The organism is Halobellus ordinarius, assembly GCF_031823395.1.
In the GTDB taxonomy this organism is placed as follows: Archaea; Halobacteriota; Halobacteria; order Halobacteriales; family Haloferacaceae; genus Haloquadratum; species Haloquadratum ordinarius.
The window spans coordinates 1-106,596 of the sequence record NZ_JAVQKJ010000016.1; the positions used below are offsets into that span (position 1 = coordinate 1).

Annotated in this window: 101 protein-coding genes and 3 pseudogenes; 51 read left to right on the plus strand and 53 right to left on the minus strand. The window is 61.5% G+C overall.

The genetic code is table 11. From position 1 onward, the window contains the following. Positions 1-323: 323 nt before the first annotated feature. On the minus strand, positions 324-704 hold the full coding sequence (locus tag RJT48_RS19000; protein WP_311173932.1) for a DUF7987 family protein: 381 nt from the start codon (positions 702-704) through the stop codon (positions 324-326). 532 nt (positions 705-1,236) lie between these two features. Here RJT48_RS19000 and RJT48_RS19005 point away from each other — a divergent pair. Continuing rightward, positions 1,237-1,668: a hypothetical protein gene (locus RJT48_RS19005; RefSeq protein WP_311173933.1), complete on the plus strand. Its 432-nt coding sequence runs from the start codon at positions 1,237-1,239 to the stop codon at positions 1,666-1,668. On the opposite strand, the gene RJT48_RS19010 is transcribed toward RJT48_RS19005, so the two are convergent. Beyond that, a complete protein-coding gene (locus RJT48_RS19010; protein WP_311173934.1) occupies positions 1,665-2,096 on the minus strand; it encodes a thiol-disulfide oxidoreductase DCC family protein in 432 nt (143 codons plus the stop codon). The genes RJT48_RS19005 and RJT48_RS19010 overlap by 4 nt on opposite strands. Next, positions 2,093-2,797 carry a YqjF family protein gene (locus RJT48_RS19015; protein WP_311173935.1) on the minus strand — a complete coding sequence of 235 codons (705 nt, stop codon included), beginning with the start codon at positions 2,795-2,797 and terminating at the stop codon, positions 2,093-2,095. Before RJT48_RS19015 ends, RJT48_RS19010 begins: the two co-directional genes overlap by 4 nt. Positions 2,798-3,159: 362 nt before the next feature. Here RJT48_RS19015 and RJT48_RS19020 point away from each other — a divergent pair, with 362 nt between their 5' ends. The 3 genes from RJT48_RS19020 (at position 3,160) to RJT48_RS19025 (ending at position 4,814) form a co-directional block, all read left to right on the plus strand. Continuing rightward, the gene (locus RJT48_RS19020) at positions 3,160-3,465 is read left to right on the plus strand and encodes a DUF8011 family protein (RefSeq protein ID WP_311173936.1); all 306 of its coding nucleotides are present in this window, start codon (positions 3,160-3,162) and stop codon (positions 3,463-3,465) included. Positions 3,466-3,644: 179 nt separating this feature from the next. Continuing rightward, entirely contained in the window at positions 3,645-3,821 is a 177-nt protein-coding gene (locus tag RJT48_RS20850; protein WP_425604736.1) for a DUF7534 family protein, read from the plus strand. Between the two features lie 405 nt (positions 3,822-4,226). Continuing rightward, positions 4,227-4,814, plus strand: a complete 588-nt coding sequence (locus RJT48_RS19025) for a hypothetical protein (RefSeq protein WP_311173937.1) — start codon at positions 4,227-4,229, stop codon at positions 4,812-4,814. Positions 4,815-4,911: 97 nt separating this feature from the next. On the opposite strand, the gene RJT48_RS19030 is transcribed toward RJT48_RS19025, so the two are convergent. Continuing rightward, positions 4,912-5,622, minus strand: a complete 711-nt coding sequence (locus RJT48_RS19030; RefSeq protein ID WP_311173938.1) for a YIP1 family protein — start codon at positions 5,620-5,622, stop codon at positions 4,912-4,914. A gap of 305 nt (positions 5,623-5,927) precedes the next feature. On the opposite strand from RJT48_RS19030, the gene RJT48_RS19035 reads away from it, so the two are divergent. The 6 genes from RJT48_RS19035 to RJT48_RS19060 all read left to right on the plus strand — a co-directional run bounded on the left by RJT48_RS19035 (position 5,928) and on the right by RJT48_RS19060 (position 9,847). Beyond that, the gene (locus tag RJT48_RS19035) at positions 5,928-6,935 is read left to right on the plus strand and encodes a CPBP family intramembrane glutamic endopeptidase (protein WP_311173939.1); all 1,008 of its coding nucleotides are present in this window, start codon (positions 5,928-5,930) and stop codon (positions 6,933-6,935) included. 109 nt (positions 6,936-7,044) lie between these two features. After that, a complete protein-coding gene (locus RJT48_RS19040) occupies positions 7,045-7,557 on the plus strand; it encodes a TspO/MBR family protein (RefSeq protein ID WP_311173940.1) in 513 nt (170 codons plus the stop codon). Between the two features lie 143 nt (positions 7,558-7,700). Beyond that, on the plus strand, positions 7,701-7,991 hold the full coding sequence (locus tag RJT48_RS19045; protein ID WP_311173941.1) for a PadR family transcriptional regulator: 291 nt from the start codon (positions 7,701-7,703) through the stop codon (positions 7,989-7,991). A gap of 220 nt (positions 7,992-8,211) precedes the next feature. Then, a complete protein-coding gene (locus tag RJT48_RS19050) occupies positions 8,212-8,568 on the plus strand; it encodes a DUF8165 family protein (RefSeq protein ID WP_311173942.1) in 357 nt (118 codons plus the stop codon). Positions 8,569-8,626: 58 nt separating this feature from the next. After that, on the plus strand, positions 8,627-8,896 hold the full coding sequence (locus RJT48_RS19055) for a DUF8110 family protein (protein ID WP_311173943.1): 270 nt from the start codon (positions 8,627-8,629) through the stop codon (positions 8,894-8,896). A 42-nt stretch (positions 8,897-8,938) separates the two neighbouring features. Further along, positions 8,939-9,847, plus strand: a complete 909-nt coding sequence (locus tag RJT48_RS19060; RefSeq protein ID WP_311173944.1) for an ADP-ribosylglycohydrolase family protein — start codon at positions 8,939-8,941, stop codon at positions 9,845-9,847. A 7-nt stretch (positions 9,848-9,854) separates the two neighbouring features. On the opposite strand, the gene RJT48_RS19065 is transcribed toward RJT48_RS19060, so the two are convergent. From RJT48_RS19065 to RJT48_RS19075, 3 genes are all read right to left on the minus strand, one after another. Next, positions 9,855-10,280, minus strand: coding sequence for a type II toxin-antitoxin system VapC family toxin (locus tag RJT48_RS19065; RefSeq protein WP_311173945.1), 426 nt, complete (start codon positions 10,278-10,280; stop codon positions 9,855-9,857). Then, entirely contained in the window at positions 10,280-10,549 is a 270-nt protein-coding gene (locus RJT48_RS19070; RefSeq protein WP_311173946.1) for an AbrB/MazE/SpoVT family DNA-binding domain-containing protein, read from the minus strand. The genes RJT48_RS19065 and RJT48_RS19070 overlap by 1 nt, the downstream gene beginning before the upstream one ends. Positions 10,550-11,127: 578 nt before the next feature. Continuing rightward, entirely contained in the window at positions 11,128-12,465 is a 1,338-nt protein-coding gene (locus RJT48_RS19075; protein ID WP_311173947.1) for a hypothetical protein, read from the minus strand. Positions 12,466-12,752: 287 nt separating this feature from the next. Here RJT48_RS19075 and RJT48_RS19080 point away from each other — a divergent pair, with 287 nt between their 5' ends. From RJT48_RS19080 to RJT48_RS19090, 3 genes are all read left to right on the plus strand, one after another. Beyond that, positions 12,753-13,163 (plus strand): hypothetical protein, encoded by a 411-nt coding sequence (locus RJT48_RS19080; RefSeq protein WP_311173948.1) that lies wholly within the window; start codon positions 12,753-12,755, stop codon positions 13,161-13,163. A 291-nt stretch (positions 13,164-13,454) separates the two neighbouring features. Next, positions 13,455-13,880: a hypothetical protein gene (locus RJT48_RS19085; RefSeq protein ID WP_311173949.1), complete on the plus strand. Its 426-nt coding sequence runs from the start codon at positions 13,455-13,457 to the stop codon at positions 13,878-13,880. A 105-nt stretch (positions 13,881-13,985) separates the two neighbouring features. Further along, complete coding sequence (locus RJT48_RS19090; protein WP_311173950.1) at positions 13,986-14,627, plus strand: TraB/GumN family protein; 642 nt, start codon at positions 13,986-13,988, stop codon at positions 14,625-14,627. Between the two features lie 34 nt (positions 14,628-14,661). Here RJT48_RS19090 and RJT48_RS19095 read toward each other — a convergent pair whose 3' ends face one another. Beyond that, a complete protein-coding gene (locus RJT48_RS19095) occupies positions 14,662-15,729 on the minus strand; it encodes a hypothetical protein (RefSeq protein WP_311173951.1) in 1,068 nt (355 codons plus the stop codon). A 315-nt stretch (positions 15,730-16,044) separates the two neighbouring features. On the opposite strand from RJT48_RS19095, the gene RJT48_RS19100 reads away from it, so the two are divergent. The 5 genes from RJT48_RS19100 to RJT48_RS19120 all read left to right on the plus strand — a co-directional run bounded on the left by RJT48_RS19100 (position 16,045) and on the right by RJT48_RS19120 (position 19,854). Next, complete coding sequence (locus RJT48_RS19100) at positions 16,045-17,193, plus strand: tyrosine-type recombinase/integrase (RefSeq protein ID WP_311173952.1); 1,149 nt, start codon at positions 16,045-16,047, stop codon at positions 17,191-17,193. Between the two features lie 466 nt (positions 17,194-17,659). Further along, entirely contained in the window at positions 17,660-18,022 is a 363-nt protein-coding gene (locus tag RJT48_RS19105; protein WP_311173953.1) for an Ig-like domain-containing protein, read from the plus strand. Between the two features lie 454 nt (positions 18,023-18,476). After that, positions 18,477-19,265, plus strand: coding sequence for an SDR family NAD(P)-dependent oxidoreductase (locus RJT48_RS19110; protein ID WP_311173954.1), 789 nt, complete (start codon positions 18,477-18,479; stop codon positions 19,263-19,265). A gap of 187 nt (positions 19,266-19,452) precedes the next feature. Then, positions 19,453-19,596 (plus strand): hypothetical protein, encoded by a 144-nt coding sequence (locus RJT48_RS19115; RefSeq protein WP_311173955.1) that lies wholly within the window; start codon positions 19,453-19,455, stop codon positions 19,594-19,596. Between the two features lie 114 nt (positions 19,597-19,710). Next, positions 19,711-19,854 carry a hypothetical protein gene (locus tag RJT48_RS19120; protein ID WP_311173956.1) on the plus strand — a complete coding sequence of 48 codons (144 nt, stop codon included), beginning with the start codon at positions 19,711-19,713 and terminating at the stop codon, positions 19,852-19,854. A 92-nt stretch (positions 19,855-19,946) separates the two neighbouring features. Here the strand turns inward: RJT48_RS19120 and RJT48_RS19125 are convergent, their stop codons facing one another. After that, on the minus strand, positions 19,947-21,890 hold the full coding sequence (locus tag RJT48_RS19125) for an ATP-binding protein (protein WP_311173957.1): 1,944 nt from the start codon (positions 21,888-21,890) through the stop codon (positions 19,947-19,949). 335 nt (positions 21,891-22,225) lie between these two features. Between RJT48_RS19125 and RJT48_RS19130 the strand changes: the two genes are divergently transcribed. Further along, positions 22,226-22,702, plus strand: coding sequence for a hypothetical protein (locus RJT48_RS19130; RefSeq protein ID WP_311173958.1), 477 nt, complete (start codon positions 22,226-22,228; stop codon positions 22,700-22,702). Between the two features lie 152 nt (positions 22,703-22,854). On the opposite strand, the gene RJT48_RS19135 is transcribed toward RJT48_RS19130, so the two are convergent. The 5 genes and pseudogenes from RJT48_RS19135 to RJT48_RS19155 all read right to left on the minus strand — a co-directional run bounded on the left by RJT48_RS19135 (position 22,855) and on the right by RJT48_RS19155 (position 29,332). Further along, entirely contained in the window at positions 22,855-25,026 is a 2,172-nt protein-coding gene (locus tag RJT48_RS19135; RefSeq protein WP_311173959.1) for a type B DNA-directed DNA polymerase, read from the minus strand. A 191-nt stretch (positions 25,027-25,217) separates the two neighbouring features. Then, positions 25,218-25,502 (minus strand): annotated as a pseudogene (locus tag RJT48_RS19140) (DUF8156 family protein); the annotation flags it as partial. Between the two features lies 1 nt (position 25,503). Further along, positions 25,504-26,448: a hypothetical protein gene (locus tag RJT48_RS19145; protein ID WP_311173960.1), complete on the minus strand. Its 945-nt coding sequence runs from the start codon at positions 26,446-26,448 to the stop codon at positions 25,504-25,506. 262 nt (positions 26,449-26,710) lie between these two features. Beyond that, positions 26,711-28,108, minus strand: coding sequence for a PAS domain S-box protein (locus tag RJT48_RS19150; protein WP_311173961.1), 1,398 nt, complete (start codon positions 28,106-28,108; stop codon positions 26,711-26,713). Positions 28,109-28,318: 210 nt separating this feature from the next. After that, complete coding sequence (locus RJT48_RS19155; RefSeq protein ID WP_311173962.1) at positions 28,319-29,332, minus strand: Cdc6/Cdc18 family protein; 1,014 nt, start codon at positions 29,330-29,332, stop codon at positions 28,319-28,321. Positions 29,333-29,641: 309 nt separating this feature from the next. Here RJT48_RS19155 and RJT48_RS19160 point away from each other — a divergent pair, with 309 nt between their 5' ends. Then, entirely contained in the window at positions 29,642-30,139 is a 498-nt protein-coding gene (locus RJT48_RS19160) for a hypothetical protein (protein WP_311173963.1), read from the plus strand. A 65-nt stretch (positions 30,140-30,204) separates the two neighbouring features. Here the strand turns inward: RJT48_RS19160 and RJT48_RS19165 are convergent, their stop codons facing one another. The 6 genes from RJT48_RS19165 to aroC form a co-directional block, all read right to left on the minus strand. Then, positions 30,205-30,429, minus strand: a complete 225-nt coding sequence (locus tag RJT48_RS19165) for a DUF8106 domain-containing protein (RefSeq protein WP_311173964.1) — start codon at positions 30,427-30,429, stop codon at positions 30,205-30,207. A gap of 60 nt (positions 30,430-30,489) precedes the next feature. After that, positions 30,490-31,764 (minus strand): DNA polymerase IV, encoded by a 1,275-nt coding sequence (gene dinB, locus RJT48_RS19170; RefSeq protein ID WP_311173965.1) that lies wholly within the window; start codon positions 31,762-31,764, stop codon positions 30,490-30,492. Positions 31,765-32,017: 253 nt separating this feature from the next. Continuing rightward, a complete protein-coding gene (lrpA1, locus tag RJT48_RS19175; protein WP_311173966.1) occupies positions 32,018-32,446 on the minus strand; it encodes an HTH-type transcriptional regulator LrpA1 in 429 nt (142 codons plus the stop codon). A 110-nt stretch (positions 32,447-32,556) separates the two neighbouring features. Beyond that, positions 32,557-33,495 (minus strand): thiamine pyrophosphate-dependent enzyme, encoded by a 939-nt coding sequence (locus RJT48_RS19180; RefSeq protein WP_311173967.1) that lies wholly within the window; start codon positions 33,493-33,495, stop codon positions 32,557-32,559. 2 nt (positions 33,496-33,497) lie between these two features. After that, positions 33,498-35,393: a 2-oxoacid:acceptor oxidoreductase subunit alpha gene (locus tag RJT48_RS19185; RefSeq protein ID WP_311173968.1), complete on the minus strand. Its 1,896-nt coding sequence runs from the start codon at positions 35,391-35,393 to the stop codon at positions 33,498-33,500. Between the two features lie 338 nt (positions 35,394-35,731). Continuing rightward, entirely contained in the window at positions 35,732-36,937 is a 1,206-nt protein-coding gene (gene aroC / locus RJT48_RS19190) for a chorismate synthase (protein WP_311173969.1), read from the minus strand. A 121-nt stretch (positions 36,938-37,058) separates the two neighbouring features. Between aroC and RJT48_RS19195 the strand changes: the two genes are divergently transcribed. After that, entirely contained in the window at positions 37,059-37,520 is a 462-nt protein-coding gene (locus RJT48_RS19195) for a pyridoxamine 5'-phosphate oxidase family protein (RefSeq protein WP_311173970.1), read from the plus strand. Between the two features lie 287 nt (positions 37,521-37,807). Here the strand turns inward: RJT48_RS19195 and aroA are convergent, their stop codons facing one another. The 3 genes from aroA to RJT48_RS19210 form a co-directional block, all read right to left on the minus strand. After that, entirely contained in the window at positions 37,808-39,109 is a 1,302-nt protein-coding gene (gene aroA, locus RJT48_RS19200) for a 3-phosphoshikimate 1-carboxyvinyltransferase (RefSeq protein WP_311173971.1), read from the minus strand. Between the two features lie 32 nt (positions 39,110-39,141). Then, positions 39,142-39,591, minus strand: a complete 450-nt coding sequence (locus RJT48_RS19205) for an acyl-CoA thioesterase (RefSeq protein WP_311173972.1) — start codon at positions 39,589-39,591, stop codon at positions 39,142-39,144. A 106-nt stretch (positions 39,592-39,697) separates the two neighbouring features. After that, positions 39,698-40,870 carry a PGF-CTERM-anchored ABC transporter substrate-binding protein gene (locus RJT48_RS19210; RefSeq protein WP_311173973.1) on the minus strand — a complete coding sequence of 391 codons (1,173 nt, stop codon included), beginning with the start codon at positions 40,868-40,870 and terminating at the stop codon, positions 39,698-39,700. 60 nt (positions 40,871-40,930) lie between these two features. On the opposite strand from RJT48_RS19210, the gene btuC reads away from it, so the two are divergent. From btuC to RJT48_RS19225, 3 genes are all read left to right on the plus strand, one after another. Next, positions 40,931-41,950 (plus strand): vitamin B12 ABC transporter permease BtuC, encoded by a 1,020-nt coding sequence (gene btuC, locus RJT48_RS19215; protein WP_311173974.1) that lies wholly within the window; start codon positions 40,931-40,933, stop codon positions 41,948-41,950. Then, positions 41,947-43,299, plus strand: coding sequence for an ATP-binding cassette domain-containing protein (locus RJT48_RS19220; RefSeq protein WP_311173975.1), 1,353 nt, complete (start codon positions 41,947-41,949; stop codon positions 43,297-43,299). The genes btuC and RJT48_RS19220 overlap by 4 nt, the downstream gene beginning before the upstream one ends. Before the next feature lie 132 nt (positions 43,300-43,431). Beyond that, the gene (locus RJT48_RS19225; RefSeq protein WP_311173976.1) at positions 43,432-44,454 is read left to right on the plus strand and encodes a transcription initiation factor IIB; all 1,023 of its coding nucleotides are present in this window, start codon (positions 43,432-43,434) and stop codon (positions 44,452-44,454) included. 206 nt (positions 44,455-44,660) lie between these two features. Here the strand turns inward: RJT48_RS19225 and RJT48_RS19230 are convergent, their stop codons facing one another. Then, positions 44,661-45,206 (minus strand): halocyanin domain-containing protein, encoded by a 546-nt coding sequence (locus tag RJT48_RS19230; protein WP_311173977.1) that lies wholly within the window; start codon positions 45,204-45,206, stop codon positions 44,661-44,663. A gap of 100 nt (positions 45,207-45,306) precedes the next feature. Here RJT48_RS19230 and RJT48_RS19235 point away from each other — a divergent pair, with 100 nt between their 5' ends. From RJT48_RS19235 to RJT48_RS19250, 4 genes are all read left to right on the plus strand, one after another. After that, the gene (locus RJT48_RS19235; RefSeq protein WP_311173978.1) at positions 45,307-45,585 is read left to right on the plus strand and encodes an Htur_1727 family rSAM-partnered candidate RiPP; all 279 of its coding nucleotides are present in this window, start codon (positions 45,307-45,309) and stop codon (positions 45,583-45,585) included. Next, positions 45,582-46,796 carry a TIGR04347 family pseudo-SAM/SPASM protein gene (locus RJT48_RS19240; RefSeq protein ID WP_311173979.1) on the plus strand — a complete coding sequence of 405 codons (1,215 nt, stop codon included), beginning with the start codon at positions 45,582-45,584 and terminating at the stop codon, positions 46,794-46,796. Before RJT48_RS19235 ends, RJT48_RS19240 begins: the two co-directional genes overlap by 4 nt. 259 nt (positions 46,797-47,055) lie before the next feature. Next, a complete protein-coding gene (locus RJT48_RS19245) occupies positions 47,056-48,168 on the plus strand; it encodes an NAD(P)-dependent alcohol dehydrogenase (RefSeq protein WP_311173980.1) in 1,113 nt (370 codons plus the stop codon). A gap of 180 nt (positions 48,169-48,348) precedes the next feature. Beyond that, on the plus strand, positions 48,349-50,271 hold the full coding sequence (locus RJT48_RS19250) for a beta-CASP ribonuclease aCPSF1 (RefSeq protein ID WP_311173981.1): 1,923 nt from the start codon (positions 48,349-48,351) through the stop codon (positions 50,269-50,271). A 90-nt stretch (positions 50,272-50,361) separates the two neighbouring features. On the opposite strand, the gene RJT48_RS19255 is transcribed toward RJT48_RS19250, so the two are convergent. From RJT48_RS19255 to RJT48_RS19265, 3 genes are all read right to left on the minus strand, one after another. Continuing rightward, the gene (locus RJT48_RS19255; protein WP_311173982.1) at positions 50,362-50,763 is read right to left on the minus strand and encodes a helix-turn-helix domain-containing protein; all 402 of its coding nucleotides are present in this window, start codon (positions 50,761-50,763) and stop codon (positions 50,362-50,364) included. 121 nt (positions 50,764-50,884) lie between these two features. Continuing rightward, the gene (locus RJT48_RS19260; RefSeq protein ID WP_311173983.1) at positions 50,885-51,922 is read right to left on the minus strand and encodes a sulfite exporter TauE/SafE family protein; all 1,038 of its coding nucleotides are present in this window, start codon (positions 51,920-51,922) and stop codon (positions 50,885-50,887) included. Then, entirely contained in the window at positions 51,923-52,087 is a 165-nt protein-coding gene (locus RJT48_RS19265) for a DUF7512 family protein (protein WP_311173984.1), read from the minus strand. Between the two features lie 502 nt (positions 52,088-52,589). Here RJT48_RS19265 and eif1A point away from each other — a divergent pair. Then, positions 52,590-52,874 carry a translation initiation factor eIF-1A gene (gene eif1A, locus RJT48_RS19270; protein WP_311173985.1) on the plus strand — a complete coding sequence of 95 codons (285 nt, stop codon included), beginning with the start codon at positions 52,590-52,592 and terminating at the stop codon, positions 52,872-52,874. 62 nt (positions 52,875-52,936) lie between these two features. Here eif1A and RJT48_RS19275 read toward each other — a convergent pair whose 3' ends face one another. Continuing rightward, a complete protein-coding gene (locus RJT48_RS19275; protein WP_311173986.1) occupies positions 52,937-53,302 on the minus strand; it encodes a DUF7475 family protein in 366 nt (121 codons plus the stop codon). A gap of 26 nt (positions 53,303-53,328) precedes the next feature. After that, on the minus strand, positions 53,329-54,465 hold the full coding sequence (locus tag RJT48_RS19280) for a glycosyltransferase family 4 protein (protein ID WP_311173987.1): 1,137 nt from the start codon (positions 54,463-54,465) through the stop codon (positions 53,329-53,331). Positions 54,466-54,567: 102 nt separating this feature from the next. Here RJT48_RS19280 and RJT48_RS19285 point away from each other — a divergent pair, with 102 nt between their 5' ends. Continuing rightward, on the plus strand, positions 54,568-56,586 hold the full coding sequence (locus RJT48_RS19285; protein ID WP_311173988.1) for an aldo/keto reductase: 2,019 nt from the start codon (positions 54,568-54,570) through the stop codon (positions 56,584-56,586). Continuing rightward, positions 56,583-57,392 carry a CDP-alcohol phosphatidyltransferase family protein gene (locus RJT48_RS19290; protein ID WP_311173989.1) on the plus strand — a complete coding sequence of 270 codons (810 nt, stop codon included), beginning with the start codon at positions 56,583-56,585 and terminating at the stop codon, positions 57,390-57,392. The genes RJT48_RS19285 and RJT48_RS19290 overlap by 4 nt, the downstream gene beginning before the upstream one ends. A 24-nt stretch (positions 57,393-57,416) precedes the next feature. Here RJT48_RS19290 and RJT48_RS19295 read toward each other — a convergent pair whose 3' ends face one another. The 7 genes from RJT48_RS19295 to RJT48_RS19325 form a co-directional block, all read right to left on the minus strand. After that, entirely contained in the window at positions 57,417-58,325 is a 909-nt protein-coding gene (locus RJT48_RS19295) for an AEC family transporter (RefSeq protein WP_311173990.1), read from the minus strand. A 354-nt stretch (positions 58,326-58,679) separates the two neighbouring features. Continuing rightward, a complete protein-coding gene (locus tag RJT48_RS19300) occupies positions 58,680-60,002 on the minus strand; it encodes a class II aldolase/adducin family protein (RefSeq protein ID WP_311173991.1) in 1,323 nt (440 codons plus the stop codon). 101 nt (positions 60,003-60,103) lie between these two features. Beyond that, entirely contained in the window at positions 60,104-61,282 is a 1,179-nt protein-coding gene (locus tag RJT48_RS19305; protein WP_311173992.1) for an ABC transporter ATP-binding protein, read from the minus strand. Further along, the gene (locus RJT48_RS19310; protein ID WP_311173993.1) at positions 61,282-62,388 is read right to left on the minus strand and encodes a 2-hydroxyacid dehydrogenase; all 1,107 of its coding nucleotides are present in this window, start codon (positions 62,386-62,388) and stop codon (positions 61,282-61,284) included. Before RJT48_RS19310 ends, RJT48_RS19305 begins: the two co-directional genes overlap by 1 nt. Further along, positions 62,385-63,266 (minus strand): carbohydrate ABC transporter permease, encoded by an 882-nt coding sequence (locus RJT48_RS19315; RefSeq protein ID WP_311173994.1) that lies wholly within the window; start codon positions 63,264-63,266, stop codon positions 62,385-62,387. The genes RJT48_RS19310 and RJT48_RS19315 overlap by 4 nt, the downstream gene beginning before the upstream one ends. Further along, entirely contained in the window at positions 63,263-64,198 is a 936-nt protein-coding gene (locus RJT48_RS19320; RefSeq protein ID WP_311173995.1) for a carbohydrate ABC transporter permease, read from the minus strand. The genes RJT48_RS19315 and RJT48_RS19320 overlap by 4 nt, the downstream gene beginning before the upstream one ends. A gap of 43 nt (positions 64,199-64,241) precedes the next feature. Further along, positions 64,242-65,729, minus strand: a complete 1,488-nt coding sequence (locus RJT48_RS19325) for an ABC transporter substrate-binding protein (protein WP_311173996.1) — start codon at positions 65,727-65,729, stop codon at positions 64,242-64,244. A gap of 268 nt (positions 65,730-65,997) precedes the next feature. Between RJT48_RS19325 and RJT48_RS19330 the strand changes: the two genes are divergently transcribed. Next, on the plus strand, positions 65,998-66,753 hold the full coding sequence (locus RJT48_RS19330; protein WP_311173997.1) for an IclR family transcriptional regulator: 756 nt from the start codon (positions 65,998-66,000) through the stop codon (positions 66,751-66,753). A 562-nt stretch (positions 66,754-67,315) separates the two neighbouring features. Here the strand turns inward: RJT48_RS19330 and dgoD are convergent. Continuing rightward, positions 67,316-68,467 (minus strand): galactonate dehydratase, encoded by a 1,152-nt coding sequence (gene dgoD / locus RJT48_RS19335; RefSeq protein WP_311173998.1) that lies wholly within the window; start codon positions 68,465-68,467, stop codon positions 67,316-67,318. A gap of 107 nt (positions 68,468-68,574) precedes the next feature. Beyond that, positions 68,575-70,104, minus strand: coding sequence for an FGGY-family carbohydrate kinase (locus tag RJT48_RS19340; protein ID WP_311173999.1), 1,530 nt, complete (start codon positions 70,102-70,104; stop codon positions 68,575-68,577). Positions 70,105-70,261: 157 nt separating this feature from the next. On the opposite strand from RJT48_RS19340, the gene pdxA reads away from it, so the two are divergent. From pdxA to RJT48_RS19375, 7 genes are all read left to right on the plus strand, one after another. Continuing rightward, positions 70,262-71,269, plus strand: coding sequence for a 4-hydroxythreonine-4-phosphate dehydrogenase PdxA (pdxA, locus tag RJT48_RS19345; RefSeq protein WP_311174000.1), 1,008 nt, complete (start codon positions 70,262-70,264; stop codon positions 71,267-71,269). Between the two features lie 122 nt (positions 71,270-71,391). Beyond that, on the plus strand, positions 71,392-72,924 hold the full coding sequence (locus RJT48_RS19350; RefSeq protein ID WP_311174001.1) for an FGGY-family carbohydrate kinase: 1,533 nt from the start codon (positions 71,392-71,394) through the stop codon (positions 72,922-72,924). Positions 72,925-73,329: 405 nt separating this feature from the next. Beyond that, positions 73,330-75,081 carry a bacterio-opsin activator domain-containing protein gene (locus RJT48_RS19355; RefSeq protein ID WP_311174002.1) on the plus strand — a complete coding sequence of 584 codons (1,752 nt, stop codon included), beginning with the start codon at positions 73,330-73,332 and terminating at the stop codon, positions 75,079-75,081. Positions 75,082-75,348: 267 nt separating this feature from the next. Then, positions 75,349-76,902 (plus strand): globin-coupled sensor protein, encoded by a 1,554-nt coding sequence (locus RJT48_RS19360; RefSeq protein WP_311174003.1) that lies wholly within the window; start codon positions 75,349-75,351, stop codon positions 76,900-76,902. Next, positions 76,899-77,567 (plus strand): response regulator, encoded by a 669-nt coding sequence (locus RJT48_RS19365; protein ID WP_311174004.1) that lies wholly within the window; start codon positions 76,899-76,901, stop codon positions 77,565-77,567. The genes RJT48_RS19360 and RJT48_RS19365 overlap by 4 nt, the downstream gene beginning before the upstream one ends. A gap of 174 nt (positions 77,568-77,741) precedes the next feature. Continuing rightward, positions 77,742-79,538, plus strand: a complete 1,797-nt coding sequence (locus RJT48_RS19370) for a PAS domain S-box protein (protein ID WP_311174005.1) — start codon at positions 77,742-77,744, stop codon at positions 79,536-79,538. 263 nt (positions 79,539-79,801) lie between these two features. Beyond that, a complete protein-coding gene (locus tag RJT48_RS19375; RefSeq protein WP_311174006.1) occupies positions 79,802-81,028 on the plus strand; it encodes an iron-containing alcohol dehydrogenase family protein in 1,227 nt (408 codons plus the stop codon). A gap of 24 nt (positions 81,029-81,052) precedes the next feature. Here RJT48_RS19375 and RJT48_RS19380 read toward each other — a convergent pair whose 3' ends face one another. After that, positions 81,053-81,640, minus strand: coding sequence for a hypothetical protein (locus tag RJT48_RS19380; RefSeq protein WP_311174007.1), 588 nt, complete (start codon positions 81,638-81,640; stop codon positions 81,053-81,055). A 144-nt stretch (positions 81,641-81,784) separates the two neighbouring features. On the opposite strand from RJT48_RS19380, the gene RJT48_RS19385 reads away from it, so the two are divergent. Next, positions 81,785-82,411 (plus strand): molybdenum cofactor guanylyltransferase, encoded by a 627-nt coding sequence (locus tag RJT48_RS19385; protein WP_311174008.1) that lies wholly within the window; start codon positions 81,785-81,787, stop codon positions 82,409-82,411. A 1-nt stretch (position 82,412) separates the two neighbouring features. Here RJT48_RS19385 and yqeC read toward each other — a convergent pair whose 3' ends face one another. The 3 genes from yqeC to epsC all read right to left on the minus strand — a co-directional run bounded on the left by yqeC (position 82,413) and on the right by epsC (position 84,690). Continuing rightward, positions 82,413-83,183 carry a selenium cofactor biosynthesis protein YqeC gene (gene yqeC, locus RJT48_RS19390; RefSeq protein WP_311174009.1) on the minus strand — a complete coding sequence of 257 codons (771 nt, stop codon included), beginning with the start codon at positions 83,181-83,183 and terminating at the stop codon, positions 82,413-82,415. 60 nt (positions 83,184-83,243) lie between these two features. Continuing rightward, positions 83,244-83,615, minus strand: a complete 372-nt coding sequence (locus tag RJT48_RS19395; protein WP_311174010.1) for a CBS domain-containing protein — start codon at positions 83,613-83,615, stop codon at positions 83,244-83,246. A gap of 211 nt (positions 83,616-83,826) precedes the next feature. Continuing rightward, on the minus strand, positions 83,827-84,690 hold the full coding sequence (gene epsC / locus RJT48_RS19400) for a serine O-acetyltransferase EpsC (protein ID WP_311174011.1): 864 nt from the start codon (positions 84,688-84,690) through the stop codon (positions 83,827-83,829). A gap of 376 nt (positions 84,691-85,066) precedes the next feature. Between epsC and RJT48_RS19405 the strand changes: the two genes are divergently transcribed. Further along, positions 85,067-85,642 carry a DUF1684 domain-containing protein gene (locus RJT48_RS19405; protein WP_425604739.1) on the plus strand — a complete coding sequence of 192 codons (576 nt, stop codon included), beginning with the start codon at positions 85,067-85,069 and terminating at the stop codon, positions 85,640-85,642. A gap of 50 nt (positions 85,643-85,692) precedes the next feature. On the opposite strand, the gene RJT48_RS19410 is transcribed toward RJT48_RS19405, so the two are convergent. Then, complete coding sequence (locus RJT48_RS19410; protein ID WP_311174013.1) at positions 85,693-86,709, minus strand: BGTF surface domain-containing protein; 1,017 nt, start codon at positions 86,707-86,709, stop codon at positions 85,693-85,695. Between the two features lie 944 nt (positions 86,710-87,653). On the opposite strand from RJT48_RS19410, the gene RJT48_RS19415 reads away from it, so the two are divergent. Then, on the plus strand, positions 87,654-88,481 hold the full coding sequence (locus RJT48_RS19415) for an IS5 family transposase (protein ID WP_311174014.1): 828 nt from the start codon (positions 87,654-87,656) through the stop codon (positions 88,479-88,481). 741 nt (positions 88,482-89,222) lie between these two features. On the opposite strand, the gene RJT48_RS19420 is transcribed toward RJT48_RS19415, so the two are convergent. Together RJT48_RS19420 and RJT48_RS19425 are read right to left on the minus strand one after the other, a co-directional pair. Next, positions 89,223-89,525 (minus strand): amphi-Trp domain-containing protein, encoded by a 303-nt coding sequence (locus tag RJT48_RS19420; protein WP_311174015.1) that lies wholly within the window; start codon positions 89,523-89,525, stop codon positions 89,223-89,225. A 220-nt stretch (positions 89,526-89,745) separates the two neighbouring features. Continuing rightward, positions 89,746-90,375: an IS6 family transposase gene (locus tag RJT48_RS19425; RefSeq protein ID WP_311174016.1), complete on the minus strand. Its 630-nt coding sequence runs from the start codon at positions 90,373-90,375 to the stop codon at positions 89,746-89,748. A 199-nt stretch (positions 90,376-90,574) separates the two neighbouring features. Between RJT48_RS19425 and RJT48_RS19430 the strand changes: the two genes are divergently transcribed. The 3 genes from RJT48_RS19430 to RJT48_RS19440 are packed head-to-tail and all read left to right on the plus strand — an operon-like array spanning position 90,575 to position 93,560. Next, positions 90,575-91,759 (plus strand): COG1361 family protein, encoded by a 1,185-nt coding sequence (locus RJT48_RS19430; protein ID WP_311174017.1) that lies wholly within the window; start codon positions 90,575-90,577, stop codon positions 91,757-91,759. Beyond that, positions 91,756-92,418 (plus strand): ABC transporter ATP-binding protein, encoded by a 663-nt coding sequence (locus RJT48_RS19435; RefSeq protein WP_311174030.1) that lies wholly within the window; start codon positions 91,756-91,758, stop codon positions 92,416-92,418. Before RJT48_RS19430 ends, RJT48_RS19435 begins: the two co-directional genes overlap by 4 nt. Positions 92,419-92,459: 41 nt before the next feature. Further along, positions 92,460-93,560, plus strand: coding sequence for an ABC transporter permease (locus RJT48_RS19440; protein WP_311174031.1), 1,101 nt, complete (start codon positions 92,460-92,462; stop codon positions 93,558-93,560). Between the two features lie 220 nt (positions 93,561-93,780). Here the strand turns inward: RJT48_RS19440 and RJT48_RS19445 are convergent. Together RJT48_RS19445 and RJT48_RS19450 are read right to left on the minus strand one after the other, a co-directional pair. Next, a pseudogene (locus RJT48_RS19445) lies at positions 93,781-95,474 on the minus strand (hypothetical protein). After that, on the minus strand, positions 95,471-96,244 hold the full coding sequence (locus RJT48_RS19450) for an ABC transporter ATP-binding protein (RefSeq protein WP_311174018.1): 774 nt from the start codon (positions 96,242-96,244) through the stop codon (positions 95,471-95,473). The pseudogene RJT48_RS19445 and the gene RJT48_RS19450 overlap by 4 nt, the downstream one beginning before the upstream one ends. Before the next feature lie 226 nt (positions 96,245-96,470). Between RJT48_RS19450 and RJT48_RS19455 the strand changes: the two genes are divergently transcribed. After that, positions 96,471-97,070: an LURP-one-related family protein gene (locus RJT48_RS19455; RefSeq protein ID WP_311174019.1), complete on the plus strand. Its 600-nt coding sequence runs from the start codon at positions 96,471-96,473 to the stop codon at positions 97,068-97,070. A gap of 21 nt (positions 97,071-97,091) precedes the next feature. On the opposite strand, the gene RJT48_RS19460 is transcribed toward RJT48_RS19455, so the two are convergent. From RJT48_RS19460 to RJT48_RS19480, 5 genes are all read right to left on the minus strand, one after another. Beyond that, positions 97,092-97,997 (minus strand): DUF7847 domain-containing protein, encoded by a 906-nt coding sequence (locus RJT48_RS19460; protein WP_311174020.1) that lies wholly within the window; start codon positions 97,995-97,997, stop codon positions 97,092-97,094. Then, positions 97,994-98,446 (minus strand): ArsR/SmtB family transcription factor, encoded by a 453-nt coding sequence (locus tag RJT48_RS19465; RefSeq protein ID WP_311174021.1) that lies wholly within the window; start codon positions 98,444-98,446, stop codon positions 97,994-97,996. Before RJT48_RS19465 ends, RJT48_RS19460 begins: the two co-directional genes overlap by 4 nt. Before the next feature lie 86 nt (positions 98,447-98,532). After that, a complete protein-coding gene (locus RJT48_RS19470) occupies positions 98,533-99,342 on the minus strand; it encodes a DUF7847 domain-containing protein (protein ID WP_311174022.1) in 810 nt (269 codons plus the stop codon). A gap of 129 nt (positions 99,343-99,471) precedes the next feature. Next, the gene (locus RJT48_RS19475) at positions 99,472-100,158 is read right to left on the minus strand and encodes an MBL fold metallo-hydrolase (RefSeq protein WP_311174023.1); all 687 of its coding nucleotides are present in this window, start codon (positions 100,156-100,158) and stop codon (positions 99,472-99,474) included. 2 nt (positions 100,159-100,160) lie between these two features. Then, complete coding sequence (locus tag RJT48_RS19480; RefSeq protein ID WP_311174024.1) at positions 100,161-100,988, minus strand: DUF6159 family protein; 828 nt, start codon at positions 100,986-100,988, stop codon at positions 100,161-100,163. 276 nt (positions 100,989-101,264) lie between these two features. Here RJT48_RS19480 and RJT48_RS19485 point away from each other — a divergent pair, with 276 nt between their 5' ends. The 4 genes and pseudogenes from RJT48_RS19485 to RJT48_RS20685 form a co-directional block, all read left to right on the plus strand. After that, a complete protein-coding gene (locus tag RJT48_RS19485; RefSeq protein ID WP_311174025.1) occupies positions 101,265-102,377 on the plus strand; it encodes a peptidase in 1,113 nt (370 codons plus the stop codon). A gap of 89 nt (positions 102,378-102,466) precedes the next feature. Then, positions 102,467-103,072 carry a hypothetical protein gene (locus RJT48_RS19490; RefSeq protein WP_311174026.1) on the plus strand — a complete coding sequence of 202 codons (606 nt, stop codon included), beginning with the start codon at positions 102,467-102,469 and terminating at the stop codon, positions 103,070-103,072. Continuing rightward, on the plus strand, positions 102,981-103,586 hold the full coding sequence (locus tag RJT48_RS20680) for a transposase (RefSeq protein WP_345784770.1): 606 nt from the start codon (positions 102,981-102,983) through the stop codon (positions 103,584-103,586). The genes RJT48_RS19490 and RJT48_RS20680 overlap by 92 nt, the downstream gene beginning before the upstream one ends. 735 nt (positions 103,587-104,321) lie before the next feature. Then, positions 104,322-104,735, plus strand: a pseudogene (locus RJT48_RS20685) (hypothetical protein); the annotation flags it as partial. Here RJT48_RS20685 and RJT48_RS19500 read toward each other — a convergent pair. Then, positions 104,669-105,631, minus strand: coding sequence for an alpha/beta fold hydrolase (locus tag RJT48_RS19500; RefSeq protein WP_311174028.1), 963 nt, complete (start codon positions 105,629-105,631; stop codon positions 104,669-104,671). The pseudogene RJT48_RS20685 and the gene RJT48_RS19500 overlap by 67 nt on opposite strands. Positions 105,632-105,779: 148 nt before the next feature. Between RJT48_RS19500 and RJT48_RS19505 the strand changes: the two genes are divergently transcribed. Then, positions 105,780-106,136, plus strand: a complete 357-nt coding sequence (locus RJT48_RS19505; RefSeq protein WP_311174029.1) for a YbjQ family protein — start codon at positions 105,780-105,782, stop codon at positions 106,134-106,136. The last annotated feature ends 460 nt before the right edge of the window (positions 106,137-106,596 follow it).

Consider the following 106,596-nt stretch of genomic DNA (forward strand, 5'->3'; position numbering starts at 1 on the left):
TTCGACAACCACCGTGAGTGACGGCTACTGCATCTTCTGACTCCACATACCTGCCTCTGATGGCGTGAGACTACAAACAATCGACCCTACCCCGTCGTTGTCTTGCGTTCAACAAGGCACATTATCTCCAAGATAGGTATCGGCGTTCCTACGATTTTTCGGTCACGGCTCCATTTTCGTGCGTTTGTATAGCGGTTAGTCTCGAACAGATCGCTCACAGAAGACTCGTGAAACCGAGTTCATCCTCCGTACTGAACGATTCGACAAGCATAGTTTGAGTGTAAGAGGTGATCGATAAACGTGCGATAGACTCATCAATGCGATCAGTCACTCTCGTAGTCAGTGTACTGGAGGAGTAACCCAGGGAGCACGACACCGACCCCGAATACGATTCCATAGACGATCTCTACCGGTAGGTCGGTGAATTCAAAGAGTCCAAACAGGAGTCCTGTTGCGACTAGAACGAAGATGCTAATGAGTTTATTCTCGGCTGTGACTAACCCTTCCCGTCTGTAGAGGATATACAGTGATAGTCCAACCAAACCGACGATAGCGACAAGAACGCCGCTGAAAAGGGTGATCGATTCGGTAGCGAGACTGGAGAACAACCCGAGTCCAACTGCTACGTACGCAACGGCGAGCGCGACGACACCTCTTCGTCCACCGAAATATTGGTCGGTGTCTACGTTCTCGGAAGGGACCATAATGCAAACTCACAGAGGGCTCATAAATAGTGCGTGTGAATTTTGGGTCTTCTAGTGACGCCGAGCCGAACGATCCGGTTGATGTACTCTCTGTCCTGTACTGAATCTGTCGTGGAGTTCCTATTGTGAACCGCTCACGGGCTTCGGAATCTGGTCCGCGGAACTTCTTTGTCATCACAAATCGACAATCAAGCTATGCGTCCGGGTGAAACAGCGGTGGATGGGTGATGAGTTTAGCAACCGCATACAACGGACTGCTCATCCGTCTGGGTCTTTATTTGCTCATCTTTTGGCCCACCGTTGGGTACTATGTGTACGCTGATTCGGAGAAGCGACAATTGCCGAACCCACGGCTCCGTGGCCTTGTTTTGGGGTTCTTAGGGATTGTTGGATTACTCATCCATTTGAGCCTTGTACAGCGGCAGGACTGATACGTTCCAAGTCTCGACATCGACACTACTGGTCAGTCCCGGGTGGCACGTCAGTGGGATCCCCACTTCCAATACCCCTCCGGATGAACATCTATCCACTGATGGGCTCCGACCTCGTGCTTACAGCTGGGTTCTTCATCTGCGGGACGTTCACCGTGGTTCTGGGGATCGTTCACTTCGCTATGCCGTGGCTCCTAGATTTCGATGGCGCGATACCAGCCGAGGGCGACTCGTTGCGTCCGCTTGATCTGCTCGTCGTTACATATCAAACGAAGCGGTTGGATGTCCGCGGGATCGCGCAGATTATGAACCACGCTGTCAGCTACATCCTGGTTTCGATCGGAATTGTTGATCTACTTGCGTCGCCCTGGCTTGGGGCGTGGTTCGCGCCGTACCTGCTCGTGTGGATCGCTGGCTGGTGGTTTCTCCGTGCGGCGACACAACGTCATATGGGTTCCCGACCGGGTGATTGGGTGGTCGCAGCAGGGTTTACGCTCATCGGCGTGTTTCATTTTGCGGTCGCTGTGGGTTAGAGAAATCGGTCGCTAACGTCCTCGTGGGGGACCATACACTGGTCTTTCCGTCCGAACCACTCGTAGCGGTTGTCGGCGACGATGTCATACAGGGAATCTCGGAGGCCGCGTGGAATACACCGACCGACACGTGCCGCGCGATACGGCCACCCAAGGAGTTCCGCAACGCGGAGTGCGGCGTCTGATTTCGTATACAATTGCCCTTCTTCAACGAGAACGACCGAGTCAAATCCCTCCGTCGGAAGGCCGTGCCGGGTTAGCAGTTCCTGTCCCGCGTCGGACTGTAGCGCGGCGAACTGGAGTCGCCTGTCGGAATCTCGGCGGATTAGAAAGGATACGAGCCCGTTACAGAGGTTACAAACCCCGTCGAAGAGCACAACCGCCTCGTCCGACGCGACCCCCGTCTCGGCTTCTGTCTCAGCGGTCATTCTGTGTCCTCTCGCAGCCGTTTACTCCGAGACGCGACGACGTCCAGCCCTGGGCTGTAGTAGTACACTGGCTCTGTGTTTGGGCGGGCGAAGCCGTCGGCCCGCAACAGCGTATCAGTGTCGACGGTCGCGTCAGCCGGATACAGCGTCCACGTGTCGTGGTCGACATTAGTGTAGCGGATCGAGCCATCGGGCGCTTCGGTGTAGAAGCGATAGCGCTCGACGAGAAACTCTGCTAGTGGCCCAGTCGGTGCGTCGAACGGTTCGCCGGTCGGCCAGTAGGTCGCCTCGTAGCAGCCGGGACGGGCACCGGGATGGCGCCGACGACTCTCGAACCGGACGCGATCATCGCTCCGTTCCAGTGCGATCCGGGCGTAGTAGTACGGCAGGTGATGGAACAGGCGAGCACCGGTGACGCTGGCGAGTCCCTGCGCGTCCAGGCTGAAGAAGTAGACGCTCGGCACGCCGTCACGAGTAACGTACGTCCGGACGTTAATCTCGGGGAGCCGCACGCCGAGCGGGCGCGGGACTCCCTTTGGTCGAACAGCGACGTTCGTGAACGGGATTACTGAGAGCCACGCGTGCCCGTCGTGGCAGTCTGGGGTGAGCGACGCGGGGAGATGAGCATCCATCAACTCCGGATCGATGGGCCAGTTCTCGAACAACAAGTGGCGCCAGCCCATCTCCAGCGGGACAACCATACCGGGTCGTTAGGCTCACCGACAGAAGGTCCTCACGGTACACGCGGTCAGTACCGCGGGAAGTCACTCGTCAGGTGAGTGGAGGCGATCGTAGAGCATCCCAACGAGGATGCCAAGGGGAAGCGAGATCCAGCAGGGAAACACGAACGCGAAGCCAACGGCGCCGACAAGACTGACGACGGCGTCTGGGACCGAACACAGGATTCTTCGGAGCACGAACGATGGGATCTACGGTTCTTGACCATCGAGTACGTTCCTCGCGTTATCGGTGCGACCCGTGCTTCTCAGCAACTGGTGGTCGAGTGTGGTCAGAAACTGATCTCACCGAACGTATTTACGTGAAATTGATCAATCAGTTGCGTATGGCCCTCCATCAGAGAATCCAGACGGCGTTCTTCAGGGAACCTCGTAACGGGAGGTTCGATTGGATACTGGTTGGATTCGGTGTCTCGATAGTTGTGATCAGTATCGCAGGAATCCTTGTAGATGATGCGCAAGGGACGGTATTCAGCGTCAATCCGGAGTACGTCCTGTTAGGGGTGGCGTTTGTTCTGATGGGCGGAGCCGAATTACTCCCGGTTGACCAGCAGCGTCGAGCAGCCGTCCTACGGGTCGCCACAGTAGGAGCATTTCTCGCGTGGTGGGTCACGCTCCTGCTGCCACCGTAACTGTACAGTAGGGCCCTCGTTCGCCAGACACAGTACCAGTGGCTGTGAAAGAATAGTGAACAAGATTCCACGGACCGTGTTGGAATCCGATTCCACAGGCGTATTCTTGTCTGAACCAACCGGCCAGAGAGGTGCAAGGCGCTAATGAGATCAGGCACGAGAATACACACAGCATTAAGATGAGTGTGTCACGCCGTTCCCGGTTCATCATCTACGAATCACTACTGATCATTCTCGGATTCGCTATCGCTGCGCAGGTATCGCCCCCGGATGTGTACAGCCAGGTTATCGGGACGGTCGTGGTCCTCACCGTGACACTCCCACTCTCGTATTGGTTGGCGTACAAACGTCACTAACCGATACACGTCCCCGCTGTCCTGATCACTCAGCCGGTTCATCGTCGTGGCTGACGGCAGAGTGCATATGGAGACAGATTACTCGGTTCCGTCTTCGTGAACAACCAAAAGCGGCCTCCACAAGAGGAATCCTGTTCGGGAGACCAGGGGGTTGTAGCATACATCTGCTCAGTAATTCGGATATCTCAGGGAGTAACCTGATAACCCAGAAGTCCATCCAACTCTCAAATAATGGCTAGCCCTCCATTCCAGCCCTCTATAAGGACGCTCTTTGGCGGTGCGATGCTTCTTGTCGGGATCGTTGTCTTCGCTGTGAGTGCACGATATGTATGGCGAGCATCGAGTGTGTACCGTGCCACCGAGATATCGGATACGGGCGACTCGGTGGCTGGGGCTCTTGTCCGAGTGTCAGGAACAGTTGCCCACCACGATGACGCTCTCGTAGCGCCGTTCAGTGACACGAAATGCGTCGCACTCCGCTATCAAATTGAGGAACGGCGGCTCAACCTTCTGAATCCGATTCCGTGGTACGTGACGATTCACGAAGCGACTGGTGCTGTTGAATTCGCTGTCGAAACGGGGACAGGGTCGATTCCCATCATCAAACCGGCGCGCACAGTCACACTCACGAAACGCATCATCGCAACGAATCGGGTTGACGAGGCGCCGCTGGAACACATCCAGACGTTCGAACGGGAGCACGATGTCATTCCCGAAACGACGGTGTGGCGTGATCCACCGGCAGTGCTCCAGCCGCTGTTCCGATTCCTCGCCCTCGGATCCCGTCGATACAGCGAACAGCGGGCTGAACCCGGTGACAGTGTGACAGTCGTTGGACGCAGTACTGAGGATGCCACGGGGATCGATCCCCTCGTTGTCTCGGACCGCCCACCGGGAAACACAGTCTTCCGTATGGCGAAATCCTCAATTGTCGGACTGCTCGTTAGTTTCACAGGGATACTCCTTGGAGTTGTTCTCCTCGGCGTGCTGTAGTGGACGCAATTGCTCTGTTGAAATCCTTGGCTCGATATATTTCGGACTGAAACAGCAGTTAGGAATGCTGTCCTGATCGGGTTGTGGGAGCGCTGGCCTACACGAACGACCCTATCCATAGGAGCACTGCAACACTCCCGGCGACACCGGTCGCTGCACTTGACGACAAGCCTCGCTTGTGTTGGAGACCGAATCGCCAAATGATCGCGCTCCACAGCGTCGTGATCCCCGTGATGAGCGGACTCCATCGCTGAAGCGGTGTGAGATCCGTTTGCAGCTGGGCTGTCACCACCGCGGGATCGCTTGCTGGCGTCACTGTCATCGGGTCGACGAGGACGAAGAGGAGGCCGAGACCGACGAGCAGACTGACCACCGAGGGGACGAGTCCCCAAAGCGCAACGGCGAACGTGGCCGCCGCGCCGTTCTCACCGCCGAGAACCCACGAGCCGACATGGAGTAACCCACCGACGACGACGATCACGATGAACGTCCCGAGGAGTGCCGGGCCGATGAGTTGGCCGATCACCTCGGAGAGGACAGTGTCAATATTTTGTTCGATCTGTGCTGGGGCGTCACAGCCGACGTCAATCGATGCTGGAGCTCCCTCGCAGAAACTCTCGGACGGTCGGTTCGGGTTCTCAACCAGTACTGTGCCGTCAATCCGGAGTTTGAGTACCTGCCCGACGCCCCAGATTCCCAACGGGAGTGAGAAGACAAGGAGACAGAAAACGAGGAGAATGCGTCCGGCGGCGGTGTCCCGTTCAGCGAAGAACCGATCCGGTCGAAGGAGGGGCGTGGAGGGCGGCATAGCGATAGATTGGAATCGACGCTGCGAAAAACGTCTCGGAAGAGGCTTCGACCTGGTGACGACGAGATCGGCTGGTCGCTCGACGACGAATCTTTCAAAATGTCGTGACGTTGGCGTGTGTCAGAGACGAGCACCACCTCATCAGGAAGCGCTCTGTGCAGTAGGAAGCTGTCTCGACACTACGGCAGGCAGCAGGTGAGTCACAGGTATCGACGACCCGTACTGTCTCGATCACCCACCGGAATCCGACTGACAAACCGGTCAGCAGCGGCAGAATTTATTGAGGACGCCGACCGTGTGGCGGTATGTGGAAGCCCTCCATCCACACAGTCCTGTTCGACCGGAGCCATCAGTTGCGGCGTCCGTTCCGGCTCGTTTGGAACGAATCTGATCACCGGCCCCGGTTCCCCGTTCGTCTCACCGCTGGGTTCGTGTTGTTCCTCATACTGGCAGGGGCGGGAAACCAGTTCCGTCCGTCGCTCATCCCCGGTGACGGGCCGCTCATCCAGACCGTCAATATGATTACTCGACAGCTCCCGAACGCTGTGGGACTCACTCTCGCTGTCGTCGTCGCTGCAGTCCTGATCGATCGACGGCGACTCACCGATTTGGGCTTCCACGTGGATCAGGGGTGGTGGCGCGGGCTCGGTGGCGGGACCGCACTCGGTGCCGGTATCACGCTTCTCTCAGTCGGTGTCGGCCTCTCAACCGGGTATTACGAGTTTACCGACGTCGTGACAACGCATCAGGGACTCTGGTGGGTTTTACTCGCAGTTGGTGGGGCTGTCTTCCAGTTGCTATTCGTGATTCCGGAGGAACTGTTCGTCCGAGGATACCTCATTACCAACATTACCGAAGGGTTCGATGGGGTTCGACAGATTCCGACGTGGGTCGCTGCCGGTATCGGCGTACTCACAGCCGCTGGAGTGTTTTATGTGACACACGCCGCGGGGAAAGGCCCGGTCTTCGGAGTTATGATGGCCGGGATGTCCATCCTGCTCGGCCTCGGATACGTTGTGAGTGGTGATCTGTCCGTGCCGATCGGGATTCATTTCGGGGCCAACTTCGCCGGGGTACTCGTCGGGACGAACGCCCAACCGGCAAGTCTCCTCCGGATAACGAGCAGCAGGACCATCCAAGAATCGATTTTTCTCCCGCTTGAGGCCGTTATCGTTCGACTTGTAGGTGCCGTGCTTGGGATCGCACTGGTAGTAGCGTGGTACCGTACTGTACGTGGTGAGCTTCACGTCGTCCCCGGTCTAGGGCGGCCAACACTTCGGTGGGAGGCTGCAACGAACACCTCCGAGGAGTGAGTCCTGTTCAGCCTGAGAGATTCACCAACTCACGACGTATCAGAGCGCAAACTCACTGCGTCAAGGGCATAGGCACACGTCTTTGTGACTGTACACTGAATCGAACTGTATGCCCTCCGTCAAAACCAAGACACGCAACCTCGCTCGGACGCGTCCACTGCTCGCGCTTGGACTTGCTGTCCTCACCGTTGAAGTGGTGGGCGCGTCTGGCGCGCTCCTTACCGCCCAGGGGCTTGGGGAGTGGTACGGGACGCTGCAGCGTCCAATGCTTGCGCCACCGAACTGGGTGTTCGGCCCTGTGTGGACGATCCTGTTCGGGCTCATCGGCGTTGCGCTGTGGCTGGTCTGGCGACAGGCGGGTGAGTCACCGGCTGCGGTCCGGGTCGCAGTCGGCGTTTTTACACTCCACTTCGCGTTCAATCTCGGCTGGTCAGGCGTCTTTTTCGGACGGCAAGAGATCGGGCTTGGCCTCGCCGTCATCTGCGCGCTCTGGCTGCTCATCGTCGCCACAATGTGGACGTTCAACCGTGTTGATCGGCGTGCAGCTCTACTCCTCGTTCCATACCTCCTGTGGGTCTCTTTTGCCACGTATCTTAATTACCGATTCTGGGTGTTGAACTGATCTCTGTTGGTAGTACACACCGTGGCTGCGTCCGCAAGCCTCCTCATCGGTTGCTTACACAATGTGAGACTCTCCCGTTAAACCGCCGGTGGTTCGACAGCCCACATTTATTTGGATAATCTCAGTAGTGTGGGGACGACACGATGTACGACCTCACAAAGTTCCAACGGGATTGTTTGTACGCTATTGTAGGGTTGGATGAACCAAAGGGACTGGCTATCAAAGCAGAACTAGAGGAATACTACGAAGGAGAAATCCATCACGGTCGTCTCTACCCGAATCTCGATACCTTAGTCGACAAAGGCCTCGTTGAGAAAGGCGAGATTGACCGTCGAACCAATTCCTACGAGATCACGCGCCGTGGCCGTCGGGAAATCGCCGCTCGTCGAGAGTGGGAAAATACCTACCTCAACGGAGAGAACATCGTTGAGTGATCCTCGTACATTCGATGTCCGGCTCTCCTGCGGGGTCGTGGTGGAAGGTTCGCCAGAGTCTGTTGTAGTTCGGTCGTACCGCAGGTGTGGAGATTATGGGTCCGATCAGTAGTTGGGACCGTACGGAGACTCAGCCTAGGTAATATGCCCTACAGGGACCGAATCGTACCCCAATCCACCACAATATTAATGCCTCTAAAGCATATATTTGAAGATAGTTATGCTCAAAGGGCATTTTGAGTCGGCAGGGGCGAGTATCAAATACGGTGATGCTGGCTTCCTCTTTCCTGTTGACGAACTGGATGCGACTGTCCACCAGTATCGAGACGCGCAACTCGCGCTTCACGAAGTTGACGGGTCGAACGTCATCGTCGTCGCCCCGACGAGCCTCGCAACCAGTTACGCCGTCACGCAGCACGCACTCACCGCCATCCCTATTGGGAGTCTCTCCACGGCAGTTCAGACCCGACTCGCTGATGAGATCGGCGGTTCCCTAGAAGCGTTCGAGCTCATCCAGATCGGCAAGTGGAACAGCGACAGTCCGAACCATTCGCTCACTGAATTCACGACGGTTTGACCTCCGACCTATGGACGCACGGACCACACCCCCAGCGGCACACCACCCCTAATGAGTAATGACTGATACACTCGCTGACGAGTATCCGGAGGCCGCCCCGTACATTCAGCAGGCCGTTGAGGAGCACGGCGAAGAGTGGGTGCTCGAACACTACTACGAGCAACTCTACCCGCTCGGGCGGGTGATGAGGATACCCGAGAAGGACGAACTTCCGTTCTTCGATCCGGATGAGCACGATACGATGACGGAGGCGGAACGCGTGGAGATGTATCAGGCGTGGGCTGCGTACCGGGAGAACCTCCGGACCGGAACGAAGCCTGACGAGTGAGTGTGGCCCGGCTTTTTTCTTAGCGGTGGTTGTTGCTGACGTATGGATCCGGATCGAGCGCGTGGTGTCATCCTTGGGCTCGCGTGCGGGGATGCGCTTGGCCGACCGGTCGAGTTCAACTCTGCGTCGGAGATCAGCGCGGCACACGGACGGCTCGACGAAATGGTGGGACACGGAACGTGGAACCAGCCTGCCGGGACGATCACGGACGACACCGACCAAGCGCTGTGTATCGCTCGTAGTCTCGTTGAGCGACAAGCGTTCGACCCGGCGGACATCGCTGCGCGGTTCGTCGCGTGGTACGACAGCGGGCCGTTCGATATCGGTCGGATGACGATGCGGTCGCTCAGCCGCCTCAAACACGGGGACACGTGGCACGAGGCAGGCCAGCACGTCTGGGAGCAGAGCCGAGAAGGGCAGAACGCCGGGAACGGGAGTGTGATGCGATGCCCACCGCTCGCTATCCCGTACGCGAGTGACTGGGACCACCTAACGGAGGTGAGTCGGCAGTCCTCGCAGATCACGCACGCTGACCCGCGGTGTACGGAAGGCTGTGCGCTGTTGAACCTCACCGTGGCTGGCCTGCTTGACGACGCGGATACGCCGCTACAGGAGGCCCTTGAGTACGTGGGATCGGACGCGCCTGCTGAACTCGTGACGGCGCTCGAACCACTCGTTCGTGACGACGCGCCTGCGACGTTGGAGACGTCAGGGTACGTCGTGCATTCGCTGCAGACGGCGCTCCACGATGGGCTCCGTGCCGAGACTGCCGAGGATGCGATCGTCACTGCGGTGAATCGTGGGGGTGATACCGATACGATTGGCGCGATTGCGGGCGCCGTCGCCGGGGCGCGGTTCGGCGCGTCACAGCTTCCGGCTCAATGGGTAGCGGCTCTCGACGAGGCTGCCGAACTCGAATCACTAGCGGAGGAACTCACAACAGTGGGGTGAATATCAATCAGCTGAATGGGTTGTCAGCAGTGTCCAGCCGCGTAACCCAATCAAGGCCGTCGAAGTCATCGTCGAACGAGTAGAGATATTCGATACCTTCTCGTTGCATATACGCGGCGATGGTAGCATCGCCGAAAGAGATCTCGTAGGATCGGAAGAGCTCTACCGCATTTGTGAAGTCCTTCTGAGCTGCGTGTAGTACTTCGAAGCCGGCAGACTGTTTCAGTCGATCGTACGTCTCTACGGCCTTCTCGTGGTACTTTCGATCGCTGATCCAGTTCAGTGTTTCCAGAGCAACGTAGTTGGTCACGCGTCCTGTCGGGAGTACGCCGTGATCCATTCCGTGGACGATCTCCGTTGCAACCTCGTGGTGAGTATCATCTGTGTCCGCACGTCCGATGAGAATGTTAGTGTCGACGACTGCGACTGGCATCAGGCGTTCTCCGAGAACGCCGGATCTTCTTCGTACCCCGCTCGATCGTGGGTTTCGAGACCGTCGCCCCCCATCGGAGCACCTTCAAAGTCATCGAACGCACCGTAGCGTTGTTTGACGACCTCTACCGAGAGGTGTCCCGCATCATCGGTAGTCCATCGAATCTTGTCTCCCGGTTCTATGTCGAGTCGTCGCCGGAGATTTGCCGGGATGGTGACCATTCCCCGATCGCTAACTTGAGTTTCTTCGTACCCTTCTTCAGTTGCCATAGGAACCAGTACGCCTCGTTGTATTATACAAGTTGCGCTACTTGCGGATGGGCCTCCGCCTTGAATTAGGTGAAACGTGGATATTGGGGCAGCACATCCATCGCATAACTGAGTTCGCTGGAAAGCGGAATAACGAGATTTGACCGTGTGAAGGTGGTCCATCTCATCTGGTGAACCGCCTCGGGGTCAAGGCCCGAGGCACTCGGCTTGATCCGCCTATAGAATCGGTCCGTCACCGCACGGGCGGTTGACACATTAAGCGGACGGGCGACGCACTCAGCGGATGGTAGAATTACTCCGTGGCTCAGCGAACGGCAAGTACATTGTGCAGGTGATAAAATCACCGCCACTAAGCGGATGCGGATTGCACTAAGCATTTGATAGAATTACTGCGAGTAGAATATGTCAGTTCCAGACGACATTTTTCGCGGGATAAGAGCGTTCCGCAGCTCAAACCAACTGTGGAAAGGGGTGAGATACGTGGAATCTGGAGTAACAGGGGGGCGAATTACCACCAGTATAATACATACTATGTCCCCCATTCGGGGGCGATCTCGTGGAACGTGTGGAAAGAGAAGCTACCAGTTATATGATACTACGTCGGATCGTGAGATGTCCGGGCCATCCGGGCCAAGTGTACTTCGCCAGACCCGGTCGGTGGTGGACCAGTCGGCGACAGCCCAGTACACCGTGTCGTCTTCATACGCTTCCTGGATTTTCTGTCGTCCCCAGCTAATTGCGGCGTCTGAGTCGAACGTCCCGAGCGGAAGCGAGCAGTTGTTATTGCGGTGCCAGTAATTGAACACTCGATAGGCAGTGTCCCGTGAGTCAAATATTACGTACGGAGTGATACCTGTTCTGTTGAGGGCGGCGAGTTTCTGATAGGTCTCCTCGTGTAGTTGGTAATTATGGTGGCCAGTGATGACTTCACCGGCATACGCTGCTTCCGGGGATGGGTACTTGTAGCTGAATACATCCACATTATACCTACGAGAAACAGGCACCCAATTGAAACTCCCAATGTTCTTGTATGTCATTACAGTCTTGCCATCAAAGATTTCGCGTAATGCGGTCAGACCCACGGTGACGCGATGTCGAAGGCTTTCGAGGGAATCACCGATCAGATTCGGAAGCTCGTCGGTGTTGGTGATGAGCGTGCGTCCCCGCTGTGTTGGAGCCCACCATACTTTCTTTCGGAGGATTCGCTGCGGCTTGGTATAGACGGCTTCACGCTGTTCGTACCAGTCGTGTTCGCTGAAGGCCTCGGCGAACTCAACGTCAACATTCGGGTCAATAACTAAGCGTTTCAACTCTTCTTGATCAAGGTCACCGAGTACGTCCTCCCACGAGGGGCATTTGTCTACAAGGAGGTGATGGCCGCGGACTTCGTTGCCGTTCCACAACTCGCCGATCCGGCGAAGTGCTTCAAGCCGGTCGTCGGTGAGCGACATCGATGGGGCTGTCTCGTTCGTGGCGACGATCTCGACGGTATCCCCTTCCTCCCACCCGTCTGGTCGGAGATAGAGCGGCAACACCTCGACATCGACTTCTTGCCGCATAGGATCGTAGGCACCGTACCGAGCTTGAAGGTACTCTTCAGTTACCCACGCGACGTGTGGCTCCGGAAACGTCCCACTCCAGAGGATCAACTCATCAACCGGTGCTGGATAGCCTGGATCAAGCTCTTTGAGCGGCCAGACGGACGAATCTGGATCCGATGGTTTGGGATCGAAGTCACCGAAATCAGCTGGTGAATGGTACACACCGTCTTTTCGATCAACACGTTCCGCTTCCCACAGGACTCGAATGTCTCGCCCGTCGTAGTCAAGTCGGCGTGTGTCCTCACGCCAATTCTCCCACGTTTGGGAGCGGTCTGTCGATTCGTTTGATTCGTCGAACGGAGGGCCGACCGACATATGTACTGTTACGACCAGTTACGTATAAAACTCAGTGAGCAAAGATCGGTACCGTTGGTGAATCGCCAGCGCAAGAGTCCTCAACACACGCTGTTGAAAACTCAGTGCCGCGGTACCATCACAGTTTTCCAATGGTCTTTTCCTACTGTGGTAGGCGAACACGGCCGTTAGCGGTTGAGGATAGTTTTTGAAACAATAATTTTGGAATTATTTTTCCCCGGAAGATTGTTTATGTTTTAAATTTTCACTCCAAATTTTATAAAATCTTTTGTTATATCAGTGCATAGATGAAATTGCTTGGTATGTCAAGTGAAAGCATTTCGGACAAGGTGCTGTGTGAGTACAAGGAAAAAGGTGCGAATATCTATGCGGAATCGCTAAACGTCACGCCCTACTGTGGCGATGAAGCTGACGTTGTTGTCAAGCTAGCGAATCCGGAAAAGTATGAAAATCTCGATTATGAGGAAGCAGTAGACTCACCGCTCAATGCGTACTTCCTTGGACCCGATTCGGGGGGAGGTGGAATGCTGCGCGACCCGGCCGCAGCGGTCGTCTTATGTGACGAACACGCTGAAGAAGTACTCGATCGATTACACAAGTGGAAATCTGTAAACGAGGTAGACCCTGAGGACATTCGTATTCCATCATTCCCGGCGTCAGTTGTAGATTGGTCGGATGAATTGCCCGATGATGGATAATGTTGAGAACAACGACCGCGTGATAGAGTAGGGACCGTATCAGTGAACGATGCGTGAGGACTACCCGTTGCCACTTCCGTCGGTGGAGATACTCGATATGAATGTTCTTCAGACTAAAAGTGAGCCACAGTTCGATTTGATTCGGACAGTGAATCGAGGTCATCGGGCCCCTCAGGGGTTGAGGAGAGTTTTTAGAACATAAATTTTGGAATTATTTTTCCCCAGATAGACTTTATGTTTTCAATTTTTTAGCCATAATTTTATAAAACTTTTTGTTATTGGGTACTATAGGTGGAAGTGGTCGGTATGACAATAAAATATGTTCCGATACACATAATGTGCGAGTATAAGCAACAAAGCGTGAATACCTATTCTGAACCGCCAAACATCACGTCTCGCTGTGGGAAGAAAGCTGACGCCGTCGTCACGCTATCGAATTCCGATATGCACTTAGAGTACGACTATGAGGAAGCAGTGGACTCACCACTCAACGCAGACTTCATCGGAGCCAACGGACACCCGACAGAGATGATACTCGCTTCGGTCGGGTCAGTTGTGTTATGTGAAGAACACGCTGAAGAGGTCGTCAATAATGTAGATGGATGGAAATACGATGATGAAGTAGATCCCGAGGACCTGCGAATCCCATCAATCCCGAAGCGAGTGGCAGATCGGTTAGACAATGTTCCGCTGAAGGATGACGCTGACATAGACTGATAGACCGACTGCTTCAGTCTCGAATACCAGATGGTTTGTACGATAGTAATTTGATACGTTATGACAGATAGATCGATTCAATCGACTGGTGTTACTGACCTCGATATGGCTGGTCGGGTTGATGAGGTGCACGTACTTGGTGTGCTGCATAAGACGCCGACAGCAATCACTCGTGTCTCCGGCGCGATCACGCGATATGACCCGGACGTCGTAGCGATTGAAGCGACTGCCGACGCGATCGGTCAGTACCACCCAGATCAGAGGGACGCAGCGTGGCCGCCACGTGACGAGCTAGAAGCCGCAGCGTACGCGACAGCACACGATTATGACCTTTGCCTCGCTGGCATCGGTGCAGGAGGGTACGATACAGATATCGACTTTGAGCGACTCGACACCGAGATCTTCACCGATCTCGGGATACTTGATCCGAACGAGGAACTAACGCTTGCGGCGTACTACGAGTTGGATTTGCCCACGATCCGTGAATGGCGCAGGGAAACCCGTGACCGTGCTCCGGAGGCGTACGAGGCCGTTATTGGGAGCCGTGACGTCGAAATGGCGGGATATTTGCAGGCGCTCGCTGATCACAATGACATCGACACCGTCGTCGCTGCAGTCGGTGTACAACACCTTACCGGAGTCTTGGGCTTACTTCACAATGGCCAGATCCCACCAGCCAAGGTCACATCGCCCCCGATTGCACACTACCGATTGTTCTCTCGGGATTCTCCCCATTCCCGCGCCTGATTACTATAGCATCTGCATCCTTCTTGATGCTACCCTAATTTGTCAGTTCAAGAGACCAGGTAGTCCGGGTTGGGCCAGGATGGTAATGGGGATCCGACGTCCGAAGGATGGTCTCTAAGTAGTCATCCTCTCCCGCCAATGAGCCGTCCCACAGAAGGTCTAGTGTTTGTAATGGAATGTTTTCGATCCGCGTGAACGGGTACACACGCAGAATATGTTCGAAATTGTTGCGTCGGTGAACTTCTGCGGTGTATTGTCGGATTTGAGTGCTACTTGTCTGTTCTCCAATTACCTTCTCAGGAAGCGCAAATTCAGGTAAGGGACGAGGAATTGAATCCTCTGTGTCAACGATGTTTATCAGTTTTTCAATCGAGTTCCACGCAGGATCCTCAAAAACGCGCTTGATGTCATAGCTCACGTGAGCTGCAAGTCCGTCTAATAATGATCCGTCAGCACCGACTACTTCAGGGTGTGGCAGTGGATACACGTGGCAAGTCCGGAGTCTCTCGTATCGATGACCACTAGCATCTTCTTCCGAGAGGCCCTTCAGAATTCGTTTAATCAGCACTCCGTATTCCTCGTCGACAAGATAGCTGCATCGTAAGCGACGGGTTTTATCCTCCAACGCGAAATCAGCCCGCAAGTCTACTTGCCACGAGTATGGGGTTGTGACGTCGCCGTGAAGATAGTTGATTACAGTGTAAATTGGGTTCGAGTGGAGACTCAACTCTCCCTCCCACAGTACTCTATCTTCTGATTCTGGACGAGTTAGTCCTGTTCGCTCCGTTCTTAGCTGACCGATGGCCCTGGCTAGTATGGGGTGGTTGAGGATCTTGCGATGGACTTGATTGATCTGCTTCGACAGGGTTGACTTCGTAATCCCATAGTGTTCTCTGATATCAGTCGTGTCAAAACCGTACTCAAACCGTAGCAAGTAGCGCTTCGCTGCTTTCTGGCCAATTCCACTGACATCTGATGTGAGTTCCTCAACTGTATCGTCACATTCCTCAATTGCGTGTTCCAGGTCGAGATCGGGAGCCCCTCCAGGCAAGATATCCTCAACCGGCTTCTCGAACCGTTTCGGCTCAAACTGCTCAGTCATACTCCAGATAACTTGACCTGTGACAAATAATGTTTGCCCCAGCAGATCAAACTCTACAGGGGTAACCGTCGTTTCGTCCTGTAGTTTGACTCTATGAGTCAAACTTTGGCTAACTTTTATAAGTAAGCAGGTGATACAAACCAATGACGGAGTCAAATCACACGGTCAGCACGAATACTGTGTGGGTGCATCCGTCTGGCAACGTGCTGCACCCGCACAGGTTCTGGCCGCAAGTTGACTTCCGTCAACCAGAGCTGCAACCAGAACAATGAAACAAACACGGTCAACACAGAAGTTGGTTTCGAGGTGGTCAGGGTGAAGCTTCCCGAAGAACCGGGGGACTTCAACCCTACCGCCGCAGGAGAGTATTGGATCAACAAGCGACAAATCGATCACACCGAGAACACCATCCACTCTAATCGGAAAGATCTCGACCCGTTCCTGATGTGGTGTGACGAACACGACATCGACCGAGTGGGTGATCTCACGGAGTGGACTATCGAACAGTACGAGGACTACGCACACGCACGCGAGGATTGGAGCCCAATCACGATCAAGAACAAGCTCCAGACGTTGAAGCAGTTTCTGCGATTCCTCGGTGAGAAAGGAGCATTCGACGGGTACCTCCATCCAGCCGTTACTGTTCCTGACCTGGATCGTAGTCAAGAAGTGAATACAGAGAAATGGGACAAGACTGACGCCCTGCCGCAGATTCGGTTTATGCGGACTTCTGCGAAGTGGTACGGAACGTTCCAACACGCAGTGACAGAAGTTGCGTGGTTCACGGGCCGACGAGTGCAGGCCATTGCTGGTTTAGATCTGAGCGATTATACCCGGGAACCAGACGAGGAAGATACCGCTGACGGCCCATATCTCGACTTCAATCATCGTGCAGATGAGGGAACGGGCCTCAAGAACAAACTCGATAGTGAAGAGCCGATCGAGATCTCTCCAGAGGTCGCCGACGTCCTTGACCACTACATCGCTCGGGAACGGAACGACAAGCGAGACGAAAACGGACGCGAGCCGCTGTTCACGACGAGGCAAGGTCGAGCAAGCATAGCGAAGATCCGCGGAGCGATCTATATCGCTACCCAGCCCTGCATCCGGATCGCGTGCCCGCACGGTGAGAACGCGAAGAAGTGCGAGTACCGCAAGCGGGATCACGCCAGCAAGTGCCCCAGTTCGCGGTCGCCCCACCGTATCCGAACCGGGTCGATCCAGTGGCAGCTAGACCAAGGGATCGACCCCGAAGACGTATCAGACCGAGTTGACGCGAGCGTTGACACGATTCGACGACACTACGACGTGCCTGATGACCGCGAGAAGATGGAAAACCGTCGTCGGAAGTACACTGGAGTACTCGAAGACTCGATCGATGATGACGAGGAGTCCACAGAGCACCTCCAGTCCGAACAGGACGATGATGACAACCCGGACACCAGTTCCGCTACCACACAATGATTCACCGACAGAAACAGCGTAAAAAGGCCCACGTCAGTTCGTGTCACCCCGTGTCGAAATCGGGCACGAACAAGGCACAGGCCGTCGAAAACCGACTGGTTGGAGTCCCTCCGACCCCATTCTCTGATCCTACGATTACTAACCGCAGGACAGGTGCGTATTGCATAAAAAGAATATCGTCGCTTCGATTTTGATCTGAATCGATGATTGGACGGTCACCCTCGCTGTCGGGGTGTGAAATACCTCAAGGTATCGTGGATTTGCGACTAATACCACTGGAGAGCGTGATAGACCTCTTCTCACGGTAGTTTATTTCACGGAATACGTAAGCGAATCAGCCCGTAGATCGAGTGTGCGTCCCTCGTATTGTGGGAAACTGGAGCCGCCGATGGAGGAGTATCCTTTACGGTAAATAGTCGTTTGTCCCAAGACTGGGTTTTTGATTGGAGCGTCTCATCAACGAAATATGAACCGACGCCAGTACCTCGCTGCTTTGACGAGCATACTCTCTCTTGGTGGCTGTACCGGAAGGCCGGGAGATCCTATTACGATGCTCGCTGTCAACGAAGACGATGTTTCCCATACCGTCACGGTTTGGACTATCCAACGGGAGAAACTGGCCGTGGCAAACACGGTTGACGTTGCAAGTAAGGAGACCTCCCAACTCGGTCAAATGCCGTGGAAGAGTGGCCAGTACCGAGTAACGGTTCAGTTGGACGGCGATGTAGTTCTAGCCAGGGAATTTCGATCCGATGAATGGTTCAATCAACTCGATGTGTTCATCGACAGCGACGGCTCAGTCGAATTGAACCGAGCGCGAGCAGCGTGAACTCGTAGTCCATAGCCGGTTTGTACTGAACGATTCTCATTTCGAGTGAGGCCACTCTTCTCTGACTCACTCAAATACAATCTGTCCAGCAGCCGTTTTCGACTCGCTGTTTCTCACCCGCTTTTCTGGCGTCGTAGAGGTTTCCAGTACATCACCACCTACATACGCTCTACCGCTGATATGCTGCTTTGAAATGTCCTGATTCATAGACAATTGCGCGTCTGCTCAGTGGGTGTGCTAAGAGTGACGACGGACGTCTGATGCAAATATCTAAAACGAATTGCGAGACCTGAAGACATCGTATCAAACCCACCTGCAGGCCTTGCTTTCGACGTGCTTGGTTGCCGGACACTGGCAACGGACCAGCGCGGCGACGTCGTTCTCGTCGCCGAGGGGGCGGACCGGGGACATCGCTGGGCACGAACCTTTTACGACTGGTGCCCAAGCGTCGGATATGGACATTGACCTCGGACTGGAGGGCAGCGTTGCGCTGGTCACCGGGAGTGCGACCGGACTCGGCCACTCCTGTGCGGAAGCGTTCTCGCGCCAGGGGGCGAACGTCGCCCTTGCCGCGCCGAATCTGGACGACCTCGCGTACGCCAGCGACAGACTCCACGCCCTCGGCGAGGGCGAGATTCTCGGTCTCGAAGTCGACGTGCGCAACCGTGACCATATGGCGGCGCTCGTCGAGGAGACCGTCGACCAGTACGGCGGCATCGACCACCTCGTCACCGGACCCCGACCACTCGAACCGGAGCGGTTTCTCGACGTCTCCGACGAGGACTGGTTCCGCGGGTTCGATCGGCTGTTTATGAGCGTCGTCTGGGCCATCCGTGAGTCCTACGCTCACCTCGAAGAGTCCGATCAGGGGTCGGTCGTCACCGTGGCAAACCCCGCTATCCCCGCACTCACCGACGAACTGTCGGTGGCGACTGCGTACGGGCGGGCGGTCCAGGGTCTCACCGAGAGCCAGGCGAAGAAGTTCGCGCCCGAGGTCCGCGTGAACGCAGTCGTCCCGGGCCCCCACGAGACCGCAGACCTGGAGAAGTTCCTGGGCCGACGGGTCGACGCTGGCGAGTTCACCGACATCACGTCGGCCTGGGAGGCCGTGCTCGCGGACTGTCCCTACGAGTCGCCGGGTGATCCGCTGGACCTGGGGAAGGTGGTCACCTTCCTGTCCAGCCAGCACGCGAGTTTCGTCAACGGCGCGACCGTCCCGGTCGACGGCGGGTCCGGGCTCTGATAGGGGCTGCTGTCGTCTCTTCCCGCTGGTCACAGCACCGTGTGGCGTGAACAGCGATAAGCAGCTACAGCAGTCCATATGAGGGGCGGACTCGAAACCGAAGCGTGTTTGCTCAGCCCGCGCACGCTGGCGCGGGAATCTGGTCCTCAGGGATATACAAGCCGGAAGTCCACGACGTCACTCGTGGGTGGCAGCCGACGAGATTCGGATCAACCCACGACCGATCGCTCTCGGAGTGCTCGCTCGCTACGGCCGAGAGACGCTCTCGGCCGACCCCGAAAGCGGCAGCGGCAGCCGGAAGTTGCAGCGTGTGAGATCCTCCCGCGGGTGAACGAGAGACGACCTACAGGCGGAACAGGCCGAGTGCCTCGGGGCTTGACCCCGAGGCGGTTCACCCATCCCGGAGAAAATTTAATACTTCTACCCGCTTCGAATGTCAACTAGCGTGAATTTACCCTACGAGTGTCCCGAGTGCGGAAACGACCCGGTCGTCGTGAGTGAGGTTCCGCCGGACAATCACGACCGCGGAGAGACGTTCGTCACCCGGGTCCGTTGTCCCAACTGCGAGTACGTGGACTGGTACGACTAAACCAACTGGAGACCGATCCTGACGGCGCCGACGTCGAAATCCCGGCCGCAACGGTTCCGGTGCGGGTATAGCGGCGGCGCCAGTGAAATCACTCACCCGCGCTGTGAGTCGACGACCTCCACGTCGGTGATCTCGAACCGGGCGCCGCCGTTCGCGCTCTCGGTGACGGCGACGTCCCAGCCGTGCGCCGTCGCGATCTCCGCGACGATCGGCAGTCCGAAGCCAGTCCCGTCGCTCGACGTCGGGAAGCCGCTCCCGAACGCCGTCTCCTGCTCCGTGTCCGGAATGCCGCCCCCGTCGTCGGCGATGAAGAACCCCGGTGGATCGGAGCACCCCCCGAGTGTGATCGTCACGTCGGTGCCGCCGTGTTCTACGGCGTTCCGGACGAGGTTCTCGAACAGCTGCTTGAGGCGACTCCGGTTTGCGCGAATCTTCAACTCCGTGTCTATCTCCAGTGACGCGTTCGCGGTCTCGACAGTCTCCCAGCAAGCCGCGCCCAGTTCAGCCAACGCCACCGGTTCCAGGTCGCCGATGGGTTCTCCCTGCCGAGCCAACTCGAGGAGGTCGTCGATCAGGTCGTTCATCCGATCCAGCGCGCCTTCGACGTGGAGAAGATGCTCGCTGTCGCACTCTCGTTGTGCCATCTCCACCCGTCCGGCCGCGACGTTCAGCGGGTTCCGCAGGTCGTGACTCACGATGCTGGCGAACTCGTCGAGTCGATCGCGCTCCCGTTTCAGTTCCCGTTCGCGCTGCTTGTTTTCGGTAATGTCCGTGCCCGTGATGTACGCTCGTGAGTAGTCGTCGGCGTGCGCTTCGGGAACGAAGCAATCGAGCAGTTCGACTCGGCGGTCATCGGTGAACGCCTGTGACTCCGTCTCGCTTCTGAACCGCGTGTCGCCGTCGGCGATGGCGCCGAGCAGCGAGATGAACGTCTCCCTCGCCTCGTCGGTGAATATCCGGTCGAGGTTGTCCATCAGCGCCGCCTTCGAGGGCGCGTCGTAGTAATCGACGGCATTTCTGTTGACGTCGATCAGTTCGATCGTCTCCAGTATCCGGTCGAGTTCGTCCGGATTCGCCCTGAGATACGCCTCGACGGACCCGTGCTCTGCGGCGATCGCATCGACTGCCGCCTTCGTCTCCGAGAGGTCTTCCTCCCAGATCACAAGCGGGTTGTTCTCGAACAGCGACTGGTAACGCTCCCTGCGCTCCTGCAGTTCCCGTTCGCGTTCCTTCCGCTGCGTGATATCGGTGTAGACGGCGAAGGCCTCTTCGACGTTCTCGGTCTCGGACGCCTCGATCGGAATCGCCTGCCAGGTGAAGGTGCGCGGCCCGTCGACAGTCTCTCGGACGATCTCCCCGTCGAGTTGCTTTCCCGCCCTGACCTGGCGACTGAGTCCCTCGGCCTCTTCACTGCGCTCTTCGGCTGCCACGACCGCATCGAGCGGCCGGCCGACAACGTCCTCGTCCGGCGGCTCGAACAGTGCTTTGAACCGCGGGTTGGCCTCCTGAATATACGGCCTGTCGCCCTCGTAGCTCACCCAGACGACGGCGTCGTTCGTATTCTCGAACAGCACCTGATACTGCTCGGTTCCGGTGGCGTGTTCCCTCGCTCCCTCTCGTTCTGTCTCTTTCATATCCTGGCGAGTCTGGACCACGTTCCGGATGCGGGTCGCCAGTAGTCCGGGGTGCTCTGCGTCCCTCCGACCGCGGAAACAGTCGGTTGCGCCGGCGGCGATCGCTTCGCTGACGATGCTCTCCTCGCCTGTCGCGGTGTACAGAACGAACGGCAGTTCCGGACGGTCCTCGCGGACGCCACGGAGAAAGTCCACCCCGTCCGTTTCGGGTAGCCTGTACTCGGCGACGATACACGCCGGCGGCTGCTCGCTCATGGCTGCGAACCCCTCCGGCGCGCTCGCGGCCCGCTCGATAATAAACCGGTCCCCGGTCTCCTCGCGGAACCGCTTGGCCAATCCCGCGAAGTCCGGGGCGTTCCCCACAAAAAGGACGCGCCGTTGCCGTGCAGGCGTGATCGACACAGTTCAGTAAATTCACACGACGGGTAAAACAGTTTTGTGGCAGTACCAGCGCTGAAATCTGTCTCTCTAGCACTCCGCAGAATCAAATTGAACCCCCCTATATCTGCGGCAGAGTGCCTATATCCCATCAGCCATTCGCCGAAAGCGAGTGTAAACCTGCACGCTTCGAGAATCGAATCTGAAACTGTGGTCCGATTACTCCGTTCAGGTGGCGTCACATCGCAGCCCTCCACGACGCAGAACGGAATCCTGTTCTTGGACCCGAGACCGAGTGCGGTCACCCGAACAACGGAGCGGCCGATAGTTCCAAACGCGCCGCGGTTGCACCGTCTCGTATGGTGTTCGGCGAACTCGCCTCGGTCCCGGCCGTGTTCCGGTTCCCGATCGGGCTCGGTGCGGCGGTCGTCGCGGTCTTCGTGATGGATTGGATAATGGCACGGGTTCCGGAAGGGACGACGCCCCCGTACGTCGCTGCGAGCGTGTTGACGGGCGCGCACGTCGATCGCGCTCCGGGCCGACTCGCGGCCGTCGCTCACTATCTGGCCGGCCTCGGGACCGGCCTGCTGTTCACCTACTTCCTGCTCGGTGCCGAGTGGCTTCTCGGTGGCGCGTCGCTTTTGTCGGTCGTCTCGGTGACGGTACTTCTGTACGTGCTTATGATCACCTTCTTCGTCGCCGTTCCGCTGCCCCGGGCCTCCGGCGTCGACGCGTCCCGGCGCAGTGCCATCAGCCGCGGGTGGGCCATCGCGGCTGCCGGCTATCTCCTCGTGCTCGTCCCCATCTCCGTCGGCCTCACGCTGCTGGTATCGTAGCGTTCGCAAGTCTTCGCTCGTCGGATCGCACGCAGTCGTGCGATCGAATGCGCACTCAGTTGCGAACGCTACGATAACGTAGCCGGCGACCGCCGGCACTCGCCCGGAAGCCTCCCAGACGCGCAGCGTTCGAATACCCGCACGCTCGCCGACTATCGTCTCCCGTCAGTCTGCCCGGCGCCGAACGCCGTCAGATCGGTCGGCCGCGTCTCGTCGAGCGCCTCCCGGATCTCCGTTCGGTCCCAGCCGAGCGGTGCGAGGACGCTCTCGGCGGCGCGTACCAGTTGCGTTTCGTAGTACGCGGGATCGTACAACTCGGGGTTCTCGTGAGCGAGTGCGACCCGATCGCGTGACGTCTTCGCGTCGTCGACGACGACGTACTCGACCGTCTGGCCCGGCCGCACCGCCAGTCCGTCGGCGGCGGCGCGTTCGAGCGCGGCCACGTTTTTCGTGTACTGCGAGTAGGCCGCGCGCGGTTTCGACACGCGGTTTCGTTCGACGAGTCGTTCGGGATCGACGACGCCGGCGTGGAGCCGATCGATCGCCGTTCGGAGCGCGTCCAGGACCGCCGTCGGGTCCCGATCCGCGGCGAACCGTTGGAGGAACGTCCGCTGGGTGGTCGCGACGAACGGTGCCGTCGACCGCTGGCGGGCCTCGATCCCGCGGATCTTGAACTCGTCTTCCCCCGCGACCTTCCCGAAATACTTCGTCAGCGCCCCGGCGTCGCTGTCCCGCTGCGGAACGAACGCGACCCACTCGTATTCGGCCTCGTGTTCGAGTCGGACCTCGACCGCGTCGGAAATCTCGGCCGCGAGGGTGTCGAGGTCCGCTCGTGCTGCTGAGTCGACGTCCGGATCCGGCGTCACCCAGACCGAATCGACGATCCCGTGGACGACACGCCAGCCGCCCGCTTCGAGGCGCTCCTTGGCGGTCAGGAGGATCTCGCGGGCGAACGCGTTGATCGCCTCGTGGCACTCGATCCGGCCGAACTTCGCGTTGCTGAACCCCTGGTAGCCGAAACAGGCGACGAGGATCCACTTCAGGGCGGCCGACCTGCCCTCCAGCGCCGCCAGTCGCTCCCGATCCGGCTCGGAGCTCCCCTCTTCCCGGTCGATCGCGGCTTTGATCTCGTCGCGGGCGTCGATGAGCGGCCGGAGCACGTCGACGAGGTAGCCGCGCTCGTCACAGATCGCATAGCCCAGTTCGGGGACGTCCTCGCGGTCGCGGTGGCACTCACAGCGGATGACGTCCGGCGAGACGTTCCGCGTACAGATGATGTTCGGATAGAGGCTCGAGAAGTCCAGTTCGTGGACCCGCTCGTGGACGCCGACCGCCGGCGCGAAGATGAAGCCGCCGCGATCGGCGTCGTGCAGCGTCCCCATCGACTTGAAGAACTCGTGCCGCCAGGAGTTCCACGGCACCAACACCCCGCGGTCGTGTGCCTCCCGGATCTGGATCGCCGTGAGCACGTTCCCGATCGACGCCCAGGCGAGTTCCTGGAGCGGCTTCCGCGACCGCGAGACGAGATCGAGGACGCCCGCGAGGTTCGTCTCGCCGTAGAAGAACGTGTTCGACTCGTCGACGATCGCCCGTCCGGGGACGTTGTACCGCGCCGGCGAGTGGCCCACCCGCCCGTAACTCGCGTACGTCGACTCCCCGGCGAGCTGCTGGTAGTCGACCCCGGGCCACCGGCTCAGCGTGAAGTCGTCCATCCCGGCCGCTGCCGCCATCCGGGAGAGCGTCGGCACGATCTCGGCCGTCGAACAGACGAGGACGTCCGGATCCTGCGCTTCGACCGCTGCGGTGACGGCGGTCAGCACGTCCGCCGGCGGTCCGGCGACGCGCTCTCCGTCCACAGTGAGTTTGCTGTATGTGTCGTCGGTCGTCTCGGCAACCGGAACTGCGAGGCGGAGCGTCGTCAGATCCGTTGCGGGCGTCGGATCAGTATCGGTTTCGAGACAGTAGCGGAACTCGCGGGAGAAGTCGACGTTGAAACAGGCGACGTCGCCGACCGGGAACCCGGGCAGCTGTCGCGCCTGTCGCGCGAGCGTGGCGATCCGATCGACGTGATCGACGTCGACACCGAGCACGCGCTCGTCGTCCCGCCGAAAGCCGGGGCGACGGGTCGTGAGCTCCGTGTCGACGACGTTCGGATGCCCTTCGTAGAACGCCCGGAGGCGCGTCAGATCAACCTCGGCGTCGGGTGATCGGCCCGCGAGGAAGAACCGCGGGGTGTACGACCGCACGGTTTCGGATGCGCCGTCCGGCGTCGACTCCCACGTGAGGACGCGCCCGGCGTCGAGGAAATCGACCGTGAACGTCATCGCTCCGTCTCCTCGGGCCGCGATTCGGCGTCTCGATCGCGCAGGGTCTCGATCGCGCCTTCGAGTTCGTCGAGCCGTTCCTCCTGGGAATTGAGTCGTTCCTCGTGGGCGCCGAGTCGATCTTGGTGGGCGCCGACCCGCTCCTCGTGGGAATCGAGCCGTTCCTCGTGATCTTCGAGCCGCTTTTCCTGGGAATCGAGTCGTTTCTCGTGATCTTCGAGCCGCTTTTCCTGGGAATCGAGTCGTTTCTCGTGCGTATCGAGACGGGCCTCCTGCTCGATGTCGACGCTGAAAAGCGCGGGAAACAGCGGGTTCTCGTGGTTCAACATTCCGCTCGCGTCGGCGTGGTCCCGCGCGTAGCCGAACAGCCGATCGAACCGGGGCTGATCGCGCCGCCGCAGCGCCCGCCGGAAGTCGCTCCAGCGCTCCCGGATCGCTCGCAGGGCGTCCCGGTACGTCGGGTTGGTTCGCCCCATCTCAGCGCCCCCCGGCCCCGGGCCACGCGTCCAAGAGCGGGTTCGCCGTGAACGACGACGCCGCTCCCGCCGCCGTCACGGCGGTCCCGACCGGCTCGGACGGGCTGTCCGCCGGGGTCGACGGCGACGGCTCCAGCCCTACCTGCTCGGCGCGCGCGCCGAGGACCCGCCGCCAGTAGGCGAGCGTCGTCTGGTAGTGCGCACCGGCGGGATAGACGAGCGTCTCGAACTCCCTGCCGACGAACCGCGGGCCGAGCCGGGTCCGCTCGCACTCCAGGTGCCGCTCGGCGGCGGTTTCGATGGCCCCGGTGAAGGCGTCGGCTGCGGTCCGCGTCACGAGCACCGGGACGTCGTAGGCGTCGGCGTAGGTACGCAGTCGGGCGAGCGTCCGCGCCTGCAGAGTCCGCGCGTGGCGGTCCGCGAGAGTGTCGGCGGCCCGATACTGGCTGTCGAGTGCCGGCGCGACGACGAGCGACGGCGTCCCCGGCCCGTCTTCGCCGTCGTGACCGGGGAGGTCGTCCTCTCCCAGATCAGCCGGACGCGACGCGGTCGCTCTGATCCGCCGGTTGACCGCCGTCGACACGTCGCGGACGGCGCTGTAGTGCTGGTAAGGGGTGAAGCCGCGGGCGACAGCGATTCGATCGAGCAGGCGGCGACTCGGGGCGATTCTGGCCAGCCCCGTCGTGGTCGCGTGGCCGTCGGCGTCGACCCAGAACGCGGGGCCGTCGTGCAGCAGGAGGTGATCTAAAACGAGCGCCTGCAGGATCGACACACCGCGGCCGCCGTCGACGTCAAGCAGGGTGAGACCGCGTTCCAGGGACGGGAGTAACGGATTCTCGATTCCGGGCTCGGGACGGTCGACGAGATCGCGGTTTCGCTCTGCGGGTCGCGTTGGACGCCCTGCCGGCGCCGCAGCGGCCGAGGACGTGTCTTCGTCGTGTGACATACCTGGAGAGACACCGGGGACGCCGATAAGCCGCGGCGTGTCGTTTCCGCGTTTCTGGGATCGGGGCGATCGGCCCCATTTCCGGACCCCGTCTCCCGATTCTGTCGCGGAAACCGGTGTGTTTCCACGAACGGCTGCGGCGGTCGCTGCCGTCCCACATTGCCGGCCGCGACGAACTGGCGAATCCCCGACGGGTGCGGCGGCGTCGGTGGCCGCGTCACAGATCTGCAAGGTGGACGCCCACGACGTCAGTCGTGGGTCCCTACTGTGGGACGAATACGACGTCAGTGCACTCGAATCGGGCGCCACCGCCGGTCCCCTCGGTGACCTCGATCTCCCACCCGTGGGCTTCGGCGATCCGTTTGACGATCGTCAGCCCGAATCCGGTCTCGCCACTCGCTGACGTGTGCCCCGGTTCGAACACTGCCGCTCGGGAATCGGCGGGGATTCCGGGTCCGGTGTCCTCCACGTAGATCCCGTGGTCGTCGATCTGCCCGACACGGACGGTCACGCCGGCGCCGCCGTGTTCGATCGCGTTCCGGAAGAGGTTCTCGAAGACGTGCTGGAGTCGACTCCGGTCGCCGGAGATCCTGATCTCGTCTTCGACGTCGAGCGTCGCGTCGTCGGTGGCGACGTTCTTCCAGCAGATACCGAGCACCTCGACCAGATCGATCGGCTCCGGATCCGAGACGACCTGTCCCTGTCTGGCGAGCGTGAGGGTGTCCGCGACGATTTCCTCCACCCGGTCGAGGGCCTGTACGACCGGCGGGAGATGTTCGCTTTCGCACTCTCCGGAGAGGAGTTCGATACGTCCCTGTGCGACATTGAGCGGGTTCCGCAGATCGTGGGACACGACCCCGGCGAACGCGTCGAGTTGTTCCTTCTGACTGTGGAGTTTGCGCTCCCGCTTGACACGCTCTGTGACGTTCCGCACGATGCCGATGATTCGGGTCACCGCCTCGTCGGTGATGACCGGTGTGAGACTCGTCTGCCAGAACCGCGCCCCGGTATCGACGGGGAGTTCTTCCTGATACGTGATCGGCTCACCGGTCGCGACGCACCGGTGGTAGTTCGATTCGAGGGTCGCGCCGAGTTCGTTACCGAACACCTCGGTCGGCGTCTTGCCCTGCATCTCGTCGGTCGTGATGCCGGTCTGTTCTTCGTACGCCCGGTTCAGACGCTCGAACCGGAACGTTATCTCCGAATCCGCGCTGTCGACGGCGAGGAAGAAAATACCCTCCCAGACGGTATCGAGCAGCGTCTCGTATTCCTCCGCAAGTGCCTGATACTGCCGCTCGTGTCGCTTTCGCTCGGAGATGTCGCGGCTGCTCACCAGAATACCGCCGATCGTCTCGTCACCCTCCCGGTTGCGTAACGTGGCCTCGATCCAGCGCCACGAGCCGTCGGCGTGCCGAAATCGCGTTTCGATGACCTGTGTACCCTCCGGCTCTATCTGCAGTCGTTCGATCGCCTCCGCAACACCCTCGCGGTCGTCGGGATGCTGGTACCCGTATCCCGTTTCGCCGACCAGCTCCTCCGGCTCGTAGCCGAGCGTGTGCTCGACAGAGGGACTCACGTAGGTGATCGTTCCGTCCCGATCGATGATCGTCGCAATATCCGACGACTCTTCGATGAGTGTCCGGTGGAACCCTCCCTTCATACGCATTTTACCAACCGAAACTATATAAGACATCTGGTAGCTTCTCGAAGGGGTGGCTCCTGAGATGGCGGGCAATCCGGATGCGAGAGACGGTCGTAGAGGATTTTATGGGGCTGAAAGCGATCATAACAGTCGTTCCAGCGGAGCGGTTCGTGACCGGTTCGATCGCTCAGATACATTGGTAACGAAACGGAAACATCTCCGAGACAGTCACGCGGCGTCGGGATCGACGAGCGCGTACTCCCGGTCGCGGCTCGTCCCCTCGGCCGTCAGGAGGTTGTACTGCTCCATCTTCGCGAGGTAGGTTCGGACGGTCCGTTTCGTCCGCGGATCCTCGACGACCTCGGCGTAGCGTTCGTGGATCTCGCCCGGACTCAGCGGCCCGTGTTCGTCGAGGACGTCGTAGACGACGCGCTGATGCGGCGTGAGCGAGTCGAGGCTCTTCTGTCTGATCCGGGCGCGGCTGTCCTCGGCGGCGTCGAAGAGCATCTCGTCGGTGATCCGATCGCGGTTCTCGCGGTCGGCGGTGCTCGCCGCGGTCCGGAGAATGCCGATCGCGAGTCGGGCGTCGCCGGCGGCCGCGTCCGCGATCCGGTAGAGCTGTTCGTCGGTGATGGCGTCCGGCTCCAGCCCCCACCTGACGCGGGCCTGCAGGATGTCGAACAGCTGCTCGTTGTGGTACTTCTCCATCCGGACGTGCTCGCTGGCGCGGAGACGACTCACGAGGCGGTCGTCGACGCGGCTGAACAGTTCCTCCTCGTTGTTCGCGATGCAGATGATCGCAAACTGTGGGAGGCTGTGGAGGTCGTAAATCAGACCGGGATCCTCGAGCTGATCCGCCTCGTCGAGGATCACGACCGTCCGACCCTCGTACTGCTGGAGGCGGTCGACGAGTTCGTCGTGGGGCGTCGACTGCCGGTGGATGTCGATCGTCCCCCCGAGGTCGTCGAGGATCGTATACAGCGTCCGAAAGCGGGTGTAGTTCCGCCAGCAGTTCACGTACGTGGCCTCGACGTCGAGCACCTCCTCGCGGAGCCGCTCGATGACGAACTTCGCGATGCAGGTCTTTCCGGCCCCGCTCGGCCCGGTCACGACTGCGGTATCCGCGGGCTCGCCGTTCGTGATCGGTTCGAGAACGCTGGAGAGGTGGTTGACCTCGGCGTCGCGATGCTCCACCTCACGGGGGACGAACCCGGCACGGAGTACCCGAGCATCGCGGATCATACGGGAGTCGGTAGTAGCTTTCGAGCGAACTCACAAAAGGATGCCTGGGCCACTTCCGAGAAACGACTCTGGAGACGTGATACCGCCGGGATTCCACCCGCAGTCTGGCGATTCTTTTCTGGAAGCTGGCCACTTCCGGAAACGTCCGGGGCGCGCTCTCACAGATAAACAAATCGGAAGCCCACGACTTCACTCGTGGGTTACCGACACAAAACGGGGCAAACTGGGCGAACAGCCGGAGTGGTTACAGTGTCAGTGAGTCTGAACTATAACCACAGATTTATCAACTCATAATCATCACTCATTCATATGCCACTCAGTAACGTGGTACGGCAGGGGTATCGCCTCTACGGCCTCGGAATCCTCGCCTGGGCCGGGTGGTCGGGAGCGTGGATGGGGTTGGGACTGAATATGTCTCCGACGGTAATCGGATCCGGCTGGCTCGTCATCGCTGGTCTCGGAGCGCTGCTCGCGATCGGGATGGGGGCGACGAAGTTCTCCGGCGAATACCAGCTGTTCAAGACCCAGTCCAACCGGGAGCGGATTCGGCGGTTCAACAGTCATCTGCTGGGCGGCGCGCCGCTGCATCTGTACGCAATCGCGCTCGCGGCCTGGAGTTTCCTCACCGTCGAGTGGTGGGTCGTCAACCTCGGAATCGTCGGACAGACGGTCGTGGCGTACGGGTGGTTCCTGATCGCGCTGTACGGACTCGGCCTGACGATCGGTCTGACGGTAAAACACGACGAGGCGGTCGTCGAAGAACTCGACGAGGTGACGCCGGCCGAAATCGAACTCGGCTCGACGTAAGCGTCGTCCGAACGCGACCCGGTCACTTCGATCCGGGACCGACGATCACAGCTGTCGGCTTCTGATCAGTCGTCGGCGGATACGAACAGCGGCTTGCTGCGCCCTGCAGGCAGGTCCTCGGGATCGCGACGGGAGTCGATCGTCGTCCCACACTCGGGACACTCGTAGTCGACGGAGTCGGGACGGACTTCCAGCAGCCAGTCGCCGTTGATTCGGCTCTCGTGACCGCAGTCGGGACAGTACAGCGTCGCCTTCGTCACCGAGACGGGGTCGGGGTTGGAGGGAGTCATTTCTTTACCTACTGTTCGGCCGGGGATAACGGTGTCGTACTGTGCTGCGATCCCCGGGTACTATCTCCGCTCGAACTCGCCGAGCGAGGCCTGCCCGCGGCCGGTCGGATCGTCCCCGTCTCGACCGTTCGCTTCGGAGCCACCGCCGCCGACGCCGTCCTCCTCGTCCCACCCGTCGAGTCGGGCCTGTTCGCCGGACGCGAAGGACAGATTCGAGACGCGAACGCCCACCTTGCGGGCGGCCTCGCCGTCGAACTCCGCGAGGAGTTCGAGTGCGACCTCCTCGACGAGGTCCGGGTCGTCGACGGGGCCGGAGAGCGACCGCTCGCGGGTGTTGACCTCGTAGGGCGGGACGACGACCTTGATACCGATCGTCCGATACGTCGCCCCGCGGTTCTGTGCGCGTGCGGCCACGTCGGCAGCGAGCGTCGTCACCGTCTCCCGCTTTTTCGTGTCGTCGTCGGTCGCTTCCGCGAACGCCGACTCCCGCGAGAGGCTCTTCGGCCGGCCCGTCGGGGTGACTTCGCGGTCGTCGATCCCGCGGGCCCGCTCGTGGAGTTCGACGCCGCGGGAGCCGAACACATCCCGTAGCTCGACGGGATCGGCGCTGGCGAGGTCGCCCGCGGTCTCGATCCCCATCGACGCCAGCCGATCCGCCGTGACGGGACCGACGCCGTGGACCGCCTCGACCGAAAGCGGTGCCAGGAACTCGCGGACTTTGCCCGGCTCGACGACGACGAGCCCGTCGGGTTTGTCGTGGTCCGAGGCGATCTTGGCGGCCGAGAGGTTCGGCGCGACACCGACGCTCGCGGGGACGCCGACCTCGCGGGCGATCCGCTGTTTCACGTACCGGGCGTACCCCTCCGCGAGGGTCCGGTCCCCGTCGGGGGTCCGGCGCCAGGCGGTCCGCTCGGTCACGTCGAGATACGCCTCGTCGATGCTCACCTCGCGAACGACGTCGGCGCAGTCGTGGAGGATCTCCTTGACCGCGTCGGCGACCGACTGGTAGAAGTCCAGATCGACGGGGCGGTAGTAGCCCACCGGCTCGGTGTCGTCGTCGGCAGCGTCGGCGGCCGCCGCTCGCGGGAGGCGATCCAGCGCCTGCGAGATCGGCTGTGCGCTCTCGACGCCGAACTCGCGCGCCTCGTAGCTCGCGGTGGCGACCGCGCCGATCGTGTCTCCGGGTTCGTACCCCATCCCCACGACGACGGGCTGGCCGCGGAGCGTCGGCTCCCGCAACCGCTCACAGGAGGCGTAGAAGCAGTCCATATCGACGTGCAGGACGATCCGCGGGGGATCGTCCCGCTCGACGCCCGGCAGCGTCTCACCGCTCATCTGCGTGCTCCGGGGCGTTCGCCTCGGTCGTCCGGTCGGTTCGGGGCATCTCGATCACTCGATCGTCAACCGGGTAGGTATCGGGCGAGCGGCCACTATAGCGTTTGCCACGCGCGGCGGAAGTGAAAAGACGTCCGGACGGATCTATATCCGATCGAACTGGACCGGGACCCCTCGACGTGGGACGGTGCCGGAAACGGACGGCGGCGGCGCGCCGTCGAGAGCGGTTCAGGGAGCCGTTACGCCGCCGGGACTATTTTAGCCGTTCCTGCAGGAACGACGGGTGTGCCGCGGTGATCCCGTCGATCGTGAGCAGCGTCTCGGAGATGACGTCGCCCAGCGCGTCGCCGTCGGGCGCGCGGACCTCGGCCATCAGCATATGGTCTCCAGAGGAGGTAAACAGCGACTCGACGGCGTCGAGTTCCCTCAGCTCCTTCGTGGCTTCGACGTAGCGTTCGGAGGCGACGTCCAGCCCCACGAGCGCGATCGAAGTTTCCGAGAGCTTCTTGGGATCGACGTCGGCGGAGTAGCCGACGATGATTCCCTCTTCCTCCATCTTCCGGATGTACTTGCGGACGGTCGGCTTCGAGACGTCGGCCCGTTCTGCGATCTCTGAGTACGACGCCTGGGCGTCTTCCTCGAGGACATCGAGAATCCGGCCCTCCGTCGAGGTGGTTTCCATACCTCTAACTTTCGGTTGCCGGAAAAAATACCTTCCGAACCTGAAAACCGAACTCGCCGCAGGAAAACTGTCGGCCGCGGGCCGTGAGATCGGTGACTCGCCTGTGCGCCCTACTTGTGTTTGTCCAGGAACGTATCGTAGACGCGCTCCCACTCGTAGTCGTCGTCGAAGTACCGCTCGGCGAGCGGTTCTTCGGGCAGTTCGCCGATGGTCCGCTTCTCCTGCTGGTAGGACGGGCGCTCCTCGTCGACGTAGTAGCGGCCGGTCAGGACGGTCCCCTCGTGGAGGACGGTCTCGGTCTCGTACATCATCTCGGAGGCTTCCGAGCGGTCCGTCTTGTCGAACTCGTAGTCCTCGGAGTCGTTGATGTCGATGTACGGGACGTACTGCTTTGCGTCCTTGTTCCAGGTCGGACACTGCGTGAGGAAGTCGATGTGGGAGAAGCCGTCGTGTTCGATCGCCTCGACGATGATGTCCTTCGCCTGGTTGGGGTTGACCGCGGCCGTCCGCGCGATGTAGGACGCGCCGGCGTTCAGCGAGAGCGACAGCGGCCGGACCGGATCCTTCGCGGAGCCGTGCGGCTGCGTCTTCGATTTGTGACCCTTCGGCGACGTCGGGGATGTCTGGCCCTTGGTCAGCCCGAAGATCTCGTTGTTGAACACGATGTAGGTGATGTCGTGGTTCTCACGGGCGGTGTGGGTGAAGTGGTTCCCGCCGATCCCGTAGCCGTCGCCGTCGCCGCCGGCGGCGACGACCGTCAGGCCGGTGTTGGCGAGCTTTGCGGCCCGCGCGACCGGCAGCGACCGGCCGTGGATCGTATGGAAGCCGTAGCTCTCGAAGTAACTGTTCAGTTTGCCCGAGCAGCCGATGCCGGTACAGACCAGCATCTCCTCGGGTGATAGCCCCAGTTCGGCGGCGGCGCCTTTCAGGGCCTTCAGGACCCCGAAGTCGCCACAGCCGGGACACCACGTCGGTTGCGGTTCCAGTCCGGGCGTGTACTCGTCTCTGTCGTGTTCGGCCTCGTCGCCGATTGCACTGAATGCGCTCATTGTTAATCACTCGCTGCGGGGACGAATTTGGTCTCGTGGCCGGGCAGCGTCCCGTCCTCGACGATACTGGTGACGAACCCGTCGACGATCTCGGCGGGCTCGAAGGGGTTGCCGTTGTACTTCAGGAGACTCGAGAGCTTCTCGCCGAAGCGGCCGATCTCCTTCTGCGTCAGGCCGCGGAACTGCCCGGAGGCGTTCATCTCGACGACCAGCACCTCGTCGACGCTCTCGATGAACTCGGTGACCTCCTCGACCGGATACGGCGCAAGCTGGGAGACGCCGAGCAGCTTCACCGAGTGGCCCGCCTCGTTCAGCTCGTCGACGGCCTCCTTTGCGGTCCCCTGCTGGGAGCCGAACGTCATAATTCCGTAGTCGGCCGCCTCGGGGCCGTAGTGGAAGTTGATGCTCTCCTCGGCGGCGAGCTCCGCGCGGATGGCCTCCATCTTCTGCATCCGTCGGTTCACCTGATTGACGCGGTTGACCGGGCTCTCTTCGATGTGTCCAGCGGGCGTGTGTTCGTTGCCCGTCGCGAGATAGCGGCCGCCCTTCTGGCCCGGGATCGAACGCGGGCTGACGCCGTCGTCGACGTCGTGCTGGAAGCGGTTGTACTTCCCGGAGGGGTCGTGCGGCGCGTCTTCGAGTTCCGCCTCGGTCAGCACCGAGCCGGGGTCGGGGTTCGGCTCCTCGTCGAAGACGGAAGCGGGCACGTTCTGCAGTTCGCCCCCGTTCTTCTGGTCGTACAGGACGATCGAGGGGATCTGGTACTCGTAGGCGATCTGGAACGCCCGTCGCGTTTGCCTGTATGCCTCTTCGGCGCCCGCCGGCGCGAAGACGATCCGGTGGGAGTCGCCCTGGGAGGTGTAGAGGACGTGTTCGAGGTCGGCCTGTTCCGGCTTTGTCGGCATTCCGGTCGACGGGCCGGCCCGCATCGCCTCCACGAGGACGACCGGCGTCTCGGTCATCTCCGCGAGGCCGAGCGGTTCCGACATCAGCGCGAAGCCGCCGCCGGAGGACCCGGACATCGCCTTGACGCCCGCGTGGGACGCGCCCAGCGCGAGCGCGGCCGCCGCGATCTCGTCTTCGACCTGCTCGGAGATCCCCCCGACCTCGGGGAGGTTCTGCGACATGATGGTGAAGACCTCGGTCCACGGCGTCATCGGGTAGCCCGCGATGAAGCGACAGCCCTCGTCGAGGGCACCGTAGGCGATGGAGTCCGACCCGGAGATGAGCACCTGTTCCTCCTCGTGCTCGCCCGACGGGACCGACACGTCCGGCGCGTCGGCGTCGTACTCCTCGCGGACGGTCTCGTAGGCGTCGTCGAACACCGACATATTCGGCTCGAAGACCTTCTCCGGCATCGTGTCGTCCATCAGGCTCTTGATGACCTCGGGCTCGATGCCCGCGATGGCACACGTGACGGCGACGCCGGCGGTGTTCCGCATCACTTCGCGGCCGTGTTCCCGGGCCATCGTCCGGAGGTCGATGTCGTAGACGTGCCAGTCGTTCTCCTCGACTCGCTCGTCGAAGTTCGGGATCTCCTCGGTGTCCAGGAGGCCCGAGTCGTAGACGATGACGCCGCCCTCGTTGAGTTCATCGAGGTTCTCCGACAGCGGCTTGATCTCCTCGTTGCCGTAGTAGGCGTTCTCCTGGGGGTTCCGCGCGAAGGAGTCGCCCAAAGCGAGGAGGAAGTTGTACCCGTCGCCGCGCGAACTGATCGGCTCCGCCGACACACGGACCTCGGTGTAGGTGTGGCCGCCGCGGATGCGGGACGGATAGTGTCGATGCGTGAATACGTTGAGCCCCGCGCGCATCAGGGCCTTTGCGAAGTTCTGGCTGGTCGAGGCGATTCCGTCGCCGGAACCTCCTGCGATGCGCCAGATGAGTTCGTCGTTAGTCATATTTGAGCTCACGGCCCGTGTGGGCCACTACCGAACGTTTCGGCGAGACTCGACTAAAGGCTTTGCTATAAGTTACCAAGGAAAGATGATGAAAGACCTATTATACGTTCGATACTCCTCTTATATCCGGCCGAACTACCAATCGTATCAATCGGTGGGTTCACAACTGAATACATTTACAAATCAGACGAATCTGTGGGCCAAAATATCAAAAATCGGATACAAGTGCATCAGATATCTGGCACCGAGAACCGTCGTCGACGCGCCGACTATCTCGCGATAAACCATCGACCGTCCCCTGCTTACCCAGCGGGCGGCCCCAGATCAGCCAGCGTCCATCACTCGTTGTCCGGGCTCGACGGATGGTAGTCGGTGTCGTACTCGCCCGGGTTGTCGTCGAGTCGGTCGGGGTTGATGCGGCCGCCGAGGAGCATAAAGTCGAGGATCGTGAGGTTCAACATCGCCTCAACCACCGGGACCGCCCGCGGGGGCAACACGGGGTCGTGTCGTCCGACCACCTGGATCTCCTTTGCCTCCCCGGTCTCCCAGTCGACGGTGCGCTGTTGTTTCGGGATCGACGTCGGGGCGTGCCACGTGACCTCGCCGAAGATCGGCTGGCCGGTCGTGATGCCGCCCTGGAGCCCGCCGTGTTTGTTGCCCTCGGGGACCGGGTCGCCTCGCACTCGCGGCTCGTCGCCGCTCGCCGCCTCCGAGGCGCTTTGCGCCTCGCTGTCGTCGGAGAACTCCCAGTCCTCGTTTCTGTCCTTCCCGGTCCACTCTCTGGCCTCCCGACCGAGGCCGAACTCGAAGGCTGTCGTCGCCGGGATCGACATCATCGCCTGTCCCAGACGCGCGGGGAACGAATCGAAGCGCGGCGCGCCGAGCCCTCGCGGGACGCCGCGGGTCTCGAAGTAGATCGACCCGCCGATCGAGTCGCCCGCCTCCTGGTACTCGTCGATCAACTCGCGCATCTCCGCCGCCGTTTCGGGGTCCGCACACCGCACTTCGTTCTCCTCGGTGTGTTCGAGCATCTCCTCGAAGGACACCGCCGGCGCTTCGATCTCGCCGATCTGGTTCACGTGGGCTTTCACCTGCACGTCCTCGGTTTCGAGGATCTTCTTCGCGATCGCGCCCGCAGCGACCCAGTTTACGGTCTCTCTGGCCGACGAGCGGCCGCCGCCGCCCCAGTTGCGCGTCCCGAACTTCGCGGAGTAGGTGAAGTCGCCGTGGCTCGGCCGCGGGGCCGTGACGTACGGCTCGTACTTGCCCGAGCGGGCGTCCTTGTTCTCGATGACCATCCCGATCGGGGTGCCGGTGGTGTAGCCGTCCTGCAGGCCGGAGTTGATCGACACTGCGTCCGGTTCCCCTCGGGAGGTTGTGATCATCGACTGTCCCGGTTTTCGTCTGTCCAGTTCCGCCTGGACGTCCTCCTCGTCGAGTTCGAGCCCGGCCGGGCAGCCCGAGACGGTCACGCCCATCGCGTCGCCGTGGCTCTCGCCGTAGGTGGTGACCTGAAAGAGCCGGCCGAATCGGTTCCCGTTCATTACCTCGCCGTCGTGGTTCCGGGCATATATACGTTGCAGTAAGGCACAATCGGCGGGGCGTCACGAGAACACATATCACACTCGGGTGCGTACGACCAGCCCCGTCTCCCGGGAGTTCCGTATGGACCACATCGACTACGCATACACGTTCGGGATGGGCGACTCGGCGGTCGACGAGCGACTACGCACGACGGAAACGGGCGTTCTCTCGCTCGCCGACGGTGACGACAGCTACGCGGTTCCCCTGGCGCACTACTACGACGGCGAGCGGCTCTACTTCCGCCTCGGCGTGACCGAGGGGAGCACGAAAGACGAGTTCCTCTCGGCGACCGGGACGGCGACCTACGTCCTCCACGGAACGACGCCGACGGACGACCCGCGCGGCATCGACTCCTGGAGCGTCCTCGTCACCGGGCAACTGGCCGAACTCCCGGAATCGGAACACGAGCGCTTCGACACCGCTGAAATAAACCGCGCGTTCTCGCCGATCCGCGTCTTCGACGAGGACGTCGAGGAGATGGAGATCGTCATCGTCGAACTGGAAATCGACTCGATCACCGGCCGACGGACCGGCGAGGCCTAAGCAGAGAGGGCTCTCGGCCGGCAGATCACCGGACACAGTCGATGAGGACCTCAACCGGCAGACTGCCGAGACACAGTCGATGAGGACCTCAACCGGCAGACTGCCGAGACGCAGTCGATGAGGACCTCAACCGGCAGACTGCCGAGACGCAGCCGATGAGGACCTCAACCGGCAGACTGCCGAGACGTAGCCGATGAGGATATCGAGCGGCTGGCCACCGAGACGCAGCCGATGAGGATATCGAGCGGCTGGCCACCGAGACGTAGACGGCGGGAACGCCAGCCGAACTACTCGGCCCGTTCGACGTCGACACCCAGAGACGCCATCGTCTCGAAGAAGTTCGGAAACGAAACGTCGACGTGCTCGCCGCCCTCGATCGTCGTCTCGCCGGCGGCGGCGAGTCCAGCGACTGCAAGCGACATCACGATCCGGTGGTCCGCGCGGCCGTCGACGCGCGTGCCGACGAGGTCGCTCTCGCCGCCGTGGACTGTCAGCCGATCCTGTTCTTCGGTCACTGACACACCCAACTTTCCGAGTTCTTCAGCCATCGCGCTCACCCGATCGGTCTCCTTGTACCGGACGTGTTCGCAGTTCTCGATGACGGTGTCGCCGCCGGCAACTGCGCCGAGCGCAGCGATCGTCGGCAGGAGATCGGGCGTGTCGCCGACGTCGACGGTCGTCCCCGACAGCGGCGCTCGCTGGATCGTGATCTCGCCGATTCCCCGATTCCACGCGATCGACGCGCCCATCGATTCGAGGATCTCGACGATGGCGCTGTCGCCCTGCGCGCTCGGTCGCGCGCCCTCGACGACGACGGCCTCGCCCTCCGCGGCGGCGACGGCGCCCGCCGCAAGCAGATACGACATCGACGAGAAGTCGCCCGGGACGGCGTACTCGCCGCCCGGCGGGTCGTAGGTCTGCCCGCCCGGGACGGCGAACCCTTCGTCGGTCCGCTCGGCGTCGACGCCGAAATCCGCAAGCACCTCAAGAGTGATGTCGACGTACGGCGCGGATTTCAGTTCCGTCTCCAGGTCGATCTCGATCCCCTCACTCGTCACAGCGCCGGCCATCAACAGCGCGGTGATGTACTGCGAGGAGACGTCGCCGGGGATCGACACCTTGCCACCGCCGGTTTCGCCGCCAACGACGAGTGGGGCCTGCCCGTTGCCACGCGTCGACTCGGCGCGGCCGCCCAACTGCTCGATCGCATCGAGCAGCGGGCCCTGTGGCCGCGACCGCAGCGACTCGTCGCCGGTGAAGACACACAGGCCGTCTGCCAGCGCCCCGCAGGCGGTGACGAGCCGGGTCGTCGTCCCGGAGTTCGCGCAGTCGACCACGTCGTCCGGAACTCCGGGTCGGCCGTCGAATCCCGAGACGACGAGGCGGTCGTTGTCTCCATCGCGCTCGACGGTCCCGCCGAAGGCCTCGACGGCTCGCATCGTCGCCCGGGTGTCGGCGCTGACGAGCGGATCGGTGACGGTCGCTTCTCGCCCGTATCCGGCCGCGAGGATGGCCCGATGGGTGTAACTCTTCGAGGGCGGCGCGCGGACGTGCCCGGCGACGCGCGACTGCGAGATAGTGACGTCCATACGGGTCGTACGCTCCGGAGAGGGTATGATCCTTACCCTCGCTGTCCGGATTCGCCGGCCAGCGCTGCCTCCCGCAGCTGCTTACACCGGTCGCTCTCGACTGCGAGTTCCGGCACCGGCGTCGGAGAGCCGTCCTCGTCGGTCGCGACGAAGACGAAGTAGGAGTCGGTCGTCTGCTCACGCTCGCCCGTCTGGGGGATCTCACGGAACGCCTGCAGGCGGACCCGGAGGCTCGTCCGGCCCGTCGCGTAGACGTACCCCCTCACGACGCAGGTCTCGCCCTGCGGTATCGGCCGCTTGAAGTCGAGGTTGTTCACGTACGCCGTCACGCACGTCTCGCCCGCGTGCCGCATCGCCGAGAGCGCGCCGACCTCGTCCATCCACCGCATCACGTTGCCGCCGTGGGCGCTCCCGTAGTTGTTGGTGTCGTTGGGCTGGATTCGCTCTCTGTTCTCGATGTAGGTTTCGCTGACAGTCGCCATACCGTCCCGTGTGGACCGACACACAAAAACAGGGCCTCGGCGGGTCGCTACCGACGTCGCAGCTACCGACGATCCACGAACGGCGCCGCGGCCATCGGCGTCGCGGCTACCGACGACCCGCAAGCAGCGCTGCGGCCGCGAGCGCGATGACCGCCACGACGATGCCGAATCCGGGCGTTCCCGTCGACGTCGGCGTGGACGTCGTCAGTGACGTCCCGGGAGTCACCGTCTCGGGCGGTGTGCCGTCGTCAGTGGGCGACGCCGTCGGCTCCCCGGACTCGAGCGCGCGGTACTCCTCGTATGCCTCCGGGTGGACGCGCCGCATAATCACCTCGGCGGACTGAACCGACCGCGGCGCGGGCTGCTGGAGGTAGTTCGTGTCGACCCGGACGATATTCCCTTCCTGGACCGCAGTGGTACTGTTGTACGCCGCGTTCTCCGGGACCGGGCTCCCCTCGGGCACGACGATCCACCCGGGATTCATCTCGACGACCGTCTCGTCGTTGATGACCTGGAAGCCCGAGATCCCGGCCTCGGCGGCGCCGTTCCGCAGGCCTGCGGTCTCCATCAGGTCGCCGATGAACGTGTCATCGCCCGACGTGTACCCGTAGAAGACGTTGAGGCCGACCGGTCGCTCGGTCCCTTCGAGCGCTTCTTCCATATGGTTTACCGACTGGCGAATCTCCGCTGCGCGCTCGGTGCCCGCCTCGCAGTTGCCGGTGAGCCGGCCGATCCGTTCGGTCTTGTCGGCGACGAACTCCAGAGAGGTGGGCTGTCCGAACACGTACACGGGAATCCCCTGTGCACGCAGTTGCTCGACCCGGTCCGCCGCCGCACCGTAGGAACTGTTCGGCACCAAAATCAGGTCAGGATTCGTGCCGAGCACTTTCTCGACGCTCGGCCCGCCGGCACCGGAGACGTTCACCTTCTCGTCGGCGCCGTCGAGATAGCTCGCGTACTGGGAGACACCGACGACTTCGTCCTGGGCGCCGATCTCCCACATCGTCTGTGCGGCGCTGGGATTCAGCGTGACGATCCGTTCGGGGTCCGACGGGATCTCGACGTCCGCCCCGGTCGCGTCAGTGGTTTCGTAGGGGAACTCACAGGTCTCCGAGTCGTGATCTGCTGGGGGGCTAGCTCCCCCGTCAGCCACGGCGTCGACGGCGCCACTCCCAGCCGCGTCCGCGGCTGGCTCATCTGTGATGGCCGCGGCCCCGACGCCAGGGACGACGGCGGCAAACACGAGCAATGTCGCGACGACGAGAACGCTCCGATGCATACCCCTCCGTGGACGCTATTGCAACAAGTACTTGGCTAATCCAACTCAGTTTGTGTAGTAGTGAGTCTCCGAACGCGGACCGTCGCCTGGGCAGGCGCCCTCACGGGTGCGCTCGCAGCCGTCGTCGTCGTCAGCGCCGGCATCGGCCCCGTGTCGATCGCGCCGGCGACGGTGGCGAAGGTGCTGCTCTCGGCGGAGCCCTCGCCGCTTTCGTTCCCGGTCGAACGGACGAGTCGCATCATCGTCCTCGACGTCCGACTGCCTCGGATCGCCCTCGCCGCCTTCGTCGGCTTCGCTCTCGCAACCGCCGGCGTCGTGATGCAGGGGTTCTTCCGGAACCCGATGGCAGATCCCTCGATCATCGGGGTCTCCTCGGGCGCGGCGGTCGGTGCCGTGGCGACCGTCGTACTCCCCTTCGCGTTCCCGTTCGGGCTCGAACTCCAGGGCGCGGCCTTCGTCTCGGCGGTCATCACGGCGTTCGCGGTCTATCTCATCGCGACGCAGGACGGCCGAACACCGACCGCCACACTGCTGCTGGCCGGCGTCGCAGTCCAGACGCTGCTCGGAGCGGTCATCTCGCTTCTGCTCCTCTACAGCGGGCAGAGCCTCCGGCGCGTGGTCTACTGGCTGATGGGCCACCTCGGCGGGACGACGTGGGCCGAAGTGCGGGTCATCGCCGTCGTGCTCCCGCCGCTGTTTCTCATTTTGCTCCTCTACGCGCGGGATCTGAACGTGCTCCTGCTCGGGGAGGAGGACGCTCAAACCCTCGGTATCGAGGTTGAGCGGACGAAACGGCTGCTGCTCGCGGCGTCGAGCGTCGTTACCGCCGCTGCAGTCGCCGTCACCGGCGTCATCGGCTTTGTCGGCTTGATCGTCCCGCACGCGATGCGGCTGCTCGTCGGCCCGGACCACCGGATCCTGCTTCCGACCAGCGCGCTCGCCGGCGCGTCCTTTCTCGTGGCGACGGACACCCTCGCTCGCTCGGGGTCGACGGAGATTCCGGTGGGTATCGTCACCGCCGCACTAGGTGCGCCCTTCTTCCTGTATCTGCTCCGCTCTCAGGAGGTGACGGGGCTGTGAGCGGCGATACGGAGTCGGGTAGTCCTCTCCGAACGAGCCCCGATCCGCTCGTCGAGATTGCGGACCTCCGCGTCGGCTTCGGCGACACGACCGTACTCGCAGGGATCGACGCGACCGTCGACTCCGGGACCTTCCTCGGGCTCATCGGCCCCAACGGCGCGGGGAAGACCACGCTGCTCCGGACGCTCAACGGCACGCTCGGTCCGGACACCGGCGGCGTGACCATCGGCGGCCGGGACGTCCACACCCTCTCCTCGAAAGCGGCGAGCCGGCTCGTGGCGACCGTCCCGCAGGATACGACCGTCACGTTCGAGTTCGACGCCCGCTCCGTGGTCGAGATGGGCCGCAACCCACACCGTTCGCGGTTCGGCACCTGGCGGGAGGCCGACACCGACGCGGTCGACCGTGCTCTCGATCGGACCGACACGCGCCAATTTGCCGACCGACCGATCACGACACTCTCCGGCGGCGAACGGCAGCGCGTCCTCCTGGCACGCTCGCTGGCCCAGGAGACGCCGCTTTTACTCCTGGACGAACCGACCGCGAGCCTCGACATCAACCACCAGATCCGGACGCTCGAACTCGTCCGGAAGCTGGTGGCGACGGGGAAGACAGTCATCGCGGCGATCCACGACCTCAACCTCGCGGCACACTACTGCGACGAACTGCTGCTCCTCGCGGACGGTGACGTAGGCGCCCACGGCCCGCCGGCGTCGGTACTCACCGAGTCGACCCTCGAGGACGCTTTCGACGCCAACGCCGTGGTGTCCCGCCATCCGGTCACCGGCTCGGTGTACGTCACGGCGCTGCCGGACGGGCGCGCCGCCGATTCCGAGCGGGCTGCGGGACGCGTCCACGTCGTCGGCGGTGGTGGGACCGCCGCACGGCACCTGTACGTGCTGGATGCGGCCGGATTCGACGTCTCCGTGGGCGCGCTCAACGAGGGCGACACCGACACCGAGGCCGCCCGGAGTCTCGGCCTCGACGTCGTGACCGTCGATCCCTTCGCCGGCGTCGATCCGGCGGCACGGGAGGCGGTCGAACGGCGGATCGACGACGCCGACTGCGTCGTCGTCGCGGATGTCGAGGTCGGCACCGGAAACCTCCCGAACCTCCGGGCCGCTGCGAGCGCCGACGAAATCCTGCTGATCGAGGAGCGACCCTTTTCGGAGCGGAACTACGTCGGACCCGAGGCAGAGGCGGTCTACGACCGGCTTCGTGAGCGCGGACGCGTCGTCGATCCGGCGAACCTTCGACGCGCCGTCGTCGAGACTGTGGGCGGTACCCACCGGGAGTTCGGAAGTGCTCCGGCGCGCCGCGAAGGTCTCCCGACTGACCGCTCACGATGACGCTCGCACCGTCCAGCGTGCCGGAGCGGCATTGTGTTCGCACACGGCCGACAGATTTTTTAGGCTCGCCTACAACAGTATAATTGAGAGCGAGGCGGTGGTTCGGTTCTCGCCGTCCTCCCGTAAGACAAAATGAGTGATGCCCTTCACGCGCGCACGCGCGACAGCACGGAGCGAGAGTGGCGTGACCACGACGCGGAATCGACGGATACGGCACGCGAAGAGACAGTAGAGGAGACGGAATCGACGTCCGAGTCGGAGTCCGTCGAATGCCCCGAATGCGGCTCGGCGGACCTCGTGACCGACGACGAGCGCGGCGAGACCGTCTGTGCGGACTGCGGACTCGTCATCGACGAGGACTCGATCGATCGCGGCCCCGAGTGGCGCGCCTTCGACAGCGCCGAGCGCGACGAAAAGTCACGCGTGGGTGCGCCGACGACGAACCTGATGCACGACAAGGGACTGTCGACGAACATCGGCTGGCAGAACAAAGACGCCTACGGCAACTCCCTGTCGTCGACCCAGCGGCAGAAGATGCAGCGGCTGCGGACCTGGAACGAACGGTTCCGCACCCGCGACTCGAAGGAACGCAATCTCAAGCAGGCCCTCGGCGAGATCGACCGGATGGCCTCGGCGCTGGGCCTCCCCGAGAACGTCCGGGAGACCGCGTCGGTCATCTACCGCCGCGCGCTCGACGAGGATCTGCTCCCCGGCCGGTCGATCGAGGGGATCGCCACGGCATCGCTGCACGCCGCCGCGCGGATGGCGCAGGTACCGCGCAGCATCGACGAGGTCGCCCGGGTCTCCCGCGTCGAGGAGTCGGAGTTCGAGCGGGCCTACCGCTATCTGGTCCGTGAGCTCTCCCTGGAGATCCAGCCGGCAGACCCCGCCGAGTACGTCCCCCGGTTCGCGTCGGATCTCGAATTGCCGAAGGAGACCGAGCGGACGGCCCGCGAACTGCTCGAAAACGCCAAGCGCGAGAACGTCCACTCGGGGAAGTCGCCGGTCGGACTCGCCGCCGCCGCGCTGTACGCCGCCGCGCAGTTGACCAACGAGCAGCTGACCCAGGCGGATGTCAGCGATGTGACTGACATCTCGGAAGTCACGATCCGCAACCGGTATCAGGAACTGCTCGAAGCCTGGGACCTGCAGTAACAGTCGTCACGTCGATTCCGACCGCAGAAATCGCGGGGGTATCGTCCGTCCCGAACGTTCTTTGTGGTCGCAGCCCATTCTTGGACGAAACCGTCCCTTCATACTGATTACTCTCACTGTTTACCGCAGAGCGCCACCCTCGATAGCGGCGCTCGGCGGGAAGAGACGAGAGTAATCAGTATCAGAGCGTCTGTCGGTCGTCGTAGCTATTCTTCGGCGACGACGACGCCCTTCATTCCGAGCGTCTCGTGGGGCGTACAGTAGTACTTCGTCGTACCCGCTTCTTCGAACGTGTGAGAGAACGTGAACCCCTCCTCGTCGGTCTGTTCGGACTCGAAGGAGCCGTCCTCGGCGACGACGTTGTGGAGCGAGCCCTGCCCGGTCCACTCCCAGACCACGGTGGTCCCGGTCGAGACGCGGACGGCCGCAGGTCCGAAGCCGAAGTAGCCGCCGTTGGCCTCCGTGCCGACCTTGACGGCTACCTCCGAACTGCCGGTTTCATCGACCACACCGTCGTAGTTCGACGTTTCCTCGAGATAGCCGTCGAAGGAGGGCATCGATCCGCTGTCGGTGCTCCCGTCACTGTCGCTCCCCTCTGTATTGTCGGAGCCCCCGTTGCTGTCGCTCCCGTCAGTATCGCCGGAACCCCCGTCGCCGCCGCCCGATCCACCGGAACAGCCGGCGAGGCCGGCAGCGGTGATCGCAGCGGCGGTACCGAGAAACCGTCTCCGCGTCGTATCTCTCTTTGACATCGGTACCGCTAGGGAGGTTCCTTTTAAGGATACCACTTCCGTTCTCACTCTCCGAAAACGGCCGGAACCTGTTCGGATATCGACCTACATATTGGGAACGATGAGTGACACCAGACGGATGCGCGTGAGTGAACCGCGGGGCGACACCACCCCAGAGTGGGAGGTGTTTCTCCGCAGCGACGGGGAGGAACCGCTGCGGCACGTCGGGAGCGTCTCCGCGCCGACCGAGGAGGTCGCCCACGAGCAGGCGTCTTCGCTGTTCGAGTGGACGGCGGAGACGCTGTGGCTCTGTCGGGCCGACGACGTGGCGCGCTTTACCGACCGCAGCCTGGAAGCGGCGGCCCCAGCGGGAGACCTCCCGCAGGGTGATCAGTCGTGATCTCGATCAGCAAACTCCTGTGTGATCTGGACGCCGAGGGCGACGGCCTCCGGTACGACGACGGCCGCGACTCCGACCGCGAGCAGATCACCGAGGAGCGGACGACCAAACCGGTGGTCGTCTGGAACCTCACGCGGCAGTGTAACCTCTACTGTCAGCACTGCTACGCCGGCGCCGACCTCGATGCGGCACCGGGCGAACTGTCGACGGCCGAGGGGAAGGCGATGCTCGCGGAGCTCGCCGACTACGGCGTCCCGGTCGTGCTCTTCTCCGGCGGCGAGCCGATGGTTCGCGACGACCTCGAAGAGCTGGTCGCCTACGCGGACGACCTCGGCATCCGGCCGGTGCTCTCGACGAACGGGACGCTTGCGACGCCCGAACGGGCCGCCGCGCTCCGTGAGGCCGGCCTGAAGTACGCGGGCGTCTCGGTCGACGGGATGCCCGAGCGCAACGACGCCTTCCGGGGAGAGGAGGGCGCGTTCGACGCAGCCGTGCGGGGCATCGAAAACTTCCTCGACGCCGGGCTGAAGACGGGGCTCCGCTACACGATCACCGAGAAGAACGCCGCGGATATGGAGTCGGTCGTCGAACTGCTCTCGGAGGTCGGCCTCGATCGCTTCTGTTTCTACCACCTCGATTACGGCGGCCGCGGCGGCGAAATCGCCGACGCCGACCTCACGCCGCAGGAACGCCGCGAGGCGGTCGAACGGCTGTGTGAGATGACCCTCGAATACCACGACGAGGGCGAGGAGATCGAGACGCTGCTCGTCGGCAACTACGCCGACGCCGCGTTCCTCGTCGAGTACGCCCGGGAGCACTTCAGCGACGAGAAAGCAGCCGCAGTCCGGCGGTATCTGGAGGTCAACGGCGGCGATCCGACCGGCGAGCGCGTCGCCGACGTCGACTACCAGGGGAACGTCCACCTCACGCAGTTCTGGCAGGGCTACAGCCTCGGGAACGTCCGGGACCGGCCGTTCGGCGCGATCTGGGAGGACGAGTCGAACCCGCTCCTCCACGCGCTGCGGAACCGCGAGGACCACCTCACCGGCAAGTGCGCGGAGTGCCAGTATCAAGACATTTGCCGCGGCGGGTCTCGCCTCCGCGCGCTGGCCGGCGACGGCGACGTGTTCGGTCCCGACCCGCAGTGTTACCTGACGAAGGGCGAGCGACTCGGGCCGGCAGCGGACGTCGGCGGCACGGCCGCGGACTGATACTGAGTACTCTCACTTGGTATCGCCGAGCGCCACCCCCGTTGACGACGCTTGGCGGGAAGAGACGAGAGTAGTCATTTGCGACGCTTCGAGGACGTGCCGCCGGAACTCGCGGCTTCTTTGCCACGAGCATTGACCCAGGGGGACGCAGCGGCCTCTCGCGGTTACGAATAGTCCGAGGGAGACGTCGCCAGGAACGTCAGCCGTCTGATACTGGGGCCGATACACTTTACCACGCTTCTCTGGTACACACTGTGGTATGCAAATACAAGCCGCAATCGTCGAGGAGGAGGGTGGCCCGTTCACGATCGAGAACGTCGAACTGGAGGATCCACAGGGCGCGGAGGTGCTGGTTCGGGTCGTCGGGACCGGCGTCTGTCACACCGATATGATCGTCCGCGATCAACTGTATCCGACACCGCTTCCCGCGGTGCTGGGTCACGAGGGATCGGGCGTCGTCGAGGCGGTCGGCGACGACGTGACGGGCGTCGAACCGGGCGATCGGGTCGTATTGAGTTTCGATTACGACGACGACTGCTCCAGCTGCCGCGCGGGACATCCCGCGTTCTGTGAGGACTTCTTCGAGCACAACTTCGGCGGGCGACGCCCGGAGGACGGGACGTCGCCGCTCTCGCGCGACGGTGAAACGCTGAGCGGCCGGTTCTTCGGTCAGTCGTCGTTTGCGACCCACGCGATCGCCACGGAGCGAAACGTCGTGGTCGTCGACGACGACGTCCCCCTGGAACTGCTCGGGCCGCTCGGCTGCGGCATCCAGACCGGCGCCGGCGCGGTGATCAACTCGCTGAACCCGCAGGCCGGGTCGTCGATCGCCATCTTCGGCGCCGGCTCGGTCGGGCTGTCGGCGGTGCTGGCAGCGGATCTCAAAGGCTGTACTGACATCGTCTCCATCGATCTCAAGGAGAACCGGCTGGAGAAGGCCGCGGAGCTCGGTGCTACTGCGACGGTCAATCCCGGGGAAGTCGACGACGTGGTCACGGCGGTCCGCGGCGCGGTCGGCGGCGGTGTCGACTACGCCGTCGAGTCGACAGGCGTCGCAGACGTCGCCGAACAAGCCGTCGACACGCTCACACAGCGGGGGACGCTCGGGGTCGTCGGTGCCCCGGCGCTGGGGACACGAGCCAGCTACGACGTCAACGATCTCATCCTCAACGGCCGGTCGATCACGGGGATCGTCGAGGGCGACAGCAACCCCAAGGAGTTCATCCCCGACCTGATCGAACTGTACCGGCAGGGGAAGTTCCCGTTCGACGAACTCGTGACCTACTACGACTTCGACGAGATCGAGGCGGCGGTCGAAGCCTCCGAGGAGGGCACCGCGATCAAACCCATCCTCCGGATGGGCGAGCCGTAGCGGCCACAGCGAAAAACGTTTATATACTCTCTGGGGTAAGAGACGATAGACGATTTCGACCGTTCGTGTGGAGGACGTTGGGGCACGGACGCCGAGACGGCGTGCGTTCGCCCGGCGTCGAGGTGCCCCGTCCGGTTTCCGTACCGAGCTGTCCTTCCCCGTACGGCGTTTCAGACACGTATGAGTACTAACGACACTACCGACCCGCTCGAACGGGTCAGATCACAGCTCGAAGACGAGATCCCCGAGGACCTCGTCGTCTCGCGCGTCGCCTACGAAGGCCCGGAACTGGTCATCTACACCGAAACCCCGCGGAAGTTCGCCGAACGCGACGGCCTGATCCGCCGCCTCGCCAGCACGCTCCGGAAGCGAATCACCGTTCGGCCCGCCGCGGGAACCCAACTGGATCCGGCGGAGGCGAAGCCGAAGATTATGGAGCTCATCCCCGACGATGCCGGGATCACGAACCTCCAGTTTTATCCGGCGACGGGGGAAGTGCTGATCGAGGCCGAAAAGCCCGGTCTCGTCATCGGCCGTCGCGCGAGCACGCTGCGGGAGATCACCCAGGAGGTCGGGTGGACGCCCGACGTTCTCCGGACGCCGCCGATGGAGTCTTCGACGGTCGACAACGTCCGGAACTTCCTGATGGAAGCGCGGGACGACCGCCGGGACTTCCTCGAACGCGTCGGCGGTGAGATCCACCGGGAACCGAGCGGCGAGACCGACTGGGTCCGCGTGACCACGCTCGGCTGCTGTCGTGAGGTCGGGCGGGCGAGCTTCGTCCTCAGCACCCCCGAGACGCGGATTCTCGTCGACTGCGGCGACAAACCGGGCGCAGAGGGAGAGGTCCCCTATCTCCAGGTCCCGGAGGCGAACCCGATCGCCGACCTCGACGCGGTCGTCCTCACGCACGCACACCTCGATCACTCCGCCCTGCTGCCGCTTTTGTTCAAGTACGGCTTCGATGGGCCGGTGTACACGACAGAGCCGACCCGGGACCTGATGGGACTGCTCCAGCTGGACTACCTCGACGTCGCGGCGAAAGAGGGCCGGACGCCGCCGTACGACTCGGAGATGGTTCGCGAGGAGCTGAAACACACGATCACGCTGGAATATGGTGACGTCACCGACATCGCGCCCGACATCAAACTCACGTTCCACAACGCCGGGCACATCCTCGGCAGCACGGTCTCGCACTTCCACATCGGCGACGGGTTCCACAACATCGTCTTCTCCGGCGACGTCCACTACACCGATACGCGCCTGTTCAACGGCGCCTCGAACGACTTCCCGCGGGTGGAGACGCTCGTGATGGAGTCGACGTACGGCCGCCGGGACGACTACCAGACCGATCAGGAGGACTCCGAGCGGAAACTCACAGAGCTGATAAACCGTACCTACGAGCGGGACGGCAAGGTCGTTATGCCCGCCTTCGCCGTCGGTCGGTCACAGGAACTGATGCTTTTCTTGGAGGAGGCGATGCGGGAGGGGCGACTCCCCACGATGCCGGTGTATCTCGATGGGATGATCCGGGAAGCGACCGCGATCCACACCGCCTATCCGGAGTTCCTCCGGGACGGCCTCCGGGATCGGATCCTCCACGAGGACGAGAACCCGTTCCTCGCCGACCACTTCCAGCAGGTCGACGGCGGGCAGGAGATGCGACAGGACATCGCCGACGACGAGCCGTGTGTCATCCTTTCGACGTCAGGGATGGTCACCGGCGGACCGATTATGTCGTGGCTCGAACTGCTCGGTTCCGAAGAGAAAAACCAGCTCATATTTGTCGGGTATCAGGCACAGGGTACGCTGGGCCGCCGGATTCAGAGCGGCCGCAGAGAGATCCCCTTCAGTGATCGTGGGGGCCGGAGCGAACAGCTGACCCTCCGATTCGACGTCGAATCTGTCAGCGGCTTCTCCGGACACGCGGATCGGAGCGGACTGGAGAACTTCGTCGGGACGATGAACCCCCGCCCGGAGGAGATTCTCTGTGTTCACGGCGACGAGTCCTCCACGGATCAGCTCTCGTCGGGACTTTACCAGAAGTACAATGTGCGCACGTACGCGCCGCGGAACCTGGAGACGTTCCGGTTCGATGATTAGGGCGGTGGGGGAACCCCGACCGTTTGCGCAGCCACTGGCTCACGCACGACAACAAACCCGGATGTCAGAGAAGCGATCTATGAAAGTCGCTTAACTCTTGGCGGGAATTTCGGCCTTCTGCGGGTCGTATTTCTCCTCGAACTCCTGGATCAGCTGGCCCATCTTCGCGTACCAGTCGTTGAGCATCCGCTGCATCTCGTCGGAGATCTGCTCGGGGTTCGTCGGCGAGTACACGTGATAGTAGCCACCCTGTTCGTAGTTCACCTGTTCTTTCTGGATGAACCCCGACTGGAGCAGCCGCTGGATCGACCGGTACGCAGTCGACCGTTCGCGATCGACAAACTCGGCGATCTCGTCGACCGTGAGCGGTTCCTCGGCGCGGACGAGGACCTGGAAACACTCCTTGTCGAGCTGTTTGAGCCCGTGGAAACACTCAAGTAACCCCTCACACTCCATATCCCGCTGTAGTTGTTCTGACATCGAATCCGGCATCTTTCTACCGACGGTTAGACGCCGGCGACCAAAAGGCTTGTGTGGGATTCGTACAATCTCGCACTACCATCCTCGTCGAGCGCGGCCGTTTTCGGAAAAACCGCAGGTGTTCAGCGTGGCCTCACTCCGGAGTAACGGACTGCTGACCCGATCCGCGCCGCAACTCCACGAGGCTACTGTACACGACCATCCCGCTGACCAGGAGCGCAGATCCGAGAATCAACACGAGGCTGACGGTGTCGAGAACTGGCATCTCGAAGTACGACCCGAGCTCCCGGATGGCGACTGCGACGGACCCACCGAGCAACATCAGGCCGAAGTAGACCTTGATCTCGCTCTCGTCGACGATGCTCGTGGCCGCCGAGCCGAAACGGGCTCCCAGGGCACTCCCGGCCAGGAGCGGGGCGACGATCGAGAGATCGACGCCGCCGTCCATCGCGTACAGGAAGCTTCCGATCCCGCCCGAGAAGACGATCTCGAACAAGTCGGTCCCGACCGCAATCGGAACAGGCACGCCGATCAGGTAGAACAGCGCCGGCATCCGGATGAAGCCGCCGCCGACGCCCAGGAATCCCGAAAGGAGCCCGGTCGCGAACGCGACGCCCAGTATCATCCACAGCGAGACGCTGATGCCGCCGCGGAGACTGATCATCGGCGGGACGCGGTACGACTGGATCTTCTTTGCGATGTCCGGGATTTCTTCGGCATCGACCTCCGCGTCGGCCTCTGCCTCGTGATCCACACCGCCGCCGTCGTCGCCTTGAATCGCTTCGTAGGTGACGAACAGGCCGATGCCACCCAGAAGGACCACGTAGGTGACGCTAATGATGCTGCCGGCCAGACCCAAGGTTTCGAGGAAGAACACGATCCGTTTACCGACCTCGATCCCGAGCGTCGTTCCGGCAATCATCAGGACGCCGAGTTTGTAGTCGACCTGTCCGAGGTCCCGATGCTTCAGCGTTGCAATAACCGATGTCCCGAAGACGAACGCGAGGCCGCTCCCGACGGCGACACGGGAGGGATACCCCATCACCAGCAGTGCCGGCGTCACGAGGAACGAGCCTCCCATCCCGAAGAACCCGAAGAGGATCCCGATGAGCAGGCCGAAGCCGACGAAAAGCGCCAGCGTCGCGGCACCGATTCCGAGTATCTCTATCATTTATTCCTTTACAATCAGCCGACGAACGGTCGGTTCCAGTGCGTTCGTGAGGGCTCCGTACCCGACGTAGAGGATGATCGCCTCGACGAGCACGGTCCCGACGAGCATCACTGCTGCCCGTGCCTCCGGCCCCGAAGCACTGACGATGGCGCCAACATCTACCATACTTTCCCCCCGTTCGCGTTGTGTAGTTGTGTATGCATCATACTATACTGGTCAGCGCAAGGTATCCGGTAGCCACTAATAACGCTTTTGGGTCGATTGCACAATACTAAATCCAGTGGCAACCGATAAGTTACAGGAAACGCATCCATCGCTATCGATCTCCCACCTGGCGTCGATGCGGGCGTATATCCCCTTCTCAGATCCCCTCTAATGGATATGCACTCGGTCGCGCGCACCCAGGATTCCCGCGAAGTGCCGGGGCGCCCCCGAGTCATTTGCAACCGTATCCGATCTCTCGGTGCCGGCCGGATCTGCCGGAGAGACGGCTCAGGATCCCGAAGCCGGCAATCTCAGATCGTGTACTATATTCCCATAAGCTATCATTATTCTCGTCGTGCTCCACACATCAGCAACGCCTGATTTTTGATACTGAATACCCGACGACTCCCGGGTCCACCGACGCTAACCGATACTTTATCCGTCTGCCTGACGTACTACAAGTGTGACAGAAGAAACAGGGCGTCGCAACCTACGAATGCCCAACGGAGACGAGCTGTTCGCCGTGGTCACCGAGCACAACGGCGGCAATCACGTCCGCGTCCGCTGCAACGACGGCAAAAATCGGATGGGCCGGATCCCCGGCCGGATGAAGTACCGGACCTGGATCAACGAGGGCGACGTCGTCCTCGTGGAGCCGTGGGACTGGCAGGACGAGAAAGCGAACATCGAGTGGCGGTACTCGGAGCAGGACGCACAGCAACTGCGCGAAGAAGGCCACATCGAATGACCCGGCTGCTCGCGTCGACGCTCGGCTAATTCTCCATAACCGGTCGCCGTGAGGCGTCCTGTTCAGGCTTCCCGACGGTAGAGGACGATCAACACTACGATCAGAACGATCTGCACGGCCTTGTCGGCGTATCCCGGCGGTGAAAAGTCCGGCGCGTTGAGGACGTACCACGCGACGACCTGTCCCACAGTGAACGGAATGCCAAGCAGATACATCAGACGTCGCTTGTAGTCGACGAGCACGGCACCCGCCCCTGCGAAGAATCCGATGGCAGCGATCAGAAACGCCCATCCGAGCGGGTCCGAGATGAAATTCACGCCCAATACGAGGTGGATGATGCCGCTTATCGCGGCCAACGCAACACCGAGCCAGTGGAGTCCGGTCAACGAGTCGGTCTGGATCGACAGCCCTTGATCTGCTGTTGCCATACGTTCACGAAGGCCACACGGCAACTTCAAGCTACGGCTCGATTTACGATCCTGCGAACCGATTCGCGAAAGCGCCGACTGGCGAAGCGGTCCCGGGGGAGGGTCGGTCGGCCGTCAGCCTCGATTGCGGCGGACAGCAGATCGACCGCCTCGTCGATAGACTCGAACAGTCGGTCCGTCCGCTCGTCGAGGATCTCCCGCTGGCCGCCGCTGTCGGGTGCGAAAGCGACCATTCTGGCGGCAACGTACTCCGCGACAGCCATTCCGAAGTGTTCGCGCGGCTTGAGGTTCAGTCCGTACCTGTGTGTTCGGAGAAGCATCTCGAGGCGTGATCGAGGGACATCAACCTCGACTGAGACGTACGAGCGCTCGGTAGCAGCCGTCTCGACTCGACTGACATACTGTCGGTACGCCCGCGGCGCTCCGCCGACGATGTGGAGATGGATGTCGTGGTCGCGCGCCCGTACCCGATCGACCACACGAATCGCGTCCAGAATCCGCTTGTCGGGGGCAAGCCGTCCGACGACGACGACGCCCGGTTCCCGGTCGGCCCAGTCGCGGCCGCCCTCGATCGGATCGACGGGCGGGTGGAGAACCGCCGGTTTCACCCCGTAAAGACGGTCGACGACGCCCGCCGTCCACGCCGAGTTCGCCACGAGCGTGGTGGTTGGTGCGGCGAGTGCCTCGTCTTCCGGACCGGCGACGCGACTCAGGATTCGGGCACCGACCCCGTCGCTGGCGTCCTCTGGGTCGGAATGTGTGAGCCGATGGGTGTGAAACTGCGGGTAGTGGACATACTGAACAGAGGGGATCGGAAACGCGAGTTCGTTTGCGGTGCTCACCGCCAGGTCGAAATCACTCGCGTCCCGGGCGAAGTATCGCCCGAGAAGTACACTCCGGAGAGCCAACTGTGGTCCAGCAAGCGGGGCGAAAGACGACAGTGCGCCGGCGATCGCCCCGGCGAACGGCGGCATCCGAACGGTGAGCGCCTCGTGGTCGATGTCCACACCGAAGCGATCGGCGAGCGCCGCGGGATCCGTTTCTGACAGGGTGTACAGGGTGACGGCGTGGTCGCGCTGCAGGGCGCTGCAGACTGTGAGGCAGACGACGTCCGCACCCCCCTGGAAATCGAGTGTGTTGTGGACCACCGCGACGCGGGCCATACGTACCGTTCGACTTCCTCCCGTGAGTCACTTTCCGTCCAGTTCTCACGGTTGCGGCACACCGCCGTCGCGCTTTTGCCCCCTCCCTTCGATGTGCCCCTGATGGAGTGCGCGTTTGTCGGGGCGGGCGCGGTCGCCGAAAAATACGCTGCCGGTCTCGCCGACTCGTCGCTGGAGTTGGCCGCCGTCTGTGACCTCGATCGGGAGCGTGCCGAGGCGCTGGGAGCGGACTACGGCGCGACGGCCTACGAGGAGGTTGACTCGATGCTGTCCGCGGAGTCGGCCCCGCTCGTGGTGAACCTCACGAGTCACACCGCTCACGCGACGGTCACTGATCGCTGTCTCGCTGCCGGCCGACACGTCTGGAGCGAAAAGCCGCTGGCGCTCGATGTCGAGCGCGCGTTCGACCTGGTCGCCACCGCGGAACGGCGCGGCCTCGCACTCGGCTGTGCGCCGATCAACGATCGCTGCGACGCACAACGACACGCCCGCTGGTTTCTCGGGGACGGACGGTTCGGGACCGTCCGGCTCGGGTATGCGCACGCACACGTGGGGCGAGTCACCGACTGGCACGAAAGCCCCGATTCGTTTCTGGACGTGGGGCCGTTGTACGACGGCGCAGTCTACCCGTTGACGCTACTTGTCTCCTGGTTCGGGCCTGTAAGGAATGTTCGGAACGCAGCTGCGCTCGACGTCTGGCCGGACCGCGAGGACAGTGCACCGACGCGCCCGCCACACGTCGAAGCGATGCTCGAGTTCGAGACGGGGCCGACAGTGCGACTGACCACGAGTTTCTACGTTCCGCACCGGGCCCGTGAATTCAACAGCCTGGAACTCCACGGCGACGACGGATCGCTGTATCTCGCGGACAGTGGCGCGCTTGCGGCAGATCGAGCGACTGTCTCCGTCGGCGGAAATGGGCGGCCCTCGGTCGCCGCTCCGCATCCGGCTCCCAGGCAGGAACGTTCGTATCTCGACGGGCCGGAACAACTCGCTGAGGCGGTCGAGGCCGGCGGCTCGCCGACCGATAGCGCCCGAAGGGCCGCTCACGTGGTGGGGGTCTGTAACGCGATCGAAGCGGCGGCGGCGCAAGGTGAAGACGTGGAAGTGCGGACTATCGAGTTCGAGACCGGCGCACTGCAGTCGCCACCAGTTCGACCGCCGGCGGACGCCACGGAGCCAATGGCGGCGGAGAGAGCCGGTAGCGAGCAGATGCACTCGAAACTCGAACGGGGACGGACTGCCGCGGTCCGTCTCCCGCCGGTCGGCTTCGGCTGCTCCCGGTACCGCGACGGCGAGTACGTCGACCGGATCGGATCGATCGCGACCGCACTCGATACCGGCTACCGCCTGCTGGACTCGGCCGAACTGTACGGGAACGAGTTCCGGATCGGCGATCTCCTCGATTCGCCGGGCACACCCGACCGCGAGGGGCTCTTCCTCGTCGGCAAAGTCTGGAACACGAACCACGAACACGTCGCGGAGGCCTGTCGTGGAAGCCTCGCGGAGCTGGGGATCGACGCCTTCGATTCGTACCTCCTCCACTGGCCAGCGGCCTGGGCATACCAGGGGCCGCTCTCGGAACTGGCGTCCAAACCGCCGGCGGAGCAGGAGGCACTGACGTTTCCGACCGACGACGAGGGGGAGCCTGCGACGGTCGACGTCCCGCTGGCTGCGACGTGGCGCCGGATGGAGCGACTGGTCGATCGCGGGCTCACCCGGACACTCGGCGTCTGTAACGTGTCGCTCGGGCAGTTGGAGACGATCCTGGATTCCGCGCGCGTGCCGCCGGCGATCGTCCAGGTCGAATCGCATCCGTATCTTCCCCGAACGGAACTCGTCGAGATGTGCCACGAGCACGGGATCAGGGTGATGGCACACTCGCCGCTTTCGGCGCCCGGGCTGCTCGACGAACCGGTAGTGGCAGCAATCGCCGAGGAACACGGTGTCACTCCTGCGGCAGTCGCCGTCGCGTTCCACGTCGACCGCGGCGTCGTCCCGATCCCGGCCAGCAACGACCCCGATCACGTCGTCGACAACCTCGCGGCCGCACGACTCCGCCTCACCGACGCGGACCGCGAGCGACTGGTGACGCTCGCCGATCCGGAGTTCGAGCGGTGACCGACCGGATGACTCCTCCCGACACTCTCCGTCGTCAGTGGGGAGTTGTCGGCGTCGTGGCGATCGCTGGGCTCCTCGTCGTCGCGTCCGGCGTCTATGTGGCCGTCGGCGGACCGGGCGTTCGGACCGTGCTGAGGTGGCTCCTCCCCACGGCGGCGGTGGCGGGATTCGGCCTGTGGTTCACCCACCAACATCTGGGGGCGAATCGGCCGGCAGATTCGGGTGAATCGGATGGAGATATCGACGGGATCCGCCTCTACCGCTCACTCGGCGTGCCGAACCTCGTGACGCTGTTTCGCGGCTTTCTCTTCGCCGCGCTCGCGGGGTTCGGGGCTCTCTCTCCGCGACCCGCGATCGCGTGGATTCCAGCACTCCTCTACGGCGCAGGCTGTGCGCTGGACGCCGTGGATGGCTTTCTCGCACGGCGGGCCGACCGACGAACGGTGCTCGGTGCGAAACTGGATCTGGCGTTCGACACGACGGGCTTTCTCGTCGCGCCGGTCGTCGCCGTGCTGTGGGGGCAGCTACCGGTCTGGTACCTGTCGCTGTCGGCCGCGCGGTATCTCTTCAAGGCGGGCCGGCAGTGGCGACGTCGACGCGGCAAGCCGGTCTACGACCTTCCCGACAGCCGCCTGCGTCGGCCCCTCGCGGGCCTCCAGATGGCGTTCATCACGTTCGCACTGGCGCCGCTTCTCCCGCTCGCGGCGATCCGGCCGATCGCGGCCGCCGTGTTGGTGCCGTCGCTCGCGGTGTTCGCTCGGGATTACGTCGTCGTCGCCGGGTGGCTGCCAGGTGACCGGGAGTGACCGGGACGGAATCCACTGCCGACGTCACCCGACGGCCCGGATGAGAACGAACAGGCTCCCGACGGATCCCAGCGTCGTGAGGAACACGTTCAGCGACGCGAACTGCTCGTCGCCCCCGAGTTCGCTCGTGAACACGTACGTCGACACCGCCGTCGGCGTACCGAGCATCACGACTGCGCCGGTGAACGTAGCGGCGTCGACCTCCAGGAGCGTGAACGCGAGCCACGCCAGCCCGGGCATACTTACGATCTTCAGCGCGACCACGGAGGCGCTCGCGCCGAGTTCCAGCGTCGGGAGATCGACCTGGAGCGACGCCCCGACGCACAGCAGCGCGATCGGGAGTGCCAGCGCTCCGAGGGCGTCGAGCCCGCCCGCGAGGACCTCCGGGACGGACACGCCGGCCGACCCAACAGCCAGGCCGACGACGAGTGTTCCGAGCACCGGGTTCCTGGCCAGCTGCCGGAGTTCTCCCGCGATCGAGGCGTCTGCCCCGTTGATCGCCGTGAGAATGAAGACGGTGAGCGGCACCTGTATCAGGGAGACCACACCGAGGACCACGCTCGCGACGGCGGTCACGTCGCCGTCGAACGTCGCCGCCACCAGCGGTAACCCGAGGTAGCCCAGGTTCGAGTGATACGACTGGACGATGGCGACGCTCCGACGGCGCCGGTCGGGCCGGTGCCGATTGACCAGCCACGCGAGCCCCGCTGTGGAGAAAAGCACAGCGAGCAGGCCGAAAAGCAGCGTCGGCGTGATGAGATCGCCGATCGCCCGCTCGTACGTCGAGACGAAGATGAGCGCCGGGAGCGCCACGTAGTAGGCGGCGTCGTTGAGCCGCTGGGTCCGGCCCTCGTCAAGTGTCCCCGAAATCCGCAGGCCAAGTCCCGCGAGCAGCAGGGCGAGCAACCCGAGGAGCCTGACCAGGACTTCCATATTCGAGCGTCATCGGTAGGGCGACTTAGGAAGTTCGTCCTGCGGTGCCGCCGGAGGGCCAGCGGGACGAATTGCCAAAGGAGTAGAAACTCACGATAACAAATATTATACGTCTACAGTATTATAAATTACCTTACTTTTTGAGATTATCATATCGATCTGACATCAGGTCAAGGATAGCGGACGGTAAACGTCTTCGAAGGTGAATCGTAATCGAAATACTGTGGAAGGAAAGTGGGGGTTACAGTAACTTCACCGCGATTGTGGGCGCGAAAGCCGATACCCTCTAATCTGACGGACGAAACCGTCGATCAACAAAAGTCCCAATCTGCTAATATACTAGTGTATATTTGTTCAGCCGCTCTGGCCGTAGTCGCTGAAGCGATCGAACAGATGTTCGAGTTCGGCGTCGGGGAGGTGCGTGGGTTCGCCGATGTTGCTGCCCTGATAGTGGATCCGCGCGCAGTATTCGACCATCAGTGCCACCTCGAAGGCGGCCTCGGCGTCTTCGCCGACAGTGATGACGCCGTGATTCCCCAGGAGGCAGGCGTTTTTGTCCTCGCCCAGTGCGTCGACGGCCGCCTGTCCGAGTTTCTCGGTGCCAGGTTCGTAGTAGTCCGTCACCGGGACCTCTTTGCCGGCGAAGGCGATCAGATAGTGCGTCGCCGGGATGGGTTCCTGCAGGCTGGCGAAGGTGCTCGCGTACGGCGAGTGGGTGTGCACGACCGCGCCCACGTCGTCGCGTTCGCGCATAATCTGCAGGTGCATCGGTTTCTCGGAGGAGGCTCCGAGTTCGCCCGCCACCTGTTCGCCGTCGATGGAGACGAGCGGGACGTCTTCGGGGTCGATCTCCTCGTAGGGGACGCCCGAAGGGTTGATCGCGACCCGGTCGCCGTTCCGGTAGCTGATGTTGCCGCCCGTCCCCTCGGTGAGTCCCTGCGCGAGCATCTCCCGGCCGAGGTCGGCGACCGTCTCCCGCTCGTGCTGGAGGTCGTTTGGCGGCTCAGCGATTGCTGTCTCGGTGTCGCTGCTCTGGCCGTACCCCTCGAAGATCTCGATCAGATCCTGGATCCGCTCGTCGGGGAGGAGTTCGGGGTCGCCGGCGTTCAACGCCTGGTAGTGGATCCGTGAGACGTACTCGACCATCAGGGCCACCTCGTAGGCGGCCTCGGCATCTTCACCGACGGCGATGACGCCGTGGTTCTTCAGTAGACAGGCGTTGTACTCGTCGCCGAGCGTCTCTAAGGCCGCCTCCGCGAGTTCGGCGGTGCCGTAGGTCTCGTACGGTGCGACCGGAATTTCGTCGCCGACGAAGGCGATGAGATAATGCGAGGGGAGGACAGACTGGTCCAGGCTCGCGAACGTGCTCGCGTACGGCGAGTGGGTGTGCACGACGGCACCGACGTCGTCGCGCTCGCGGATGATTCCGGAGTGCATCCGGAACTCGCTGGATGGATCTGTATCGCCGGCGATCCGTTCGCCCTCGAGGTCGATTACCGGGACGTCCTCGGGATCGATCTCGTCGTACGGGATGCCGGAGGGGCTGATCGCGATCTGATCGCCCTCGCGGACGCTGATGTTGCCGCCGGTTCCTTTCGTGAGCCCCTGCCGGAGCATCTTCCGGCCGAGTTCGCTTACTGTCCGTCGCTTCTCGTCGAGTACTGGATTCTGTGACATCGTAGTGGTGTTTGAGTTCGTGGATCGGTAGTGGGTTTGGATGGGCGATTCCCGGTATCGGGCGCCCGTCTTCTGATATTTTCGGCTGGCCGCAGGGAGCGTCAGGCCGTGCTGAGGATCCCCTCGTCGTGGAACGACTGCTCGCTCATACCCTGTGATTTGAGCGTCGTCCCCTCCTCGTCGAACAGGTGGAGGGCGCTCTCGTCGAACGCGACAGCGACCTGGGTTCCGACCTCCGGCGCGTACGCCGAGTCGACCCGGGCGTCCCACTGTTCGTCGGAGCCGTTGACCTCGAGCGTGAGATAGTTGTCGCTTCCCATCGGCTCGACGACCTTGATGGTCGCATCGAACAGTTCCCGCTGTTCCCAGTTGCTCGGATCACGAACGACCTGGAGGTCTTCGGGGCGGATGCCCAGGCGAACCGTATCGCCGGGCGCTATGTCGATCTCCCCGAGGATGGCGTCGTCGAGCGGGTATTCGGTTTTGCCGTCGGTGCTCACGAGCGTGGCCGACCCGTCCCGCTTCTCGTAATTCGTCGACATGAAGTTCATCGACGGCGACCCGATGAAGCCCGCGACGAACTCGTTTGCCGGGTGGTTGTACACCTCATTCGGCGGGGCCGCCTGCTGGAGCATACCGTCGTTCATCACGGCGACGATGTCGCCCATCGTCATCGCTTCGGCCTGGTCGTGGGTGACGTAGATCGACGTGATCCCCAGTTCGTTCTGGAGCTGGGAGATCTCGGTCCGCATCTTCGTCCTGAGTTTGGCGTCGAGGTTCGAGAGCGGCTCGTCGAACAGGAACACCTGCGGCTGGCGAACGATCGCCCGGCCCAGTGCGACTCGCTGCCGCTGTCCGCCCGACATCTGATCCGGCTTCTCGTCGAGCTGTGTGGCGATACCCATCATCTCGGCAGTCTGGCGGACCTGCTCGTTGATCTCTTTTTTCGTGAGGTCGCTCGAGTATTTGAGCCCGAACGCCATATTCTCCCGCACGGTCTTGTGGGGGTACAGCGCGTAGTTCTGGAACACCATCGCGATGTCCCGGTCTCTGGGTTCGAGCCCGTTGACGACGGTGTCGCCGATGCTGATGGTCCCTTCGGTGATCGTTTCCAGTCCCGCGACCATCCGCAGGGTCGTCGACTTCCCACAGCCGGACGGGCCGACGAGCACGAGGAAGTCGCCGTCGTCGATCTCCAGGTTCAGATCCTCGACGGCGACGATATCCTCGTTCGGATCCTTGTAGATCTTCGTCACGTCCTCGAATGAGACTCCGGCCATCAATCATCACCTCTTGTGTCGGCTGCGAGAACTTCTTCGTTGGCGAGGTGCGCCGGTTCCCCGTCGTTCAGCAGCGCGTCGATGTCGTCGACGATCATCTCCGAGTGGCGATCGATGACTTCCTCGGCTGCGCCCGCGAGATGCGGGGTCGTGACGACGTTGGGCATCTCCAATAGCGGGTGGTCGTCCGGGAGCGGCTCTTCGTCGTACACGTCCAGGGCAGCACCGCGTAGCGTCCCGGCTTCGAGTTCCGCTTGCAGCGCGTCCTGATCGATGATCGCCCCGCGGGCGGTGTTGATGAAGTACGCGGAGTCGGCCATCAGATCGAACTCCTCCGCGCCGATCAGTCCGCGGGTCGCGTCTGTCACCGGCACGTGGACCGTGACGATGTCGGAACTGCGGCACAGTTCGTCCAGATCGACCTTCTCGACGCCCCACTCGGCCATCCCCTCGGCGTCGATGTAGGGGTCGTAGCCGACGAGGTCCACCCCGAACCCGGCCGCACGCTCGGCGACCCGCTGGCCGATCGCACCGAGGCCGACGATCCCGAGCGTCTTGTCTTCGAGTTCCGGCCCCTTCAGTTCGACGTACGGCGAGCCGTTAGCGACACCCCAGGTGACGTCTTCCCGTTCACCGCCCGCAGCGGAGTCCGACTGGGGTTCCCCCGTGTAGGTCCCCGTGTGGAGCAAGTGATGCGAGTGGGCGATGTGCCGTGTCACCGCCAGGATCAGCCCGAGGGTGAAGTCGGCGACGCTGACGGCATTTCTGCCGGGCGCATACAGCACGGGAATCCCGCGTTCGGTCGCGGCGCTGATATCCACGTTCGCGTCCGGGCCGCCGCGCGTGCACGCGACGATGCGGAGATCCTCTGCGACGTCCAGCACCTCCTCGGAGACGCCCTCGAACCCGACGATGAGGATTTCGACGCCCTCCAGGAGGTCGATGAACTCGTCGGTGTCGAACCGGCCTTCCCGCTCGGCGATCGGATGATACTCCACGTCGAGGCCGAGTTCGCTTTCGAGCCGATGCAAGTTGCCGTCGTCGATGTTTGCGGTAATCAGGGTCTTCATAGCTTCGGTGTCGCCGCTTTCAGTCGCGATGCTCATTGCTTGACCGCCCCCATCGTGAGTCCTTCCACCAGGTGGTTGCGCAGTGCCAAACTGATCAGAATGACGGGAAGGACGGTGAGCGTCCCGGCGGCCCCGAGCATCCCCCAGTTGATGGAGAGATACCCCATCGACGACTGAATGACGAGCGGCGCCGTCCGGGTGTCGCCTCCGGTCAGGACCAACGCGAGCAGGAAGTTGTTCCACGAGAAGATGAAGGAGATGAACGCGGCGGCGGCGATGCCGGGCATCACGAGCGGTACCACGATCTCGCGGAACGCCTGGATGCGGTTGCAGCCGTCGACCATCGCCGACTCCTCCATCGACCGGGGCAGTTCGTCGATGAACCCCTTCACGATCCAGATGATCATCGGCAGCGTGATGAGGAAGTGCACGATCGTCAACCCGATCAGGCTCCGAGTGAGTCCGACGCCGCTCAGGAAGATGAAGAGCGGCACCATAATCGACAGCGGCGGGATCATCCGGGTCGAGAGGATCCAGAAGCCGATGTGGTGGCCACCGTACACGTCCATTCGAGAGAGACTGTAAGCCGCCGGCACGCCGATGATGACGCTTATCGACACCGCCGCGACTGCGACGACGAGACTGTTGAACAGATACTGCGCGAAGTTCTGTTCGACGAACAGCGTGACGTAGTTCTCGAGAACCGGCGTATAGAAGAGGAACTTCGGCGGCCAGTTCATAATCGTCTCCTTCTGCTGGATACTCACCGTTACCATCCAGTAGATGGGAAAGAGCATCCAGATGCTGACGATGATCCCGACCGCGTACTTGGCGGCCGTGGTCAGCGCTGCCAGCGGCTCGTCTGCCGCGGATTCCATCGCCGCACCGACGTCCGGAAGTCGTCTCGTACTCATTGCATACCAAGCCCCCTGATGATCCCCATCGTGATTCCGATCGTCACGACGAGGAGGATGATACCGAGGGCGGCCGCCTCGCCGCCCCGGAGGTTGACGAACGCGATCCGGTAGAGGTAGATGTTCAGGATCTCTGTCGCGGTCCCGGGACCGCCGTTCGTCACCAGCCAGATGATGTCGAAGCTACGGAAACTCCGCATCAGCCGGAAGACCACTGCGATCCCGATCATGTATTTGATCTGCGGCAGCGTGATGTGCCGGAACACCGCAAGCCGCGGTGCCCCGTCGACGCGCGCCGCTTCGTACATCGTCTCGGGGATGGATAACAGGCCCGCGTACACGATCATCACGATGAGCGGCGTCCACTGCCAGATGTCGATCATTATGACCGTCGCCATCGCGACCGTCGCCGACGAGGTCCAGGAGGGCGGCGTCATCCCCAGGAAGTTGATGATCATCCAGTTCACGACGCCGATCTGGCCGTTGAGCAGCAACCGCCACATCAGCCCCGTCGCGATCGGCGTCATCACCATCGGGAGGATGAAAACCGTCCTGAATATCGGCCGCCAGTTGCTGGAGAGCGACCGCAGGTACAGCGCCAGGGCGACACCGAGTACCAGTTCGAGCGTCACCGAGACGCCGGTGAAGATCACGGTCGCTCTGGCAGACCCCTGGAAGCGATCGGAGTTCAGAAGCGCCTCGTAGTTGGCGAGACCGACCCACGTCCGCGTGTCGGCCGCGAGCGGCCACTCGTGGAAGCTCATCCAGATCCCCTGGATGAACGGGTAGATCGCGAGGAAAGCCAAGATTGCGACCGAAGGGAGCAGGAACAGCCACTTGAGCGTCCGGTCGGAGATATCGAGCCGGTTCAGCAGCGGCTGCCGGGAGCCGACCCGTCCCAACCGCGAACGTACGTATTTTGCTCCGAGCATAATACTGAGAGGAAGTCAGTCCGATGTGCCCTCTCGAAGGAGGTTACAGGTACTCCTCCGGGATTTCCTTCGCGTACTCCGTGATCGGCGGAGCCGCGTCGTTGAGCGCCTCCGAGGCGCTCTTGCTGTCGGTCACGGCGTTGTTCATCGCGATCGCCGCCTCCGTCATCATGTCCATATTCTGCGGCGTGTGGAGCGGCACCGGCGGCGGGTCCGAGGGCACCATCTGCATTCCCTGCCGGTGCGCCTCGTTCCAGGACTCCTTCGGACCGAGTTCCTGGTACTCCTCCTGCTCGAACAGCCAGTTGGAGCGAGCGGGACCGTAGACGCCCTGACCCTCCCACTGTTGGGTGTTCATAAGCAGCATCATCGGACGCGAGAGCGCCCACTGCAGGAAGAGCCACGCGGCGCCGGGGTTCTCGGTGTACTGGCTGATCCCGAGTCCCCACTCCCAGGTGCTCGCCTGTTGCGTTCCGTCCGGGCCGGGGAGCGGCGGAATCCACTCCGTCCGGTCGATCTGTTCCTGCGTCCAGGGACCGATCGCCGACGGCGTGTGCAGCGCCATTCCGACGTCGCCGTTGCCCATCGCCTGGTTCGAGCGGTACCAATCGAAGTTCCCGATGTCGCTTGGCCCGTAATCGCCCATCATCTCCGCGAAGATCTCCAGCGACGCGATCCCCTGCTCGGAGTTCAGCGTCGCCTCGCGCGCTTCGTAGTCGAGCCACTCGGCGTCGTACGACTTGAACACCGTAGCCCAGTTAGCCGACGACAGCGTCGTCGAACTCGCGCGCGAACAGATCCCGGCGCGGTCGATCTCGTCGGACTCGTGGATCGCCTGTGCGACGTCGCGGAGCTCCGGATACGTCGACGGCGGCTCCATCCCGACCGCTTCCACGGACGGCACGTCGTACGCGACAGCGCCGTACGCCTCGACGCCGAACGGGAGCGAGACCATATTGTCGTCGCCGTACGTGAACGCATTCAGCGCCGAATCGGGCCAGTCATCCAGCGCGAGCCAGTCCTGGTCGGTCAGGCTCGAATCGTTGATGTACTGGTTGAGGTCCTTGACCCAGCCCGCGTTGTGGTAGCGGGCGCTGGGCCACAGCCCGAGGAAGAAGCCGTCGAAGACACCACTCTCGTTGTTGAGGTCGAGCGTGAGCTTCTGCCAGAGCTGGCTCTCCGGGAAGGTGTTGTACGTGACCGAGATGCCCGTCAGTTCCTCGAAGTACGGAAGCAGCTGTTCGGTGACCGAGGTGAACGGGTGGACGTTCATCCCGTAGATCAGCGAGGTCCCCTCGAACTGCTGCCAGTCGATGCCCGACTGACGCGCGTACTCGTTGATCCGCTGTCCCCACTCTTCGACCCCTTCGGACTGAGAGGGAAGACCGTCGTCCTCGCCTCCGCCACCGCTGCCACTGGTGGTTTCGGTTTCGTCTCCACCGCCGCTGTCTGTCTCGGTCGATCCGCCGTTACCGCCGCCTCCACAGCCGGCCAGGCCGACTGACGCGGAGACGCCGAGCGACTGTAGCATTCGTCGCCGTGAGATCCATGTTCGATTATTGTCTGCCATATATTCTACTCCGAAACAGGAGACGCCCGCACCGACAATCCGCACCTCGGCTGGGCACTCCCGTCTCGTCAGAAGCAGTTGTAATCTATCATCATAAATATTTCCCCGAGACCGGATCAATTTCAGTTTCGCTCTCGGCGGAGAGCAGACCCCGTGTCTCGCAGATGGATTCACCCTGTTTGTTCGACGATTCCGAACAATTATGCGGGTCGCGAACCAGAAAGCACGTATGGGCCGAGACGATCCGCCGGTGAAGGCGACGGCGACCAGTGCGCGGGTGATCGACGCGTTGCTGGAGCTGGATGGAGCAACAGTGACGGAGGTCGCAGACCACCTCGATCTTTCCAAAAGTTCGACCCACAACCACCTCGAGACGCTGCAACGCCTGGGATATATCAATCAGAACGGCTGGCAGTACCACGCGAGCCTGAAATTTCTGGAGATCGGGACGACGGTCCGCCGTCGATACGAACTCTACCAGTCCGGGGCTGAAGAGGCCGAACGGTTGGCCAACGCCGGATTTACGGCGAATCTGGTGATCCTCGAGGACGATGCCGCGGTCTGCATCGAAACGGCAATCGCAGAGGACAAAGAGACGGTAGTCGATACCGGCGATCGCTTGCCGTTGCACTGCACCGCTGCCGGGAAGGCATTGCTCGCTGCCCTCAGCCGTGAGGAGGCGGAATCACTCCTCAGAGAGATCCAGTTGACCGAGTGGACGGACAACACGCTCACAGACCAAGCCGCGCTGTTTGAAGATCTCGCCGAGGCACAGAACCGCGGGCTCGCCTCGAACCGTGAAGAGTGGCACGAGGGTGTTCGTGGCATCGCTGCGGCCATCACCGACGCGGACGATGCACTGCTCGGCGCCATAAGTGTCACCGGAAGCACCGAACAGCTGTCCGGAAAGACGTTCCAGCAGGACGTCTCGGGGCTCGTTCTCAGCTCAGCGAACCGGATTCGAAAGCGGATACGGCAGGAGTAGTTCGGTAATCTATAAATTGTTCTCTAATAGCGAAAATCGAAGATTTGGAACGGCGTAGATCCGCCCGGTTCCGACTGGGTATCTATCATAATCGTACACAGTGGACACGATTTTTCTGTAATGCCGAACAAAAATCCTCTGCCGGATCACGATCTTCGAGGATATCACCAGGATCCGATAGCGAGTCTCTCCTCATCGAAACTGAACAGGTCCGTTTCATAACATCTGTACCTTTGTTATACTCTCCGGGGAGTAAGAGAGCATCGACGAGTGACCCATAGGGGAGCAGCTCCTAACAGTGGTACTGAGAAAATGTCATATCCCTCCGTAGACATTCTGAACGCCCGTCGAGTGCCGTTATCATCTGAAGCGGTTCGAACCGCTCGTATCTTGCTTCGCTCTCCCGCTTCGAAGGGCCGGGGAGAGCGAACCGCTATCGATCAGTTCACTTCGCCCGTACGAATATCCGAAAGCGAGGCAACGAAGTCCACGGTGAGAATTTGTTCGGTATAACCGAATATATTGTCTCGACTCTCCCTTCCCATCCCCGATGATCAGTCGCTCACCACTCGGCGATGCTGCCGTCGTGGTGATACCAGATGGGATTCTGCCAGTCGAGTTCGGTCTGGGACTGACGGCGGACGTACTCCTCGTCGATATCGATGCCCAGTCCCGGCCCGTCGGGTGGCGTGACGTAGCCGTTCTTGAAGTCGAAGACGGTCGGGTCTTCGAGATACGCCAGATGCTCGTTGTTCGTCGGGTCGTGGATATCGAGATTCTGAGCCTGGTTTATCGCGTTGTGGACGGACATATCCAACTGGACACAGGCGGCGAAAGCGATCGGCCCCAGGGGACAGTGCAGGGCCACCTGGATGTCGGCCGCTTCGGCCATATTGGCGATCTTCTTCGTCTCGGAGATCCCCCCTGCGTGGGAGGGATCAGGCTGGATGATGTCGACGAGGCCGTTGTCGATGGTGTGTTTGAACTCCCACCGGGAGTATATCCGCTCCCCGGAGGCAAAGGGCGTCTTGCTGTGTGCGGCGATGTCCGGCAGCGCCTCGAAGTGTTCCGGCAACAGTGGTTCCTCGTAGAACATCGGATCGTACTCGTCCATCTCGGTCGCGGCCCACTTGGCCATCCCCTTCGTCACCCGTCCGCGGAAGTCGACTGCGATGTCGATACTGTCGCCGACCGCGTCCCGGACGGCGGCGACCCGCTCACACGCCTTGTTGACGGTCTCGGGGGAGTCGATTCGGCGGAACTGGCCGATCGGCGCCATCTTGAGCGTGTTGTATCCGTTCTCGACCTCCGAGACCGCGGCGTCGGCGACGGCGGCGGGGCTGTCACCGCCGATCCACTGGTAGATCTGGATTCTGTCCCGTGCTCGTCCGCCGAGGAGGTCGTAAATCGGCGCGTCGTAGTGTTTTCCTTTGATATCCCACAGCGCCTGGTCGATGCCGGCGATCGAACTCATCAGAATCGGCCCACCGCGGAAGTGTCGACCCCGGTACATCGCCTGCCAGTGTCGTTCGATGTCGAGCGGATCCTTCCCGATGAGGTAGTTGTCGATGATCTCCGAAACCGCAGCGACGGTGGTCCGGGCGTGACCCTCCACGATCGGCTCACCCCACCCGACGAGCCCCGTATTGGTCTCCAGTTTGAGGAACACCCATCGGGGGGGCACCTCGAACAGTTCGTAGCTGCTGATTTCCATACGTCTCCAAGGATCAGTGACCTCATATACGTTTGGCAGACAGCCCCGACCCTGACGTGCGCTGTAGGGAGTATGGAGCGCCGTATTCACTCGCCGCCGCGGCCCGATCAGAGATCGAAGGAGAGTCGTGTTTCCGCCTGGAGGCGGTCGATACTCTCCGTGCGCGTCTGCCAGAGATCTCGCATCCCCTCGTACGTTTCTCTGTACGTCTCGTACCACTCGTCGTAGATCGGAACCGATGTCTCGCGCGGTTCGTTGACGCTTTCGTATGTCGTTGTTTCTCTGACAGTGTCTTCGAGATCGTCGATCGCGCCCGCGCCGACCCCCGCAAGCAGCGCGACGCCTCTGGCACCGAATTCCTCTCCAGCCGGGACAGCGATCTCGGCGTCCAGGCAGTCGGCGAACAGCTGACACCACAGGTCAGATCGGGCGCCACCGCCGCTCATCCGGATCCGGTCGGCGTCGGCGTCGATATGTTCGTAGCAGTCCCGCATCGCCAGCGCGACGCCCTCGTAGACGGCTCTGAGGAGGTGTTCGCGGTCGTGGTTCGGAGACAGGCCGACGAACTGGCCGCGCGCGTAGGGGTCGTTGAAGGGGCTCCGCTCGCCCGAGGTGCTCAGGTAGGGGTGATACAGCAGTCCACCGGCCGTCGCCGGCGCTGATCGTGCGGCCCGCTCCGCCCGCTCGAACTCCCAGTCCGGCGTCAACTCGGCCAGCGCCCAGTCGAGATTCGGCGTCCCGGCCATCGACGCCATCACGCGGCTGTAGAGTCCCTCGAAGAGCGCGATCGTAAATCCGTGGCCCTGCAGTTCCGCCGGCGGTTCCGAGAGGAACGACTGGTTCAGCGATGTCGTCCCCACCACGGAGGAACTGTCACCGGGGGCGACTGCCCCGCACCCGATCGCGCTCGCGACGACGTCGATCAGCCCGGAGACGACCGGCGTCTCGGCCGGGAGCCCGGTTTCTTCGGCTGCATCGGCGGTCAGCGTGCCGATCACGTCGGTCCCCGGGACGAGGCGCGGCAGCATATCCGTCAAGCCAGGCACGTCGGCGAGTTCCGGGATCTCGGTCGAATACGAAAGGGAGTCGATGTCGAGAAACGGCAGCGACGCCCCGCTGTAATCCATCGTCCGTTCACCCGTCAGCCGGTATTTGATCCAGTCCTTGCAGAAGAAGGCCGTCTCCGCGTCGGCGATCGTTTCCGGTTCGTTGTCCGCGAGCCACTGGAGTATCGGGAGCGCCGCGCCCGGAAAGAGGTCCGAGCCGGTTATCTGCCGAACGCGCTCGGCGGTGCCGTCCTCCTTCCAGTCGGTGACGTACTCGGCTGCGCGGCCGTCGGACCAGAGGATCGCCTCCCGCACCGGTTTCCCCTCATCGTCGATCAACCAACAGCCGTCGCCCTGACCCGTGACCCCGATCGCGACTACCTCCGCGTCGTCCAGTGCGTCGACGGTCTCGCGGATCGTCGCGGCGGTTCGTTCCCAGGTCGTCTCCATCCCCTGTTCGACCCATCCAGCGCGCGGCGTTTCCAGCGGCGTCTCCCGGGTCGTCTTCGTCAACTCCTCGCCACCGAGCGTGAACGCGGCGGTTTTGATGTTCGTGGTGCCCGCATCGACACCGATCAGTACGCGCTCCATACCCCGTAGTGAGTGAACGGCCCGATATAAATTCCCCTGCGGAGCCGATCGACTCCGGACTGCTGATCGAATCGATTCTCGAACTATCGCAGGAACGGGACGCCAGCGAGCCAGCGGCGAGCGAAAATTTAAATATCATCATCGAGCAGGATCGACCGTGTCAGAACAACAGCCATTTATCGCGTTGACGATGGGCGATCCGGCCGGTATCGGCCCCGAAGTGACGCTGAAAGCCGTCGCGACCGACCGCGTCCACGACGCGGCGAAGGTCGTCGTTCTCGGCGACTACGACCACCTCACCGGCCTCGCCGATCGCCTCGATATCGACGTCGATCTCCGACGGGCGGGTAGTATCGATGCGGTCACCGCCGACAGACCGGTCGACGTGATCGATTTCGACAACGTAACCGACTTCGAGTACGGCGAACTCCGGGCGGAGAACGGACGGGTGAGTCTCGAATACGTCGAGCGGAGTATCGATCTCGCGGTCTCCGGTGAGGTCGACGGACTCTGTAACGCGCCGATCCACAAGCAGGCAATCAATATGGCGGGCAGCGAGTACGCCGGCCACACGGATATGATGGCCGATCGGACCGACACCGAGCGGTACACCGCGCTCCTGACCGACGGCGACATCAACGTCACCCACCTCAGTATCCACGTCCCGCTGTCCGAAGCCATCGAGCGTGTGACCGAGGAGAACGTCCTGGACGCGATCCGGGTCACTCACGAGCGGATGCCCGAAGCGGGTATCGAGGACCCGTCGCTCGGAGTGGTCGGAATCAACCCGCACGCGGGCGACGGCGGCGTGATCGGGACGCTGGACGACGAGGAAATCGCCCCCGCAGTCGAGCGAGCGCGCGAGGAGGGGATCGACGCCGAGGGGCCGCTCCCGCCGGACAGCGCGTTCAATCGCGCGCTCGACGACGACTACGACTGTATGGTCGCGATGTACCACGACCAGGGCCACATCCCGCTTTTCGTGAACAGCCACGTTGAGGGCGGTGGCGTCGGCGCGACGGTACTCATCCTCGGCTTCCCGTTCGTGCGGGCGACGACGCTCCACGGGACTGCGTACGATATCGCGGGGCGAGGGATCGCGGCCCCGCACAGTATGATCACCGGAATCACCCTGGCGGCGGATGCCGTTCGGCACGGTTCATAGCCGCTTTCCGGGAAGAGACAAGTGTACTCATCATCGGCCGCCCGACTCGACTTCCGGTGGCGTCCCGAACCGCGCTCTCCCCACGAAACATCCTTATACTTTAATTATTAATTGGAAACTTGATGGATCGATACCTGCTCGGTTACGACATCGGGACGACGAACTCGAAGGGCATCCTCGTCGACGCCGACCTGAATCTGGTAGCGGAGGCATCGATTCCGCACGGGGTCTCTACCCCGAAACCCGGGTGGGTCGAACAGGACGGCGAGACGGTCTGGTGGGGCGAGTTCACACAGATCGCCAGGCGGTTGATCGAGGAGTCGGACGTCGCGCCCGAAGCGATCGCGGGCGTCGGGATCAGCGCGCTGGCACCGAGTGTACTGCCCCTCGACGACGACGGGACTCCGCTCCGTCCCGGTATCCTCTATGGGGTCGACAGCCGCTCGGAGGCGGAGATCGATCTGCTGAACGAGCAAATCGGCGAGGACCGGATCTACGAGGTCTGCGGGAACACGCTCACATTTCAGTCGGCCGGGCCGAAGATTCTCTGGTACAAGCGGAACGAACCCGACCGGTTCGAGCGCACCGAGAAGATCGTCGATGCGGTGGGGTACGTCGTCTCGCAACTCACCGGGGAGTACGTGATGGACAACGCCGTCGCGTCGTTCTTCCATCCGTTGTACAACCTCTCGACGCTGGAGTGGGAAGACGAGATGTTCGCGGAGCTGGGTATCGATCGCGACCTGTTGCCCGAGACGAAGTGGTCGACCGAAGTCGCGGGGGAGGTAACGCCCGAGGGCGCCGAAGCGACCGGGCTCGCGGTCGGGACGCCCATTGTCACCGGGACCGTCGACGCCGTGGCCTCGCTTCTGAGTGTCGGCGGCGTCGATCCGGGCGACACTGTCTTTATGTACGGGACGACCGGCGTCATCTACACCACGCTGGCCGAGGAACGGAGCGCCCCGGAACTGTGGGCGACGCCACACTGTCTGCCCGGGAAGTACGCCATCGCCGGCGGGATGGCGACGTCGGGGGCGGTCACCGAGTGGTTCGCCGATCAATTCGCCGGCGAGGCGGCCTTAGACGAGAGAACGGGCAAGGAGAGCTACGAACTGCTGAGCGAACGGGCCGCGGAGATCGAACCGGGGTCGGACGGACTCGTCGTCCTCCCGTACTTCAACGGATCGCGCACCCCGATCAACGACGACGGTGCGCGCGGGACGATCGCGGGCCTGACGCTTTCGCACACGAAGTATCACGTCTATCGAGCGATCCTGGAAGGCATCGGCTACGGGTTCCGGCACAACCTCACTGTGATGGACCGGGAGAACGTGCCGATCGAGCGGGTGTTCGCGATCGGCGGCGGCGCCCAGAGCGACCTCTGGCGACAGATCGTCAGCGACATCACCGGTTTCGAGCAGGACTACATCAGTACGCCGCTCGGGTCGCCGCTCGGCGGGGCTTACCTCGCTGGGCTTGGCACGGACGTATTCGACGGATTCCGGACGTTGAAGGCGGCAACGTCGGTCTCGACGACGACGATTCCTGATGCAGCGGCCAAAGAGCGATACGACGAGTATTATTCGATCTACGAGGACCTCTATCCGTCGATGAAAGACGAGATGCACCGGTTGGCGTCGCTCGGGACAGAGTGATCCCTACACCGCTACATCCGGAGCTAGCGGATTTGTTTACTAATATCTCCATATCACCCATATATCTACCACTATAATTGCTAATTAATTTAAAATATGTTTAAGGTATGAACTGCTTGTTAATTGATTTCAAATCACTGGAGCCGCGATCTTTGAAATCATATAATTTATACCATCTCGTTAATATCAATTTAATTAGCTTAACTCGGCCTTGCGGAATAGTATCAGAATGATTTAATTTGAAACCTTATCTATGCCTCTCCTGACCTCACACACGAAGCGGTACTGTTAACAACCGACAATTTAGACCGAAGAACGAAGAGATATACAGTTTTGTCACTTATGAAGGGAACAGTTATTGACGGGAATACATATCACCTATTCAGATACTGTAATTATCCATAAATGGCCGAAGAGATTCGAGAAGACTCACTCTCCAAACTCAACGAGGCGGCCCTCGATCTGTTCGGATCGTCGTCTCCCACGGAGGTGGCTGCTCGGACTGTCGATCTGGTGACCGAAGTGCTCGGGCTGGCTGGGGCGACAGTGTACTCCTTCGACGAAGGTGCGGGTGCACTGAAACCGCTTGCTCACTCGGCAGACACCGATTGCGATCAAAGCCAGTCTCCGACTGCCATCGAACCCGGAGAAGGGTTCGTCTGGCGGTTATTCGCCGAAGGGACCGACGAGGTGATCGAGGACGTGCGAACCGACGACGTCTCGGAGCACGATACTCCGTTTCGGAGCGAAATGGGCGTTCCGCTCGGCGAACACGGCGTTCTCGTGGTCGGCGGTACGGGGCCAGACGCGTTCGATTCTCGATCGCGGGACATCATCCGGATACTGGCGACGACGGCCGAAGCAGCTATCGGACACGTAAAACGCCGACGGGATCTCGAAACCCGCGAACGACAGCTGGCGGAACGGACCGAGCAGCTCGAACGTCTCGAAGCGATCAACTCCCGGATCCGGGACGTCGCCCGGGCGACCGTTCACTCCGCAACACGGGGGGAGATCGAACAGACGGTGTGTGAAGAGCTGATCGAGCCCGACTCGTTCGGGTTTGCGTGGATCGGTGCCGTCGACCCGGTCACCGACACGCTCACGCCGCGAGCGACGGCGGGCGACGACAGAGGATACCTCGATGCGGTCGACCTCAGTCTCGCTGATCAGTCTGTGACCGAACCGGCTGTCCGGACTGTCCGGACGCACGATCCTGTGGTGGTCACAAACGCCGCGACGGGTATCACGCGGGCTGAGTGGCGTGAGGAAACCGTCCAGCGAGGGTATCGGTCGCTTATGAGTATCCCGCTCGTCTATCAGGGAACACTGCGAGGAGTCCTGACGGTATTCTCGGCGGAGGAATCGATAGTTAGCGAGCGACTCCAGGCCGTTCTCTCGGAACTGGGTGAGTTGATTGCCCACGCCATCGTGGCTGCCGAGCGGAAACAGGCACTCCTGGCGAACCAGTCGACAGAACTCGAATTCGACATCCAGGACCCGGCGTGCTTCTTCCTCCGTTTCGCCCAGGAAACTAACTGTACGCTCGAACTCGAACAGATCATTCCACGGTCGGACGACACCTCTCTGGTGGTGGTCAAAGTCCCCGTTGGGTCACCGAAAAATCTGCTGGCGGAAGCCGAACAGTCGTCGACTGTCAAGACGGCCGATCAGGTCGAATCCGACGGAGAGGCGGTCATTCAGCTTCAAATCGTCGAACCGTTCATCGGATCGATACTGGCCGATCACGGTATCGACCTCCGGAACATCTCGGCCAACGACACGGAATGCCGGGTCACGGTGGGAATCCCACCGACTGCGAACATCCACCAAGTCGTCGACGTGGTTTCGACCACCTACACGGATACAGAAGTCCTCGCAAAACGCGAACAGACACAATACCCTCGTTCGAAGGTGGACTTCGCCGATCGAGTCCTGCGGGAACTCACCCCTCGTCAGCGGGAAGTCTCCGAGATGGCGTATCTCAGCGGATACTTCGAGTCGCCCCGGGAGGCCAGCGGCGAAACACTGGCTGGGGAACTGGAGTTCTCCGCATCAGCGTTTCATCACCATATCCGCGCTGCCGAACGGAAGCTGTTCGGAGCCGTTTTCGAGACCGATCGGTCCGAGTTTGGAAAGCGAGGTTCGGACGACTGAGTGTCCGGTCCCGCTTGACCGATCCGTGGGTCCACGGGGCAGATTACCGTCGGTGCTATAGTAGTGTTCGCAAGTCTTTGCTCATACGATCGCACGCAGTCGTGCGATCAGATGAGAAATCAGTTGCGAACGCTACTATACTTCCTTCCGGGACCCGATACGCTGCAGCTTTTAATTAGGTTCAAATATCAACTGGGCGGAAGTTAATGGATCTGAAGTTTGAACCGGGTATTATGTGGTGAAGATTTCGTTACGGATGTGCAAGAGATGGAAAACCATAGCAATGTCAAGATCTCGGACGAGGACCGTCGGCGGGTCGACGGGCAGACGCTAACGAGCGAAATCGGTATCGATGCCGGTGAAATAAACTGGCGGAAGGATTTCGCTCGGTTCGACGAGGCCGACGCGCGGCGCCTCGAATCGATGTCCGACACGTTTGATCGAATCGCCGATGACCTCGTCGAGGACTTCTACAGTCATCTGCAATCGTACTCCGAAACAGTTGCGATACTCGATTCATCCTCGAAGCCGGTTGGAGCCCTCAAAAAGACCCAGGCGGAGTATCTCAGGGATCTGGGCCGCGGCGAATACGGGACGGATTATTTCGATCGGCGCGCGCGGATCGGAAAGATTCACGATATGCTCGATCTCGGGCCGAAAATCTACCTCGGTGCGTATTCGATCTACTACCGGGGGATACTCACTGCGATTGCCGAGAACGCAAAAGGGGAACTGAATTCGGCTGGGGCGAATCCGCAAACGAACGGCACGCCCGGGGATGCGACGGCGGAAAGCGGAACCGTGTCGATCGAAGAAGCGAACGACGCCATCGATTCGGTGATCACACGCGCGCTCTCGACGCTCAAACTGCTGACGCTCGACCAGCAGGTGGCGATGGACACGTACATCCACTCGTACAACCGACGGGTCGAATCCGAGCTACAGCGGCGCGAAGCAGTCTCGGAGGAGGTTCAGGTCGCCGTCGACGAACTACGTCGTACGTCGGGAGACGTCGCGGAAAGCTCCCAACAGATCAGCGACATCGCCGAGGAGCAGACCGACAGTATGCGGGAGGTCGCCGACGAGGTATCCAGCCTGAGCGCGACGGTCGAGGAGATCGCATCGACGACAGACGGGGTTCACTCGACGAGCAAGACCGCAAGGGAGCTCGCCGAAGACGGCCAGGAGTCGGCGACAGCGGCGATCGACGCGATGGAGACGGTCGAGACCGCCGCAGCGGACGTCTCGGGTGACGTCGATCAACTCCAGGACCGCGTCGAAGAGATCGACGGCGTCGTCGACGTTATCAACAACATTGCCGAGGAGACGAACCTGCTTGCACTCAACGCATCGATCGAAGCCGCCCGGGCCGGCGATGCGGGGGACGGCTTCGGCGTCGTCGCCGACGAGATAAAGAGCCTCGCCCAGGAGTCCCAAGAGCAGGCCGATCAGATCGAGACGATGATCGAACAGATTCAGACCGACACCGATGACACGGTTGCCAACCTCCAACAGACGAACACCGCGATCGACGAGGGGATCGACCGCGTCGAAGCGGCGATGGAGAATCTGACGGACATCGTCGAAGCGGTTCAGGAGGCCGCAAACGGAATCGAGGAAGTCGCAGATGCGACCGACGAGCAGGCGGCGACCACCGAGGAAGTCGCGAGTATGACCGACGAGGCAGTCAGGCAGGCACAGGAAGTCCGCGAGGAGATCGAAGAGGTCGCCGCCGCAAACGAAGAACAGACAGCCAAGGTCGACGAGATCAACCAGTCAGTACAGCAACTCACAAACGAAGCGGATACCGGAGACCGATGAATTCAGAGGAACGGAGCCGTCGTCCGAAAAATGAATCTTCCGGTGAAAGTAAGATAGAACAGTCAGTTTCGATCGGTTCCGAAGCCGAGGGCGGCGCGACCGTTCTCGTCGTCGACGACGAGCCGTCGCTCGTCGAGATGTACGCGGCGATGCTGGAGGACCTCTACACGGTTCGAACCGCAACGAGTGGGACTGAAGCGATCGACCAGTTCACAGACGAGATAGACGTGGTCCTGTTGGACCGTCGGATGCCCGACCTCTCCGGTAGCGAGGTCCTCGAAGCCGTCCGCTCGGGGAGATACGACTCGCAGGTCGCAATGGTCACGGCCGTCAAGCCCGATATCGACATCCTTGAGATGCAGTTCGACGCGTATCTGGTCAAACCAGTACGACAGGAGGATCTGCGTGAACTCGTCGAGGAACTCCGTTTACGGTCCCAACACAGCGAGAGTGTCCAGGAACTGATGCAGGTTTCGTCCCGGCTAATCGCTCTGGAATCGGAGCACTCCACAGAGGAGCTCAGTTCCCACGAGCGGTACCGAACGCTGCGGGAACGGAAAGCCCAGTTGGAACGAATCGCTCGGAACCATCACACGGAGCTCTCAGAACGGTCGGACCCCCGACTGCTCTTCCGGGATGTCGTCGGATCCACCCAAAAGTCGTGACGGCTCCAGGTTCTGCTCCGGGAACGTATTGCGTACAGTCGCGTGCGTCGAGAACGACTTCCGATGAACAAGACCCTTTAGACACCACGAATGTCCGATACCGACAGATCGAGACACGAGCGCAGACTGGACAGTAGCCGTCCGGAGGATCGTCGAGAGCCTTCCGTCCTCTATGTGGCACAATCGGGAAGCGAGGCCGTCCCACAAACCCTCCAGTCGGAATACGGTATCGCCGTCACGGTCGTGTCGTCACCGGAGACGGCGTTCGAACGGCTGACGGACGCCGGCGAGCAGTTCGACTGTGTTGTCGTCGACGACACTGCGGAGGATTCGAACGAACTCTCCGTCGTCAGGCGAATACGAGCGCGGTGTCCCGATATCCCGTTTATCATCTATGCCGCGTCGGACTGTGATCGAGGGCTCTGTGAGGAGTACCTCCAGGCGGGAGCCGAGGACGTCGTTGTCAGCGGCCCACACCTTGCACGAACTCCACTGCTCGCCAATCGGATTGTGAAGTGTACGACCTACGAACGCCAGTTCGAGGCGATCAAAGAGAAATACGAGTCGTTGATCGACGCCGCGCCGGATGCCATCTTCGTGGCCGACGCCGATACCGGCGAGATCGTCGAAGCAAACGACACCGCCGCAGAGATCCTCGGATGCTCCCGAGAAGCGATCATCGGGATGGATCAGACGGAACTCCACCCGCCGGAAGATCACGAACGGTATCGGGATCTCTTCGAGGCGCACTTGCGAAGCGACGGCGGAATTTTGAACCAGTTCGACGACGGTGGGCCGATCTATGTGGTTACCGCCGACGGAGAACGCGTCCCGGTCGAAATAAACGCGACAGTGATCGCCATAGAGGGACAAACGCTCGTCCAGGGTCACTTCCGCGATATCTCCGGCCGGAAGCAGCGAGAGCGTGACTATCGGAGTTTCCGGGAGGCGGTCGAACAGGCCGGCCACGCAATTATGATTACGGATCCCGCCGGCAGGATCGAATACGTCAATCCGACGTTCGAGGAGCTTTCGGGATACTCGGAGGAGGAGGTACTAGAGGAGAATCCGAGTATACTCAGTTCCGGAGAGCACGACGGGGAGTTCTATCGCGACCTCTGGGAGACGATCACAGCGGGAGAGGTCTGGGAGGGCGAAATCGTCAATCAGCGGAAGAACGGCGAACGCTACCACATCGACCAGACGATCGCTCCGATAACCGACGAGCGGGGAACGATCGAGCGGTTCGTCGCCATCAACACCGACATCACGGAGCAGAAACGGCGCGAAGCACAACTTCAGCGGGAACGCGACAGACTCAGGGAGTTCGCGGGGACCGTCGCCCACGATCTGCGGAATCCGCTCACCATTGCGATGGGACACGTCCAGATTGCACGGAAGCAAACGACCTCCTCTGATGGCCTTGTCGAGCCACTGGAAACGGCGATGACGGCGTTAGAGCGGATGGAAGCGGTGGTCGACGAAGTGCTGACGCTCTCGGAACGCGGCGAAACGATACGGGAACCAGCTCCGGTTCGGCTGACAGACGTCGTCCGACGGACTTGGCATCTCACTGACTCCGCGTCCGCGACACTCTCGGTCGCCGACGATCTCGCCGAGTGGTCCGTTCAGGCCGACGAATCGCGCCTGTGCCAGCTATTCGAGAACCTCTTTCAGAACGCAGTCGAGTACGCCGGCCCGAACCCCACCGTTTCTGTCGGCCGGCTTCCGGAGCGAGACGGATTCTACGTCGAGGACGACGGACGCGGACTGCCACCGAACGACCGCAACCGCGTCTTCGAGAGCGGGTACACGACCAGCGACGACGGGACGGGCTTCGGTCTGGCGATCGTCAAGCAGATTGCCGAAGCTCACGGGTGGGAAATAAGCGCAACCGACGCGAAAACCGACGCTGGTGGGGCGCGGTTCGAGATCGCGGGGGTCAGATGCGCTTCCAACCGTCCGCAGTGAGGTGGAAGGCGGTTCCGGATTTCGGGTATCGAAAGCAGCGAAACCCGCGAGTCTGGAGAGCATCCTGAGACAGTACGAGCGAGTCTGGAGAGCATCCGGAGACAGTACGAGCGAGTCTGGAGAGCATCCTGAGACAGTACGAGCGAGTCTGGAGAGCATCCGGAGACAGTACGAGCGAGTCTGGAGAGCATCCGGGGACAGTACGAGCGAGTCTGGAGGATTCCGGAGATAGTACTATCACGATTCGCGCGTATCAAGGGGCTATGTCCAGCGCCAGGGGATTCACCTTCGACTTCCATCCGGGGAAAATCGACGTCGGATCCGGGTCCGTGGGTCGACTCGGCGACGAACTCGAAGCACTGGGATACGAGCGTGCGCTGCTCGTCAGTGGTCGCACCGTCGGGACGACGCCGGCGGTGATAGAGCCGATCCGGCGAGGCCTCGGTAACCACCTCGCAGCGGAGTTCCCGGAGACGACGCCCGCGAAGACGCTCGGGACGGCGCTTGCCGGCGTCCAGCAGGCGATTGCTGCAGACGCGGATGTCGTCGTCGCCGTCGGCGGCGGGAGTACCTTGGATACGGCGAAAGTACTGTGTGCACTTTCCTCGCACGGAGCGTCCGCGGCTGCTGTCGCGGAGCGTGCGGTCGAAACTGGGAATATTCCGATCGACGACACCCCCCTTCCGCTGGTCGCGGTGCCGACCACGCTGGCCGGCGCTGACCTCTCGGATATCGCCGGCGTGACGCTCACACTCGATCGCGGGCCGCAGTCGGAACAAAACGGAGCAGGCCCCGACAGCGGCGGGGTTAGCGACCCGCGGTTGATGCCAGAGGCGTTGTTCTACGACGCCGACCTCTATCGGACGACGCCGACGTCGGTACTCGCTGCATCCGCGATGAACGGCTTCGACAAGGGCATCGAGGCGCTCTACTCCCGTCTCTCGACGCCGATTACCGACGGGACCGCGGCACGCGGCTTGCGGCTACTCAGTTCGGGACTCGGCACGCTCTTCGAGGAGCCGATGGACGAGTCACGACTCGCAGACGTCCTCGCGGGGATTGTCTGCGTCCAGTACGGGCTGGCCGGGGCAGACGGCTACCGGGCGTCGATCATCCACGCGTTCGGCCACGGCTTCTCACACGGGTACGACGTCCATCAAGGGACGATTCACGGGGTCGTCGCCCCGCACGTCCTCCGGTACGTGTTCGACGAAGTTGACGGGCGGCGGGAGTTGCTCGCGGAGGCGCTGGGCGTCAGGAACACGGCTGCCTCTTCGAGTGCCGTCGCGGAGCGCGTGATCGACGCCGTGGCGGCCGTGCGCGACGATCTCGGCCTCCCGCGCCGCCTCCGCGACCTCGACGCAGTCGACCAGCGAGAGTTCCCGGCGGTCGCCGAGGCGATCCACGACGACAGGCTGCTGGCTGTCGCGCCCGAAGGCCTCGATCCCAGCGTCGAGGAGATCGTCGGCGTGCTAGAGCGTGCGTGGTGACTGCTGGTTATTGACTGACCCGTCTCACTCGTCGAAACTGACGTCAGCCGCCGAGAGCGCCTCGGCCAACCTGGAGTCCGCGGGAACGGCCTGCCGGAAGGCCCCGGAGTCGATTTCGATATCGCCGTTGACCGAGAGAAAGCCCAGTCCCCCCGTCGATGCGTCTTCGAGGTTGACGAGAAAGGCGACCTTCCGGACGGCGTCGACGCCGTCGACGGACAGTTCCGGCTCGATCGACCCGTAGAGGTGCCGGTACTCGAAGACGTGTTCGACGCAACGGGCCGTGGGGGCAAAGAGCAAAAGCAGATGCAAACCGGGACCGTCACGGGCGAGTCGCGTTCGGAGGTCGTGCTCGTCGTCGGCGTAGAAATACCGCTCCATCCGGCGGTACTGCCGGATGATGTCGTTTGCGCCGCCGGCCATCCTGACTGCGGGATCGGCTTTCAGTTCGACCAAATACGCGACGCGCTCGGGTGGTTGGGTTCGCGCGTACACGTCGACGGCACCGCGGTTGCCGTAGTAGTCGTACGGCTCTTCGAGCCCGACGTCGGGATCCTTGAAGGCCGCCTCGAAGTGCTCGACCACGGCAGACGCCAGTTCGTCCTCCCGCATCAGTTTCACCGACACCCTCATGGGATATATGCGCTCCGCCCTGCACGTGGGTCGTGAACGATCAACCGCAAAGCGCAGCTGCTGAGTGAACGCCCACGGTTGCGACTCGCCACGTTCTTTGTGATCCCCCGACTACTGAGTTGTATGCCAGCAGGAGTCGTGCTCGCGGGCGGTCGCTCGACCCGGTTCGGCGACCGCGACAAGGTGGTGGCGGATCTGGCTGGAACGCCGATGATCCGCCGTGTGACGGACCGGATCGGCACTGTCGTCGACGAACTGGTGGTCAACTGTCGCGAGGACCAGGTCGATCTGATCAACGATGCGCTCGCGGGGAGCGGCTTCGACCCGTCGTTTGCGCTCGATCGGACGCCGGACGAGGGGCCGATGGCGGGTATCAGATACGGGTTGGAAAGTGCCAGTGCCGAGTACGCCCTCGTCATCGCCTGCGATATGCCCTTCGTTGACCCCGCGTTCGTCGAACACCTGTTCGACCGCGCTGCGGGTCACGACGCCGCCGTCCCGCGTCCCGACGAGTGGTACCAGACGACGCAGGCAGTCTACCGAGCGGCGCCGATGGCCGCCGCCTGTCGACGCGCGCTCGATCGCGGCGACCGGAAGATCATCGAACCGCTATCCGACCTCGACCGGGTCGTCGTCGACCGCGAGGAGATCGAGCGAGTGACCTCGATGGAGACGTTCGAGAACATCAACACCCAAGAGGAACTGGAGGCCGCCGCGGCGCGGCTTCTGGCGGCTGAGGAATACGAGTAAATCAGACGACGTCGACGATCGGATCGTCGGCGCGCATCTCCGCGAGAACGACGCGCGGGACGTCGACCCGCTCGTGGATCTCGACCGCGATCTCCCGGGCAGTCGCTTCCAACTCCGCGTTGTCCACCATATTCAGGAGTGGAATCGTCTGCGCGCCCGCTGGCACGCCCTTGCGACCCCCCGATTCGCTTGCGAGCACCGCGGCGACGTCCGCCGGACGGATCTCTTCGCCCGGATTCAGCCCTGTCAGGTCTGCAACGTGGTCGACCCGATGGACCAGTTCCTCGGAGAGCGGCTCACCGACGACGTGGACGCTCGCGATCGGGATCACGGTGTCCGCCGTCGACGGTAGCTGTGGTTCCTTTTCGGAGGGTGCCTTGAAGCGTCGCATCCGCGCGCCGTCGGCCTTCACGAGCACGGGAAGGTCGAGCGGCGCGAGTCGATCGACCACCGTGGGATCGTACCCCAGGTATCGGTCGTCGCGTTTCTCCTCCCGTGCGGGGACGACGCCGAGGGGCCACCGGGCCGAATCGTTCCCGTCGCTGGCCGCTGGCTGTGCCGGCTCAGTCAGGGCCGATTCGACGATTGCTGCCGGCTCCTCGGTAACTTCGACGCGCGCCACCCACTCGTCGAAGATGGGAATCCGGACGGTGGCGGTCACCACTGCCCGTTCCAGGCGTGCGGCGAGTGCTGCCATCGTGGTCTTCTTGCCGCCGGCCCCGACCACGCAGGTCGTACCCGAACCGGCGTCGAACGCGTCTACGAGGTTCATACTGTAGAGAGCGTCCGAAAGAATTTGAATCGTATGTTTCGGGCGTGATGCGACGCCCCTTCAGGAGAGTTCCGCGGTGATGTCGGTCGAGGAGACCATCCCGATCAGGTCGTCGTCGACGACGGGGAGGTGGCTAAAGCCGAAGTTCTCCATCATCGCGGCCGCCTCGGTGAGTCTGAGCGACGGCGGGACCGTCTCGACCGATCTGGTCATCACCTCCGAGACGGTGGTCTCCGCGGGGTCCAGTTCCCGGGCGACGGCGTCGAGCACGTCCGTACTCGTCACGATGGCAATCTCCGTCGTCGGAACGAGCAGAGCGTTGATGTTCTCCTCGCGCATCCGTTTCGACGCCTCGACGATTGTCGTCTGCGGGCTGATCGTTACAAGGTTCCTGGACATTACATCGCGGACTAACGTGGACTCGGTCGCCATATCGATATGCACGGCGACGGGGGATTTCGTCTTTTCTACTGTCGGCTGTCCCTATTTCAAGATATTCGCGACTCTGGGGTCGCAAAGTGCTTCACAGACGTCCAGCAGACAGTATCGTCTCCGGCGTCGTCGGTCGTGGATGCGTCCGCCCGGGTAAGAGTCGGTCTCGGCCCACTCTTCGGGAAGTCGAGGTCGTCTCCGAGATCCGTCGTCACTCGTACCGTTTCAGTTCCTGCGTCGGATGATCCTTGACGTACACCTTCGAGTGATCGGGGATGTCCTCCGTGATCCAGGAGTTCGCGCCGATGCTCGTGTGATCGCCCACCGAGATATCGCCGAGTACCTTCGTGCCGGCGCCGATGACGACGTGGTCGCCGATCGTCGGATGCCGCTGGTAGCCTTTCTTAAGGGCGTGTTCCTCGCCTTCCTCCTCCTCGAAATGCAGCGCGCCCAGTGTGACGTCCTGATAGAGTCTCACCCACTCCCCGACGGTCGCGGTCTCGCCGATGACGACGCCGGTCCCGTGGTCGATAAAAAAGTACTTGCCGATCTCCGCCCCCGGGTGGATGTCGATTCCGGTCTCCGTCTTTCCGTACTCGGTGAGTTCGCGGGCGTACTCCTCGGCGCCGATGTCGTACAGGACGTGAGCGACGCGCTGGATCTGAATCGCCAGAAAGCCCGGATACGAGCGGATGATCTCCATATATGTCTTCGCCGCGGGGTCGCCCTTGTACGCGGCTTCGACGTCTCGCTTGAGCAACCGGCGAATTCGAGGCAAACTGTCGAGGACGGCCGCGACGATCTCGTCCGGGCGGCCGTCGATGTACGGACAGATCCCGGCTTTGAACAGGCTCCCTAACTCGTCGAGGTGATCGAGCACGGCCAGTTCGTCCCGAACCAGCGTCGGTGCGTTCCAGCAGGTCGGGAAAAACAGCTCCTGCAACAGGGTAATCTCGTCGCGCCGGTGTTCGCGATCGGGGAAACACGCGCTCACGCTCGTCGGAAACGGCTCCTCGTCGTCAGCATACGACGCGGACAGTCGTTCGTGGGCGTCGCCGGCGTACCGATATTCCATACCGCTGGTTCGGGATATGAACGTATTATAGTAGCGTTTGCAACCCGTTACCGATGCGATCGGTCCTGAGCATCCACTCGTGAAGGTGAAGACGTGGAGAGGCGCCACTATTGGGGCGCTTCCCGCCCGTTATCCCGCCGCCGCTGCCGTCGCACATCGAGGGGTCAATCGACGGTGCAGTGCTCATAACCAGTCACTAAGGCGACGACAGGTCGAATAAGGTCCTGTGGATCTATCGCGCCTTCCGGTCCTCGGTGGAATATTCCGACCGCACAAGTGTTTTTGTGTACAATGAACAATACCGAGGTGGAGCGACGAAAGCAGAGAGCGTGTGCACTGAACTCGTTTCAGCTGCCATGCTCCATTTGCAGCCCATATAGACAGTATGACACGCAACGACAATTGGCGCGAGGCCATCGAGCAGGACCGCGAGCAGAAGGAACGATACTTCCGAGAACACCATCGGTCGCCGATCCCACCGGACTTCCGGGGAGAGGCCTTCCCCGGGCTCGAGTACTACGAGGTAGACACCGCCTATCGGTTCGAGCTCGAACTCGACCGATACGACGACGCCGAGACCGTCACAGTCGAGACGACCGCCGAGGGGGAACAAACGTACCGGCGAGTTGGGCAGTTCCGATTCGAGGTCGAGGGCACGGAGGTGTCGCTCGACGCCTTCGAGCCGACGGACGGAAGCGACCGGCTCTGGGTCCCGTTCCGCGATGCGACCAGCGGTGACGAGACGTACGGTGCCGGCCGGTATATCGACCTCGAGCCCGAGGAACATCGCACGGCGGACGGAACGTGGATCCTCGATCTCAACCGCGCTTACAACCCGACCTGCGCGTACAACCCCGCCTACGAGTGTCCGCTGGTCCCGCCGTCGAACTGGCTCGAGGTCCCGATCGAAGCCGGCGAACGCGACTTCCCGGTCGAGGTCCACACGCACTAATCGCGAGCGTTTCGGCGGGCCGACGACAGCAGCGGTGGAAAACGGTCCCGCTACCGTTTCACGAGAACCGCGGCCAGGACTGCCCCGGCGACGATGAAGGCGCCACTCAGGAGGCCGCCGATTGCCAGCGACCCAAGCCCGGTCCCCGCGGTTCCGGTTCCGCCGGTCGGCGCGGCAGTCGTTTCGGCGGTCGGCGTGCGCGTCGTCGGTGACTGGACGACGAGGGTGCCGACGTCGACGGGATCGTCGCCTCGTGTGGCTCCGGCGTACAGCGAGACGTCGTAATCGGCGGGGGAAAGCGCCGAGTCGAGATCTGTCTCCGCGTGGAGTTCGACCGCGTCGCCGCCGGAAGTGCTGAGGCTGTCGCCGCCGCGTCCCGCCAACGAGGTGTCGACGTAGAGGACCGCCTGACCGTCGCCGTCTTCGTCGCGGACGACCGCTTCAAGCTCGTAGTTCAAGTCGGTTTCGTCGCCGAGCACGACAACGGCCTCGTCGGTGCTGTCGCCCTCACCCTCGAAGGCGATCGGAATCGCGGCGACGCCGCCCCGGTCGACCAGGAAGATGTTCTCGCCGAACGCTACCGGCGCGGCGGGGCCGTCAGTTTGCGTCGGCGTCGTCGTCTGTTCCGGAATCGGCGTGGGCGTGCCGCTCGGGGTCGTTCCCGCACAGTCCCCGCCGCAGGCGACGATTTCGCCCGGAACCTCGGTTTCCGCGGACCCGTTCTCGAATCGGGCCGTCAGCGTAAACGAGTCACCTGCGTCTTGAGAGCCGAAGTCGAAGGCGACGGCCCACGTTCCGTTTTCGGTAACGACCCCGCTCGCGGTTTTGAGAAAGGCGGGCGTCGTCTCACTCGTCGAGCGAACCCGCACCAGTATCTCGGTGCCGGCCGGCGCGGTGGCCGTCCCGCGTACCACCTGCGCAGAGCCGTTTGCGACCGTCAGCTCCTCGCCGTCGTGATCGACAGTCACCGTCGGCTCACCCGCGACCGGCATCGCGAGCACGGCCGGCGCGAGTGTTGCCGAGAGGAGCACCACCGCGAGCAGGAGCGATCCGCTGCGGCTACGCATCCGCCACCTCCGCAGGGCCGAGCAGCGTGGTTGTCGATCCCGGTACGCGATCGTTCAGCGAAGCACTGGAGGGCATACAGGTCCACCGAGGTTCGGGATCGATTAAGAAGGTCCGATTGCTTCGAGAGCCGTTTAACTCTTACAAAGGGTGTCATAGAAGACTTCCCACACCCACACAGGAATCGCTCACTACAGCCCACCTTTTTGCTGCGTCGGGTCGCGCTGCGCGCGACCACTCCTTGTGAAAATCTGGACCAAAAACACCCGACTTCGCCGCCAAAGGCGGCTCCGTTGGTGAACCGCTCGCTCACTACGTTCGCTCGCGGATGCTCAACTCGCACGTTCGTTCTGAGTGGTAATGTAGACTCAACGATGTGAAAAGAACCCTTTCGAATAGTTCTATGACACCCTCTATTGACCGCTAAGACGGTAGGTAAAACCGCATTTCGCGCTCCTACCAGACCCATATACAATTGTGATTTCTCCGGTTCGAGCCGTCCCGGCCCACCTGGCGTTGCTATCTTCAGGAACTGCAAATGGTGTATACGTTGTCTCGAACGGTGACGTTTCCCCTATTGGAATGACTAAGTCCGAACGATTCAGAGATTGCGGACGGTTCGACCCGGTTCCTACTACTCCCGGGTCAAACCCAAGGGCCGAAATGTCGAACGATTCTTGCTGTGGATCAACCGTCGGAATGGGAACGTCACCGGAGATAGCGACAAACCGAACAAGTAGCGGCTTTTCCCTTTGATTCGTGATCTCAAACTGGGCTTGACGTTCTGATCCGACGTCGACAGCAGACGTACGACCGTGCGCGGGCCCCTTCCAGATCCACTCGGTCACCGTCCCACTATAGTAGTCGTTGACTCTGGTGAATCGCTAGACAGCGTCGGCCTCGACCGTCAGAACTAGTGGAATGAAGCGGGAAACCGCCGATGCCTATGTCGAAGATTTCCCGCTTCACGAACAAAGCGGTTCAGTTAGCTAAAAATGCTGTCGGTGGCCGAGGCGAAGTCGCCGCCCCGGAAGGGGGTGGCGGCTTCGCCGACTACGCTGTCGTATCGCTCCATTGTCTTCGAGTTTACTTGGAGAAGTCCTACCGAGAGACGTTAGATCTGCTGAGCGAGATGCCACAAATACTCGGGAAGATCGGCCTTGACGCGGCCGATCTCCCGCATCACTCGACGCTAGTGAAGTGGTTTGACAGGATCAAGACAGCACTCTGGCGAGTGCTGCTGCGCCTCTCGGCGCAGCTGCACGACCCGAGCGGTCACGCCGCAATCGATGCGACGTTTTTCGACCGCGAAAACGCCAGCAAGCACTACTGCCGCCGGACGAATTACCGTGTTCAGACGCTCAAAACAACTGCTCTCGTCGATACAGAAACTCAAGCAATTCTGGATGTTCACTGTACGACCGAGAAACGTCACGACACACAGCTCGGCTGGCAGGTCGCCCGCCGCAACGCGGGCGACCTCGCCAGCCTCGCTGCGGACAAGGGCTACGATTGGATGGAATTACGCGAGAAACTCCGCGAAGAGGGTGTGAGACCGCTGATCAAACATCGTGAGTTCCGGCCCATCGATCACGCGCATAACGCGCGGATCGATGGGCCTCGCTATCGCCAACGAGCGATGTGTGAGACGGTCCTCTCGACGATCAAGCGCACGCTCGGCGACGCCGTGCGTGCGCGATCTTGGTACGGTGAATTTCGTGAACTCGTCCTGATGTGTGCAGTTCACAACATCAAGCAGGCGGTGAAACCGTGAAATCACGCTACGTCTGGCGATTCACCACGGCCTAGTCGTTAGAATTATAGTAGCGTTTGCAAGTCTTCGCTCACACGATCGCACGACAGCGTGCGATCGGATGAGTAATCAGTTGCAAACGCTACTATAATGGGTGCGAATGTACGCATCAAACAGCGGCTTGTATAGGATCGTTGGGCTACGAGTTCCCTGTATCAAGAGATGTTGTAAGCTGTTGCCGGGTTTCGAGCCCGGCCTGGAAGCGACTGATGATCTCCGATTGATGCTCGGGACAGGCGAGGATGTTCACAGCGCCGGTTCCCACCGGAACGGCGGGCTGCTGTAGATTATAGGGAGCGAGATGACAACTCGGACATCCAGTTCCCCCAGCGGGTCGATGCTCAACGAGATCTGCGCTTTCATCGGTCGTATACCCACAGCTAGTGGTAAACTCTTCTCGATGCTCATCACACCCAACCACTGGGATTGTATATTGATCAAGAAGCAAAAACGAGAGGTGCTGCTGATCTGGTGACTGCAGTGCAGCTTCACAGGCAGTACAGGAGACTATGGGCGCACCAGCAAATTCTTCTGACTGAGGAGAAAGAGAGATTCTGGAGTCCATCTGAAGGTTCTGATTAGGGTTCCGTACTCAGCGGGGGTAAGTCATATGGACTGCCAATCAAGGTCATAGACGGACTGGTGTCACTCATCGAATGTTCTTGCTATTGCTGCGGTTGTGTTTACCTGCCGTAAAGGCAGTCACTCGGGAGATTCTTCTACGGATACCGGTTCGCCTTCTTCCATCTGCCATTCAAGTTCAACATCAAATTCGGCCTCGTCCTCGGTGACCTCGTACTCAACTTCCAGTTCAAACCGTTCTGGAACTGCCACTGTGAAGCCGTTGTCTCCGTCAATATCAATTCTCCCATTCTCGACACCAGCAGCGACTTCACGGAGAACTCCCGCAGCGTCTGCTCGACTCATTATCCGCTCTCCTTCACGTTCCGTCTCATCGTCTGCCGATTCCGCTTCGGTCTCGGATTCTTGCTTATCGTTTCCCATACCGGAGAAACAACGACCTTCAATAAAATATCCCGGGCTTCAACCAATTACTTTGACCAGCAACGGTCACCACCGCTAAGGGTACAACTGCTCGCGAACCGTTCAAGTGGCGTTCACAGCGTTTTCGGTCACATTCGTATACACGGCTCCTGCGAGGCAGCCGACTGGGATGGTTATCCACCACGTGAGAATAAACGCGAGTGTGACAAAACGGTCGTGTTTAGTTTGGAGCATTGAGCCAGGTAGCAAATGCTTGGAGCCAATTTTCGGCAGTTTCAGGCTGGCTGAAACAGTTTGAGAAGGAGGATGTTCTGCGCTTAAATTCGCGAAAGATTCGTTCGATGGTGTTCCGATTTCCATTTCGTTCAATTTGAAATCGTAGCCCAACTCTGGCCAGCGCAGTTTGGAAGTGTTGAGCGCCATCGACCAGAAACACGGCAGATTCGACATCGTGTTTCTGGCGAAGTTCTCGGAGAAAGATCTCGGTTAATGCGGTCGTTGTCGTTGAAAATAGGCGAAGATGTAACAGGTCGTTTGTGTCGGGATCAACTGCAGCGTACAGCCAGAATTGCTGATCGTTGATTCGAATCACAGTTTCGTCAACCGCAACGTGATTCGGGTTTCGGCCTTCTGTGGGCTGTAACTCGGCCTTTTGTACCCAATCGTGGATTGCCTTGCGAGATCGCTCGACACCCAACTCTTCGAGGAGAGAGACGGTATTCGACAGCGAGAGACCCGCTAACTGCAGTTGAATACCGAGCTTCGTCGCACGCTCGGGTGTCCGCTGTCGTTCCACAAAATCCAAATCAATCCAGTCTGTACATCCGTTGAGGCGGTTGTTTTTTGGCATAGACCACCACAAGATCACACCGCCTCACTCTTCATCCTTAACTAAACACGACCCTCAGAGGACGAACCTGTATGATCATCCCTGCGTTGCTCGGCTTTCCAGATGCCATCCTCGATATGGGGTATGGCCTCGCGTGATTGGTCGCGCTCGGGATCTCAAACCGGTAGTATCTACTACAGGAAGCCCCTAATCGCTGCCGATGCGTTGGTCCCCTCTTCCACGACTGTTCGTTACCCTCCTTGTACTGATCGGAGGCACGGGTGCCGTCGCGGTGTCGGCCGCGAACCCGGCTGTACAGCTGTCGTCGGTGACGGTGACACCCGACGATCCAAACACCGGCGAACAAGTCACAATCGAGGCGACGATCTCGAACCTAGAAAACAGCGATACGACCGTCGACATCCGGGACCTCTACGTCCGGACCCCGCGGACGACCGACGACTTCGCGCGGGTAGAGGACGTCGGATCGGTCGCTCCGGGCGGTTCCCTCTCAGTACCGATCTCGACGACGTTCGAGAACCCCGGCGAGAAACGGCTCGACCTCAACCTGGTGGTGCAGGACGGTGACGGCGACTACCACTCCTACACCTACCCGGTCTATGTCGACGTGTCCGAACCGACGGTGAAAGCGGACCTGTCGGCGACGACATCGCAAAACGCGTCCGGAACGACCGAGGTCTCGATCACGAACTTCGGCAACACCAACCTCTCCGATGTCGAGATCACCGCCGCCGTCGACGGCGAGGTCCTCGACCGGAACTTCGTGTACGACGTGCCCCCGGAATCCAGCCGGACCACCGCGTTCGACACCGGCGATGTCGGTTCGGACACCATAGAGTTCACCGCGACGTACACCGCTGCGGGCGACAGCCACAACACGTCGCTCACGGTCGACATCGACGAGGAGACGAAGGTTCCCGGCGAGATCCGGCTCACGGCCATCGAGGCCTCGCAGGCCGGCACCGGGGTGACAATCCAGGGTGACGCCGCCAACCTCGGCAGCACCGACGCCGACTCGGTACTGGTCCGGATCGGTGACGCCGACGATGTGCGTCCCGCACACCCGTCGGGCGAGTACTTCGTCGGGGCTGTCGAAGCCAGCGAGTTCGCCACCTTCGAGCTCACCGCACAAACTGACTCGAACGTGTCGTCGGTCCCGGTCGAGATCACGTACATCGTGGATAACGAACGCGTGACGACCACCCAGCGGGTCGACCTGGCGGCCGTCGGCGCGGCGCCCGACGGAGACTCCCCGCCCGGCGATGACGCGGCTGCGCCCAGACCCGACGGTTCTGACGGGCCGCCGCTTCCACTCGTCGGTGGTGTCGTCGTGGTGGCCGGTATCGTGTTCGGCGTCGCGGTCCTCCGATGGCGCAGCCAATGACGGTCATCGCGCTTGAAGACGCCGTCAAGCGGTACCACACCGGCGGAGAGGTGATCGAAGCGCTCGCCGGCGTCGACTTCGAGGCCGACCGCGGCGAGATGGTCACGGTGATAGGCCCCTCCGGCTCCGGGAAGAGCACGATGCTGAACCTGGTCGGGCTGTTGGATACGCCGTCAGAGGGAGCCGTCCGACTCGACGGCCGCGACGTGACCGACTTTTCAGAGGACGAACTCACCGAGGAGCGCCGCTCGGAGATCGGGTTCGTGTTCCAAGCGTTTCACCTGCTGCCGATGCTCACCGCGGTGGAGAACGTGGAACTCCCCTCGATGTGGGACACCACCCGGGACCGCTCGGACCGCGCGGTCGACCTGCTCCGTCGGGTCGGCCTCGGCGACCGGCTCGAACACACCCCAGAGGAACTGTCGGGCGGACAGAAACAGCGAGTCGCCATCGCTCGAGCACTGGTCAACGAGCCCGACATCCTACTGGCTGATGAGCCGACTGGGAACCTGGATCAGGACACCGGCCGGACGATCCTCGACGAACTCACCCGACTCAAAGAGGACGAGAATATCGCTATTGTAGCCGTGACTCACGACGAACAGTTGGTTGAATACGCTGACCGGGTGGTGCGGCTCGTGGACGGGGTGATCCAGTGAGCCGGATCACCGACCTAGTGTGGCGGTTCCCGAGCCTCGGGATGGCGTGGCGCAACCTCGGCCGGAACAGAGTTCGAACCGCTCTTGCAACCCTCGGGATCGTGATCGGAGTCGTCGCCATTGCGTCGCTAGGAATCGCCGGCGTCGCGCTCCAACAGCAGGCGACAACCGATCTCGGTAGCCTCGCCAACGAGGTGACCATCAGATCGGGAGCGGACAGCGATACCGACGGTGTGACCGACGAGCAAGTCGAAGCGATCCGAAGCGTCGTTGCCGACGCCCCTGTCGTCCCCGAGAAAACTAATAGTACGACGTTGTCCTCGCGTGACGGTGAGGAGACGTTCGTGAGTGTGACCGGGGTAACGAATGCCGACGCGCTGTACACTGTCTCCGCCGGCGACTCCCCGGAACGGTTGCGATCCGGTGCGCTCCTCACAAACGGGACCGCGCGGCGGCTAGGGATCGAACTCGGCGATCCAGTGACGTACGACGGGCGGCTCTACCGCGTGCAAGGGATCATCGAGTCCGAGGGCGGGTTCGGCGGCGGGAGCGAACTCGTGGTTCCGATCTCGGCGCTTGACGAGCAGGAACACTACGATTCGGTGACCATCGTCGCCACGGACGGCGACGACGCCCAGGAGATCGTGTCGTCGCTCGAAGCTCGGTTTAACGAGGGTGACGAGGAGGAGCTGTCGTTCACGAATTTCGCGGGCGTCCAGGAGAACGTGAACTCCTTCTTCAACACACTCAACCTCGCGCTTCTCGGGATCGGAGCGATCTCGCTTGTCGTTGCTAGCGTCGCCATCCTCAACGTGATGTTGATGAGTACGATCGAACGTCGCGGGGAGATCGGCGTCCTTCGTGCGGTGGGGATCCGCCGGGGAGAAGTACTCCGGATGATCCTGGCGGAGGCGGCGTTCCTCGGTGTGATCGGTGGCGTGGTCGGAGCCGCGGCCTCGCTCGGCACCGGTCTCGTGATCTTCGAGGTACTCGCGGGCGATCCGACCCTGGTATTCGAGTGGGCCAGTCTTCGGTATCTCGGGTACGGATTCGGGTTCGCTGTGACCGCGAGCGTTTTGAGCGGGCTGTACCCCGCGTGGAAGGCAGCGAACGACCTTCCGGTGGAGGCGCTCAGAGGCTAGGCTAACGTTGAAAACGGCTGAAGAGATCGTCCCGGGATCGGTCACTGTAATCACCGTCCCCCCGTTCTTTCTATGTTACTATGTAGAACACCGCGCAAACATCCACCGTCAGCCGCGCGCGGTCTGGGTGAATCGAAACCTCGTATGTGACTGCTCTGTGGGTCGTGTTAGTGGAGTGTGAAGGAAAGCCTCAAGCCTCGATTACCTGTTAACGAGGCAATTAATCGAACGTATAGCGTCGATATCGTCGAATTGCGTAGTAGTACGCTCCATACGGCACTCCTACCGTCAACAAGAGGTATATCCCGAAGCCCACGAGGAAGACGGGCGTCAAGACGAGATTGCCAGTGACTGCAAACCAGGTCACCAATAGTCCGAGAACCGTGCCCCCACCGACAATAAATAGGTACCCGATCATCACGAGCGTCGATGGAACGACCGTTTCGGTACCCCAGAACTCGCGCTCCTCGTAGATCGGGTACGCTGCACCGATGCCGAGCGCGAACATCGCCGCGGCAAGACAGGTCCCAACCCCGACCCCTGCGAAGGCCAGAGCTCGCAGCACCGATGTTCCGAGACCGACCGACGCAAGCGGAATGAGAACGGCAATCGGGAGACCAACGGCAATGCCGGCGAGCAACCGCCCGCGGACGAGAGCTCGTGGCGAGGTTGTGGTAAGCAACAGGAGCGGTAACTGGGGGCGGTCGTCCCCGAGCGGGTTCAATCCGAAAGTCGCTCCCGCGAGGAACGTCCCGAGACCGACCCCTGTCCCCGCGATGAGAACGCCGATTGCATCACCTGACGACTGAACGACGGTCGTTCCAACCGGACCGATGAAAAAGACGATCATCACAAGGTGGCTTAGTTCCTGTGGGCGTCGACGAGTACGTACAAGAACACTCCACGCGATTCGACCCGCGTTGGTCCACGCGAACGGCAGCGGCGCAGTGAAGCCGCCGTTTGATTTGCGTACCTATAGTAGCGTTTGCAACTGATTGCATATCCGATCGCACGCAGTCGTGCGATCGAGTATGTAAAAACTTGCAAACGCTACTATAGTTCGACGTGTTCCCAGCCGGTGCGTCCGTCAACCAGAGGGTGGATGCCTGTTTGGTGGCGACTGCGAGTCCAATCGGTGTCAATACAACCATCGCACCGAGAACCGCTATCGAACGGATCGACGCCGGGCGTGCGAGTGGGGTTCCGGTGAAGGCGAGTGCAACGTACTCGATGAGCGGGTCGTACGTCGCTACCAAGAGCAGCCACTGTATCCAGCGGTCCGCCTCGACGATATACTGCCCGACGAACTGCGAGGCGACCACGAGCCCTACCATTACGAGAACGCCGCCCACCTTCAGGAGGCGACGCACAACAGGGAGATGTCGGAGGAGTCGCAGGATACCGAGCCCACCAGCGTATCCCCAGACGGCAGCACAGCAGATGAGTGGCAGCGCGACAAGCCCGCCCGTGACGACGAGTGTCGGTGCCTCTAATCCCAGCGCGAACGCGGCGGCAAACGCCCCGAGGGGAAGCCCGAACCACAGGAGAAGCCGTCCGATCTCCGCGGTGATGAGCCCGAGGACCACCGCACGTGGGTGGACTGTCGTCAAGACGAGGGCTTCAGCTTCGATGCTGCCGATCCGTTCCAGTGTTCTGAGCACTGCTAACAGGACAAGCACAACAGGGACAGCGCTCGCAACAGGCCCGAAGAATGGAATCGCAGTGACGGAGCGTGCAGTTCGACCGAGCAGGTACGCGGTCGGGAGTGCAAACAGCAGGCTCCCGCCGAAGAACAACACAGCAATCCCCCAACCCGACAGGTCGACGCGTATTCCCGAGGTACCCTCGGAGGCTCCGAACGAACTCCGCTCGGCCGATTCGGACCCCGTGACGAACGTCGCGTTGCAGACTCATTCTTCCACGGGGGGTGCTCGTGTTTCGTGCTCGCTGGTGACAGCGAGGAACGCATCTTCCAACGATCCGCTCTCACCTGTCTCCGCACGTTCCTGCACCTCTGTGGGTGTCCCCTCTGTAACGAGTCTCCCGTCGAACAACACGCCGACCTCATCGGCAACGGCTTCGACGACAGGGAGGATATGTGTCGAGAGGAACACGGTCGTCCCCCGATCGGCAAAGGCGGTGATGGACTCCCGAATGATGCGGGCCGCGCGTGGATCGAGCCCTGATGTCGGCTCATCGAGGAACAGGACATCCGGATCGTGCAGGACGCTCTGGATGAACGCGGTTTTCTGCTGCATTCCCTTGGAGTACGCTTTGATTCGTTTGTCGGCGTCGTCAATCAAATCAAACCGGTCAAGGTACTCGTCGATTCGTTCGCGGGCGACATCCTGCGGGACATCGCGGAGATCGGCAACGTACTCAAGTTGTTCACGGGCGCTGAAATCCTCGTACAGCGGCGGCGTTTCGGGGAGGTAGCCGGTGTGTGGAGCGAGGGCACGCCGGTCAGCTACGTCGATACGACAGACACGGACAGATCCACTCGTTAGCTGTGTAAGGCCGGTGAGGAGCCGCATCGCCGTCGTTTTTCCCGCGCTCGGGCCGAGAAACTCATAAACGGTTCCTGTGGAGATTGCAAGTGAAAGGCTATCAAGGGCCACCTCGGACCTGTAGGTCTTCCGGAGATCAGTCGTCTGAATGGCGATGTCATCGTTAGTGGAGGGCACAAATCACAGAGAGTGGTTGTCACACTGTTCGCCCAAGCGTTTCGAAACGAGCGAGCGACTATCGTTCGGTGCATAGATCACCAGAGAATCGAGATAGACCCTCTCTTTGCCCCAATTTTCACGAATTCAACCCAAATCAGGAGTCTTAGCACAATGCAACGCAGTAAGAAAAGTTCAACAAAGCCCAGGCAGTAGTTACTTTTGTTATGGTCCAGAATATCGAATGATGACGGCCCTCCAACAGTATGAACCCTCCGCAGTCGACCTTTCCGGAAGCCAATATACTGTCGAGCAGACTGGCCGCGATACGAACTTTCGGCCCGAGTACGAAGCGAGGAACGTTGCTGGCGACACGATCTTTCGTACCACGTACCAGATGTACGAGGAAAAAGACGAGTTCCCGTTCGTCGACGCCGACGGAACTGAGATCTGTCACGTGAAGGCCATCGACACGTGGGACATCGCCGGCGATTATCTCCTCACGGACAGCCGTACCGACGAGGATCTCCTTATCTTCGATAACGACCTCTCGCTGTTGCAAGACACGTGGCGGCTCCGCGACCCCGACGACCGGTCGCTGCTTGCCACGATCTCCTCTCGTGGCGCATTATTCACCCTCGCACGGAAACTCCTGCCGGTCGGTCAAGGCATCGCTCACAAGTACGAGATAGCCGATTCAGAGGGTGGTTCAGTCGGTTCTATCGAGGGCGAGTTCGCTCTATTCGACTTCGATCAGTACGAGATCACGCTCACTGACACGAGTTCAGTCCCGACAGAACCGATCGTGATCGCCGCGATCGTTATCGATGCGATCCAAGGGAACTGAATTCCAAGCACGAGTCCCGGTTCACGAAACGACGCCCTGGACGTACGTGTGTGCGTACGCGCTTGCCCACACGATCGAGAGCAGTTCACCGACACTTGATGAGATCACACGTAGAGCGGGTTGCATCAGAGTCAGTTCCGTACCCACTTCGGGAAGAATTGTTGGGAGATAGAGACTGAGTGCACTACCAGTTGCGATTACGACGATGAGCAGGAACTTCCCGCGGTAGTTCGTCGTGATACGCCAGCTAACCCACAGTGATTCGATGGGGCCGTACTGCCCGATGACACAGGCTTCTGGTGCGAACCAGAACTTGAAGAGGAGAAAGAGAAACGGCACGGCGAAGACGATCCCACCGACTGCCGCCGCGACGGGGAAACTAACCAGCTCCACTGGCGTACCCGGGATAACGCCGACCAGAACGAAGAGTGGCAGGGACACGAAGAACGGAATCGTCATCACGGAAAACACGACGAGAAGGACGACGCCGACTAACGCCGGCGTTCGAGCGATGCTTCGATGTAGCCCCTCACGTATCGTGACGGGGTTGTCGGTCAGTTCTCCGGCCACGATCGTTCCCACGTAGGCACGAATTGAGATGATGAATGCGAACGCCGTCACAGCTTCGACCACGCCGACTGCGGGCGTCGGGAGCACAGTGACGGCATCCGTTTCGAGGAGCCGGTTGGAGAGGATGATCACGCCTGTGAAGGCGACGATCGATGGGTAGGATCGAAACAGGTGAACAGACCAGACGAGTGCGTCAAGAACGGTCCGATTAGTGGTGGTCGTCTCGATGTTTCGACATTCGAGACAGCCACATCCATCGATGTCGTCTCGGGCTCTGATCGTCGGGGCCACGTCGAACGTGATTATGTCGTCGATTGTCGAAGCCTTTCGGGTCGCTGAGTCGGTGTGTTCGCTCATTCGCCTGTAACGAATTGTGAGATGGACTCGCCGGCGGCAAGCAGAATCGATGGAGGGCCAAGCAGAGACGCGAAGGATTTGAACGCGCGTTTGAGACTCGGTCGGTCATCCTCGGTGCCAAGGAAGAGCAGCGTCGGATCTTCAGAGACGACGAACACACTCATTTCGCGTCCTTTCTCCGAATAGCACGTGTCGGTGACCTCGATCACGCCAGCCGATTCGAGGTTCGACAGGTGATAGTGAACGTTCTGTATGCTCTGATCGAGTTGCTCAGCGATCCGTGCCGGCGTCGCCGGCGTCTCGTTGAGCAGCCGGAATATCTCGTAGGCAGTCTCCGACGACAGCGCTTCGATCACGTCTCTCGTCGCATCGTCGTCGAGGCTCAGGACAGCAGGGTTATCACTTCGTTCGACCGCCGCGTCCGTTTGGGTCGGAAGGAGTCGTGGCATAGGTGTGTTGAATGGGTTGATGAGTCGTGGGATCTGTTCTGATTAGTGGTAGTTCGAAATCATTGTACGTAGTTGTTAGTGAGTAACTATGCTGATTCCGTGGTGATGGGTGAGATAGCGATTAAGCGCAAGTAGTACGCCGTGTACACCGTATAGAAGTACGCGAAGCCAACCGCCGACAGGACGACTCCAATCGGGAGTAGAACGGCGATCGGAATACCGAGATCGACCGGTAATACGTCAGCGGGAGCGGCGTCTGTCAGTGTCAATTGGAGCAGGTACTCGGGGATGAGGAAGGCGTTCAACAAGACGAGCCACGCCAGCGAGAAGCCGGCCACGCTTTTGAGATTTGAGCGGACGAGCCCAACACTTCTGCGGAACGCATCCGTAACGCCCTGGTCTTCGATGACGATCGCGGCATCGTAAAACTGGACGAACAGTATGACGGCGAGGATGGACAGCAGCCAGAGGAGGAGAGAGACGACACCCGCGGCGAAAGCGGCCATCTCGTGAATCGCACCGAGTGCCATCGATCCGATTCCGAGGATGAACCCGACGAGTCCGAGTCCGATGGCAGTTCCGAGGACGATAAGCACGAACAACACAGTGCCGAGAAGAAGTCGGAGATAATGCGTCCGCGCGGCAGTGACGAACTGGGAGACCGACGCGTCTGTCCCTTCGACCGCGGCACGGGCAGTTCCGAGGAAGCCACCGAGTACGAGCGGGAAAACGACCAGCCACGCAAGTGATGCGCCTGCCGAAACCAACGGTGAGTCAATCAGGTGCTCGACGTACTGGAGTTGGCTTCCACCCCCGACGAGGAGGCCGGCGACGAGCAGGATCGGATTTGCTCGGAGGGCAGTGTATCCGTCTTTGAATGCGGAGACGAGGACCATTGTGTCTACGACTTACTGCTGTCACGTATTAGAACGACTGGAGTATCAAAACCAGATTTAAGCAATATTAGGGCTTGTATTGGCTATTCTCTCCGAGGAGAATGCTTCCTCAGTCCACCAGTGCCGCTGTCAGCGCCCGGAGCTGTTCCCATCCTTCAAGCGGATTGCTGCGGGCAACCGTCGACGTGCGCCCTCGAGTGCCGTCGCAAGGGCAGTCGAGGCGTTCTCGAAGACGCCAGCTCCGTGTCCGACGAGGATCCTGTTTGGGGAGAGGCCATCGAACACGGCTCGGGGAGGAAAGAATCGACACAGGAGGTACATCCCGAGTTGCTCTTCACCGACTGTGAACAACGGTGTAGTCCCGAGTACGTCGGGGACGTAGAGCGTCTCGTCGGATTTGCGGTACGCAACCGCTTCGGACCAGCCCGGAAACGGGCGGCACCGACGCAGTTCGAATCCGGAAGTGCCGACCGTCTCCGTCTCCGAGTCGGTCGGAGAATCGAGTTTGGATACTGCGCGGGAAAGCCACGAGGGGCAGTACACCGGTACGTCGTGACGCGCGGCGAACCTGTCGGCGTCACGGACGTGATAGTTCGAACAGACGAGAACGCCGCGCACGTCGCCAAGTGCCGAGAGTTCCTCGTCGATCCCCGGCACGTCGAGCGGGTCGATCACCCACACGCCACCGTCCGCGCCGACGACGGCGTGACTCGTCCGGCGACCAGTCTCGTTCGGGCGTGCGAGCCATCCGATCCCGCCGTCCCACCGATCGACGGCCTCGTACTCCGACGGGGGCCGCCGGTCGTAGATCGGCATCGTCAGTTCTCAGGAAAGACCGTATCCGGATCCCGACCTTCGAACGGACCAACTTGGTTACCCGTCGTCGCGTAGCGGTACAGCGCGGTCCGGACGACCGCGGATGCCGTCTGCGACCCCACGATGGAAGCGACGACGATCCCGCCGCCACCGACGAGCGCGCCCACGGCGACCACGCCATCGAGAACGAAGTACCCAGCCGCCCCCAGCGCAATGCCGGGGAGCGCAACGATCAAGAAGACGAAGCTCACGCCGAGCGTGGCGGAGACGCTTTCACCCCACGTGTCTCGGAAGTGCGACCCGCTCCGACGGAGTTGCCGACGCAGGCTCCGTCGCTCGTCGAGGACGATGACCGGCACGATGAAAAACGTCAGGAGCGCCCACGCGAGATCGAAGACCACTCGCGTCAGGCTCCCGACCACACCGAATTTCTCGTCGAGGATGTACAAGACCGTGCCGAGCGTCGCGGCGGTACCTGCCCACAGAGCGATCTGCCGGCGAGCGCGCCACGCCGCGGCGAGACCACCCCGAACCGATGTCGAGTTTCCCTCGAATAGCTGGGCCGCACAGTGTACCACGGCAGCGTTGAAAAACGTCGCTACGCTCGACGAGATCGCAATCGCACAGAACAACGCACTGTACTTGTAGAGATCATTGAGGAGAAGCGACGCGACGAGCCCCTGCTCGAAGACGATCACTCCCAGGATGGCGAAGGCACTCCCGACTGCAAGGAGGCTCAGGGCCGGAAGGATCAGCAGCGTCGGTCGCTGAGTGAAGATACGGAGACTGTCACGGGTGATCTCGAAGCCGCGTTGGTATTTCGAGGTCATCCTGAACGGTCTCCGGGTGACTGGTCACGAGTGGATCGGGCGCCGTTGCGTGCCGAACGTGCTACGGTACCGCCAGTCGCTCGGCGTCCGCTACTCCCCATAAGCAGAGTCAGGTTCTTTTGTCGTGTGATGGAGGGCATACGATCTTGATTCGGTCAGCGGATATAAATAAATCTGGGAGAATGAAAACTGTGTGTGAACTACCGACTCGTTCCTCATCCGGGTGTTCGACTCGCTACGCTATGATTTTAGTGCGTGTTGCGGGAACACGCAAATATGGCTGCCCTCCAAACGACGCCACCTTCGGTCAGTGCTGCGATTGCTGCGCTCGTGGGGATCGCAATCGCCGGAGGTTTGCTCGGCGCTATCGGTAGCGTTGTCGTTCGCCGGCTCAGAAATCCCGTGGGGAAGTACCGGCTGTTGTATGCCGCTGTCCTCTTCCCGTACACACTGCTCGCCTACGCCGTGTTCGCCCTCACCGGAGTCGGTGCTGCCTTCCTCACGGCGCTGCCCGCCGCTCCGGACCTTGTGACCGGGATTCTCACGGATTTCGTCACATTTCTCGCAGCCGGCAGTGTCTGGATCATCTCGTATCTCCCGACAGTTCGGGGCATCCGCGACGTGCGTGACGTTGATCTCGCCACCGGTACGTCGATCTGGAAGATGACGCGGTACGTTATCGGGTTAAGTGCGCTTCTCTCTGTGGTACTCATCCCCCTGCAAGTGGGCTCGATCGAGTCCTCACCGCTCGCCCTCGCTATCGGACTCGCAGCGCTCGTGCTCGGGATGCTATACGCCGCACCCTGGCTCATCACAGTCCTTCGCTCGACATCGACACCGACGGGAGGCACTGCTGATCGAGTGGAGAGGCTCTGTGATCGCGCCAGTCTCAACGTTCGAGACGTGCGGATCCTCGACACCGAGAGCGAAGAGACGGCGAACACGCTCGTCCGCGGGCCACCGAATTACCGGCGTCTCTTCGTTACGAGCACGTTTCTCGACACCTTCGACGACGAGACCGCCACCGCGTTGCTGGCGATCGAGGCGGGGCAACTTCGAACCCACGTCTTCGAGGTCAGAGTCGGGACGGTCCTCGTGGCTGGTATCTCCCTAATCGCGTCCGTCATCGGTATCGGCCCACGATGGCCGTTACTCGGCCTCGCACTGGGAGTGATTCTCGTCGGCTTTTGGCTCGTTCGACGACGGGTCCGCGCAGCTGACGAGTACGCCGCTGATCAGGTCGGGAGAATGGCAACTGCTGACGCGCTCACCGAGTACGCCGATCTACACTCGCTCGAACCAACACGACGCCGATTTCCGAACCCTCTCTCTATCAAGGTAGCTTTTGGAGATCGAATCGATCGACTTCGAACAGCAAACAATCTGTGAATTATACGAAATACAGGAGAAAACCCACGGCTTTACAGTAGTTGCTGAAGTGGGAGAGAATCGATTATCGTCGCTGTCGTTGGTTCGATATGGTCGAGACAGCCGAGGCTCAACAGGTGAGTCGGGCAGCGTCGTCGCTGTTGTTTTCCGAACTTGAGTTCGGTATCGCTGCGAACGGGACATATCCGAGCGAGGACTTTCAGCGAGTCCTCGCTCGGACTGCCCTCGACAACGAGTTTGCCAATGCTGGCGCGAAAGCGTATCAGCTCGCTCGCGGTGCTGAGGTAGACGTTGGAACAGAGTCACGGAATCCGTTGGCACGAGCACTCTTGTACCATTTGCGTGGACTTGACGCGGACGCGGTCGACGACCAGTTCGACCGCGTCCGTGAGGGTGTGCTGAACGAAGCTGCTCGCAACCGACTGTTCACGCGGCCCGTCGATGTTGCCATTGATATTCACGACTGGCTCTACTACGGCGACAGCAAAACACCGCACGTCGCTCGGACTGATCCCGACCGAGGAACCGTCTGTGCCTACAAATTCGCCACAATCTGTATCGTTGACCCGAGTGTCCGATTCACGTTAGGTTGGGTGGCTCTAGATGGTGGCAAGACCGACGAGTTGGCGGACGCGCTCCGCCAACTCGTCTCCCAAGCGCGGAAATTCGTCGAAAATCAACCGTGTCTATCCTGATCGTGGCTTCTCCCGCGTCCATCTTGCGTTAGCTCTGGAAGAACTCAACGTCGAGTTCGTCGTGCGTGCACCACAGACGCGGAAAGTACAGCGGTGCATCGCCGACCACGACGAAGACACATTCGTCACGGACTACGAGATGGCACGGTCGAATCCACCGACGGGCCGGACGACAGTCCGGCTCGTCGTGGTGCCACATCGCTCCCGTGAGGATGATCATTTCTGCCTGGTCACTAACCGCGACGTCACAGGTGACGTCGCTCAGCCGCTTGCAGAAGCCTACCGCCATCGTTGGGGAATAGAAACGTCCTCCCGAAAAATCACGGAATTTCTCCCGAAAACGTCGTCACCGACGTTCTCTGTTCGAGTATTCTATTTCTTGTTTGCCGTGGCACTCTACAATCTCTGGGTGTTGACGAATCTGTTGCTCACACCGGATCGGGCGGTCGGGAGCACTCCCGTCCTCCCGACCGCCCTGTTCCGAGAGCTTCTCGGCCCAATTCCGAACGGGTAACGCCACATTCGGCGGCTGACTCGGACGAACTGCCCGAGTCAGTACGCCTCTGGCCACTGGCAAGACTCCCAGAACATCTCTCGGCAACGGTTCTTGGCCGGCAGACAGCAGTATATCTCTTCTCGTGATCGAGACAATCCTGGGAGGTGGTGATACTCATCTATCGACGAGTGTTCTCGTAGGCGAATCAGCAACTACTGTTAAGCTCGAATCGTTCAGTTCAGTCTCTTCACGGGCAGTCAAGGGAATACATTGACTTATCCCCAAGACAGTGCACGTAGCTGACGGTCAGTCTCGTAATTATTATCTGGCTTAGAACTTAAGAACCGGGCTTCGTATTGACCTGTATGGACTGGGGTTTCAGAATTCGGAAAGATGTTCCATCTTGGGTACAGAAACTCGTATTGATTGGTGCGATCCTGCTGATCGCCGGTCTCCAATATTTCAATCTTATATAACTGTTAAGATCTCAATCAACAGATTTCACACCTATTCTGTCGATTCGCTCAATGCAGCCCACCTTTTTGCTGCGTCGGGTCGCGCTGCGCGCGACCACTCCTTGCAAAAATCTGGACCAAAAAGTGACCGACTCCGCCGCCTTCGGCGGCTTCGTCGGTGAACCGCTCGCTCACTACGTTCGCTCGCGGATGCTCAACTCGCAAGCGCATTCTGATAGGTGATTCAGACTCAACGGCGTGAAAAGAACCTTGCGAATAGTTCTATGACACCCTCAAAGACTATCTTACCGAGGGCGATGGCGTGAAGATCGTAATGTTTGCGATGGATATTGATACGACTGAGCATCTCCATAACGAGCTTAGTGAGCACACCGACAATGCGTATGTGGTTCACAGTCAAGTCACATCTTCAAATACGAAGAAAGACCGTATCGTGAACCGACGTATTCAGAAGTTTGGGGACGCGAATCACGGCGTATTAATCGCACCAAAGCTATTAGATGAGGGGACTGACGTGCCAGACGCAGAGGTTAGAATAGAGACGTCTGAACGGCACAAGTGTTCTCGCACGGTACCCATCCGTGCCGTCCGACAACGACAATATGGGTATCCCGAGCGGGAAGCTCACTCCGCATCAGGGGCGAACTGGTCATCCAGGAATCCCCGGATATGGTCGGTTACACGCTCCTGACCAGTGGTCGAGAGGAAGTGCCGTTCGCCAGCCAGAGTGATACACTCCACGAGTGCTGGTAACGTCTGCTCGACACGCGGGCGAATTCGACTCACCGGGAAGAACGGGTCCCGTTCGCTCAAGATGACCAAGGTCGGCGTGTTGAACACCGCCAGGTCTGCCGGGTCGTCCGGACCGGGAAATGAAGCCTGAAGATCTCCCGTCCGGAGTGCTTGCCCGACAGTCTCGATGACGACGTTGTCGACGGTTTCTATCGGATCGCTGAACATCGGGGCCAAGGCACGGGTCAATAGCCCTCGTCGTGGGAGGACCCGATACGCCAGCGACAGAACGACGATTCGGGCGAGAGCCCACGAGAGGGGAGTGCCGAAACCTGCGGGAGCGACCAATACGGCTGCAGTGATTCGGTCGGGAGCGTGGACTGCCGCTTCCAAGAGAATTCCCCCACCGTGAGAGACCCCGACCATTGCTGCGCGATCGATTCCGAGCCCATCGAGCACGTCGACGACCCACGGACCGTACTCGTCGGGTTCGTGCGGGTCGCTCCAGCCAGGTTGTCCGGGCGTATCCGGCGCGATGAGGTAGTACTCGCTGGAAAGTTCCTGAACCCACGCGAGGGTCACCGGATTCGTGACGTTGCCGCCCTGGAACACCACCACTGGCGGTGCAGTTACATCCCCAGCAGTCAGGACGTGCGTTCGGCCTGCCCTGGTCTCGACCCACCGGTCGGTAATGGGGATGTCGAGGAGTGCGCTGATGGCGTTGTCGTAGAGGTCTCCGAACCGAGACACGCTAGCAGGCCGAATACCGCCGTCGACCGCGCCAGCAGTTGGCCTGGAGACCTCCGTGTTGTCGGTAGCGATCGGTTCGCGACCGGAGCGGGATCGTGTATTCATACCAGAGATACGTCGAGTGACGCGATATAGTTGCGTGGCCAGTAGTACGCACAGTGACCTGTCCACCTCGATCAAGGCTGTAGCCGCGCTACGTGAACGCATAAATCACTACTAGTTTATCTTCTCTGCCACCGTCTTAGAAGTCGATATGTCCTCAGAAGCCGTTTTGACAGATGTAGAGCAGTCACTCGTCGCCACCGTCACGACCGAGACGGTCCCTGGCCACGAGATCGTGGAGGTGCTCGGTATCGCCCGGGGTAACACCGTCCGAGCACGGAACGTGGGACGCGATTTCACCCAGGGGATTCGGAATCTCGCTGGTGGCGAACTCAAGGCCTACTCGACGTTGCTCTCTGATGCCCGGGATCAGGCGATCGAGCGGATGGAAGCAGACGCAATCGAGATGGGAGCGGACGCCGTGGTGAACGTTCGGATGGAGACGTCCGAGGTCACCCAGGGTGCGTCGGAAGTAATCGCCTACGGCACGGCTGTCAAACTCGCCTAAGAGGCTGCTGTCGCTCGAAGAGACGCTGACTACCGCCTCAATAGAGGTTGCAAATACCTCAGCCTACGATCCATATATATTGAGCGCCCCGGCCTTAACTTAAGATGAACTTATGAATCTGCGGTTGACGGGCCACTCAGCCTCCTTCCGGAGCAGCATCTTTGTCAGCGGCACCAGAAAAGGTGGTGTTAGAATCTCAAAATGACTGCGGCTGCCGGTGAATCCCCGGGTGAGGACCAGACAGAGGAGGTCCTGATCGCGGAGTACGGGATGTCACCGGAATTGCGTTGGCGGTCATCATAGCTAGATCGGCATTCTAACCGGGTTGAGAATCACTGCTCCGTGAATCGCCTCGGGGTCAAGCCCCGAGGCTTCCCGTTTCTACGACGTGACTTGCAGACACAGATTCGAAGTGAGTCGTGTCCGTAGCGGTCACAGTCTCCACGGGCGTGTCTTCGGG

Coding starts and splice junctions, on each gene's coding strand:
- RJT48_RS20850 (WP_425604736.1), top strand. CDS start 3,645: ATGAGTGTGTCACGCCGTTCCCGGTTCATCATCTACGAATCACTACTG.
- RJT48_RS19105 (WP_311173953.1), top strand. CDS start 17,660: ATGAACCGACGCCAGTACCTCGCTGCTTTGACGAGCATACTCTCTCTT.
- RJT48_RS19230 (WP_311173977.1), bottom strand. CDS start 45,206: ATGTCAAAGAGAGATACGACGCGGAGACGGTTTCTCGGTACCGCCGCT.
- aroC (WP_311173969.1), bottom strand. CDS start 36,937: ATGAACGGGAACCGATTCGGCCGGCTCTTTCAGGTCACCACCTACGGC.
- RJT48_RS19145 (WP_311173960.1), bottom strand. CDS start 26,448: ATGTCACACGACGAAGACACGTCCTCGGCCGCTGCGGCGCCGGCAGGG.
- RJT48_RS19480 (WP_311174024.1), bottom strand. CDS start 100,988: ATGACCTCGAAATACCAACGCGGCTTCGAGATCACCCGTGACAGTCTC.
- RJT48_RS19195 (WP_311173970.1), top strand. CDS start 37,059: ATGGACCACATCGACTACGCATACACGTTCGGGATGGGCGACTCGGCG.
- RJT48_RS19020 (WP_311173936.1), top strand. CDS start 3,160: ATGGCCCTCCATCAGAGAATCCAGACGGCGTTCTTCAGGGAACCTCGT.
- RJT48_RS19005 (WP_311173933.1), top strand. CDS start 1,237: ATGGGCTCCGACCTCGTGCTTACAGCTGGGTTCTTCATCTGCGGGACG.
- RJT48_RS19205 (WP_311173972.1), bottom strand. CDS start 39,591: ATGGCGACTGTCAGCGAAACCTACATCGAGAACAGAGAGCGAATCCAG.
- RJT48_RS19365 (WP_311174004.1), top strand. CDS start 76,899: ATGAATTCAGAGGAACGGAGCCGTCGTCCGAAAAATGAATCTTCCGGT.
- RJT48_RS19485 (WP_311174025.1), top strand. CDS start 101,265: ATGGCTGCCCTCCAAACGACGCCACCTTCGGTCAGTGCTGCGATTGCT.
- RJT48_RS19490 (WP_311174026.1), top strand. CDS start 102,467: ATGGTCGAGACAGCCGAGGCTCAACAGGTGAGTCGGGCAGCGTCGTCG.
- RJT48_RS19275 (WP_311173986.1), bottom strand. CDS start 53,302: ATGGCAACAGCAGATCAAGGGCTGTCGATCCAGACCGACTCGTTGACC.
- RJT48_RS19435 (WP_311174030.1), top strand. CDS start 91,756: ATGACGGTCATCGCGCTTGAAGACGCCGTCAAGCGGTACCACACCGGC.
- RJT48_RS19080 (WP_311173948.1), top strand. CDS start 12,753: ATGAAATTGCTTGGTATGTCAAGTGAAAGCATTTCGGACAAGGTGCTG.
- RJT48_RS19350 (WP_311174001.1), top strand. CDS start 71,392: ATGGATCGATACCTGCTCGGTTACGACATCGGGACGACGAACTCGAAG.
- RJT48_RS19460 (WP_311174020.1), bottom strand. CDS start 97,997: ATGAGCGAACACACCGACTCAGCGACCCGAAAGGCTTCGACAATCGAC.
- RJT48_RS19380 (WP_311174007.1), bottom strand. CDS start 81,640: ATGCGGGAGGACGAACTGGCGTCTGCCGTGGTCGAGCACTTCGAGGCG.
- RJT48_RS19500 (WP_311174028.1), bottom strand. CDS start 105,631: ATGAATACACGATCCCGCTCCGGTCGCGAACCGATCGCTACCGACAAC.
- dinB (WP_311173965.1), bottom strand. CDS start 31,764: ATGAGCGGTGAGACGCTGCCGGGCGTCGAGCGGGACGATCCCCCGCGG.
- RJT48_RS19090 (WP_311173950.1), top strand. CDS start 13,986: ATGGCTGGTCGGGTTGATGAGGTGCACGTACTTGGTGTGCTGCATAAG.
- RJT48_RS19310 (WP_311173993.1), bottom strand. CDS start 62,388: ATGAGCATCGCGACTGAAAGCGGCGACACCGAAGCTATGAAGACCCTG.
- RJT48_RS19430 (WP_311174017.1), top strand. CDS start 90,575: ATGCGTTGGTCCCCTCTTCCACGACTGTTCGTTACCCTCCTTGTACTG.
- RJT48_RS19050 (WP_311173942.1), top strand. CDS start 8,212: ATGCTCAAAGGGCATTTTGAGTCGGCAGGGGCGAGTATCAAATACGGT.
- RJT48_RS19260 (WP_311173983.1), bottom strand. CDS start 51,922: ATGATAGAGATACTCGGAATCGGTGCCGCGACGCTGGCGCTTTTCGTC.
- RJT48_RS19255 (WP_311173982.1), bottom strand. CDS start 50,763: ATGCCGGATTCGATGTCAGAACAACTACAGCGGGATATGGAGTGTGAG.
- RJT48_RS19300 (WP_311173991.1), bottom strand. CDS start 60,002: ATGTCACAGAATCCAGTACTCGACGAGAAGCGACGGACAGTAAGCGAA.
- RJT48_RS19250 (WP_311173981.1), top strand. CDS start 48,349: ATGAGTACTAACGACACTACCGACCCGCTCGAACGGGTCAGATCACAG.
- RJT48_RS19315 (WP_311173994.1), bottom strand. CDS start 63,266: ATGAGTACGAGACGACTTCCGGACGTCGGTGCGGCGATGGAATCCGCG.
- RJT48_RS19235 (WP_311173978.1), top strand. CDS start 45,307: ATGAGTGACACCAGACGGATGCGCGTGAGTGAACCGCGGGGCGACACC.
- RJT48_RS19470 (WP_311174022.1), bottom strand. CDS start 99,342: ATGGTCCTCGTCTCCGCATTCAAAGACGGATACACTGCCCTCCGAGCA.
- RJT48_RS19010 (WP_311173934.1), bottom strand. CDS start 2,096: ATGACCGCTGAGACAGAAGCCGAGACGGGGGTCGCGTCGGACGAGGCG.
- RJT48_RS19420 (WP_311174015.1), bottom strand. CDS start 89,525: ATGGGAAACGATAAGCAAGAATCCGAGACCGAAGCGGAATCGGCAGAC.
- RJT48_RS19285 (WP_311173988.1), top strand. CDS start 54,568: ATGGAGTGCGCGTTTGTCGGGGCGGGCGCGGTCGCCGAAAAATACGCT.
- RJT48_RS19075 (WP_311173947.1), bottom strand. CDS start 12,465: ATGTCGGTCGGCCCTCCGTTCGACGAATCAAACGAATCGACAGACCGC.
- RJT48_RS19160 (WP_311173963.1), top strand. CDS start 29,642: ATGCCACTCAGTAACGTGGTACGGCAGGGGTATCGCCTCTACGGCCTC.
- RJT48_RS19185 (WP_311173968.1), bottom strand. CDS start 35,393: ATGACTAACGACGAACTCATCTGGCGCATCGCAGGAGGTTCCGGCGAC.
- RJT48_RS19355 (WP_311174002.1), top strand. CDS start 73,330: ATGGCCGAAGAGATTCGAGAAGACTCACTCTCCAAACTCAACGAGGCG.
- RJT48_RS19070 (WP_311173946.1), bottom strand. CDS start 10,549: ATGGCAACTGAAGAAGGGTACGAAGAAACTCAAGTTAGCGATCGGGGA.
- RJT48_RS19505 (WP_311174029.1), top strand. CDS start 105,780: ATGTCCTCAGAAGCCGTTTTGACAGATGTAGAGCAGTCACTCGTCGCC.
- RJT48_RS19045 (WP_311173941.1), top strand. CDS start 7,701: ATGTACGACCTCACAAAGTTCCAACGGGATTGTTTGTACGCTATTGTA.
- RJT48_RS19320 (WP_311173995.1), bottom strand. CDS start 64,198: ATGCTCGGAGCAAAATACGTACGTTCGCGGTTGGGACGGGTCGGCTCC.
- yqeC (WP_311174009.1), bottom strand. CDS start 83,183: ATGAACCTCGTAGACGCGTTCGACGCCGGTTCGGGTACGACCTGCGTG.
- RJT48_RS19265 (WP_311173984.1), bottom strand. CDS start 52,087: ATGGTAGATGTTGGCGCCATCGTCAGTGCTTCGGGGCCGGAGGCACGG.
- RJT48_RS19410 (WP_311174013.1), bottom strand. CDS start 86,709: ATGCGTAGCCGCAGCGGATCGCTCCTGCTCGCGGTGGTGCTCCTCTCG.
- RJT48_RS19155 (WP_311173962.1), bottom strand. CDS start 29,332: ATGATCCGCGATGCTCGGGTACTCCGTGCCGGGTTCGTCCCCCGTGAG.
- lrpA1 (WP_311173966.1), bottom strand. CDS start 32,446: ATGGAAACCACCTCGACGGAGGGCCGGATTCTCGATGTCCTCGAGGAA.
- RJT48_RS19065 (WP_311173945.1), bottom strand. CDS start 10,280: ATGCCAGTCGCAGTCGTCGACACTAACATTCTCATCGGACGTGCGGAC.
- RJT48_RS19475 (WP_311174023.1), bottom strand. CDS start 100,158: ATGCCGATCTACGACCGGCGGCCCCCGTCGGAGTACGAGGCCGTCGAT.
- RJT48_RS19015 (WP_311173935.1), bottom strand. CDS start 2,797: ATGGTTGTCCCGCTGGAGATGGGCTGGCGCCACTTGTTGTTCGAGAAC.
- RJT48_RS19360 (WP_311174003.1), top strand. CDS start 75,349: ATGGAAAACCATAGCAATGTCAAGATCTCGGACGAGGACCGTCGGCGG.
- RJT48_RS19130 (WP_311173958.1), top strand. CDS start 22,226: ATGGTGTTCGGCGAACTCGCCTCGGTCCCGGCCGTGTTCCGGTTCCCG.
- RJT48_RS19060 (WP_311173944.1), top strand. CDS start 8,939: ATGGATCCGGATCGAGCGCGTGGTGTCATCCTTGGGCTCGCGTGCGGG.
- RJT48_RS19440 (WP_311174031.1), top strand. CDS start 92,460: ATGGCGTGGCGCAACCTCGGCCGGAACAGAGTTCGAACCGCTCTTGCA.
- RJT48_RS19295 (WP_311173990.1), bottom strand. CDS start 58,325: ATGGAAGTCCTGGTCAGGCTCCTCGGGTTGCTCGCCCTGCTGCTCGCG.
- RJT48_RS19180 (WP_311173967.1), bottom strand. CDS start 33,495: ATGAGCGCATTCAGTGCAATCGGCGACGAGGCCGAACACGACAGAGAC.
- RJT48_RS19150 (WP_311173961.1), bottom strand. CDS start 28,108: ATGAAGGGAGGGTTCCACCGGACACTCATCGAAGAGTCGTCGGATATT.
- RJT48_RS19035 (WP_311173939.1), top strand. CDS start 5,928: ATGTGGAAGCCCTCCATCCACACAGTCCTGTTCGACCGGAGCCATCAG.
- RJT48_RS19325 (WP_311173996.1), bottom strand. CDS start 65,729: ATGCTACAGTCGCTCGGCGTCTCCGCGTCAGTCGGCCTGGCCGGCTGT.
- RJT48_RS19395 (WP_311174010.1), bottom strand. CDS start 83,615: ATGGCGACCGAGTCCACGTTAGTCCGCGATGTAATGTCCAGGAACCTT.
- RJT48_RS19305 (WP_311173992.1), bottom strand. CDS start 61,282: ATGGCCGGAGTCTCATTCGAGGACGTGACGAAGATCTACAAGGATCCG.
- RJT48_RS19225 (WP_311173976.1), top strand. CDS start 43,432: ATGAGTGATGCCCTTCACGCGCGCACGCGCGACAGCACGGAGCGAGAG.
- RJT48_RS19165 (WP_311173964.1), bottom strand. CDS start 30,429: ATGACTCCCTCCAACCCCGACCCCGTCTCGGTGACGAAGGCGACGCTG.
- dgoD (WP_311173998.1), bottom strand. CDS start 68,467: ATGGAAATCAGCAGCTACGAACTGTTCGAGGTGCCCCCCCGATGGGTG.
- RJT48_RS19030 (WP_311173938.1), bottom strand. CDS start 5,622: ATGCCGCCCTCCACGCCCCTCCTTCGACCGGATCGGTTCTTCGCTGAA.
- RJT48_RS19280 (WP_311173987.1), bottom strand. CDS start 54,465: ATGGCCCGCGTCGCGGTGGTCCACAACACACTCGATTTCCAGGGGGGT.
- RJT48_RS20680 (WP_345784770.1), top strand. CDS start 102,981: ATGGTGGCAAGACCGACGAGTTGGCGGACGCGCTCCGCCAACTCGTCT.
- RJT48_RS19000 (WP_311173932.1), bottom strand. CDS start 704: ATGGTCCCTTCCGAGAACGTAGACACCGACCAATATTTCGGTGGACGA.
- RJT48_RS19330 (WP_311173997.1), top strand. CDS start 65,998: ATGGGCCGAGACGATCCGCCGGTGAAGGCGACGGCGACCAGTGCGCGG.
- RJT48_RS19135 (WP_311173959.1), bottom strand. CDS start 25,026: ATGACGTTCACGGTCGATTTCCTCGACGCCGGGCGCGTCCTCACGTGG.
- RJT48_RS19095 (WP_311173951.1), bottom strand. CDS start 15,729: ATGACTGAGCAGTTTGAGCCGAAACGGTTCGAGAAGCCGGTTGAGGAT.
- RJT48_RS19040 (WP_311173940.1), top strand. CDS start 7,045: ATGCCCTCCGTCAAAACCAAGACACGCAACCTCGCTCGGACGCGTCCA.
- RJT48_RS19465 (WP_311174021.1), bottom strand. CDS start 98,446: ATGCCACGACTCCTTCCGACCCAAACGGACGCGGCGGTCGAACGAAGT.
- RJT48_RS19210 (WP_311173973.1), bottom strand. CDS start 40,870: ATGCATCGGAGCGTTCTCGTCGTCGCGACATTGCTCGTGTTTGCCGCC.
- RJT48_RS19375 (WP_311174006.1), top strand. CDS start 79,802: ATGTCCAGCGCCAGGGGATTCACCTTCGACTTCCATCCGGGGAAAATC.
- RJT48_RS19425 (WP_311174016.1), bottom strand. CDS start 90,375: ATGCCAAAAAACAACCGCCTCAACGGATGTACAGACTGGATTGATTTG.
- RJT48_RS19340 (WP_311173999.1), bottom strand. CDS start 70,104: ATGGAGCGCGTACTGATCGGTGTCGATGCGGGCACCACGAACATCAAA.
- RJT48_RS19455 (WP_311174019.1), top strand. CDS start 96,471: ATGACGGCCCTCCAACAGTATGAACCCTCCGCAGTCGACCTTTCCGGA.
- RJT48_RS19415 (WP_311174014.1), top strand. CDS start 87,654: ATGTCGAAGATTTCCCGCTTCACGAACAAAGCGGTTCAGTTAGCTAAA.
- RJT48_RS19245 (WP_311173980.1), top strand. CDS start 47,056: ATGCAAATACAAGCCGCAATCGTCGAGGAGGAGGGTGGCCCGTTCACG.
- epsC (WP_311174011.1), bottom strand. CDS start 84,690: ATGGAATATCGGTACGCCGGCGACGCCCACGAACGACTGTCCGCGTCG.
- aroA (WP_311173971.1), bottom strand. CDS start 39,109: ATGGACGTCACTATCTCGCAGTCGCGCGTCGCCGGGCACGTCCGCGCG.
- RJT48_RS19055 (WP_311173943.1), top strand. CDS start 8,627: ATGACTGATACACTCGCTGACGAGTATCCGGAGGCCGCCCCGTACATT.
- RJT48_RS19110 (WP_311173954.1), top strand. CDS start 18,477: ATGGACATTGACCTCGGACTGGAGGGCAGCGTTGCGCTGGTCACCGGG.
- RJT48_RS19385 (WP_311174008.1), top strand. CDS start 81,785: ATGCCAGCAGGAGTCGTGCTCGCGGGCGGTCGCTCGACCCGGTTCGGC.